The following is a 115343-nucleotide window of genomic DNA, read 5'->3' as shown; positions in this document are numbered from 1 at the left end:
GGGCAGCGCCCTGGCCTTCATCCGGGCAGAATGATACTCATCCGCCTTGATACTGATCGATGGCCACTATCAAGGCGGCCGCATTCCGCCGGCCCTCATATCGGGGTTCAGCCGGACACCGCCGCGAAGCCGCCATAGCGGCCATCCATATAGACCAGCGGGTCGATCGGGCTCAAGTCCAGCACCGCCTGCACCTCCCCGATGAACACCCCGTGGGTGCCGAACCGGGTGTTCGCCACATTGCGGCAGAAGAAGCTGGCCTGCGCATCGGCCAGATAGGCATGGCCCAGGGGGGAGCATCGCCAGTCGCCGATGGCGAAGCGCGCCTCTCCCTTCTCCCGGCCGGCACAAAGGCTGGATATTTCCAGTTGCCGCGCCGTCAGGATGTTGATGCAGAAATCCGCCCCCTCTGACAGCGGTGCGAACAGGCTGGCCGACCGGTTCACGCAGATCAGCATGGAGGGCGGGTCCATGCTAAGTTCGCTGACCGCTGTGGCCGTCATGGCGAAGCGCTGGCCCTCGTGGTGGCAGGTGATGACCACGACGGCCTTGGCAAGACTGCGCAACCCCTTGCGCAGGGCTGCGGCGATATCGGCCTTGTCGGTGGCGACGGCGTCAGTAGGCATCGATTTCCCTCAGCGCCGCTCCAGCCTCCCGCCAACTATCCGCACCGGCCGGCAGGCCGGCATACAGCGTGGCATGCAGCAGGATTTCACGGATCTCCTCCTTGCTGACCCCATTGGCGATGGCCCCCTTCACATGGTTGCGAAGCTGGGCGGGACGGCTCTGTCCCACCAGGATGGCGATGGTCAGCATGGAACGGATTTTCAGCGACAGGCTGGGCCGGTCCCACACCTCGCCAAAGCAGATGCGCGTGACGGCATCCTGCAGGGGCATGGTGAAATCATCGGCATCCAGCAGGCTTTTCATGCCCTCGGCCCCGAAAATCTGCTCCCGCAGGGCCCGGCCACGCGCGGCGGCATCGGTGTCATGTGACGAACTCATTTTGTTTGCTCCTGTTCGTGGGGCCACAGAAAGGGCCTTGCGGTCCCGGCCATCGTTTCCATTTCATATGCGGCGGCGGGGGACAGGCCGATGGCGCGCATGAAGCCATGGATCATGCCTGGTGCGGTGCGGACCTGTACCGGCACACCGGCATCGTGCAGCCGTGCCGCATAATCCTCCCCCTCCCCCCGCAACGGATCATGCTCGGCCCCGATCAGCAGGGCCGGGGGAAGGCCGGAAAGGTCCGGCACGGACAGGGGTGGCATCAAAAAGGGCTCCGCCGCCTGCGACTGCCGGTAAATCCGCACGAAATCCTCCACCCGTGGCACCGTCAGCAGCGGGTCGCGGCCCTGATGGTATGACGGTCGATCGGGTATCAGCGCATAGGCGCCATACATCAGCATCTGACAGACGGGCCGGACATCCAGGCCCGCATCGCGCGCCATGATGGCGGTCATGGTCGCGAACAGGGCGCCGACACTGTCGCCGGCCACGGCGATGCGGCGCGGATCGACACCCAGCAGACCGGCATGGCTCACAAGCCACTGGAAGGCCGTCAGGCAATCTTCCTGTGCCGCGTGATAGCTGCTCTCCGGCAGGCGGCGATATTGCACGCTGACCACCACCGCCCCGGTCGCCTCGGCCAGCCCCTGGGCCACGATGTCGAAGCTTTCGACACTGCCGAAGACGAAGCCGCCGCCATGGAAATAGCATATGCCCGGCCGTTCGATATCGCGCCCCGGATGGAACAGGGTGATACCGATCTCCCGTCCCGGCGCCACGATGAAACTGGCATGGCGCCGCAGGCCGGGAGCGGGGGGCCGGGCAAAGGCACCGGCATTCAGATCGGAGAGGAGCCGGGCGGCCGACAGGGTTCCGCCGCCCGGTGACTGCGCCGCACGGAAGGCCCCCAGATAGGCCTCCATCCCCTCCGCCAGGGTCGCAGGCGCCGCTGTCGCGGACACGGGCGGGCTCAGGCGAACGCCTCATACCTTATGTCCGGGGCATCCACGGACAGTTCGGCCAGACGCGGGGCGACCTCCTGTGCGAACAAGGTCAGGTTCTCCACCGTCTCTGTATGGCCCAGCGTGCCGGCCTGCCCCATCATCAGCAGATTGCCGAACCCGCCGACATCGGCATAGAAGCGGCTGATCTGTCCGAACACGTCATCCGGCGTGCCGACGAACATCAGGCCGGCATCGATATATTGCTCGATGGTCGGGTCGGACGGCAGCGGGCTGCCATCGCGCAGGCGGGGGCGGATGGCATTTGGCCCGGCCTTCAGCAGGCGGACATTATCCTTGACCGACGTGAAGCCGGCCGGGTTGCGGAATTGCGGGTCCAGCCGTGCCGCCGTCGTGAAATAGGCCTTCATCTGTTCCGCCCGCTCGAACGCCGTCCGCCGGTCATGGGCGACCGAAACCAGGCCCAGATAGCCCAGCCGATCCTCCGACGCGGGCGCTCCGTGCGCTTCCTGATAGGCCTTGCGATAGGCGGCAAAGACCGACCGTGCAACGGCACCCGACAGGAAGGTGGCGCAGACATAGCCCAGCTTCGCCTGCTGTGCGGCGCTGGACCCGCTGGATGCCGTCATCCAGATGGGGGGCGTGGGCTGCTGGATGGGACGCGGCCACAGGCTGACGGCGCGATAATTGAAGAATTCCCCGTCCCAGGAGAAATTGTCCCCCTGGTTGGTCAGCGCCTCCCGGATCAGGTCATGGGCTTCCCAGAACCGGTCCATGAAGCGGACGGGCTGGCGGTTGGACATGAACACCTCATACGCCGCCCCCTTGACCAGCCCGACCTCCAGCCGGCCGTTGGAGATCACGTCGGCCATGGCGATTTCTTCCGCCACGCGCACCGGGTTGGCGCGATTGCCGATGGGAATACCCAGCGCCAGCAGCCGCGCGTTGCGCGTCTGGCGCGCCAGGATGGCCAGCGTCGTCATGCAGGATGTCGACATGCAAGTCGCCGCCGCATGATGCTCGTTGATCATGATGTTGTATCCCAGCTCGTCGGCCAGGACATATTCATCCAGATAGCGGTTGATCAGCCGCCCCGCCTCCACCGGGTCGCAATGATGCTGCGGCAGGGTGATGCGCATCGGTCCCGGCACCTCGAAGGCGGGGTGATAGGCCTGTTCGCTGAATTGCCAGACTTTCATGAAGGGTACTCCTCAAGCCGCGACGGCGGCGCCGCCGCGGGCGAAATCGCCGATGCGCCGTGCCGCCATATCGGGGCGGTCGACATAGATGCGATGACCGCATTCCGGGATGGTTTCGAACGTGGAGCCGGGGATCAGCGCGGCATAGTCGCGCCCGTAATCCAGGGATGCGATGGCGTCATCCTCTCCCCACAGGACCAGCGTCGGGACGGTGACGCGGTGAAGACGGTGGCGGAGCTTGGGGTTGCACATATAAGGCGACCAGCCGAACAGCATGGTGGCCTCCGCATTGCGCACGCGCCGTTCCAGGACCTCCTCCGGCATGGCGGCCAGGTCCAGCCGGGGGGCGGGCGTCAATTGCGACTGGCGCTCCAACGTGCCGCCATCCTGCACGAAAATGTCCAGCACGCGGCGCGTCGTGCGGTCCGCCGTTTCGATCCCGAACGGGGCGCCCAGCACCGACAGGGCCACGCGCCCATTATTCTTCACCAGCATTTCCGCCGCGATCCAGCCGCCGAAGGAAAAGCCGGCCAGCACCACATCGTGCAAATCCAACTGGTCCAGCAGGTCCAGATAGAAATAACCCAGATCATCGACGGTGGAGTAGGACCGTGGCAGGTCCGACCCGCCGAAGCCCGGATGCGACGGGGCATAGACCGTGTGCGTGGCCGACAGAAGATCGATCAGGGGAAACAGCGCCTCCACCCCGTCCATGCCATGCAGCAGCAGCAGGGGCCGACCTTCGCCCTTGACCAGCATTTCCAGGCGAACGCCGCCCACCTGTAAAAACCGCGTTCCGGAAGGAGAGAGGGCGTTCGCCGCTTCGCTATTCATCCGCCATGACCTTTCTTGAACGCTTCACGCTTGATTGACGATGGCTGATTCTTGGCCGGGCGAAGGCTTTGCCGTCCAATTCTTTGTCTTGCAGAACTGATGCCGGCGCGGTATCAATTAGACATGGAACTTCGACATCTCCGGTATTTTCAAGCAGTTGCACGCGAGGAGCACTTCGGTCGCGCCGCGCAGGCGATCCGCATCGCCCAGCCGGCGCTGACCCGTCAGGTCCGCGACCTGGAGGAAGAACTGGGCGTGCAACTGTTCGAACGGCTGCCGCGCGGCGTGCGCCTGTCACCGGCGGGGCGGGCCTTCCTGGAAGATACCGACGCCATTCTGGAAAAGCTGCAGCGCTCCGTCGCGCGCGCAAAAAGCTATGCCACCGGTCATGTCGGGTCGGTGCAGATCGGGTTCAGCGAGCTGGCGTCCCGCCATCCCGACATCCCGTCCAAGCTGCTGCGGTTCCGCCTGGATGAACCCATGGTGGAACTGAACCTTCTGCCGATGAGTTCGTTGAACCAGATCGACGGCCTGCGCAACGGCACCGTGGATGTGGCCATTGTCTATGACATTCATCTGCCGGACGAAAACCACGGGCAGTTGGAAACCTGCGAGCTGGGCAATAGCGAGATCGTGCTGGCCATCCATGAGGATCATCCGCTGGCCCAACGCCCCATCCGGATGCAGGATCTGGCGGAGGAACGTTTCATCTTCCCTGCCCGCAAGCCGCAACCGCGTTATTTCGACCGGCTGATGCAGGCCTGCATGGACAATGGCTTTTCACCCAACATCGTGCAGGAAACGGCCACCGACAGCATCCTGTTGAGCCTGGTGGCCGTCGGCCTGGGCATCGGCTTCACCCAGCAGACGCGGCAGGTGCCGCGTCAGGGTGTGTTGCTGCGGGAGGTGGAGGATCTGGAGCTGTCCTTCCGCCTGCATCTGGCCTGGCGCCGCTCCGACCCCTCGCCCGCCGTGCTGCGTTTCATCAACGCGATGCGGTAGGGGGACGCAACCGCCCATACGTCGTCGCCAGGTCCTGCTTGTCCATCACGCCCAGCTTGCAATAGGCGCGGCGGCGATAGGTGATGATGCTGGACAGGGTCAGGCCGGTGGCGGCACCGATTTCCGCCTGGGTCCGGCCCAGGATCATATTGGCGGCAACTTCCGCCTCACGCAGGCTCAACCCCACGCCGGCGGCTAGAAGCACGTCTGCCACCGTTTCCGGCGTATCATCACAGGGCCGGTTGGCCGACAGATCGACATGGCGGCACAGTGCTGCCATCAGGATGGGGGCTGCACCCTCCAGCCGTTCGATGTCCGCCGGCTGGAACTCGCCATCAACGGAGCTGCGGTAGCCGCTGGCCACCAGCGCACGCGGCCCCGCCGACAGGATGCTCAGCCGTTCGGCGATGTCCCCACGCTCGTAGCAGGTGCGGCGGTAATCGGGATCGGCGATGTCGCGCGCGCGCGTGCGCACCACCATGACACCACCCCTGGCACGGCCCGGCACCGCACGGCGGACGGCCTGATCGGTGCGCCAGAAACGGCCGCAATAAGCCTGTGAGGCCGAGCGGGCGAAATCCGGCACGGCCCGGCAATCCCCCTCCGCGAACAGGGCGCGGGGGGCCCCCGGTCCGGTCGGGGCAAAGGCGGAGAACAGCCGCGCACCGCACAGGTCACGCAGGCTCAGCAGGAACCGGGCCGGGAAGTCCGGGGTGCCGACCGCGGCCACCAGCCCGGCCAGCATCGTCATGTCATCACGCCTGTCCATCATCCTGTCCCCCTGCCGGGGGGACGAAGGCCCGCCGCACCCGGCCTATGCTGGCCCCAACCATTCAACGACATCCGGGAGACGATGCCATGTCCACGCCGCCGAAGATCAAGGGCCTTTACCATTTCGCCTATCCCTGCCGCGATGCGGAGGAAACCCGCCATTTCTACGAGGATGTGCTGGGCCTGCCGCTGGTCAATTGCATGACCGCCGATCGCGTGCCCAGCACGGGAGAGGAAAAGCCCTATGCCCATATGTTCTTCGCCATGACCGATGGCTCCTACATCGCCTTTTTCGACCTCGGCGAAAACGAGATGCCTGCCCCCTCCCCCAACACTCCCGGCTGGGTGCAGCATTTCGCGATGGAAACCGGGTCCGTGGCCGATGTCCTGGCCATGCGCGAACGGCTGGTCGCGCATGGGGTGGAGGTGCTGGGACTGGTCGATCACGAATTCGTGAAATCCATCTATTTCTTCGATCCCAACGGCCTGCGTCTTGAGGTGACGGCCCGCACGGAATCCCCCACCTACCTTGCCGATGCCGCCCGCACGGCCCGCGCCGACCTGGACCGATGGACGGCGGCCAAGGCCGCACGGCTGAAGGCGCGGGCGGGGTGAACCGGAACGATGCCCCCCTTCCCTCGGCCTGTCCGGGGAAAGGGGGCTTTGCCATCACCCTTCCAGGAACCCCTTGCGCCGGCTCCAGTCCGTGATCAGGCCGATGCAGGTGGCCAGATGCTCAGGCTGGCCGATATAATAATGCGTGGCCCCGATGATGCGGTGATATTCCTTGTCCGGTGTGGCCAATGCCGCGTTGATGGCCGGATTGTGCGAGGCCGGGACGGCATCATCGGCCGTGTTCTCGATCTGCAGCACCGGTGTCCGGTGGATGCGGGCGGCGTTCATCGGCCCCTTGGCGTTGGACAGATCATAGCTCCACTGGCTGAGCCAGGATCGCAGGGTGCAGAAGCGCGCCAGCCCCACCGGCCCGACATTGACGGTACGCGGATCGCCCATATAGGTCCAGTTCGGCCGCCGTTCATTGGGATCGACCGTGGGGTCGATCCAGCGCACGTCGCACATGGTGCGATGGACGATGAAGGCGCGTTCCTGCTCAGCCCCGCCGCGCCGGCGCAGCCGTTCCAGCTGTTCCTGGCACCATTGGGTGATACGGCGGTTGCGGGCAACCTGGCCGGCACGGAACCGGCTGATGAAATCGGGGTCGAAGGCCGGCTTGTTGGGGCAATCGTCGGCATAAATGTCGAAAGCAACGTCACGCCGGTCGGGATCAGCCTCGTCCAGCACCGATGGGTCCAGCCATTCGGTCAGGGTTTCCGCGCGGGACAGATGGGCGGCGATGAAGATGACGCCATCGGCCATTTGTAGCCCGGCCTGGGTCAGGTCCAGCGCGTCACCGGCCGGTGTGTGGGTGATGGATGGTTTCTCCGCCTGCGCCTGATAGAACAGCGACAGCGATCCGCCCCCGGACCAGCCGACCAGCACCACCCGCTCATAGCCCAGCACCTCACGGGCATGGGCGATCCAGCGGCCAAGGTCGATGGCCACCTTCTCCATGATCAGGGCGCTGTCGTTGCGGGGGTAACGGCTGGCGGCACACAGCACATCCAGCCCCTGATCCGCCAGCGCCATCGGCATGGGCAGCAATTGCAGCGTCGATGTCGGGTGCATGAAAAGATAGACCGTGCGGGCGCGGGCAGCCGGCCGGCACAGAAGCTGGCCTTCCAGGTTGACCTTCCCTGAATTGCCGGCAAAGCCATAGGTTTCGCTGAACCCCCTGATGTCGGGGAAGCTGACCACCTGCGGCTGCCGGACCCAGGCTGTTGGTTGCGACATGTTCGTTTCTCTCTTCGGATTGTTCTTCTGCTGACGGTGCGCTTACAACGGCACGGTCGTCACATCATGCCGGAATAGCCATTCGTAGCGTTCGGCCACCCGTTCAGGGTCCCATTCCCGGTCCACATAGGCTTGTGCCCCCGCGGCCTCGGCCAGGGCCGGATTGTGGAAGCGGCCGGCATTGGCCGAGGCCGCCTGGACCACCCGCGTCGTGCGGGGGATGCGCGCAGCCTGATAGGCCTGGAATGCCCGCGCATGGTCGCCGGCATAGGTTTCCAGTGCCCGGCCCAGGACAAAGGCATCCTCGACGGCCATGCCCGCCCCCGCCGCCATGAAGGGCAGCATTGGATGGGCGGCGTCGCCCAGCAGCGTGACGCGGCCCTTCGTCCAATTGTCCAGCGGCTGACGCGACAGCAACGCCCAGCGGAAGGGCTGCGGGATGGCCCGGATATAGGTGTGAACATCGGCATGCCAGCCGGCATAGTCGGCCAGACAGGCCTCCACCGTGGACGGGCTGGACCAGGATTCCGTCTTCCAGTCCTGGTTTTCCACGACGCTGGAGAAATTCATCAATTCTCCGCGCCGGATGGGATAATTGACGATGTGGCCGCCCGGCCCGATCCAGTTGATGCCGACATCGCGCACCAGATGGGCTGGCAGCCGGTCCATGGGGATGACCCCGCGCCACGCCACGATGCCCGTGAAGCTGGCCGCCAGTTCACCGAACAGCTTCTGGCGAATGACGGAATGCACGCCATCGGCACCGATCACCAGATCGACCCGCTCCGCCGGCTGGTCCGCGAAGTGCAGCGTCGCACCGGCCGGCTCCTGTTCCACATCGACGCAGCGCGACGCCAGCCGGATCGCGTCCGGCCGGACGGCACGTACCGCCTCGGCCAGCACATTATGCAGGTCGTTGCGATGGATGGTGATGTAGGGCGCGCCATAGCGCTCCACCGATTGCGGCCCCAGATCGAAAAGCTTCCAGGTCTGGCCCGTACTCCATAGCCGGATTTCCTTGCCGACCGGGCAGTAGGATTGCGCCAGGATGGCATCCAGGATGCCCAGTGCGGCAAAAACCCGCGTGCCGTTGGCGCTGATCTGCAACCCGGCCCCGACCTCCCGCAATTCGTCGGCCTGTTCATGGACCGTGACGTCGAACCCGCGTCGCAGCAGCGCCAGGGCCGCCGTCAGTCCGCCGATCCCCGCCCCGACAATGGCTATCCGCATTGGGGCTATCCGCATTGGACACCTCGTTTGAGTTTTAACGTTCGATAATAACGAACATTATTCGTCAATATCACAAGAGTCGATCCCCGGCCAGAACCATTGCGCTGTCGACGCAAACCCGAAGCTCTGCTACCCATGGCGGGGAACCAGCGAGAAAACGATGACGAATCCGTCCGACGATTCCCTCAACCAGAAGCGGCGCGTGCAATCCATCGAGGTGGGGTTCCGGGTGATCCGGGTCTTGCAGCGCGCGACCGAGCCGATGGCCCTGCGCGACATCGCCAAGGCCGCCGAGATGCCGGCCAGCAAGGCCCATCTCTATCTGGCTTCCTTCATGCGGGAAGGGCTGGTGGCGCAGCACCCGCAGACGGCACGCTATGCCCTTGGCCCTTACGCCACCGAACTGGGCCTGTCGGCCATCCGGCAATTGTCCGTGGTGGAAGCGGCCAATATGGAGATGGCGGAACTGACGGCGCGCACGGGCTGCGCCACCTATCTGTCCGTCTTCACCGAATATGGTCCGGCCATCGTTTCCAAGGTGGATGGCAACCGCCAGGGAGCCTTCACGGTACGGCTGGGCCATGTTCTGCCGATGGCCAGTTCGGCGACGGGCATCATCTTCCTGGCCTTCCTGCCACAGGCGCTGACCTACCTTTCATCGGAAGGCCAGCCAGACCTGATGCCGGCGCCCGACCTGCTGGCGGCGGTCCGGCGCAATGGCTATGCCACCACCAGCGGCCTGATCAACGCCAATTTTGCCGCCATCTCCGCCCCGATCTTCGATTACAGCGACGGTCTGGCGGCGGCTTTGACGCTGCTGGGCCCTGACAAGTACCTGACCGGTGACCGAACGCGGTCCAGCATTGACCATGTCCTGGATGCCGCCGGCCGGGTCAGCGTGAAGATGGGCGGCCGCGCCGCCGGGACGCGGCCGGCAACGGCCTAGATGGCGATGGCGACCGACTTCACCTCCGTATAGGCCTCGATCCCTTCCCGGCCGTTCTCCCGGCCCCAGCCGGATTGCTTGAACCCGCCGAAAGGCAGGGCGGGGTCCAGGCCGCCGCCATTCACCCGCACCGTTCCGGCCTTCAGCTTGCGGGCCAAACGGTGCGCGGCGCTGAGATTCTGTGTCCAGACCACGGCACCCAGACCATACTCGGTATCATTGGCCTGTGCCGCGATGGCGTTCAGGTCGCCGTCGCTGAAGGACATGGCACACAGGACGGGGCCAAAAATCTCCTCCCGCACCACCGACATCTGCGGCGTCGTGCCGGTCAGCACCGTGGGTGGCACGAAATAGCCGGGGCCGTCCGCGGCCGTGCCCTGCCCGCTGATCCGCGCGCCGTCCCTCAACCCCGCCTCGATATAGGACAGCACCCGCGCCTTCTGTTCGGCCGAGACGACGGGCCCCATCTGCGTCGTGGGGTCCAGACCCGGCCCCACGCGCAGCCTGGACGCGAAGTCACACACGCCTTCCACCAGGGCATCGAACACGCTCTCATGCGCGAACAGGCGGGACCCGGCGTTGCAGATCTGGCCGGCATTGGTGAAGATCGACCGGGCAGCCCCCTCGATGGCGCGGCTGATATCGGCGTCGGGCATGACGATTACCGGCGTCTTGCCGCCCAGTTCCAGCGTCACCCGCTTCATGGTGCCCGTCGCGGCCTTGATGATCAGGCGGCCAACCTCGGTGGAGCCGGTGAAGGTCACCTTGTCCACGCCGGGATGGGCCACCAGGGCCGCCCCCGCCATCTCCCCCACCCCGGTCACCAGATTGAACACGCCCTTGGGGAAGCCCACCTCCTCCACCAGATGCGCCAGCTTGATCGCCGTCAGCGGCGTCTGTTCGGCGGGCTTCAGGACCAGGGTGCAGCCGGCCGCCAGTGCCGGGGCCATCTTGGCCACCGCCATGGCCAATGGCGCGTTCCAGGGCACGATGGCCGCCACAACGCCCACCGGTTCCCGCACCGTATAGGCGTGCCAGGTGCCGGGACCGGACAGGTTCACCGTTTCCCCGCCCAGCTTTGTCGTCCAGCCGGCATTGTAGCGCAGGGTTTCCACCGCATGCGGGACGTCGAACAGCCGGGCATCGCGCAAGGGCTTGCCATTGTTCAGTGTTTCCAGCAGGGCGAATTCCTCCACCCTGGCCTCGATCGCGTCGGCCAGCCGCCAGAGAAGGCGGGCGCGTTCCGATGGCTTCATCTCCCCCCATGGCCCATCCAGGGCGGCGCGCGCCGCCCGCACGGCAAGATCGACATCCGCTTCCCCGCCCAAGGCCACCTGGCCCAATGCAGACCCGTCGCCGGGATTGAACGTGTCGAAGCCGGCACCGGTGCGCGGCTCCCGCCATGTGCCGTCGATGAACAGGCCATGTTCTCGCCCGGCGAAGCGTCGCGCTTCTTCCAGGGCGATCTGGTCCTTTGCGATATCCGGCATTTCTCACCGTCTCGAATTGATGGATGGATAGGATGTCGGCGCGTGCGGCCGGGTGGACGCCTCGGCGTCTCTTCGTTTGCTATTGTTGAACATATTCCGTTATTGTGCAACACCCCTTTTGGATTTGTGAGGAACCGTGACGCAGAAGTTCGACCACATCATCGTCGGCGCCGGGTCGGCGGGCTGCGTGCTGGCCAACCGTCTCAGTGCCGATGGCACCCGCCGCGTGCTGCTGATCGAGGCGGGCGGCTCCGACGCCAGCCCCTTCCATGCCATGCCGCTGGGCTTCATGGCGGCCATGGCCGACCCGGCCAAGGATTGGGGCTATGCCACGGAGCCGGAGGCCAACCTTGACGGGCGCAGCCTGCCCCTGCCGCGCGGGCGCGTGCTGGGCGGCTGTTCCACCACCAACGGCATGATCTATATGCGCGGCCACGCCCGTGATTATGATGAATGGCGCGACATGGGTTGTCCCGGTTGGGGCCATGATGATGTGCTGCCCTATTTCCGGCGGATGGAGAGCAGTTGGCGCGGGGCCGGTCCCTATCATGGCGGCGACGGCCCCCTGTCCGTCACGCAGGTACGCCATCCGGCCTTGCTGACCGATGAGATCCTGCAATCCGCCACCGCCGCCGGCTTCCCGATCAGCGACGATCTCAGCGGGGAACAGCAGGAGGGTTTCGCCTTGAGCGAGGTGACCATCACCCGCCAGGGCCGGCGGGCCAGCGCCGCGCAGGCCTATCTGCGCCCGGCCCTGAAGCGACCCAACCTGACCCTGCTGTCCGGGGCGCAGGTGACGCGCATCCTGTGGGAGGGGAAGCGGGCCACCGGCGTGGAATATCGCCGTGACGGCGCGATGGCGCAGGTCCGGGCCGACCGCGACATCATCCTGTCCGGCGGGGCCTACAATTCCCCGCATCTGCTGATGCTGTCCGGGGTGGGGCCGGCGGCGCATCTGCGCGACCATGGTGTCGATGTGCGGGTGGACGCGCCGGGCGTCGGCCAGAACCTGTCCGAACACCCACTGGTCTATGCCGAATTCGCGGCCGCCGCCGATACGTTCCTGAAACAGCTCCGCTTCGACCGCGCCGCCCTCTCCGCTCTGCGCTGGGCCTTGCTGGGCACGGGTCCCTTCGCCTCGCAGGTGACAAGCTGTGCCGCGCTGCTGAAGACCTTGCCGGATCTGGAACGGCCGGATATCCAGCTGATGGTGATGCCGGTCCGGCTGGATGCCAAGCTGTGGATGCCCGGCGTGCGGCGGCGCCTTGCCGACATGTTCTCCGTCATGGTGATCCAGTTGCACCCGGAAAGCCGGGGGCAGGTGACGTTGCGTTCCGCCGATCCGGGCGACAAGCCGCGCGTCCATCTGAACCTGCTGTCGCATGAGCGGGATTATGCCGAACTGCGACGCGGTATCCGGGTGCTGCGCACCCTGTTTGGCAGCGGTCCGCTGGCCTCCCTGGCCACGCGGGAAACGAAGCCTGGCATCGATCGCCAGAGCGATGCGGACCTGGATGCCTTCATCCGCGCCAATCTGCGCATCACCCAGCACCCGGTCGGCACCTGTCGCATGGGCATGGATGACGCCGCCACCGTCGATCCGATGCTGCGCGTGAAGGGCGTGGCGAACCTGCGGGTCGTCGATGCCTCCATCATGCCCACCGTTCCCGGCGGCAATACCAACGCGCCCGTGATCATGGTGGCGGAGAAAGCGTCCGACCTGATCCTTGGTGAGCGATAAAAGAAGGGCGCCGGTGCGGTTCACGCAACCGGCGCCCTGTCGAGGGGATGGGAGAAAGCTCAGAACCGCGCCCGCGCGCCGATGACCCAGAAACGTCCGCGATTGTCGAAGAAGGGGGAATTGGCGATGGTCGGCTGCACGATGCCGTTCGGCGTGATCGGCGGTGCCTCGTTGGTCAGGTTTTCCACCGAGCCATAGATCGTGACATTCGCCGTCGCATCCCAGGCGATGTTGGCATCGAAGTAATTGATGCCGTCGATGCGGTTGTCGGCAATGTCCAGAACGGTCCGGTTGAACCGCGTGTCAATCTTGCCGCCGGAAATATAGCGATAGCCGACCCCCAGCTTCCAATCATCGAAGCTGTAGCTAACATTCAGGTTCACACGCCATTCCGGCACGCCCTGCGGCGGCGGGGAAATGCCGGCCAGCCCGACATAATCGTTGGTTACACCATTGGCCGTGGTGGCCAGCTTGTCGGCATGGTTGACCAGCAGCCGCAGCCGCATGTCACCGTCAGCACCCGCCATTTCCAGCGGGAAATTATACTCCATCTCCAGATCCTGCCCCGCCACCTTCTGCGAGTTGGCGTTGAAGGGGATGATATTGACCCGGGTGATGATGTCGTTGGTCTGGGTTACCCCGGAACAGAAGACGCTCTGTCCCCGGAAGCAGAAATTCACGATATCCTGTGCCGAAATGACCGAGATCGCGTCCTTCACCTTGATATTGTAATAATCGAAGGACGCGCGGAAGCCGCTCAACCAGCCGGGTTGATAGACGACACCCACTGAATAGGTATCGGCCTTTTCCGGCAGCAGGTCGGGATTGCCGCCCGTGATCTGCGTCGTCTGGCGGCCGATATTGGTGCGCGGATCGATGATCTGGTTGATCACCTGATTGCCGCGTGAGAATAGTTCGTAATTGTTGGGTGCGCGTATGTCGCGGGACAGGGTGCCACGGAAGCGGACATCGGCCACGGGCTCGTAATTGCCGCCGATCTTCCAGGCCCAGACCGTGCCGCTGGTCGAATAATCCGTGTACCGGGCCGCGCCGTTCAAATCCAGCTTGTTGGCGAATGCCGCCCCGTCGGCCAGCGGCACCACCACCTCCGCATAGCCTTCCTTCACATGGTACTTGCCACTGAAGGGCTGTGCGTTGATGGAACGCCAGCGGCTGGCGGCAGAATTGGCGTCCGACGTCTGAACCGTCTTTTCCGTGCGATATTCCGCGCCCGCCGCCACCGACACCGGCCCCGCCCAGGTGGTGAAGGGAGAGCCGGAGATGTTCGCGGCATAGACTTCCTGCCGCATCTCCGCGAAAGTGGTGGAGGTGCCGTGGTAATAGGCCTGGGCCTGCTGGGTGATGGAACCGGCGCCGAACGGGTTGATCGGGATACAGCCCCGAATATCGCCATACGGGTCCCGTGCCGCCGTGGGGTTGGGATTGTTCAGCAGCACGCGACAGATGGGCTGTCCCGTGGCCGGGTTGATCACGCTGTCGATGCCATAGGTCCAGCGCTGGGCGATGCGGTTGTTCAGCGCCGCCTGGTCATAGGTGTTGCGGGTGATCTGTCCCGTCGCGCTCCAGGTCCAGTTGCCGGCCAGAATGCCCTCGGCGCCAAAGCTCCAGCGCCGGGCCTTGGTCGTGGTCTGGAAGATGGAATTGCCATCCTCCAGGTTGATGCGGCCAAAGGGGATGCTGGTCAGGCCCAGCGAGGCCATCGCCGCCCTCACCGAGCCATCCAGAAAGGCATTGTCGTTGCGGATGGTCAGCGTGCCGGTATCCGGGTTTGCGGCCAGATCGGATTCCGCCTGCACCTCCGAATAGAGCATGTCGGCGAACAGGGTGATATCGTCGCTCACCTCGAAGCTGACACGGCCATAGCCGCTTTTGCGTTCGATTTCCGGCAGAAGGTTGCCGCCGTCGATCACCTGATAGCCGTTGCCGCCCTGCATATAGGTGCCGCCGACATTGGTGCCGTATTCAAACGGCAGGGGCTGGCCGTTCGGACCGAATTGCACGCCCGTGCCGGGTGCGAAGCCCAATTGCGCCGCCAGGCTCTGGGCCAGCGTGTTGCGCCCGCCCTGCAGGCCGACCACGCCGCCGGGCGTCATCTGCGAGAACACGCCATTTTCGACGATCAACAGGCGCGGCTGGCCGTTGGTGGGGGTATAGGCGGCGTTGGTCAATTGCACCGTGCGGTTTCGGCCCCAGGGGCGCTCCGCCTGGCTGGTCTGGCCGGAATTATGCAGGAAATCGGCCGCCAGGGTGGCATGCAGCTTGCCATCCAGAAAACCATGGCCCACCGCGACGCTGGCCTTGGGACGGCGGAAATCACCATAATCGGTCACGCCATAGGAAATATCGGCCTTGGCACCCTGGAACGTCTTGTCCAGCACGAAATTGACGACGCCGGCCACCGCGTCGGATCCGTAGGCGGCCGAGGCGCCGCCCGTCACGATCTCCACATTCCGGATCAGCGCGACGGGAACGATGTTGGTGTCGATCGTGCCGGCGGGATCGGTGGCCCCGACGCGGTTGCCGTTCATCAATACCAGCGTGCGCTGGGTGCCCAGGCCGCGAAGGTCGGCATTGGACGCGCCGATGGGTTCGCTCGACTTGCCGATATTCTGGTTGACCTTCAGTTGCGGCACATCGCGCAAAAGGTCGGACACGGTGCTGACGCCCCTGTCCTGCATCTCCACCGCCCCGACGGAGGTCAGGGGCGTGGGCGCCGTGAAACCGGAAATGCGCGTGCCCGTGACGACGATTTCATCCAGTGCCTGCATCGGTTCCGCACCGGACGGTCCCGCCGGCTGCTGCGCCGCGGCCAAGGGGGCCGCCAGCGGGGCGCACAAGGCCAGCAGGCTGACCATGCCCAGCCTGAACGACCGCCCGCCGCCGTTGCGCGGCATATCTGCATGGGAACCGGCGCACATCTCCTGAACCATTTGTTCCTCCCCGCCGAATGACGATCATTCGGCCTGTATATTGTTCGTTGATTTCATATTGTGTTCGTCTATGACGAACAGTCCAATGCCACTATCGGCAAGACCGATAACGGGGCGGCATTGGTAGCGGGAGCATCCTGCCCCGGCCGGAACAAGGGCGCGGCGCAGGGCCACGCCCGATGGCGACTGCCGCTCCGGTAGACACGACAGCAGTCACCGCCGCGCGGTTTTCAGAAGAAGCAGAGGCGCAGGGCGGCGTCGGAAATCCGGCGTCGAACGGCCGCATCGGGGACCAGTTCCTGGAACTGCGCCAGGGTGTCGCCATAGGAAATGGCACTTTCCTTGCCGACAAAGGGCGCGTCACTGCCCCATAACAGGCGGTCCCCGCCCGCTTCGGCCAGAAGCCGGGCCGAAGCGGCCCGGCGAAGGCCCGGTCCCAGCCGGAAGCCGGCAGAAATCTTCACCCAGGTCCGTCCCCCCGCGACGGCCCGCAGGATGGATTGGAAGCCGTCGCCGTCCATGCCATCGGGCGCGCGCAGCAGGCCGAAATGGTCGACCACGACATCGATCCCGTGGGCCGCCAGGACCGGCAGGACGATGGCCTGCTGATCGGCGCTGGCGTTCAGTTCGACATGCATGCCGCAATCGGCCAGACGGTTCAGGAATTTTCGATAAGGGAAACTGTGGAAATCAGGCGGTGCCGCATCCACCTTCCATTGCATGCGCACCCCCACGACACCCTGGTCGCGCAGGCTGCGGATGGTTGCGGCATCGGTCTCCGGCTCCAGCATCACGGTCGCGCGCAGGCGCCGGTATCGGGCCAGCGAGGTCAGCGTATAGTCATTATAGTCGCCATAGAGGCTGGCGGCCGTGACGATGCCGAACGCGACCCCGTGCCGGTCCAGGTCGGCGATGAAATCCTCTGCCGTATATTCATAATCGGGCCGGATCCAGGCATCCTCCCGGAAGGGCATGCGCCGCGTGATGATATGGGCGTGCGCATCGACGATGGGCGGATCGGCAATCATGATGCTGCACGCTCCCCTGCTGGTACAGCCCCGCGCTGGAACAGGCCGCACGCCGTGTCATGCAGGAACAGGCGCCGTTCCTTCGCGTTCAGCAGGGCCGCCGCTTCCCGCGCCTGTGCCACCATGTCGGCATAGGTTTCCAGGGTATTCCCCACGTCGGAACCCCACATGACATGGTCGGCGCCCATGATATCGACAGCCCGCCGGACAAAGGCGGCATGATCCACGCCTGCCTTGTCGAACATCCGGAAATTGATGGTGGTCAGCTTGTAATAGACATTGCGGTATTCCCGCATGGCCACCAGCGCCGGGACCAGGCCCAGTTGTGACCGGTCGTCACCGCCGCTCGGCCATCCGAAATGGTCCAGCGCGATGCGCAGGCGCGGAAAGCGGCGGGCAAGACCGGCGATGCGGCATAGCGGCGCCGGCGCGGCCACGCCGGGCGCATACATCACCACCATGGTCAACCCATGGCGATCCGCGACCTGCCAGGTCCGCAACGCGGCCTCGCTGTCCAGCCAGGGATAGGCACCGGTTTCGTCGGGATAGCCGAACAGGCGCAGCCCGACGATATCGTGCCGGAGAACCATCCCTTCCAGAACCGTCGGCGTCTCCGGGTCCTGCGCATCCAGCATCACGACGGCGGGCAGGCGTCCCGGATGGGTGTCGGACATGTCCAGCAGGTAGCGGTTATCCTTCTTGTAGATCGTGTTGTACTGCACGGCGGACCCGCCGGTAACACCACTTTCCGCCCACCATCGCAGCAGGCGCTCGGCCGTCACCGGCTCCGCCGCGATGCGCCGGCGGAGATTTTCCTCGCCTTCCCGCGCATTGCGGGTGTCCATCGGGTATCGGGCTTCGTCGTTGGTGAACACATGGGCGTGGGAATCGTAAACCGGGTCCCCGCCGATATCGATGATCGGGTTCATGGCGCACCCCTCAGACTGACGCGGGCGCCGGGGTGGCATCGGCCTTCCGGCCCAGCACCAGCATGGCCACAGCCGGGACCACGCACATCACGGCGAAGAATGCGAAGGCTGCCACCCGCCCGATATCCGCATCCAGCAGCAGGCCACCGATGAACGGCCCCAATACCGCCCCCGCCCGGCCGAACCCGACGACGAACCCAACACCGAAGGTGCGCAGATGCGGCGGATAATGGGCGATGGTGGTCAGGAACACACCCGTATAGGAGCCGACCGTGAAGAAGGTCAGGGTGCAGGCCAGGCCGATCATCACGGGCACGCTGGCCTGGATGCCACCGAACACGACCAGCACCCCCCCCATCACGATGAAGAAGATCGCCGTCAGCCGTTCTTCCCCGACGCGCTTGGCAAAGATGCCGAATACCAGATGGCCCAGCGAGCCGGCAACCCCCTGCAGAACACCGGCATAGCTGGCCTCGGTCGGGGTCAGCCCTGCCTCCACCAGCACGGTCGGCTTCCAGTTCAGCAGGAAATAGCCGACCACCGCATAGATGAAGGAAGCGGTCCACATCAGAATGGACAGCCGCCGCACATCGCCGGACAACAAGGCCACGGCCCGGTTCTGCTGCTTGCGCGCCCGTTCCGGCGGCGGCGGCAGCCGGTCCAGCGGCTGATGGCCCAGACCGGTCATTATCCGGTTCATGCGCGGCAGGGCGTTCTTCGGCTGTGCCGTCAGCAGATAGGTGGGAGATTCCCACATGAACAGCACCAGTATGACGAGAAGCGTGACATTGATGCCGGCCCCGACAACGAAGACCGACCGCCAGCCATATGGTTCCAGCAGCAGACCGGTGATGGCCCCGCTCAACGTCATGCCGATGCTGAACCCCGTGTGCAGGATCGACAGCATCAGGTTGCGCCGGTCATCATTGGCATATTCGGAAACCAGCACGTTCAGGCTGACCACCAGCATCCCCAGCCCGATACCCATCAGGAATTTCAGGAAGGTCAGCATCTCCATGGAGTTGGCGACCGCCGATGCGGCGTGGGAAAGGGTGATGCCGGCCAGCGCCAGGAAAGTGACACCACGTCGGCCGATACGTTCCGCGATGGGGGCGGCGCCGAAGGCACCGATGGCCAAACCCAGCGACCCCATGGAGAACAGGATACCCAGCGCGGTGCGCGGCACGCCCCATTCCGCCGTGAACAGCGGCGCCGTATAGGCCGCCGACATCATGTCATAGCCTTCGGTGACGTTGATCAGGCAACAAAGCCCGATGATGACATATTGCCGGAAACGCATCGGCATCTTGGCGATGACGTCCAGCGGATTGGCCGACATGATCGTTTCTCCCTGAATTCCGACTTTGGTGTCGTTGCGGGGCAACGGCGATGCGCCGCCGCCCCTGGGGCCATCATTCCGCAGCCGACCGCTGCCGGCCGGGTTCGTCCAGCCCGACCAGCCGGGCGGCGTTCAGGCCGATCATCTTGCGGATGTCATCATCGGAATAGCCCAGGCCGATGCACATGCCGATGACATGGCGGAACCCGTCCACCGGTGACGGATTGCCCACCTGGCCCAGGTCCGACCCGATGATCGTGCTGTCCACGCCGCCGGCCTTGATCACCTGATCCAGGCTGTCGGCCGTGTAGTTGCGCCCCTGCACGCCTGCCCACATGCAGCAGGAATGTTCCAGAAGCGCTCCCATGGCGGCCAGTTCCTTCATGTCGGCGGCATTCGCGTCGATCAGGAAGGTCGGATGGTTGACCAGAAGGCGCTTGACGCCGCGCTTCTTCGCTTCCGTGAACAGGGGCCAGATCTCGCTGATATGCAGGTGCCCGGCCGACAGGATGGCGTCATAGCTGGCGATCAGGTCCAGGATGACCTTCGCCTCGTCCACCAGGGCACCGCGATTATCCACAACGGACAGCGCCGTGGGCGCCAGCATCTGCTCCTTGGTGGGCAGGAACTGGCGACGGTGGGAATGGCGGATATGGTTGGCGGCGGAGAAGGTCGGCATCCAGACCAGACGCGCGCCCAGCTTGAACCCATGTTCCACGGCATAGGGGTTGAGCCCGCCCGTGGTGTTGTTCAGCGGCACGCCGGTCAGCAGCTCGATCTTCGGCTTCATCGTCTCCTTCAGAAGCTCGGCCACCGGTGTGACGGAATAATAATGGTCCTTGAACAGGATGGCGCGCAGGCCGGCCGCTTCGGCCTGATGGGTCGCCTCGACATGGTTCAGGCTGCGCGGCATCACCGAAGGCCCGCTGTGGCAATGCAGGTCCACGGCACCGATCAGCAGCGATTCAATCCTGGGGTCAGTCATCTCTTCCTCCCATTTCACGGGGGCCGCGTTGACCGCGGCTCGTGCTTGTCTGTTCAGGTCAGCGTTCGGGGGCGGGATAATCCGCCGCGTTCAGGACCCAGCCTTCACGCGCCGAAAAATCGCGCCGGGGCGGGCAGAAAGCATCCAGAAGCCGGTTGAGTCCCGGTGCCGTGCCCTGTGACGTGTGTGTCGCCGGTGGCGGGATCACGGCAACCGACGGGGCGGCACAGAATTCATGCTGGTCATCCAGCCAATGCGCACTGTTCCCGGTCCAGGGCCAGCGCAGATGGTGAATGAACTCGCCCGCCGTCGCGATGGAATATTGTTCGAAATCATCATGATGATGGGGCGACAGGTCGGCGGGGTCACGCGGGCCGGGCCGGCCGCTGGTCAGGTTCACCATGATGGTGGAACAGCGGTAAAGGCGGCCGAACCGCCCCGGCTGGGCCGGCACATCACCGGCATAGACACGGATGCGCCAACCGTCGACCGGATCGGGCCAGGATACAAGGTCCGGCACATTGGGGTCGGGCGTTGCAAAATCGGCCGCATTGGAACAGCGGGCCGCAAGGTCCGTGGCCCGCGTGGTGATCAACCGGTAGACTTCCCCCTTCCCCAGCGCGCGTAGCTGGCTGTCACCGGGGGGAATGAAGGCAACGCAGGGGCCCTGCGCCGTTTCCACCTGCCCGCCGGCCGTTATTTCCACCGAAAGGCCGGAATCGGGCAGGACGACAGCATATTCATCCACCTGCCCCTGCCGGGACAGCAGGGCACCAGCAGACACACGGCTGTAGGCCACGATCAGATTCTGTCCCCGTGCCAGCCAGGTCTGGACATTGTCGCCTTCCTCGGCCGGGGTTTCCGCGTAAAAGCGGCCATAGGACGCCGGTTTGAAGGGGGTTGCCGGCGGCTTCGGCGCCGGTGGCGCCAATGCGGCCCGCAAGTCGTTCTTTCCGTACACACCGCCTCCCAGGAACATTTTTGCAAGTCCGGCATGGACTGATTGCAGCAGTAGGAAGGCATCGGCATCTTCCGTCTAATTCTTTTTGACCGTGCGATTGATGCCGCGACGGCATCGGTTGGCCTGCAAACGGCTTCGATGCCGCATCGTTATCGATCGCGGCCGCAATCAGCATTTGATTCCCCCCGCCGATTGCATTGGATGAACGCACGGCAGACGTCCCCACCCCGAAGAGACGTCGCCTGTCGGGAGATGCGTTGTGATCAACAGTCTAGTCAAGCGGCGCCTGGAAAATGACGAGCCGACCTTCGGCACCTTCGTCAAGTTCCCGGCGCCCAACCTTGTCGAGATGATCGGCCTTGCGGGCTTCGACTTCATCATCATCGACAGCGAACATGCGAATTTCACGCATGGCGAGATCGAAGACCTGATCCGGGCGGCCCAACTGGTGGGTATCAGCGCGATCGTCCGTACCGCCGACGCGGGAGAGGCCAATATCCTGCACGCGCTGGACAGCGGAGCCAGCGGCATCCAGGTGCCTTCCCTGTCGACAGCGGCGGAGGCGCAGGCCGTGATCCGCCGCGCCAAATATCATCCGCTGGGCGAGCGCGGCTGGGCCCCTGGCTGCCGGGCCGGCGATTACGCATTCACACCGCCCAAAACCTATATCGAGCAGGCGAACCGCGACACCCTCGTGGCCGTGCATGTGGAAAATGCGCGCATGGCCGCCGATATCGACGCCCTTTGCGCCCTGGATCACCTGGACGTAGCCTTTATCGGCACCGGCGACCTCAGCCAGTCGCTGGGCCATCCAGGGGAGCCGGAGCATGCGGACGTGCAGGCGGTCGTGGACCGGGTCGTGGATGCCTGCCAGCGGGCCGGCCGGCATTTCGGCGTGGTGGCGGGCAGCCCGGACAGCCTGAAAGCCGGGATCGACCGCGGCGCCCGCTACATCGCATGGCAGTCCGACATGGTCATGTACAAGAACGCGCTGAAGGGGGCGGCGGACCGGTTCGCGCCCTTCCGCACCAACCGACGGTAGGTCTGAATGCAGACGTCGAATTTTGAGACGGGAGGGCAGCCGCCTTCCCGCATGGACCTGACGCGCCTGCTGCGCCCCCGTTCCATCGCCATCGCGGGCGCATCCCCCGAACCGGCATCCGTCGGCGGGGCGGTGCTGCGCAACATCACCGGATCCGGCTTCACGGGAACCGTGCATCTGGTCAGCCCGACCCGTGCGGAGATCAACGGCACCCCCTGCCTGCCATCGATCCAGTCCCTGCCGCACGGCGTGGACGTGGCCGTGCTGAACGTTCCGCGCAAGGCCGTTCGGGAGGCGGTGGAGGCCTGTATCGAACGCGGCGTCGGCGGTGCCATCGTCTTCGCCGCCGGCTTCCGCGAAGCGGGGGAGGAAGGCGCGCGCGAGCAGGAGGAAATCGCCGAAATCTGCCGTGCCGGCGGCCTGGCGCTGCTGGGCCCCAATTGCATGGGTTTCGCCAACTATGCCAGCGGCGCCGCGCTCAGCTTTGAATCGCTGGAGTTCCAGCCACTGGCGGCCGGGCCGCATATGGCTATCGTCGCCCAGAGCGGGGCCATGGCCTCCAACATCCGCTCTGCCCTGCTGGCGCGGGGTGCCCGCATCTCTCATGTCGTATCGACGGGCAACGAAGCCGTGGTCCGCATCGACCATGTGATCCGCCATCTGGTGGCGGAAGGCGCCAGCCTGATCGCCGCCTATATTGAACAGATACGCGATCCCGCCGCCTTCCTGTCGGCCGCACGCATGGCACGGGAAGCGGGGCGGCCGCTCGTCATGGTCCATCCGGGTGCCAGTGCGTCGGGCCGCGCGGCGGCACAATCCCATACCGGCGCCATGACCAGCGACCATGCCGTGATGAAGGCCGCCGTGGAGGATGAAGGCGTCATCCTGGTGGAAACTATGGACGAGCTGTTCGACGCGGCCGCCATCCTCTACCGTTTTCCGGCACCGGCCGACGGGGCCATGGCCATCATCACCAATTCCGGTGCGGTCCGGGGCCTCAGCCTGGATTTCTGCGAAAAGATCGGGCTGGAGGTCGCCGCCCTGGGCCAGGAGACGCTGGACGGTCTGCGCGACCTGCTGCCCCCGCAATGCGAGGCGTCCAATCCGCTGGATGTCGGCATCGCCGGCTTCTCCGACGCCGGCGTTTTCGCCCGCACGACGGAGGTGATGATGGCCGATCCGGCCGTCGGGGCCGTGCTGCTGGCCCTGGCCGGCGGCGGACCGTGGCAACAGCGCGCCAAGGCCGACGCGATCGCCCCCCTGGCCCGTGTGGCGCCAAAGCCCGTGGCCGTCGCCATCATCGGGGACGAGGCACCGCTGGATCCCGGCTGTATCGGCCCGTTCCGGGCAACCGATACGCCGCTGTTCCGTTCCCCCGACCGCGCGCTGCGGGCCTTCGCAGCCATCCAGCGCCAGGCGGGGGCGGCGGCAAGGATCGCCGGCCGCACCCCGTCACCCGGTCCGGGTTCCCCCCTGCCCCGCCCCGGTTCGCTGCCGGAATATGAAGGCAAGGCGCTGCTGGCGGAATTCGGCGTCCGTGTGCCGCGCGGCGTGCTGGTCTTCCGCGACGTGGATTCCGCCGCCCAGTTGGCGGGCCGCATCGGCTACCCCGTCGCCATGAAATTGCAGGCCCCCACCTTGATGCATAAGAGCGAGGTTGGCTGCGTCATCATTGGCGTCAAGGACGAGGCAGCCCTGCGTGCCGGCTGGCAGCGCCTGATGGACAATGCCCAGCAAGCCCTGCCCGACGGTGCCATCGATGGCATCCTGATCGAGGAGATGGCGCGCTCCGGGCTGGAACTGGTCATCGGTGGGCGCAACGATCCCGAATGGGGTCCGTTCGTCGTGTTCGGCCTGGGCGGTGTCTGGGTGGAGGCGCTGGACGCCCTGGAGATGCTGCCCGCCCATGCCAGCCGCGCCCAGATCCTGGAAAGGCTGCAAGAGATGCGCGGCGCCAGGCTGCTGGGTCCGTTCCGCGGCCAGCCGGCCCGCGATGTCGATGCCGTGACCGATGCCATCCGCGCCGTGGGCAATATCCTGCGCGCCCATCCGAGCATCAAGGAAATCGACGTCAACCCCCTGTCGGTCTTCGCCCAAGGCGAAGGCGTCATGGCGCTTGACGCCCTGTTCATCGCAGATTGAGGAGACATTCCCCGTGACGACAGCAGAAGCCATCGAGACCACGAAACCCATCCCCGGCGGACGGGAAGTGCTGGTCGAATTCGACGACGGCATCGCCTGGGTGCAGATCAACCGCCCGGCCAAGCGCAACGCCATGAGTGTCGGGCTGGCTCAGGAAATGAACGAGGTGCTGGACGCGCTGGAAACCGACGAGCGCTGCGGCGTCATCGTGCTGACCGGCGTGGGCGAGGCCTTTTCCGCCGGCATGGACCTGAAGGATTTCTTCCGGGCCACCGACGGGCTGGGCGATATCGAACGCCACCGCGCCTATCGTGCCACCCGCGCCTGGCAGTGGCGGACCCTGATGCATTACGCCAAGCCCACCATCGCCATGGTCAATGGCTGGTGCTTCGGCGGTGCCTTCACGCCCCTGATCTGCTGCGATCTGGCCATCGCCGACGAAAAGGCTGTGTTCGGCCTGTCGGAGATCAATTGGGGCGTCATTCCCGGCGGTGTGGTGTCGAAGGCCATCGGTACCGTGATGGGCGACCGTCAGGCATTGTACTATGTCATGACGGGCGAGCAGTTTGACGGTGCCAAGGCTGTGTCCCTGGGGCTGGTCAACGAGGCGGTGCCCAAGGAAAGGCTGCGCCAGCGCACCACCGAACTGGCCCGCACCCTGCTGGGCAAGAACCCGACCGTGCTGCGTCAGGCCAAGCTGGCCTATAAATATTCGCGCGAGATGAACTGGGAGCAGGCGTCGGAATATCTGACCGCCAAGGTCGACCAGACCAATTTCGTCGATCCGGAGCGCGGCAAGGAACAGGGGCTGAAGCAGTTTCTGGACGAAAAGACTTTCCGCCCCGGCATGGGCACCTACACTCGGCCTGAATAAACAGCGAGGAGCGAGCGCAAATGAAAAGGCCGAGCAGCAACAAGGGCAGCGAACTGGCGGCGGTGGCCCCAGCCCTGGTCGAACTGACCGATCGCGTCCTTTACGAGGAAGTCTGGGAACGTCCGGGCCTGTCCAAGCGCGACCGCAGCCTGGTCACCATCGCGGCCCTGGTTGCGATGTACCGGCCCGAGCAGTTGCCGGCCCATCTGGGGCTTGCCCTGGATAACGGCCTGACGAAGGAGGAGATCGGCGAGGCCCTCGCCCATCTCGCCTTCTACGCCTCCTGGCCGTCTGCCATCACCGCCAGCCGCAAGTTCCTGGAGGTCGTCCAGGCGCGCGAGGCGGCAGCAAAAAAGGAGTGAACCCCGTGGACGGTCCCCCCGCCTTCCTGCTTTCCATCGATGGCGCGGGCGTGGCCGCCGCGTCGGATTTCCCCGTGATCGACCCGGCCACGGGGGAGCCCTTCGCCCGTGCGCCGGACGCGACCGAGGCGCATCTGAACCAGGCCGTCGCCGCCGCGCGCCGCGCCTTCGCCAACTGGCGGGATACCGACAGCGATGGCCGCCGAGAAGCCATGAAAGGGTTCGCCGCCGCCATCCGCGCGGAAAGGGAGCCGCTGGCAGCACTGCTGACCCGTGAACAGGGCAAACCCCTGGCCGCCGCGCGGCGGGAGGTGGAGGCCGCCGCCGAACGGATCGCCGGCATGGCGGCCCTGGATATCGGCGGCGGCTATCTGCGAGAGGGACCGTCCGGCCCAGTACGCCTGGATTATGTGCCCATGGGGGTCGTCGGCGTCATCGCGCCCTGGAACGCCCCGCTGATCCTGGCCATGCAGATGGTGGCGCAGGCACTGGCGGCCGGCAATGCCGTGGTGGTCAAGCCGTCGCCCTTCACACCCCTATCCACCCTGCGCCTGGGAGAGATTGCGGCCCGCACCCTGCCGCCGGGTCTGGTCAATACCTTGTCGGGCGGGAATGATCTTGGCCAGTGGATGACGGGCCATCCCGGCATCGACAAGATCGCCTTCGTCGGCTCCACCGCCACCGGCAAGAAGGTGATGGCCGCCGCCGCGGACAGCCTGAAGCGCGTGTCGCTGGAACTGGGCGGCAACGATGCCGCCATCGTCCTGGACGATGCCGACCTGGATGCCGTGGCACCCCGCCTGTTCGCCAGCGCCTTCATCAATAGCGGCCAGATTTGCATGGCCGTGAAGCGTGTTTTTGCCCAGGCCCCCATCGCCGATGCCCTGGCCGAGGCGCTGGCGGTGCTGGCGCGGAAGGCGCGGGTGGGCGGCGGGTTCGACCCGGATGTGGAACTGGGGCCGGTGCAGAACCAGCCGCAATTCACCAAGGTGATGGCGCTGATCCAGGACGCGCGGGACCGGGGCGGCCGCTTCCTGGCCGGGGGCATGGCATTTGACCGGCCCGGCTATTTCATCGCGCCGACCATCGTCACCGGCCTTCGCGAAGGTACCAGGCTGGTGGATGAGGAACAGTTCGGCCCCGTCCTGCCCATCCTGTCCTTCGACAGCGATGATGAGGCGGTGATGCGCGCCAATGCCACCCGCTTCGGTCTGGGTGCCTCGGTCTGGAGTGGCGATCAGGCGCGGGCGGAAGCGCTGGCCCGACGGCTGGAGGCCGGGACCGTCTGGATCAATGCCCATGGTGGGGCGGCCCCCGACCTGCCCTTCGGCGGGTTCAAGGAATCCGGCATCGGCCGGGGCATGGGCGTGGCCGGCCTGCGCTCCTATGCCGAAATCCGTGTCATGCATGGTGCCGGCGGGGCCTGACCCGCCGGCATCAGCGTTTCTTCGGCACGGGCAGCGCTGCGATCCGCTCAAACGCAGCGACCTGCTGCGCGGTGTCCAGCACATGTTCCAGACCCAGGTCGCGTGCCCGCTGAAGCCGGTCCTTTCCGCGCGCCAGCAGTGCGTCATCGTATACATCGCCCCGGCGGCGGAGAATTTTCCGGGTGCGGCCTGAAAGCTGTTCCAGCGCCAGCGCCGTGCGCGCGCAATGGAAACGGCGGCAGACGGCAGGCCGCCTGTCATGGATCGAACAGCCGGCTTCCGTCAGATAGACGCAATCGCCCGTCGCCGGATCGCGCCGCAGCGCCGGCACCGCCCGCCCCGGATAAAGGGCCGAGGCGATGGGTTCCCAGCGGTAGAAGGACAGATCGTCCCCTGCGTCGGGATGCAGGATCACCTGATCGTTCCGGCAGCATTGGATGCAGCCGTCACACGGGATGGCGTTCTGGTCGAGTGGCATCCAAGCCCCATCAACATTCGACAATATAGAAATGATTTCAACAATAGCGCATTCGACCCATCCGGCCGAGTGCGACCCGACAAAGCGGAGGATCGAGAATGCTGAACCTTTCCCGTCAAGTGGCCCTCGTGACCGGCGCCAGTTCCGGCATCGGGGCGGCCATCGCCCGCAAGCTGGCGGCGTCCGGCATGGCGGTGGCCCTGGTCGCCCGCAGCCTGGATCGGCTGGAGACGATCGTCGCGGAGATCGTATCGGCCGGGGGTATGGCCCGCGCCTATCGGGCCGATGTCGCCCGGGAAGAGCAGGTTGAAGGCGCCTTTACGGCGGTGGCCCGTGATCTGGGCGCGCCGGACCTGCTGGTCAGCAATGCTGGCATTGCCGACAAGACACCGCTGGAGGATTTGAGCCTGGCGCGCTGGCAGGCGGTGCTGGATGTCAATCTGACCTCCGCCTTCCTGTGCTGCCGCGCGGCGGTGCGGGCCATGAAGCCGCGCGGGCGGGGGCGCATCCTGCTGGTCGGCAGCATTTCCGCGCTGGTGCCGCGCGAACATACGGCTGCCTATACTACCACCAAGTTCGCCCTGGACGGGCTGACGCGGTCCATCGCGCTGGATGGACGGGAGCATGGCATCACGGCAGGGATCATCCATCCCGGCTCCACCATGACCAGCTTCGTTCCCGGTCTGGGCCGGCATGGGGCCGACCAGACCATGCGGCCGGAACAGGTGGCCGATCTTGTCCATTGCATCGCGGCGATGCCGCCGGAGGTCAATGTGCTGGAATCCGTCATCCTGCCCATCGGGCAGCCCTTCCTGGGTCGGGGCTGATCCGGCAGGCGGCGCCTTGGGGCCGGGTTCCACCGGCCCCAAGGCGCCTGGCATCAGAACCGGAACCGTGCCCCGATGGCATAGGCACGGCCGATCCGGTCGTAAAAGGCGGAGGAGGCGTAGCTGGGTGCCGTGACGGCGTTCGGCGTCATGGGCGGTGCGACGTTGAACAGATTGTCGATGGCACCGTAAATCTCCACCGCGTCGGTCACGTCGATCTTGGCATTGATATCGACATAGGTACGCGAGGGCACGGAATTGTCGGGAATATCCACCCCTTCCACATAGCCCGCGTTCAGCTTCCCGCCATCGACATAGCGCAGCAGCACCCCCAGAGCGAACCCACTGCCCGCATAATCGGCCGACAGCGACGCCCGCCATTTGGGAATGCCGCCGGCCGGTCCCAGCGTCCCGGTGCTGCCCACCACACCGGCATAGTCGGTGGTGACCCCGTTGGAGGTGACGGTCAGTTCATCGATATAGGTCGCCAGGCCCCGGACCGTGATCCGGCCATCGGCCATGTCGAAACCATACATGGCTTCCATGTCGAAGCCCTTGGCCGAGGAGCGCGCCGCGTTGATCAGCGTGGCCTGCACCCGCGAAATGACATTGCCGTCGAAGGTGATGGCGCCGCACAGGTCGGTCTGCTTGCGGACAAGGCAACCATCCACGATCTGCTGGCCGTTGAGCGAGGTGATCGCATCACGGATATTGAAGGAGAAATAATCGAATGAGGCGCGGAAGCCCGGCAACCAGTCGGGCTGGAACACGGCACCGCCCGTGAAGGACTTGCTGCGTTCCGGCCGCAGGTCGGGATTGCCACCGGTCAATTGCAGCGTGGTCAGCGCGACATTGGTTTCCGGGTTGGTGATGGTGTTGAAGAACTGGTTCTGGCCGGAGAACAGTTCATTGATATTGGCCGCCCGGATGTCGCGTGACAGGGTGGCCCGCAGCCGCACCTCGTCGATGGGCTGATAATTGGCGCCCACCTTCCAGGTTTCCACCCTGCCGCTGGTGGAATAGTCGGTGACGCGGCCGGCCAGGTTCAGCTCAAGCGACCTAGCCAGCGGCGCATCGACCAGAAGCGGGGCCACAAGCTCCATATAGGCTTCCTTGACGTTCAGCGATCCGTCCAGCGCCTGCGGATTGACGGTCTTCCAGCCGGAACGCTTGGAGACATCGTCATTGGTGGCCCGCACCGATTCACGCCGATATTCGGCACCCGCCGCCATCGACACATCACCCGCCCAGGTCGCGAAGGGCGAACCCTCCACATTCACGGCATAGACATCCTGCTTCTGCCGGCTGTCCAGGAAGGCCGTGCCGCCGATATAGTCCAGTGCCGCCTGTGAGACAGAACCGGCACCGAACAGGTTGATGGGCACGCAGGCGCGGATATCACCATAGGGGTCCTGTGCCGCCGTCGGGTTGGGATTGTTCAGCAGCGCCCGGCAGATCGGCTGGCCCGTGGCCGGATTGATGACGGAATCCACGCCCAGGTTGAAACGGTTATTGTTCCGGTTGTTGCCATCCTCGCGATAGTAACGCACCCGGCTGAACTGCGCCGACGCATCCCAGCGCCAGCCATCGCCGAACCGGCCGTTGGCGCCAAGGCCATAGCGCTGGATGGTATTCTCCACGCTGTTGGTGAAGGCCCCTTCCTCCGCACCGACGCGACCGATCCGGAAATTCGACTGGTTGTTGGCGACCAGGATGTCCCGGATCTGGCTGGGCAGGAAGGCATTGTCCCGCTGGATGGTGATGTTGCCATTATCGGTAGCCGTCGTGCCGTCGGAGAAGATGTCGGCACGCGAATAGAGCGCGTCGGCGAAGAAACTGACATCCTCTGTCGCATCGAAGCTGAGGCGGGCGAAGCCGGTACCGCGTTCGATCTCCGGCGAGATGTTCGACGTGTCGGAGAGCGAGGCGCCGTCCCCGCCCGACATATAGGTGCTGCCGACATAAGTACCGCGATTGAAGGGCAGCACCGTGCCGCCCGGTCCGAATTGCAGGTTGCGCAGCGCCGCGATGCTGTTGGATGCGGTCACGCCGCCCAGGGTCATCTGCGAGAAGCGCGCATCGGGTGCGATGACCTGGCGGGTCTGGCCCGGCGTGCCGGCAGCCGGGTTGGTCATGATCGCATAGCCACCGCGGGCCCAGGGACGGCTGGCCTGTGCCAGTTGCCCGTCATCCTTGAAATAATCGCCGGCGGCGACCAGATGCAGGCGTCCGAACGCCTTGCCCACGGCAACCGATGCCGCCGGCTTGTGGTGGTCGTCATATTTGGACTGGCTGTACTGGACGGACCCCTTGGCCCCTTCGAAACGGTCATCCAGGAAGATGTTGACCACGCCCGACACGGCGTCGGAGCCATAGGCGGCGGATGCGCCACCGGTCACGATCTCCAGCCGTTTGATCAGGGCAGCCGGGATGACATTGATGTCGATGCCACCGGTCGGGTCGGTGGCCGCGAAGCGGCGCCCGTCGACCAGCACCAAGGTGCGGTTGGGGCCCAGGCCGCGCAGGTCAAAATTGCTGGCGCCGATGGGCTGGCTCGACTGGCCGGTATTCTGCACCGGCTTCAGCGACGGCATGTCGAACATGACATCCGCGAGGTTGCGGATGCCGCGGGCTTCCAACTCCTGCTGCCCCACCGACGTCACGGGTGTCGGCGCCGTGAAACCGGTGATGCGCGTGCCGGTAACGATGATTTCCGTCAGTTGCAGCGGTTCGGCAGCCATTTCCGCGTCCTTGTCCTGTGCAAACGCGCCGGCCGCGGACAGAAATCCGACCGAAAGCGCACACAGGGCCACGGCCGCGGCCCGTTGCCGGCTCCTGAAACCGTACATAGTCAGGATATCATTTCGATGCAGCATTCCGCCCTCCCCTTTTATGGTCTTGGCCTCCGACAGGCCTTGCTTTTGCAGCACATTCGCACGAAGCACGGTTAACCCGTCCAATCGTTTATATCGCCGGGATTGATACCCTTGCGGCATCATAACGAATCATATTATACAATGTTGAACGATATCTGATTGTAAAGAGGAAACGCTGATGCGGCGCATCCGGTGCCTGATCCTTGGCTTGACCGCCTGCCTTACCACTGCCTGCGCCCCGGTTGTGGCCGGCCCTGTCGGTGACAAGGGGGCGGCATTGCGGATCGTCGGCCGGCACGACGTCATGGAAGTCGGACCTGTGCTGTACGCGGTTGAACAGGCCGGCCCTTTGGTCGCAACCTTCAGCAGCGGTGGTGTGGACAATCTTTTCAGGGTCGATGGCGTGGCGGCGGCGGGTGGCTTCGACCATGCGCCGGGCCGGGCCGACCTGGCGGCACAGGCCGAAACCCAGGCACTCCGCGCCTCTGTCGCCAATCCGAACCTGCGCATCATCCTGACGGTGACAGAGGGGCTTTACCGTGTTGTCGCCCGCCGTTCCGCCGGCATCGCGCAGGTGGAGGATCTGCGCGGCAAGCGCATCGGCGTGTTCGAACGGACCTCCGCCGCCTATTTCCTGGACAGGCTGCTGGCGAAGGCGGGTATTCCGGGCGATGCCGTCACCCTGGTTCCCCTGCGCCCGCGGGAAATGGAACCGGCGCTGGCCGCGCGCACAGTGGATGCCATCGCGATCTGGGAGCCGGAAAGCGAGCGCGGCGAGCGGACATTGGGCGATGATGCGATCAGCTTCTCCGACCCCGTCCTCTACCGGGAGCTTTACAACCTGAACACCACGGCAGAGGCGCTGGCCGATCCTGCGCGCCGGGAACGGATCGTCGATTTCGTGCGGCGGCTGATCACGGCCGCGCGCGTTGCCACCGACCAGCCGTCGCAAATCTGGCCGCTTGTCGCCACCTCAAGCGGGTATCCCGCCGATCTGGTCGCCGCCTCCTGGCCCCATCACCGGTTTCCGGCCGGCCTGCCGGCTGACCTGCTGGACGTGATGGTGGAGCAGGAGCAGTGGCTGGCGGCCCAGAACGCCCGCTCGCCGCGCGACCGGGCGCAACTCGCCCCTTTAATCGATGCGACGGTGCTGCACGACGCGCTGGCAACCCATGGCGGCCCGGCCGAATAACGCCTGGCAAGGCGGACACCGGAAGGAGGGGAGGCCGCATCAGGCCGGCCACTATTCCTGGCTGCCGCCTTTATCGTTCCCAGCCAATGCTCAATCTGACCGCGCGGGGGCGAACAGAGGTTGTCTGCGGACCGGCGGCGAGCGTGAACGGATTGCCATGGGCGAACTGGTTGGCATCGATGTCCAGGATATTATCCATGGCGACACCCATGGACCAGCCGCCGGGCAGGTCCACCATGACACGCGCGACCAGCAGGCCGTCATCGACATGGCAAACCGCATCTTCGGTCTGTTCGCCGGGCTTTTCCGGGCCATCCCGCACAGCCGCCATCCCGGAGAGCGGAATGCCGGGCCGGCATATCCGTGCTGATCTGTCGACACCGGCCGGCATTGCCCACGCAGCCGAGCAGGCGCGGCGGCTGGCACCGCAGATGCTGTTCAATATCGCGGACCGGCAATATTTCGGCCGCTTGGACGCACACGGCCCCCTGGCGCAGCGGTTCGCCGGACTGACCGGCATGGCGCAGACCCGGCCGCGAAGTGGCCGACGCCGGCCGGCGGGACGAGATCAGCGCCATCCTGGCACAGGTGGAAATGAAAATGGCCCGCCGGTGACGTATCAAGGTCCGGGCGACCGGACAGACGATGCAAGGCGGCTAAAAAGGAAGGGGCGTTCCCCCTCCTACCCCGCGCGCCGCCGGTATATGGCGTTTCCCCTGGCCACCGGCCCCTGACGGCATATCAGCAGACCATCGACGAATGCCATGCGCCGCGTGGTCTGGATCAGGCGGCAGCGGCTCTCGATCCAGGTTCCGGCACCGGCCGGGCGCAGGAAATCCGTGGACAGGCTGATGGTCGGCGTTCCCGTCTCCTGGTTCGCGAAATTGGCGACATAGCCCAACGCCAGGTCAAGCACCGTGCCCAGCATCCCGCCGTGGCAGCCGCCCAGCTTGTTGCAGTGTTTCTCCTCCACCCTGAACCCGATCCTGACCGGCTCCTCCGGATTGTCGGGCATCACCAGCATCGACAGCGGACCGACCAGTTGCGCGAAATGGTCGATGGTTTCGACCGGGCCCCAGGCGCCATGCGTCATCGGCCCTTCATTGATGATGGTATCCATTCCGGACCTCCTGCCTTTTCAGCCACCCGGCCAGCACCGTTTCACCGTCCAGCATCCGCCCGATATCCGGCGGCGTGCGCGACAGGCGGGGGGCCGGCGCGCAATGACGTATCCCGTCAATATCCCGATAGGCGCCGCGGGCGGCCATGTGCGGATGGTCCATCACCTCGTCCAGGGTCAGGACAGGAGCGAAACAGGCGTCGGTTCCTTCCAGCAGTGACACCCATTCAGCCCGCGTGCGGGTGGCGAACAGGGCAGCCAGACGCAGGCTGCGTGCCGGCCACGATGACGGATTGTCCTGATCGGCATAAAGATCGGCGGGCGCCCCCAGACGATCCAGCAATTCCTTGTAGAAATGCGGTTCCAGTGGCCCGACGGAAATGTCCTTGCCATCGGCGCAGCGATAGCAGCGGTAGAAGGGGGCGGCCCCACCCAGTACGCTGCGGTCGCGGTCCAGCGACACATGGCCCGCCGGCACCAGGCCGGAGAACATGGCCATCAGCGAGGTGACGCCATCGACGATGGCGGCATCCACCACCTGCCCCCGGCCCGACCGCTCCCGCTCCCACAGGGCCGAGACGATGCCCAGCGCCAGGAACAGCGACCCGCCACCGAAATCACCCACAAGGTTGAGCGGCGGGATGGCCGGCCCGTCCTGCGGACCGATGGCGGCCAGGGCACCGGTCAAGGCGATATAGTTGATATCATGCCCGGCCGCCCTGGCCAGCGGCCCTTCCTGACCCCAGCCCGTCATGCGACCATAGATCAGGCGGGGGTTGCGGTCGCACAGAATATCCGGCCCCAGCCCCAGCCGTTCCATGACACCAGGCCGGAACCCCTCGATCAGCACATCGGCGCGCGATGCCGCCTGCAGGCATTTCTCCCGCCCCCCGGCGACCGGATATCCAGCGTCAGGTTGGCGCGTCCCCTGTCCATCACCGGGTTGGGCCAGCCATTGCCGCCGGCCCGGTCGATGCGCAGCACCTCCGCCCCCAGATCCGACAGCAGCATGGCGCAATAGGGACCGGGGCCGATGCCGGCGAATTCCAGGACGCGGACCCCGGCCAGGGGTCCCGTCCGCTTCGGCACTTCCGTCGGCGTCATGCGAACCTTGCCTTCCGCCCTTCCAGAAAGGCGTTGATGCCCTCGGTCGCGTTGGGTTCCAGGGCGCAGAGTGCGATATCCGCCGCCTCCCGTTCCAACTGGGTTTCCAGTTCGCGGGAAGAGGAGGAAAGCAGCAGCCGCTTGGACCGCGCCAGCGCCTGGGTGGGCATGGCGGCCAGCCGCCGGGCGATCTTCTCCGCTTCGGGCAGCAGGTCCCCATCCTCCAGCACCCGCATGGCCAGACCGGCGCTGACCGCTTCCTCCGCATTCAGGGTTTTTGCCAGGAACAGCATCTCCTGCGCCTTGCGCAGCCCCACCAGCCGTGGCAGCAGGAAGGTGGTGCCGGCATCGGGCGACAGGCCGATGCCGGGATAGGCGACGGTGAAGCTGGCCGATCGTCCCGCCAGCACCACATCACCCAGGATGGCCAGACCCAGCCCCGCGCCCGCCGCCGGGCCATTGACGGCCACCACCACGGGCTTGGACAGCGATGCCAGCCGTGCCACCGCCATATGCAACGACGCCGTCAGCTTGCGTACAAAATTGCCCAGATTGTCCGACGCGGCGGCAAACGCCCGGACATTGCCGCCCACGCAGAACAGGCGCCCCGCGCCGGTCAACAGGACCGCGCGCACGGCCCTGTCATCCTCCGCCGCGTGGGCCAGGTCCAGCAGCCGGTCGGCAAAGGCCTGATCGATGGCGTTGCCGGCATCGGGATTGTCCAGGATGATGCGGGCCACCCCGTCCTGGACCTCGTATCGGATCGTCTCGGTCATTTCGGTGCCATCCTGATCGCGCCGTCCAGGCGAATGGTCTCGCCGTTCAGCATGGGGTTGCGGATGATGCTTTCCACCAGTTGGGCATATTCCTCCGGCCGGCCCAGGCGCGCGGGAAACGGTGCCTGCCGTCCCAGGCTGTCCTGCGCCGCCGGCGGCAGGCCCGCCAGCATGGGCGTCATGAAGATGCCGGGCGCGATGGTCAGCACGCGGATACCCAGGGGTGACAGGTCGCGGGCGATGGGCAGGGTCATCCCCGCCACCCCGGCCTTCGACGCCGCATAGGCCGCCTGCCCGATCTGCCCGTCGAACGCGGCGACGCTGGCCGTGTTGATGATCACGCCACGCTCTTCCCCCACCGGATCGGCATCGGCCAGACGGGCCGCGACCTTGGACAGGGCGTTGAAGGTGCCGATCAGGTTGATGTCGATGACCCGGCGGAACAGGTCGAGCGCATGCGGCTGCCCTTCCCGCCCGACCGTCTTGGCGGGTGGGGCGATGCCGGCGCAATTGACCAGGATGCGGGCCTTGCCGTTCTGCTGCTCTGCCGCCAGCACCGCGTCGGCCACCTGGGCATCATCGGTGATGTTGACGGCCCGGAAGGTGGCACCGATTGCCGCCGCCGTGGCCTGCCCCCCCTCTTCATTCAGGTCGAAAAGGGTGACCTTCGCCCCTTCCCGCGCCAGCAGGGCGGCCGTGGCCGCCCCAAGGCCGGAGGCACCGCCGGTGACGATGGCTGCATGTCCGTTGATCTGCATGGTCAACCTCCTCAGGCGGCATCAAGGGCGGCGTAATAGCCGCGCCCATCGGCCGCCATGGCGCGCAGGCCCGGCGGCGGTGTGAAACGCTCGCCATGCTGTTCAGCCAGTCGATCGCACTGCGCCACAAAGGCCGCCGTACCGATCGCGTCGATGCAACTCAGCGGCCCACCCGTCCAGGGTGCGAAACCCCAGCCCATGATGGCCCCGACATCGGCGGCGCGCGGATCGGCGATCACCCCCTCATCCACACAGCGTGCCGCTTCCAGCGCCTGACGGTGCAGCAACCGCTGCTTCAGCGCCGCCACATCGGGCAGGGTCGCCGGGGCCGCCGGCACCAGATCGGCCAGCCCGCGCCACAGGCGCTTGGGCGCGCCGGCGGGGTAGTCATAGAAGCCGGCACCCACCTTGCGACCGCTACGGCCCAGCGCCACCAGCTTTTCCAGCACCGCCTCATAGGGCCGGCCCTGATAGGCATCGCCCAGGGCCGACCGCGTCTGGCCGGCGATACGAACCGTCAGGTCCACGGCCACATCGTCGGTCAGTTCCAGCGGCCCGCGCGGCATGCCCGTCATCCGCCCGGCATTGTCGATCAGGGCCGGCGGGATGCCCTCCATCAGCATCTCCAGCCCTTCATAGATGTAGGTGCCGAAACAGCGGGACGTATAGAAGCCACGGCTGTCATTGACGACGATGGGCGTCTTGCCCAGCGCCATGGCATAGGCGGTGGCGCGGGCCACCGTCTCCTCACTGGTCTTCGCGCCCCGGATGATCTCCACCAGATGCATCTTGTCGACGGGAGAGAAGAAGTGGATGCCCACAAAATTTTCCGGCCGCTCCGATGCCTGCGCCAGCCCCGTGATGGGCAGGGTGGAGGTGTTGGAGCCGATGATGATGCCGGGACCGGCCACCGCCTGCACGCGGCGGGTGATCTCATGCTTCAGCGCCACATCCTCGAACACCGCCTCCACCACCAGATCGGCATCAGCCAACTTGGCGTAATCGGCCGTCGCGATGATCCGGTCCAGCAGCGCAGCACCCGCCGCTTCGCTCAGCCGGCCCTTGGCGACATCACCAGCCACCAGCTTGCGGGCATAATCCTTGCCCTTTTCCGCCGCCGCCTCGCTGACATCGACCAGGATGGTGTTGATGCCTTTCAGCGCCTGGGAATAGGCGATGCCGGCCCCCATCATGCCTGCGCCGATCACGGCGACACTGGCGGGGGCCACGATCTTGGCCGAACGGTCCCCCTTGTCCAGCGCCTGTTTGGACAGGAACAGGCTGCGCACCATGCCCTTGGCCTGTGGCGTGGCGAAGGTGTTGAGGAAATAGTTGGTTTCGATCTTCAAGCCCGCGTCGATGGGCACCTGCACCCCCTCGAACACACATTTCAGGATGTTTTCGGGTGCCGGGTAATTGCCGAAGGTACGCTTGCGCAAAGTGGCATTGGCCATGATGAAGGCCTGCATGCCGCCGGCGCTGTAGGGCAGGCCACCCGGAAGCCGGTAATCCTTGCGGTCCCAGCGGGCCACGGGATCGCCCTTTTCCCGCAGCCAGCGCTTTGCCGCCGCCACCGTCTCGTCAGCCGGCACCAATTCATCCACAACGCCCAGCGCCAGCGCCTTGGCAGGGTCCAGCGGACGGCCTTCCAGCAGCAGCGGCAAGGCCTTGGCCACGCCGGTCAGGCGGGGCAGGCGCTGGGTGCCACCGGCACCGGGCAGCAGGCCCACCGTCACCTCCGGCAGGCCCAGCCTGACCTTGGGACTGTCAGCCGCGACCCGGTAATGGCAGGACAGCGCCAGTTCCAGCCCGCCGCCCAGCGCCAGCCCTTCCAGCGCAACCGCCACCGGCTTGCCCAGCACCTCCAGCCGGCGGAATAGCGCGGACAGGGGTGGCGGGGCGATGCGGGACCCCGCCGCGCGGCCCAAATCGCCCAGGTCGGCCCCGGCGCAAAAGCCGCTGGCCTTGCCGGAGCACAGGACGACACCCTTGATGGCACCATCATTCTTCAAGGTTTCGATCAGGTCCGGCAGTTCCGCGATTACGGCATCGCTCAGCGTATTCATGCTGCGGCCGGGAACGTCAAAAGTGACCAGGGCGATGCCATCGGCATCCGTTTCGATGGTGAAATTCTGCATTTTGTTCCTCCCCCGGCTCACACGCGCTCGATCAATGTGGCGGCACCCTGCCCGGCACCGGCGCACAGCGTGATCAGGGCAGTGCCCTTGCCGGTACGTTCCAGTTCGTCCAGGACGGTACCCAGGATCATGGCGCCCGTGGCGCCCAGCGGGTGCCCCATGGCGATGGCCCCGCCATTGACGTTCATCTTATCGTGCGGGATGGACAGGGCCGCCATCATGCGCAGGACCACGGCGGCGAAGGCCTCGTTCAACTCGTACAGATCGATATCACCGGGCACCATGCCCAGCCGGTGCAGCAGCTTGCGCGACACCGTAGCCGGTGCCGTCAGCATGATGGTGGGTTCCGACCCAATGGACGCTCCGCCCCGGATACGCGCACGCGGCTTCAGCCCCAACGCCGCACCCGCCTCCTTCGTGCCGATCAGCACACCGGAAGCACCATCGACGATACCCGACGAATTGCCGGCATGATGGACATGCTCAATCTGTTCCACCTGTGGATAGCGCTGGATGGCGATGGCGTCGAATGCCGCCTCCCCCGGCACCTGGAAGGCCGGTTTCAGACCGGCCAGCCCCCCGATGCTTGCGTCGGGGCGCATATGTTCATCATGGGAAAGTGCGATATTGCCGGCCTGATCGCGCACCGGCACGATGGAGCGGGCAAAGCGCCCCTCCTGCCAGGCGCGGGCGGCGCGACGCTGGCTTTCCACGGCATAGGCGTCAACGTCGGTGCGGCTGAACCCGTCCAGGGTGGCGATCAGGTCGGCGCTGATCCCCTGCGGCACGAAATAGTTCTTCAGCGCGGAATCCGGGTCGATGGGCCAGGCGCCGCCATCGGAATTGATGGGGATGCGCGACATGCTTTCCACCCCGCCACCGATGGCCAGCCGTGCCTCACCCGCCATCACCTTGGCCGCGGCGATATTCACAGCATCCAGCCCCGATGCGCAGTAGCGATGGACCTGGATGCCGGACACACTTTCCGCATAATCGGCCATGAGGACGGCCGTGCGGGCAATGTCCGCCCCCTGGTCACCCACCGGCGACACACAGCCCAGCACGACATCATCCACAAAGGACGTGTCCAGGCCATTGCGGTCCCGCAGCGCTGCCAGCACCTGGGCCGACAGCGACAAGGGCGTGATATGATGCAGGGACCCGTCGGGCTTTCCCCGGCCGCGGGGCGTGCGCACGGCATCGAAAATATAGGCTTCAGGCATGGTTGCTTGCTCCGGTACGGGGCCGGGCGGCCACGGCCGCGCCCCTGGTAAAGCAGAGAATGGCGGGATCGGGCGGGTCGGCGAACAGGCGGGCCACATCCGCCGCGCGGCGTTCACGCACCACGCGGGGGGCGGCATTGCCCTTGTCGGTCACCTCCCCCCGATCGAAGGCCAACGGTTCGGTCATGACAAGGGCGGTGCCGATGCGCCGGGCCGATCCTGTCTGCGCCGCATTGAAATCGGCGATCAGAGCGCGCAACTCCTCCCGCGCGAAGGGGGTCAGCGTGGCGCGGGGCCAGATCAGGGCGCCGATATGGTCCTGGTTCACACCGCAAAAGACCGCTTCGCGCACCAGCGCCTCGGCAACGGCCAGGAAATCCTGGCGCAGGGCATTGACCTGGACATAGGTGCCCGACAGCAGCTTGAAATCATCGGCCAGCCGTCCGGCGAAAACCAGCCCGCCTTCCGGTCGCTCCGGGTCGGCGAAACGCACGGCGTCACCGGTGCGGAAATAGCCTTCCGCGTCGAAAAGCCCGGCGGAGACGTCGGCCGCGCCCAGATAGCCGCTGCGTGGCATCAGCGTGGGGCCGCGCATGCGCATTTCATACCGCCCATCCATGGGCACCAGTTTCAAATCCACGCCGGGCAGCGGCAGGCCGATCACGTCGGTCGGGCCGCCGGGCCAGTATTTAAGGGCACCCAGCAGGAATTCCGTGGCGCCATAGAAGGAATAGACCGGGGCCTCCGCCCCCCTGGCCGCCAGCGACAGGGCCGCCAGCCGTTCCGCCACCGATTGCGGCATCAGGGCACCACCGAAGCCCAGCCAGCGGATATTGCGGAAAAATCGGTCACGCAGGTCGGTATCCGCCTCCATCGCATCGCACAGCATGGCGTAACCCAGCGGCACGGTGATGAAGAAATGCGGCGAGACATCCCGCAGATTGGCGATCGTGCGCGCGAACAGGTCGGGCGTCGGCTTGCCATCATCGATCCACAGGGTGCCGCCGGCCGCGATGATGTTCCCGAAATTGTAATTGCCGGCCATGATGTGGCTGAAGGGCATGGCCTCAAGGAATTGCGGCGGCTCCCCGTCGAAATCCAGCAGATTCACTGCTTCCATCTGCGCGAAGGACACGGTCAGACAGGCATGGGGCTGCGGCGTGGCCTTGGGCGATCCAGTGGAGCCGGAGGTGAACATGATGCGGGCGATCATGTGGGGCCGGATTGCCGCCATGCGCTCGGCCACCTGCCCCGTCGGCTCCGTCGCCACCACATCGGCCCAGCGTTCCACGGCAAGGCCCGGCACGCCGCCCGTCACGGCCACGAAGCGAAGGCCCGGCCGGGCCAGTGCCCGCAGCGCCGGGGCAAAACGATCGGCATCATCGACGATGACGATCCGGGCCCCCGCCGTGGCCACGCATTCCTTCAGCTTGGCATGGTCGGTGGACAAGAGCGAATAGGCGACGCTGATCGGCGCGATGGCCGCGCCCGTGCGCTGCACCGACACGGCGGCGATGCCATGTTCGATGGACGGGGCGGAGAGATAGGCGACACTGTCCCCCTCCCCGATCCCCTGGTCGATCAGCCATTGCGCCAGCCCGTCGGCCGCCCGCCGGGCGGCACCATAGGTGATGTCCCGCCAGCCGCCGACCCCGTAACGCTGACGCATGAACAGCCGGTCGGGATGGGCATCCGCCACCGCGTCGAACCGGTGAGCCAGCGACGGCGCCGGTGTAGGCATCGATAAAGGCGAGCCCAGACGGATGGTGCCGTCTTCCTCCCGGTCCAGGGTCACGGCCGGCGGCGGCGTCCTGGCAAAGCTCATTGCCCCACCCCCCGCTTGCGGACCCGCCAGACGCAATCATCATCACCCATGGGCCGGCCGGCAATGGTTTCCACCTCGAAATCCGGTCCCAGCCCCTGCCGCACCACGCTGTCCATCTCCCGCCCGCAGGCCTTGTTGCAGGGGAAGACCCCGCGCATCTCGGCGGAGAAGGCGCGCCATTGCGGACAGCCATGATCGATGATGGTCAGGCGGCCTTCCGCCTCGTCGATCTTGTTGATGCGGGTGACGTCGCGATGCCCCCCGCCCCAGACTTCTGCGCCATAGACGGCCATCAGCTTCAGCGCCCCTTCGATATCGGGGGTGAAATCGGCGGGGTGATCCTTCACCAGTTTGCGCCCGATGGGACCGGCCCAGCCGGGCCGCGTCTCGTCGGAGAATTTCTCCCAGGCTTCCGGCCCCTGGTTCTCCCAGACATGCTCGTCGGTGCGCTGGATGATCAGCAGCCCTTCCCAGGCACAGCGGCGGTAACGTTCCTGCGGGTCCAGGGCGGGCCAGTCCAGGGCCTCACCTTCCAGGCGCTTCGCTTCAGACATGTTCTTCCTCCCTTTCCCTGTTTCTCATGCGCCGTGTGCTGCCCATGGCAGCACCCAGGCAGTCCAGCGTCGTTGCCGGCAGATCGGACCCGGCGTCGAAATCCGTCACCGCCGACCAGCGCGACAGCACGGTCCGCGTGTCCGGCGTCTCCAGCCGCAGGCCCAGGCTGCGTTCCCAGCGCATCGCCGCGGCCCAACCGCCGCCGGCCTCGATCACCTGTCCGCTGGCGGGACATTCCGGATGGATCAGGGCCAGGGCGAAGGGTGACACATCCTCCACCCTCAACCCGGCTTTCAGGTCGGCGGAAAAGACGCCATCCGTCATCGACGTGCTGGCCATGGGCGCCAGGGCATTGACGCGGATGCCCACCCGTTCTCCCTCCACGGCCAGGGTGCGGGTCAGGCCGATGATGCCGGCCTTTGCGGCGGCGTAATTGGCCTGACCGAAGGCGCCGTGCAGGCCGGCACCGGAGGTGGTGAACAGGATCGCCCCGCCGCGTTGACGCCGCATCGGCTCCCACGCGGCCTTGGCACAGGCAAAGGCCGCGTTCAGATGCACGTCCAGCACCTCATCCCATTCCGCCCGGGCCATGTTGGCGAAGGAACGGTCACGGGTGATGCCGGCATTGACGATCAGGGCGTCAATGTGACCGAACGCGGCCAGGGCGGCCTGGATGATGGCATCCCCGTCCCTGGCATCCACGGCCAAACCCTGAGCCGTTCCGCCAGCCGCCTGGATTTCATCGGCAACGGACAGGGCCGCGTCGCTGCGGCTGGCCACCAGCACACGGGCGCCGGCGGCACCCAGGTCCAGGCAATATTGTCGCCCCAGCCCCTGGCCACCACCCACGACGATCGCCACCTGGCCATCAAACAATGGCTGTTGCACCATGCCGATTTCCTCCCTGCCGGTGCGGCGGTTTTGTCCGCCTTGTTACTGCTTCGCCCCTCTCCAACCCGTCATCCCCGCGAAAGCGGGGATCCAGCATAAGCGGCGTCTGCCGCGATAAAACTCATATCGGCGCTGATCGCGCCTTACGCTGGATTCCCGCTTTCGCGGGAATGACCGTAGCGAAAAGGCAACCTCACGCCCCCGCCCGCCGGCCAATCTTGGCGCGTGCATCCAGCATGCGCTGGGAAATGGCAGGGTTCCAGTGGACGTCGCGATACTGCACATGGCCATAGACATAGGCGGCCATCGGGTCCATGGACCAGGATCGGCGCAGCATCTCGGTACAACGCACAACCGTGTCGACATTGGTGGACGCAATCTCTGCCGCGATGCCGTTCGCCGTCTCCAGCAGCTTGCCCTCCTCCGCGATCTGGTCAATCAAGCCGATGCGCAGCGCCTCGGCCGCATCGATGCGCCGGCCGGTGAGGGTCAGCAGCTTCGCCTGGCTCTGGCCCACAATGCGCTGCAACGGATCGACAAAGGGCGTCAGGCCAAAACGCACCTGGGGAAAGCCGAACCTGGCATTCGGGCTGGACACCCGGATATCGCAGAACACCGCGATATCGCAGCCGCCGCCGAATGTGTGTCCGGCCACCGCCGCGATGGTCGGCTTGGGATATTCCAGCAGTTCCAGATAGCCGTAATAGGTGGCGTCGTACCAGCGCAGCCGGTCGGCATCCGTGGCCCAGTTCATCGTGTCCAGGTCCAGTCCGGCGGAGAAATAGTCTTCTGTCCCTTTGATCACCACGACGGCAACGCTGTCGTCACGCCGCCAGGGGGTCAGCACCTCCACCAGATCCTCGAACAGCTCGGTCGACAGCGCATTGCGCTTGTCCGGGCGGTTCAGGGTGATGGTGCCGATGCCGTCCTTCACCTCGGCCAGAACGGTTCCGTACTTTGCCATCTTGCTCTCCGTTTCCTCAAATATCAGGGCTGTCGCGCAGGATCAGAGCGTCCGGGCGATCAGCAGTTTCATGATCTCGTTGGCACCGCCATAGATGCGGTGGATGCGGCTGTCGCGGTACAGGCGGCCGATCGGATATTCGTTCATGTATCCGTAGCCGCCGAAGAATTGCAGGCAGCCATCGACGATTTCCGACAACTGGTCGGATATCCAGTATTTGGCCATGGACGCGGTCGCCGTATCCAGCTCTCCGGCCAGCAGCTTTTCTGTGCAATGGTTCAGGAACACCTTGGCGATGGTCGCCTGGGTCTTGTATTCGGCCAGTTTGAACTGGGTGTTCTGGAAGGCCGCCAGGGACTGGCCGAACATTTCCCGCTGCCTGACATAGGCAATGGTCTCCCCCAGGGCCAGTTCGATCATGGCCATGGCCTGCCAGGCGATGACGACCCGTTCCTGCGGCAGCTTGGCCATCAGTTGCGCCATGCCCCTGCCTTCCACGTCCCCCAGCAGGGCATCAGCCGGCACGAACAGGTCATCGAAGAACAGTTCGGACGTGTCCTGCCCTTCCTGGCCCACCTTGTCCAGGTTGCGGCCACGGGCAAAGCCCTCCGGCGCCTGCGACACATCGACAATGAACAGGGAGATGCCCTTGCTGCCGGCATCGGGGTCGGTCTTGGCGGCCACCAGCACCATATCGGCGATCTGGCCGTTGGAGATGAAGGTCTTCTGTCCCGTCAGACGATACCCGTTACCGTCGCGGCGGGCGCGGGTGCGCATGCCCTGCAGGTCCGATCCGGCGGCCGGTTCCGTCATGGCGATGGCCGTCACCATCTCCCCGGAACAGAAACGCGGCAACCAATGCGCCCGTTGCTCCGGCGTGCCGTAACTGGCGAAATAGGGAAGGATGACGGCATTGTGCAGGCAGAGGGTCAGCGCGTCGGCGCCGCGATGGCCGATGGCCTGGACGATCGCCGCCTCATGCCGGAAATCCCCCCCGCCGCCGCCATATTCCTCCGGCATCGACACACCCAGCAGCCCGGCTTCACCCGCCGCCCGCCAGACGGCCTTGTCGACCTGCTTGCCGGCCCGCCAGCGGTCGATGGCGGCCGGTGATGCGTGGGCGTCCAGGAAGCCGGCCAGACTGCGCTGGAAAATGGCCATCTCCGTCTCGGCCATGAAGGATGCCGGAACCAGATCGATGGCATTCATGCCGCACGCTCCCGCAGGCGGGCCGTGATCTCATCTGCCTGGCGCATGATCCGGTCGATCAGGTCACGGCAGGTGGGAATGTCGCGGATCAGGCCCTGGACCTGGCCGGCCCAGATCAGGCCCGCTTCCAGATCGCCCGTTTCCAGCGCCACGCGCCCCCTGGCTCCGGACACCAGCGGCTGGATATCGGCGAACTGCGCCCCTTCCCGCCCACTGATCTCCACAACCTTGTCGGATACGGATGTCTTGGCGACGCGGCCGGTATTGTGGAATTTGCGGAAGATCAGGTTGGTTGCCCGCTCGTCATTCTCGACCAGAAGCCTTTTCACGGCTTCATGGATCGGCGCCTCGACCGTGGCGCAGAAGCGCGTGCCCATGTTGATGCCGTCGGCCCCCAGCGCCAATGCTGCCACCAGCCCACGCCCGTCGCCGAAACCACCCGATGCCAGCATGGGAATGTCGATCCTGTCGGCGGCGGCTGGGATCAGCACCAGGCCCGGTACATCATCCTCCCCCGGATGGCCGGCGCATTCGAACCCGTCGATGGAGATGGCGTCCACGCCCATCTTCTGGGCCGACACGGCATGGCGGACGGAGGTGCATTTATGGATGACCTTCACGCCATGCGCCTTGAAATCCTCCACATGTTCCTGCGGCCGCGACCCGGCCGTTTCCACCACCGAAACGCCGCTGTCGATGATGGCACGGCGATAATCGGCATAGGGCGGCGGCTTCACCGACGGCAGGATGGTCAGGTTCACCGCGAAAGGCTTGTCCGTCAGCGACCGGCAGCGGTCAATCTCGCGCCGCAGATCGTCGGGCGTCTGCTGGGTAAGGGCGGTAATGGTGCCAAGACCGCCGGCGTTCGAAACCGCGGCGGCCATGTCCGCCGTGCCCACCCACATCATGCCGCCCTGCATGACCGGATGCTCGACACCCACGAGCCTCGTGAATCTCGTTTGCATGTTTCCTCCTGTTACTTACTGGACGGTAACTTATGGCGATGCGTCCGTCAACGATAGAATCGCGGGGTTGGTGCCAATATTAAAAATCGATGTATTTCATGTGGTTATTGATAGAATGCGGGGCTGAATGCTATCTTTTCGATTCAGCATGCGGAATGAACAGGCCAGTTGATTACCAACTGGTACGAAAGTAACGTGGCGAAATGCCATGGGCGATAAAGTCGCCGTTCATTCGAGACATTGTCGAAGGGCCGTCGGCCGTTCGTGGGGGAATGTGTGGAAATGCCTGTTAAAACGGCCAAGCCGAAGCTGGTCCGCCCGAAGCGTGGAACCATCAACAAGAAACTGATCATGGATACATCGGCATTGATGTTTCATGAGAAGGGTTATGACCGCACGACGCTGGACGATATCGCGCGCGCGCTTTCCATCACAAAGCCCAGCCTCTATTATCACTTCGCCAACAAGGAGGAGATTCTGCTGGCCTGCGTGTTCTCCGCCGATGATTATTTCCGTGAGGAGATCACCCGGCGCGACGATGAGAACGATACCGGCCGCAAGCGGGTCGAGGTATTCCTGCGCCTGTATCTGGAGGTCATCACCCACGATATCGGCGTCAGCATGATCCTGGCTGACGACCGCGTCATGTCCGACGAAGGCCGGGCCAGATACAACGAACTGCGCCGGGTGATGAACGAGGCGCTGGAAAGCCGGATCAAGGCCGGGGTCGCCGACGGGTCGATCCATGTGCCGGAAACCAAGCTGACCACCTATGCCATCTTCGGCATGTTCAACTGGGTCGGCCATTGGCATTTCCGCAAGAGCAGCACCTCGCTGGAAAAGGTGTTCGACCGGTTCATCTCGGTGATCTTCGACGGGATCGGCTGAGCGGCGGGTCAGATCAGGGCATATCCGCCACTGATCACCGCCACCGCACGTTCGCGCACATGGGCCCGCAGCAGAACGCGCCCCTCCTCCACCCACATTTCCGTCATGATGGTTTCCCCCGGAAATACGGGATGGGCAAATCGGACATGCAAGGCCCGCAGGCGCGTGGCATCGAAATCCAACACGCTTGCCAGCACCGCCCGGCCGCAAATGCCATAGGTGCAAAGCCCGTGCAGGATGGGCCGGTCGAAGCCGGCGGCCCGCGCCGCCTCAGGGTCGGCATGCAGCGGGTTCATGTCCCCACTCAACCGGAAAAGCAGGGCCTGGTCCGGCCTAGTGTGGAAGATATCGACATGGTCGGGCGGCCGGGCCGGCGGCGCGGGGAACAGGGGGGGCGCCCGGTCACGCCCCGCACTTCCGCAACCGCCGTCGCCGCGGGCAAAGGCGGTGGAGGTCGCCACCGCCAGCAACCCGCCGCCCGTCCTTTCCCGCAGGTGCGTTTCCAGCAGCACCAGCGCGCCCCTGCCCGCGCCCTTGTCGATGATGCCAGTGACGATTGTATCGAACAGCAGGTGACCTTCCGGCGGCAGGGGGCGGTGCAGCGCCACCCCCTGCCCGGCATGGACCACCAGCCGCATGTCAGCACCGATCCGTTCCAGAAGCACATGCCCGGCAAAGGTGAGCTGGGCCGCCAGGGTGGGCAAGGCCACCAGGTCCCGTTCATGGACGAAGCGGCGTTCCCGCCCGTCCAGTGGGTCCCGGCCGAAGCCGGTCCCCAGCGCGTAGAGGATGGAAGCCGCCGCCGTCTGGTGGACGGGCTGGTCCGTCAGGGACAGGCCGTCAACCATGGCCCTGTCGATGGGCATCAGTGGAACCTGATGCTGGCCGTGACCCCATAGGTGACGGGCATGCCGGCATAGCGCACGATGGCATCCCCCCGCCGCACCGCCGTCTGATAATAATATTCGTTGGTGACATTGCGGCCATAAAGGCTGACACGCCAGTCCCCGGCGGCGTCCTGCAGACCGACGCGCAGGTCCAGCAAGCCATAGCTGTCGATGGCCAGACGGGGATCGGGGATGAAGTCGCCATTCGTGCCGCTGCGATAGATGTAGCTGGCACCGACGAAGGCGTCCTTGCCGGCCCCCACGGGCCATTGATATTCGGCATCCGCATTGCCCTGCCATCTCGGCGTGAAGGGGAAGCGGCTGCCCTTGAAGTCGGCCTGCGCACCGAAGGCCGTATAGTTCAGGAAGGACCGGGTCACCTCCGTATCCAGGTAGGTGGCGCCACCCTTCAGCCTCAACCCTTCCACGGGTGCCCAGGTCACCTCGATCTCCGCCCCCTTCACCTGCGATTTCGGCACGTTGACCATGGCTTCCAGCGGCCCGAAGATGGGCACGATGGTCCGGCCCTTGAGCTGCTTGTCGGTATAATCATAGAGGAACAGGGCGCCGTTGACCTGCATGGTGCGGCCGGCCACGCGCGACTTGAACCCGATCTCGTAACCCGTCACCTCTTCCTGTTTGACGGGCTGGTACTGGGCCAGGGTGGAGGCGGGAAGGTTGGCGAAGGAGCCGACCTTATAGCCGCGGCTGATATTGCCATACAGCAGGTGATCCGCATTGGGCGCCCATTCCAGGCCCGTGCGCCAGGAGACATTATCTTCCGGCAGGGTGCCGTCGAATTCGGCCGGGCGGTTGGTCGCATCCAGCGTGGCGCAGGCATTCAGCGGGAAGGTGCCGGCCGGCAGGCCGAAATTGGCTTCGAACCCCTTGCCATAGGTGCCATTGCCTGCATTCAGAATGCAGCCCTGGAAATCCACATCCGTCTTGGTATAGCGGGCGCCGGCCGTGGCCGACAGGGTATCGGCCAGCGGAAAGGCGACATTGCCGAACACGGCCTTGCTGACATATTTCGTGTTGCCGCGCTGCGGCACCTCCGTAATCGCCGGCAGGCCCAGCCGGTCGAAGACATGGCCCGACGTCTGCTCGGACAGGAATTGCCGCACCAGTTCGTTGGCCTTGCTATGTTCGTAATTGCCGCCCAGCAGCCAATTGCCCCGATCCCCCATTAAGCTGCCCGCCACACGCAGTTCCTGGGTGAAGCTGTCGATATCGCCGCTGATCAGCAGGTCGGTCAGTTGCAGGCTGGTGCCGTCGCCATCCTGCCCGTAAAGCTGCTCGAACGTCGCATAGGAGGAAAGCGAGGTCACGGTGATCGTGTCGGAGATGTCGTAATCCAGACGCAGGGTTCCCTGCACCATATGGTTGTCGCGGCGCAGGGGCACGGTCGATCCCCAGTCGGCGGCGCGGTTGTTCTCCGGCGCGGCCGGGTAGGCCTGCAGGGCCGGACTGAAATAGCCGCCGGCCGACTGGCGGAACGGTGCCACCAGTTGCGGGGCCTGTGTGTCGGACCGGTCCTTGTTGGCATTCAACTGGAAATTCACGCGCAGCGCCGGGTCCGGCTCCCAGGCCAGCGTCAGGCGTCCTTGCGTGAAGTCGCGCCGCCCCAGCTCGTCGTCGCGGGTGAAGCTTTTCTGCCAGGCGTCCCCACCCTCGTGCCGCACGGCCAGCCGGACGCCCAGCGTGTCGGATACCGGACCACTGGCATAACCTTCCAGGTCCAGGCGGTTGAACCGGCCGTAACCGACCTGCATCCCCGCCTCGAAATCACTTGTCGGCTTGGCAGCCACGTAATTGATGGCGCCGCCCGTGGCATTCTGGCCGAACAGGATGCCCTGTGGTCCCTTCAGCACCTCCACCCGCTCCAGGTCGAAGGAGGCGCCCGTCGTCATGATGGAAAACGGGATCGGGGCCTCGTCGATATAGACCGACACGGTGGGCTTGGCCGCCAGGCTGCTGTCGAAGAAGCCGATACCGCGCAGGAAATAGACGGGCGTGCCATAGCCGCTGTCGATGGCGTTGAAACCCGGCGTCACCTTGACCAGGGCCTGCACATCGGTGACGCCGATCTTGGCCAGTTCCACGCCGCTTTCGGCGGTGATGGAGATGGGCACGCGGTTGCTGCTTTCCGACCGCTTCTGGGCCGTCACGATGATCTCGGCCAGGAAACTGCCTTCCTCCTGCCCGGAGGCGGGGGACGGGCCGGCACCGGACGGCTGTTCCTGCGCCGCCGAGGGTGCCGCGACCAGGGCGGCTGCTCCCAGTGCAAGAACAGATGAAGACCGCAGGAACAGCTTGCGCATTTCTTGTTTCCTCCCCATGTCGGATCATTGTGCCCCTTTTGCGGGGCTTGGGCCGGGCAAATGCCGGACATCGCGGCCACCGCTTGCCGGGGCCGCCGATAGGTTGATGCTGAATTCCAAACTGGTTGGTAACTTTCATCGGCAGTCACCAATTCTCAGTTACCGAACAGACGGTAACATAGGCTTGCGGCGCTGTCCAGTGCCCGTGAATTAAAGATTTCTGCTCTTTTTCAGCCGCGGAACGTGCCGCGCACGCTGTGAGATCGGGGATTGACATTGGATTTCCGCCACCCCCAAAATACTAATTGGTAACTTAAAGCCAGGGAGGCATCCAATGAACCTCTACCCCCACCTGATCCTGTCCGTTCAGGACGGCGTCGGCATCCTTCAAATGAACCATCCGGAGAAGCGCAACGCGCTGGGCTGGGAACTGCACCATGAAATCATCGCCGCGCTGAACGCCTGGGCCGAGGATGACGATGTCGCCTGTGTTCTGGTCATCGGCAACGAGGATTATTTCTGCGCCGGCTGGCGGCTGGACATCCTGAACAGCATCGAAGGGGACGAGCGCCGGCGCTTCACCGACCTGGCGCTGAAATTCATGAAGACCTTCTATGATTTCCCCAAGCCCATGGTGGCCGCTGTGGCCGGCGTGGCACCGGGCTATGGCATGGATGTCGCCAATATGTGCGACATCACCATCGCATCGGAGAATGCCGCTTTCGGCTCCACGCAGGTGAAATATGCCATGAACGGCTTTTATCATGGCATGCTGCAACGTATCGGTACGCAGCGCGCCCGGCGCATGCTGTTCACCGGTGACCCGATCAGCGCGCAGGAGGCATTGCGCGTTGGCTTGGTGGACGAGGTCGTGCCCTATGGCCGTTTGCGCGAAACGGCGCTGAAACTGGCCCGGCAGATTGCGGAGGCCGGGCCCGAACTGGCCATGGTCCTGAAGGATGTGGCATTGAGGGCCGGCAACATGGACCATCTGAGCGCGCTGGCCTTTGAACTGTCGGTCACGCAGGATCTGACCCAGCGTGGCCTGTTCAGGCGCCGCATCGCCGATGGCAATGCCCGGCTGAAGGCCGGCACCAGCAAGGCCACCGAACGGCTGGGGGCGCTATGACCGGCCCCGGACCGACCTTCAGCGCCGGCCTGTTTCGGGGGCGGACGGCCATGGTGGCCGGTGGCACCAGTGGCATCAACCTGGCCATCGCCCGGCGCCTGGGCGAACTGGGGGCCGCCGTCCATGTGTTCAGCCGCGACCCGGCCAGGGTGGCGGCGGCCATAGGCAGCCTGGCGGAAGTGTGCGACGCCAGCGGTTCTGTTGCCGACGTGCGGGACTTTGATGCCGTTACGGCGGCTGTCGGCGCCGGAGCGGAAAGGTTGGGCAACATCGACATCCTGGTTTCTGGGGCGGCCGGCAACTTCCTGGCACGGGCCGCGGACATGTCGGCCAAGGGCTTCCGCACCGTCATCGATATCGATCTGGTCGGCGGCTTCCATGTGATGAAGGCCGCTTATCCCCACCTGCGCCGGCCGGGCGCTTCGGTCATCAATATTTCGGCGCTGCACGCCTTCACCGCCTTTGCGGCGCAAGCCCATGTCTGTGCCGCAAAGGCCGGGCTTGACGCCATGATCCGGGCGCTGGCCCTGGAATGGGGACAGGAGGGCATTCGCCTCAATTCCATCGCACCGGGCGCCGTCAGCGATACGGAGGGCATGGCCCGCATCGCACCGACGGCGGCCGACCGCGAGCGCTTCACCCGCGATACCCCATTGGGACGCTGGACGACGAAGGCCGAAATCGCCGATGTTGCGGTTTTCCTGGCCAGCGCCGCGGCGGCCAGCATAACCGGCACCGTCATGGTGGTTGATGGCGGCTACATGGCGGGACGGACGGGAAATGCGGGAGGGAGGGCATGAGCGTGAAGACAGGGGCCGAACGGCCCCGCCACCGGCGGGGCACCCTCAGCCGCGAACGCATCCTGGACGTGGCCTCGCAGCAGTTCCAGGCCAAGGGATATGACCGCACATCCATGGATGATGTGGCAAAGGCGCTATCGGTCACGAAACCGACGCTCTATTACCATTTCCCCAGCAAGGAGGACATCCTGCTGGGTTGCGTGCTGGAGGCGCGCGACCGGCTGGAAGCCGCGCTGGCCGAACATGATGACCCCGCCCTGCCCGGACTGACCCGGCTGGAGATATTCCTGCGGCAATATCTGCGGGTCATCGCCAACAATTACGGGATCAGCCTGGTCCTGTCGGACATCAATGTGATGTCGGACAAGGGGCAGGCCGAATATCGGGATTGCCGCCGGTCCATCAGCCGCCATATGCGCCGGATCGTCGAGCAGGGCATGGCGGACGGCTCCATCGTGCCGGGAGACGTCACCCTGACCACCTATGCCATCTTCGGCATGTTCAACTGGGTCACCCGCTGGATCCTGGACAAGCCCGAATTCTCCCTGGATGCTGTCTATGCCCAGTTTCGCAGCATCCTGCTGCTCGGCATCCGCGGCGCGCTGCCGCCGCCTGTGGCGCATCGGGAAGGTGACACGGCATGATCGTATTCCAAGACCGCGTCACCCTGGATATTGCGGACGGCATTGCCGATGTGCGGCTGGCCAGACCGGAAAAGCTGAACGCGCTGGACCGCGACATGTTCACCGCCATCGCCGACGCCGTTGCGCATCTGGAAGGGGTGACCGACCTGCGGGCCGTGGTGCTGTCCGGGCAGGGCCGCGCCTTTTGCGCCGGCATCGACACGGCGGCCCTGGCCGAGACGGTGGGCGTACCGGAACAGCTGACCGTGCCGACCCACGGACCCGCCAACCTGTTCCAGCAGGCGACCTGGGGCTGGCACACCCTGCCCGTCCCCGTCATTGCCGCGATACACGGGGTGGCATTCGGCGGCGGGTTTCAGATCATGCTGGGGGCCGATATCCGCGTCATGACGCCGGACACACGGCTGTCGGTCATGGAGGTGCGCTGGGGTCTTGTTCCCGACATGGGCGGCATCGCGCGCATGCAAGGCCTGGCGGGCGACGATGTGATCCGCGACCTGACCTTCACGGGCCGGGAATTCACGGGGGCGGACGCGCTGACGCTGGGTTTTGCCACCCGGTTGTCCGGCACGCCCCTGGACGATGCGATGGACACGGCCCGCCTTATCGCCACGCGCAGTCCCGAGGCCGTCCGCGCCGCCAAGCGCCTGCTGAACGCCGCCGCGGATCGGGATGCCGCCGATATCCTGTATCATGAAGCCCGGGAGCAGACGGCCTTGCTGCGGTCGGCGCAGCATGCCGCGACATTGGCCGCCGCAAAGGGGCCGTCCCGGCGCTGATCCGCCTGGCATTGCCTGACGAACGGACGGCCGGAACGGCGTTTCCGGTCACTTTTGCGCCTTTTCCATCAGGTCCAGGCGCAGACGCAGCGGGTCGGGGACGAAGGCCGCGCCGCCGGGGGCATAAGACATCAGCCTGTCTTCCGCCGCGCGGTAGATCGGGTAGCCCGGATCACCCGACATGGCGAAGGCGATGAAATGATCGTGAAAGGCCTTGGCGATGGCCTTATCCGCCGCACTGACTGCGCCGGGATAGCGATATTCGACGGTGCGGAAGGCATAGGGAATTTCGCTGGCATGGGTGGCCCCCGGCATCGCGCCCCGCTGGCTTTCGGCCACATAATCGAAGCGGTAGGCATAGGTTGGAAGCCCCGATGCCGACCATTGCCGGGCCAGATATCGCGCGGGTTCGATGAAGATGCGGTCGCCGACGATCTTCCAGCTGGTCAATAGCGGGGTCGGGCTGGCATAGGCCTTGCGTGCCGCCGCCTCATCCCCGCCAAAGGCCGTCAGCAGCGTGTCCGCGTCCCCGATGGGGAACCCGTCCAGGCCTGTGGCTCCGATCATCATGGGCATCCGCGCGCCCTTGCCATCGGCGATCGTCCTTGCCGGTTCCTCGGTCAGGAATTTTCCATCCAGCATGGGACCGGCATAATGATCCACGCCGTCACCCATGATGGCGCGCATGTCGAGCCCGTCGACGATCCTGTCGGCCGGCAGGGCGCGAAGGGCGGCCAGCCCGGCGGCATCCTCATGGTTGACGCCGGCATTGCGCGCGAAGGTCACACCGCGTTCTTCCGCCACGGCCAGCGGGACCAGCCCCAGCCCCGTGGCACGCCCGCCACCCGACATGATCAGCGCCTTGTCGAACAACCCCCTGGCGGCGGGGACGGCCAGAAGCACATGTACCGACCGGCCGCCGGCGCTTTCCCCGAACAAGGTGACATTGGCGGGATCACCCCCGAAGGCGGCGATGTTGCGGCGAACCCATTGCAGGGCCGCCACCTGATCCATGAAGCCGAAATTGCCCGTTGGCGCCGCCCCCGCCTCCGCCGACAGGGCCGGATGGGCGAAGAAGCCGAAGCGGCCCAGGCGGTAATTCAGGCTGACCAGCAGAACACCGGACCGGGCAAAGGCCGATCCGTCATAGACGGTGGGCGACGACCCGCCATTGACGAAGCCGCCGCCATGGATCCAGACCATGACGGGCCGCTTTACACCGGCCTGCGGCTTCGGCGCCCAGACATTGACGAACAGGCAGTCCTCTCCCATCGGGCCGCCCAGCGGGGCGGCATCGCCGGGGAACGGGTTCTGCAGGCAATCCAGGCCGTACGTATCGGCCTTGCGCACACCCTGCCACGGCACGACGGGGGCCGGCGGGCGCCAGCGCAGATCACCGACGGGGGCCGCAGCATAGGGGATGCCCTTGAAGGCGACGATATCACCCTCGGCCACACCCTCCACCCTGCCGCCATCCACGGTCGTAACGGGGGCCGCGGCGGCGGCAGGGGACAGGAGCAACAACAAGGCAATGAACAGGTGACGCATCATCCACTCCCGTTTCAACGTCCAGAGCCGATGGGATAGGCCGGGTTTGCGCTGTCATGCGGTAAGGCCGGCGATTGTGCCCGCACAGCGGTCATGCCGGAAGGCAGTTCAAAAGGCAGCCGGCCCGCAGGCGGCGTGACACCGCACAGCGCGTCGAACAGCGCCGCATCGCTGATCCCGAAGGAGGCGAGCAGCAGGGCAGCGTGCGGGCGCACCGCCGACAGGATGGCCGGCCGGTCCATATCCACGGCCAGAATGACGGGACCGGCGGATGCCGCCTGCTGCACAATGGCCAGTCCGGCATCGCCCGGCTTGAAATCCAGATCGCCCTCATGCTGACGCGAGCCGAAGAAATGGCCGGGATGCAGGGTCTGGTATGGGGTGGACAGACGGATCAGGCTGATATCCGCCTTGTCGGCGCTGTCCACAATGGTAAATCCCGCCGCCCGTGCCGCTGCCGGATCGACACCGTGCAGGAACAGGCGCTTGCCCCTGTCCGGCAGGGCGATGGCGCCCAGCCTGTTCTCCAGCACGACCAGGGACCGCGCCTGCGCTGCATGCCCGGCAGTCATCTTGTCGGCCGAACCGACGATGGCGGCGGCACGGGCGGCATCGGCGAACGGGTTCTCGAACAGGCCCAGACGGATTTTCAGGGCCAGGACACGGCCCACCGCCTCGTCCAGGCGCGCTTCGGGCAACAGTTTCTGTTCCACCGCCTGGCGCAGGGCGGAACCGTCATCGACGCCGCCGAACTGATCGATGCCGGCCAGCATGCCCTTGGCGAAGCGCTGCGGCTTGGTCAGCCCCTCCACGCCCCAGGGCATGGCGATATCCTTGGGTGCCTGTGGCGGGTTGCCGGTGCGGCAACTTTCGTTGCAGTCATAGGTGATGGCCCAGTCGGACAGGACCAGCCCCTGGAACTTATGGGCCCCACGCAGCAGATCGGTCAGCAGTTCGCGTGAATAGCCGCCGCCCACCGGCTCCACCGGTTTGCCGTTCAGCACCAGACCCTTCTGGATCGTGTAGGTGGGCATGATGCCGGTGGCCCCGGCCTCGAACGCGCCCTGGAAGGCCGCGACATGCCGGTCGAATCCACCCTTGGTGAAATCCGTGAAGCGGCCATAGTAATTATGCCCGTCATAACCCTCGATGGCGGCGCCATAGCCGACCCAATGCTTGACCACGGTGGCGACACCGCCGGGTGACAGGCCGGCATCCGCCCCCTGCATGCCCTGCACATAGGCCTTCACCTGCGCCGACACGCGGGCCGGGTCTTCCCCGAACGTGCCGTTCAGGCGGGACCAGCGGGGTTCGCTGCCCAGATCGGCCTGCGGCGACAGGGCCATGGAGATGCCGACGGCGCGGTATTCATCCCGCACCATGGCGGCGAAGGTCCGGGTCAGGGCCGGATCGTCGATAGCACCCAGACCCAAGGTTTCCGGCCATTGCGAAAAACCGGTGGTCGTGACGCTGGCGCCCGCCGTCACTTGAAAATGGCTGCGCGGATCGGTTGAGATCATGACCGGGATGCCCAGCCGGCCGCCGGCCGCAACCTCCTGCAACCGGTTATTCTCGGTCGCGAAATCCACCGGCTTCACGGCCATGCGGGTGATCATGGAGGTGACGTGCCGGTCCAGGATCATGGCGCGCGCGGCGTCCAGATCATAGGCCGGGCCGGGCGACATCATGCCCCCCTGGACCGGGGCGGTGCCATGCACCGCCTCCCCCGCCTTCTCCGCCAGGGTCATGCGCGACACAAGATCGGCGGCCCGTATCTCCGGCGATAGGCGCCAATCCTCATAGGGGTTCAGCTTGCCGTCGCGATTCAGGTCGCGGAAGCTCAACCCATCAGCCTTCACCTGCGGCTGCCCGGCGGGCAGGGCCGGCTGCAGCGGGGCGGCGAGGCTGCCGGTGGACAGCAGCAACGCTGCCAGGGAGATCATGCCGGCAGTGGTTCTGTTCGACATCCGGACCCCCTTACGGCTTCAGCGTGCGCTGGCTGACGCGGGCCTTGCCCGACAGCACGGTCTGTGCGGCGGACGGGCCGACGGCCACGTCATAATCACCGCCATCGATGCGCCATTGGCGCCCGGCCTCATCGAAATGGGCCAGCAGGCGCGGGTCGGCCTTGACGGTGACGGTGCGGCGCTCACCGGGCTTCAGGTCGATCTTCTCGAACCCGATCAGGCGGCGCAACGGCTTGCCGGCGGCACCGGCCAGATAGATCTGCGGCGCGTCCTTGCCCTGCAACCTGCCGGTATTCGTCACTTCGAAGCTGACGGTCAGCGTCTCGCCACCCTTCACCCGCAGCTTGTCATAGGTGAAGGTCGTGTAGGACAGGCCATGACCGAACGGAAACAGCGGCTTCATGCCCTTTGCCGCGAAACGGCGGTACCCCACGTCCGAACCCTCCTCATACACCACATCGAACTGCTGTTTTTCCGGCAGGCCCCAGCCCGGCAGGGTCGGGCGCGGATACTGGTCCAGGCTGGCCGGGAAGGTGACGGGCAGGCGGCCGGACGGATTGACCTTGCCGGTCAGGATATCGGCAATGGCCTCGCCCCCCTTCTGCCCGCTGTACCAGGCTGCGACGACGCCGCCGACCTTGTCCAGCCAGGGCATCAGGACGGGGCCGCCTGTCTGCAAGACAACGATGCTGTTTGGATTGGCGGCGGCCACCGCCTCGATCAACTGGTCCTGACCCTGCGGCAGGGACAGATCATAGGCATCCAGCCCTTCGGACATCCATTGGTTGGCAAAGACGATGACGATATCGGCATCCCGGGCCAGGGCTGCGGCCGCTTGCGGGTATCGGCCGTCATTGAAGCTGACGGTGGCATCCGGCAATGCAGCCCGCAGCGCCTTCAGCGGAGAGGAATTGTGGAAGGCCTGCCGCAGCCAGGCCGCCATGAACCCCTCGCCCCCCACCGGAATGACAATCGGGTTGCCGCCATGGCTGGTCACCTGTGACGAACCGGCACCCGACAGGACACCGCTATCGGCATGGCCGCCGATCACCGCCACCTTCTTCACGCCGGGCGCCAGGGGCAGGATGCCCTTGTTGGCCAGCAGCACGATGCCTTCATCGGCCACCTGTCTGGCGATGGCGTCATGGGCGATGCTATCGATGGCGGGCGCCGGCTTCGCCTCGAACAGGCCGGCGGCGAACATGGAACGCAGGATGCGGCGCGACATGTCGGACAGGCGCGCTTCCGGTATGGAACCGGCGGCCACCGCCTGTTTCAGCGGTTCACCGAACCAGACCTGATCATCCAGCTGTTCGCCCGACTGCTGATCCAGGCCCCTGGCGGCGTAGTCGGTGGCGTGGACCGCCCCCCAGTCCGACATGACCCAGCCCTTATAGCCCCAATCGCCCTTCAACACCTTGTTCAGCAGATGATCGCTGCCGCAGGAATAGTCGCCATTCACCAGATTGTAGGCGCACATCACGGAGCCGGGCTGCCCCTTCTCGATGGCGATCTGAAAGGCCAGCAGGTCGCTTTCCCGATGCGCCGCCTCCCCGATGACGGAATTGGCCCAGTGGCGGTTGGTTTCCTGGCCGTTCAGGCTGAGATGCTTGATAGTGGAGATGATGTTCTGCGACTGGATGCCCCGGATGCTTTCGCCGGCCAGGGTGCCGGCCAGCAACGGGTCTTCCCCCAGATATTCGAAATTGCGGCCATTGCGCGGGTCCCGGGCCAGATTGGCGCCACCGGCCAGCAGGACGTTGAAGCCCCGGGCCACCGCCTCCTTCGCAATCATGGCGCCACCATCATGGGCCAGCTTGGGATTGAAGCTGGCGGCCAACGCCAGGCCGGACGGCAGGGCCGTGGCCGTGTCGCCGGGCCGGATGCTCATGGGGTTGGTCACGCCCAGGCTGGCGTCGGTTTCCTTCAAGGCCGGGATACCCAGGCGGGGCACGCCGGGAATATAGCCGGCACCGCCGATGGCGTCGGCGGGCAGCTTCTCGACCTTGAAAGGCAGCGCCATGGGCCCGTGCAGCAGGCCGATGCGCTCATCCAGGGTCAATTCCGCATCCAGCAGCCGGGCCCGCTCATCGGGCGACAATGTGCTGTCACGCCAATCCTTGGCACCTGCCGCATGCAGCCCCGTGCCCAACGCCGTGACACATAATCCGGCAGCCAGACCACTCCTGAACAAACGGTGGATATTCATCAAGGCCTCCAGGGGAATGTCTTTGGAGAAAAAAAGGCGCGGGCGGGCCCGCGCCGGAGGAAGATCAGAAGTCGATACCAAGGCGCACGCCGTAGGTGCGCGGCGGGGCGTAGAAATCACCCGTGCCATTGGTGGCTACACCCGCGGTCGCATTGGGGCTGGACGTCGTGCGGATGTCGTCATTCTCCAGATTGCGAACAAAGGCCATGACCGTCCAGGCATCCTCGGCCGGCTTATAGGTGAGCGTGAGGTCGGTACGGGTGAAATCACCCTGCTTGTTCTCCAGGAACCCGTGATATTCCAGATACTTGGACAATTCGTAGTGGGTCTGTACGCGCGCCGTCAGACTGGCGCCGTCGGCCATCTCGAACTCGTGCTGATAGCCCAGATTGATCGACCATTCCGGCGTGCGCGCCATATGGCAGCCGGAAAAATCGGCCGCGCGCGGGGCGGGTGCAGTGTAGTCGGCAGTGTAGCAGCGCGCGATGCCGGCATTGGCCACATTGTTGGAAAAGGCATCGCCACGGGGCAGCAGGAACTTCTTGTATCGCGCATGCAGCCAGGACAGGCTGGCGTCGATACGGTCGAACGCTGTTAGCAGATAGTCGGTTTCCAGTTCAAGACCATAGATCTCCGCCTTGTCGGCATTCAGGGTGACGGTGGCATCCTGCCCGGCGATGGTGCCGATGGCCGAAATCTGGAAATCGCGATAATCATAGTAGAAGGCCGAGGCGTTCAGTTGCAGCCGGTTGTCCAGCAACCGGTTCTTCACGCCCAGTTCATAGGAGGTGATGGTTTCCGGCTTGTAATCATTCGGCTCCATCCCGTCGAAATAGCCGCCGGCCTTGTAGCCTGTGGCGACATTGGCATAGAGCATGCTGTCTTCCGACAGATCATAATCGACACCGGCCCGCCAGTTGACGCGGTCCCAGCTATTGTCGGACACGTTCAGCGTCACCGTGCCGGTGACGGCGCCGGCATTGTTGGTGAAATAGGTGCCGCCATTGCGGCCCTTGCGGTCCTTGGTATAGCGCAGGCCTCCCGTGAAGCGCAGTTCATCGGTTGCCGACCATGTCACCTGGGAGAAGACCGCCTTGGTGGAGGCGAAGACATCCGGTTGGATGAAGCTCAGGTAATTATCGTCTGCCAGGAAGATACGGAAATCGACATCATTGTCTTCCTTGAAGTAATAGGCGCCGATCACCCATTTCAGCCGGTCCGTCTCCCCGCCCAGGCGCAGTTCATGCGACCATGTCTCGTCAAGGCCGTAGAAATAATTGGGGGCGTGGGTGGAGGGGTTCTCGCCCACGCGGTCATCCTTGGCCGAATTGAAACCGACCAGATAGGTCAGTTGGGCGAAATCCAGGTCATAATTGATCTCGGTCCCGGCGCTCCAATAGGTGTTGTCGCGATAGGTATTGACGCGCGACAGGATAGTGCGCGGGTCGCCGGTTTCCATGGGATAGGCGACATCACCGCCGCCAGTGCCCCCACGGGCCAGCCAGTCGGCCCGCAGGTTGATGGACAGGTTCTCCGCCGGGGTCCACAGCGCCTGAAGGCGGGCGGACTTGTCATCCTGGCTGTCCTTGTCGTTGCCGGCCTGCGGGCCGGGCGTGATCGACTTCTGATAGCCGTCGTGGCGCGTGGTCTGGAACGCGGCACGCACCGCGAACGTATCGCCCAGCGGCACGTTCAGCACGCCGCTGGTGGTCAGCGCGTCGTAATTGCCGAATTCCACCGCGGCAGAGCCTTCCAACTGCTGGGTCGGCTTTCTGGTGATGACGTTGATGGCACCCGCGGTCGCGTTACGGCCATAGAGCGTGCCCTGCGGCCCGCGCAGCACCTCCACCCGGTCGATATCATAGAACAAGGCACCGGTGGCCGTGGCACGGGCGATATAGATGCCGTCGATATGATAGGCGACGGCAGGGTCCCCCACCTCTGTCACGTTCGTGCTGCCGATGCCGCGCATGAAAATCTGCGACGCACCGCCGCCCGTATTGGTGATCTGCAGGCTGGGGACGGTCGCCGACAGGTCGACGACACTTTTCACGCCCGCACTTTCCAGCCCCTCCCCCGTCACGGCCGATACGGCCAGCGGCGTCTTTTGAAGATTCTCGGCGCGGCGCTGGGCCGTTACGACGATTTCGTCCAGTTGCAGGACAGTCTCCGCCGTCTGTGCCCCCGCCGACAGGCCGGGCGCCATGGCCACGATGGCAGCCCCGACCATCAATGAATAGTTGCGCATAAGGTCCACTCCCATTTGGTCTTTTGGTTATGGGAAGCGAGCAAGGATCATCCGGCGCCCGTCGGGCGACGGCCGGTCATTTCCGGAACGGAAAGTCCGTGCGGATGGATGCAGACAGGGACCGGCCGCTGACGCGCTGGGGCGTCAGGTTGCGGTAACGGCGCGTGCGGATAGGTTCATTGTCATCTCCCCAGGATACCGTCCCCTTTTGGGGCTCTCGCTTACGGTCGGCATTCTTGTAGGGACAACGTTGTCCCTGCCGTTCCGAAAATAACCGGGTCTCTCTCTTCCGGCTGGAAATTCTGTTACCATTGATAACCATCCTGCCGCAAGCAGAAAATGTCCAACGTTGTCCCCTCTGTTGCCTGTGCCGGTCCCGATAGGGTAGAAGCAAGCGTCAACAAGGATTTGGCCGGAGCGCCCCCTCTCGTGAGCAAACCCACCATCCATGATGTGGCCCGCGTGGCTGGCGTGTCGATCAAGACGGTTTCGCGCGTGCTGAACGGGGAGCCCAAGGCAAGCCCCGCCACACGGGAGCGTGTGATGGCGGCGGTGGCATCGCTGGACTATTCGCCCAACCTGTCGGCCCGCAGTCTTTCAGCATCCCGCAACTTCATGATGGCCTTTGTGTTCGGCACCTATCCGGAGGAACCGAACGTATCCCTGCAGAATGAATATATCGCGGGCCTGCAGGTGGGGGCGGTGACCGCGGCACGGGCGGCCGGGTTCCATCTGCTGGTCGAACCGCTGGAAATGACGGATGCGGGTTTTGCCGAGCGGGCGGCGCGGATCATCTCGATGCCGGCCGTGGATGGATTCGTCATCATGCCGGGCCTTGCCGACGACCCGCGCCTGCTGCGTGTGCTGACGGAACGGCGCGGCCATTATGTGCGGGTCAGTCCCGGCGTGGAACTGCCGGCCCTGCCCGCCATGGTGCGCATCGACGATTACCGCGCCAGCGCCGAGATGACGCGCCATCTGCTGGAACTGGGACACCGCCGTATCGGCTTCATCGGTGGCCGCCCGAATTTCGGTTCGGCTGAACTGCGCCTGCAGGCGTTCCGCGATGTCATGAGGGCGGCCGGTACCTTCGATCCCGATCTGGTACGCAACGGCGATTACACGCGGGCATCGGGACGGGTGGCCGGCGGGGAGCTTCTGGCGCTCGACCCGCGCCCCACGGCCATCTTCGCCGCGAATGACAGCATGGCCATTGGTGTCATGGCCCTGGCACAGCAGCAGGGATTGGGCGTCCCGGCGGATTTGTCGGTGGCCGGCATCGATGATATCAGCATGGCGTCCGCCATATGGCCGGCCCTGACCACCGTGCGTCAGCCGATCATCGCCATGGGGGCGGCGGCGGCCACCTATATCGTCGCGGCCAGCCGGTCGCGGGATGCACCGCCGCACCTGCCCTTCTTCGCACACGAACTGGTGGTACGCGACAGCACGGCCCCGCCGGGACAGCCTGCCCGCCGCTGATCAACCCGCCTTGCCGGCTGGCACGCCCATCGCCCCTCGGGCGGCCGACAGCCTGGACGAGGCGCTGATCGCCGCGGGGCGGTTGACGGCACCCCAGGCGGAACAGGTGGCCGCCCTGGCACGCAGCGCGTTCGACCAGGCCTTCAACGGCGTCATCGCCATTGCTACCGTGCTGCTGCTGGCAACGGCGGCGGGGATATGGCGGGTCGCCCGGGGTCCGGGCAATGGCGCCGCACGTCTGCGATAAGCTTTACGGCGATGTTTGCCGGCATTGCCGTTGGGGGGCGACCAGTGCCATGGTGCCGTCGGCCCCTGCTCCGTCATGCCGGGGCAATCGTGTCGGGAGTTATGGTTTGGTGCAGACTCTGGCTTTGACGTGGCAACTGACCGAGATCCACGGCTGGGGGCTGGTCGGCGTCCATACGGCACTCTGCCTGATGGACCGCAAACAGCCGCCCCTGCTGCTGGAAAAGCCTGCCCTTATCAGCATGCGCCCGTCCACACAGGAGAAGCTTCGCGAACTGGTCCATGGCTATGAACAGATCAGCGCCCTGTCGGCCAAGCATGGCGGGCGGGCGCTGCGGCTGCATGATTGCGTGGCGCTGCATGCATTGGGCAACGGTTTCAATCACGGGCCGCCTTCCGACCTTTACCAGGGGGAGGGCAATATCGGGGTCATCGCGTTCGAGGATACGCTGTTCGATGCCGAGGTGCTGGGGCGGGCACGCCGGTATGACCGCATCATCGTCCATTCCACCTATAATCACGACCTGCTGGTGTCCCACGGGTTCGATGATGTCAGGGTCGCGCTGCAGGGGGTCGATCCCACGGAAATGCCGCTGCTGCCGCGCACCGGCCGGTTCGGCGACCGGTTCGTTGTATTCTCCGGCGGCAAGCTTGAATATCGCAAGGCCCAGGATCTGGTTCTGGCGGCGTTCGGCATCTTCCACGCCCGCCATCCCGACGCGCTGCTGGTGACCGCCTGGCACAATGCCTGGCCGCATACCTCCGCCGACATCGCCCAGTCACCCCTGATCGACCGGGCGCCGGCCATCGATCCGGCCACGGGCAAGCTGCGCATCGCCGAATGGGCGGCGGCGCATGGGGTGTCGCATGACGCCTTCGTCGATTTGGGCTTCATCGTGCGTCCGCAGATCGCCCCCATCCTGGCCGAATGCCATGCCGCCATCTTCCCCAACCGCTGCGAGGGGGCGACCAATCTGGTGGCCATGGAGGCGATGGCCTGCGGCGTGCCGGTAATCCTGTCGGACAATACCGGCCACCGCGACCTGATCCGGGATGACCATTGCCTGGCGCTGCGGCAGCAGACACCCGTTACGGAGGAGGCGGACCGGCGCCGTGGCTGGTCCCATTCGTCGGTGGACGAGATAGTGGCGCACCTGGAAAGCCTGTACGAAAACCGCAGGGCCGCGCGTGCCATGGCCGACCGGGCCAAGATTTTCATCCGGATCGACCGGACCTGGCGGAACTTCGCCGAGAGCTTCATCGAGGCGGCCCGATGAGCGGAAATGCCAAGCACCAACAGAGGGTAACAGGCCCATGACCGCCGCCCTGACCATCATCACCGGCGGCGCCGGCTTCATCGGCTCCAACATCGCGGCGTCGCTGGCTGCGCGCGGGGAAGAGGTCGTGGTCTGCGACCGGCTGGGCCATGACGACAAATGGCGCAATCTTGCCAGGCACCTGATCGCCGGCTTCGTGGCCCCGCCCGACCTGCCGCGCTATCTGGCGGACAATGCCGGTCTGGTGAAGGCCATCATCCATATGGGTGCCGTCTCCACCACCACGGAAACCGACGCCGACCTGATCGTGGAGACCAATATCAGGCTTTCCACCCTGTTGTGGAACTGGTGCGCCCAGCGGGGGGTGCCCTTCATCTACGCCTCGTCGGCGGCCACCTATGGCGATGGAGCCCACGGCTTTTCCGATGATAATGATCCTGCCGCACTGGCCCGCCTGCGCCCGCTCAACGCCTATGGCTGGTCGAAGCTGGCCTTCGACCGCCATGTGGTCGACCAGATGCGCCGGGGCCGGCGCCATCCGCCGCAATGGGCGGGCCTGAAATTCTTCAACGCTTACGGCCCCAACGAATATCACAAGGGCGGGATGATGAGCGTGGTGGCCAGGAACCACGCCATCGCGGCGGGCGGCGGGCGGGTGCGGCTGTTCCGGTCATACCGGCCTGATTATCCCGATGGCGGCCAGTTGCGCGATTTCGTCCATGTCCGTGATGCGGTGAATGTCGTGCTATGGCTGCTGGACAATCCAGGGGTCAGTGGCATCTTCAATGTCGGCTCCGGTCAGGCCCGTTCCTTCAACGACCTGATCGCGGCCCTTTACCAGGCCGTCGGACGGGAGCCGGCGATCGACTATATCGAGATGCCTGAAAGCCTGCGCGACCGATATCAGTATTTCACCCAGGCCGATCTGGGCCGGCTGCGCGCCGCCGGCTACCACATGCCGATGACGGGGCTGGAGGACGGGGTCGCCGACTATGTGGGCCGTTTCCTGTCACAACCCGATCCCTACAGGTAAAGCGGATGGACGCCTATGACCAAGCCGTCGCCCATCACCGGGCGGGTCGCACGGATGCGGCGCTGGCGGCCGCCCGGCTGGCGGCGGCCAGCGCTCCTGGCGACCCGCTGACTCACAACCTCCTGGCTGTCTGCCTGATCAGCGCACAGCAGGCGGACGAGGGCCTGCAGGTGCTGCTGAAAGCGGTCCGGCAATGGCCGGAGCATGAGGGGTTGGTCACCAATCTGGCCATCGGTCTCTACAATGCCGGCGACCAGAAGGCCGCCTGGCATTACCTGCGCCATCTTGTGGTGCTGAACCCCGCCAGCGCCGCCGCGTTTGACCGGCTGGGGGCGCTGTCGCTGACCTGGCGGGGGGATCGCGAGGGGGCCACCCGGCTGGCCGACCGGGCCGCCCGTCTTGCGCCGAACGACAAGACCATCCGCATCAACCAGTCCCTGGCCTGGGCACCGCATGATCTGGAACGGACGATCCGCGCGCTGGATGCCGCCATCGCCCTGAACCCCGACGATCCCCATCCCTATGTGCAGCGGGCAGGCGCCCTGCTGCGACAGGGGCAGGTATATGCCGCCCTGCATCCACTGCGCCGCGCCCTGCGCCTGAACCCCGGTCACGAGGATGCCGGCCGGCATGCCCTGCGCTGCCAGCGCTACCACACCGCCAGCCAGTCGGCCGCGGCACGGGGGCCCGGCCCCGGCGACGGGCTGCTGCTGCGCGGCCCCTTCTCCACCAGCAGCGGCTATGCCCATATGGGTCGCCGCTATATCCAGACACTGCGCAAGCAGGGCGTGCCGATGCAGGTCGTGGGTGTCTTCGGGCACGAAACCTGGGGGGAGGAGCCGCTTGAGGCCCCGGTCGGGTCCAAGGCCGCCATCAACATCATGGTCCCGCTGGCGGTGGAGCCGATCCCCGGCCTGACCACGATCCTCTATTCCATGTTCGAGGGGCCGCGTATCTCAAAGAGCTGGGCGCGGCAGAGCCTGTCAGCCGACCTCGTGATCGTGCCGACCGAATCGTCCCGCATCGCCTGGGCATCACAAGGCTATCCGGAGGATCGCATCCGCGTCTGTCCGCTGGGTGTGGATGCGGAACCGGCGGCGGCCGAGGCCCCCGCCCTGACCCTGGTCACCAGCGCCGGCCGCCGGGTCGACAGTTACCGCCACCGCTTCCTCAACGTGTCAGACGCCATTCCGCGCAAGAACCTGGATGGGGTGCTGCGGGTCTGGCTGCGGACGACGCGGCGGGACGATGACGCCGTGTTGATCCTGAAGCCCGGCAAGGGGGGCACCGAAAGCGCGCGTCGCCACCTGCAAGCCATCGTGCGCCAGACCCAGGCCCATGTCGGCCGCAGCTTCGCCGAGGCCGCCCCCATCGTGCTGATCGACCAGCCGTTGAGCGAGGCGGAAATGACCGGCCTGTTCCGCACCGCCAATTATTACTGGAGCCTGTCGCATGGCGAGGGCTGGGATCTGCCGCTGTCCAAGGCCGGCGCGATGGGGCTGGGCCTGATCGCCCCGGCCCACAGCGCCTATCTGGATTACCTGGATGCGCGCTTCGCCCGGATGATCCCCTGCGGTATCGGTCCGGCCCACCTGCCCTATAGCCGTGAACCCTGGGAGCCGTTCTTCGGGCTTGACTGGTGGGAGCCGGACGAGGATGCGGCGGCATCCATCCTGTCTGATATCATCCGGGGCCGCGATTCAGAATTGCCGGATGCCGCGGCCCATCTGCTGGACAACTTCACTTGGAACCAGGCAGCACTTAAACTGCGCCGCATCCTGGCGGATGCCGGGCTGCTGCGCCATTGAGCCGGCGTTACCGACAGGACGATACCGTGACCGATCTCTTCACCGCCGCGCTGGACCAGCATAAGGCCGGCAACCTGATGCAGGCGGAACGCCTTTACCGCACGGTGCTGGCGGAAAACCCGGATCATCCGTTCGCCAACAACAATCTGGCAATCCTGCTGCGGGTGCAGCGGCGATGGGAGGAGGCGGTCGCCTGCTACCGGCGCGCGTTGAATGCCAACCCCGAAGACGCCCACCTTTACAACAACCTGACCTGCGTGCTGTCCGACATGGGGCAGGATGCGCAGGCTGCCAAGGTCGGCATGCTGGCCGTCAGCCTGCGCCCCGACTATGCCGAGGCCTGGTTCAATCTGGGCAACATATTCCGCAACCTGCACGCCACCGATGCCGCCAGGGGGGCCTATCACCGCGCCATCCGCCTGAAACCCGACATGGGCGAAGCCCACAGCAACCTGGGCGACCTGCATAAATCGGCAGCGGAACTGACGCGGGCCATGGAATGCTACCGCACCGCCCTGCGCCTGCAGCCCCACCTGCCGCAGCCTTACGTCAATCTGGGCGAGGTGCTGAAGGAACAGGGCCGGGTGACGGAGGCCATCACCCTTCTGCAGCACGGGCTGGAACAGCATCCGCACCTGCCCGTGCTGCATTCCAACCTGTTGTTCGCCCTGCATTATTCACCGCATGTCCCGCCAGAGGTCATCTTCCGCGCCCACCGGCATTGGGGGGAGCGCCACGCCGCCCCCCTGGCCCCTGCGGTGGCACCATCTTTTTCCAATGACCGTGATCCCGACCGGCGGTTGCGCATCGGTTATGTCTCGCCGGATTTCTGCGGCCATGCCGTTTCCTGCTTTCTGGAACCGCTGCTGCGCGGTCATGATCGCGGCGCGGTTGAGATATTCTGCTATCCCACCTCCCGGCGCCGTGATGAAACCACCGCGCGGTTCCAGGCCATTACCGGCCATTGGTTCCCGCTGACCGGCCTGTTGGATGAGGAGGCGGTGGAGCGCATCCGGGCCGATGGCATCGATATCCTGGTGGATGTGGCGGGCCATACCTGCGACTGCCGTCCGCTGATCTTCGCCCGCCGGGCCGCCCCGGTGCAGGTTTCCTGGCTGGGCTATCCGGACGGCACGGGCATGGCGGCGATGGATTACCGTCTGACCGATGCGATTGCCGACCCGCCGGGCGTGACCGACCGCTGGCATATGGAAAAGCTGGTACGGCTGGAGGATGGCTTCCTCTGTTTCCGCCCGCTGCGGGACACCGGCTTCAGCCCCGACCTTCCCGCCCACAGGAACGGGCATGTCACCTTCGGGTCGTTCAACAACAATGCCAAGATATCGGCCGAAGTGGTGGCGGTCTGGGCAGCGCTTCTGCAGCGCGTGCCGGATGCGCGGCTGGTCCTGAAAAGCCGTTCCTTCGCCGACCCCACCACCCATTCCCGCTACAGCGCCCTTTTCACCGCACAGGGCATCGCTGCCGACCGGTTTGAACTGATGCTTCATACACCCGACCAGGGCGACCATCTGCGCGCCTATGATGGCATCGATATCGCCCTGGACCCCTTCCCCTACAACGGCACGACGACCAGTTGCGAGGCGCTGTGGATGGGGGTGCCGGTGGTGACCCTGCAGGGCGGCCACCATGTCGCCCGCGTCACTTCCAGCATCCTGCACCGCTGCGGCCTGGATGATCTGGTTGCAGCGGATACGAACAGCTATATCGACATCGCCGCCGGACTGGCTGCGGACAGGGACCGGCTGGCGGCATTGCGGCGGGGGCTGCGGGCGCGCATGCGGAACAGCCCCCTGTGCGATCCCTACGGCTTCGCCCGACAGGTGGAGCAGGCCTATCGCCGGATATGGCGGACCTGGGCCGAAGGTCCGGCCACCGGACCCGGCGATCCGGTGCGGCCGGACATGGACATGCACGCCTGACAGCGGCTTGTGGCTGGCCTGAGCCAGGCCGGAGCGCTATACAGCAAGGCAGATGGTGCCGTCGTCCCACGGCCCCCACCGGAATTGCAGGCGACCGACCGGAATGACCGAGCCAGAACGCGCGTCCCCCGTCCTGACGGATATAGCCGCCGCCCTGGCCGGCGCGCGGGTCGCCATTGTCGGCGACGTGATGCTGGACCGTTTCGTCTATGGCGATATCGACCGCATCTCCCCCGAGGCGCCTGTACCGGTGCTGAAGCTGCATCACCGGCGGGAAATGCTGGGGGGCGCCGGCAATGTCGCTGCCAACGCCGCCAGCCTGGGGGCCACCACATTGCTGGCGGCGCTGGTCGGTGCCGACGCGGCGGGCGACAGGATCGGTGACCTGGTGGCGGCCCTGCCCGGTGCCACCAGCCGCCTGGGCCGCCGGGCCGCCGGGCCGACCACGGTGAAGACCCGCATCGTGGCCCGTCAGCAACAGATGCTGCGGCTGGATGAGGAGGAGATAGCGCCACCGACACCGGCAGAGACCGAGGCGCTGCTGACCGGCGTGGGGGCCGTGTTGCCGGGCTTCGATGTGCTGCTGCTGTCCGATTATGCCAAGGGCGTGCTGGCCGGCGACATGGCCCCCCGCCTGATCGCTGCCGCGCACGGCGCCGGAAAGCCTGTGATCGTCGATCCGAAGGGCCATGATTTCGGCCGTTATGCCGGGGCCGATCTGGTCACGCCCAACCTGGGGGAATTGCGTCAGGCCAGCGGTCTCCCCTGTGATGGGGATGAGGAGGTGGTCACAGCCGCCCGCAGCCTGATCGGACGCCACCGCATTGGTGCCATCATCGTCACGCGCAGCGAACACGGCATGTCCGTCGTCACGGCCGATGGTGCCGAACATCTGCCCGCCCAGGCGCGGGAAGTGTTCGACGTGTCGGGCGCCGGCGATACCGTGGCGGCGCTGCTGGCCTGCGCCCTGGCGCGCGGGGTGCCGCTGACCGTTGCGGCGCGGCTGGCCAATGTTGCGGCCGGCATCGTGGTGGGCAAGCTGGGGACGGCCCAGGTGACGCCGGGGGAACTGGCCCTGACGCTGCACCAGCAGGAGGCCGGGGACCCCGTTGCCGCCAAGATCGCCGACCGGCCGCTGGCGGCGGCACGCACGGCGCAATGGCGGGAAGGCGGGCTGGTCGTCGGCTTCACCAATGGCTGCTTCGACCTGCTGCATCCCGGCCATCTGTCATTGCTGCGCCAGGCGCGGGCAGCCTGTGACCGCCTGGTTGTCGGCATCAATGACGACACATCGGTCCGCCGGCTGAAGGGGCCGCAGCGGCCGATCCAGCCATTGCAGGCACGGGCCGCCGTGCTGGCGGCGCTGCAGGTGGTCGATCTGGTGGTTCCCTTTGCCGAGGATACGCCGTTGGACCTGATCCAGGCCCTCCGCCCCGCCCTGCTGGTCAAGGGCGCCGATTACCGGGTCGATCAGGTGGTCGGGGCCGATTTCGTGCAGTCCCATGGTGGCCGCGTGCTGCTGGCCGACCTGCAGGCCGGTTTCAGCACGACCAGCACGGTGGCCCGCATGGTTGCCAGCGGCGGGAACGGGAGCCCCGGCAGCTGACGCGGCAGGCCGTCACCCCCCCGCCCGCGTCACGGCTCCCGGATCGCCTCGCTGAGCCCGCGGGTGATGGGATAAAGGAAATAGGACAGTACGCTGCGCTTGCCGACCTTGATTTCCGCCCGCACCGTCATGCCCGGCGTCAGCCCCACATCCTCCGGCAGGTTCTTCAATTCGGTCGACAGCAACTCTATCCGCCCGCGATGGACGGCACCGGCATCGGCCAGCCTTGGTGCGCGCTCGGCATCCGTCTGTTCAGGCGCGGCATTGATGGCGAAGGATTCCTCGCTGACCGACAGCAGGCGGCCCTTGACCATGCCGTGGCGCTGGAAGGGGAAGGCGTCGACCTTCACCGCCACCTCGTCCCCCGGCTTGGTGTAGCCGACATCGGCGGAGCGCACGGTGATCTCGGCGATCAGCGGCACATTGCTGGGCACCATGGTGATCAGCGCCTCCGCCTCGCGCGCCACCGAGCCGGTGGAACGCCTGGCCACTTCCAGCACCACGCCGTCCTGTGGCGCCACCAGTTCCACCAGATCGTTGATGCGCACGGCCTTGGTCAGCGCCTCGTCGACCTGTACCGCCTCACTGCGGGCCTTCACCAGTTCCTCCAGCAACTGACGCTGCCACTGGTCGATGAAGGATTGCCGTTCCGCCTGCTTGGCGGTCAGGCTGGACCGCAGTTCGGACAGCTTGTTGATCGTGCTCTGCTGGCTGCGCTCCACCTCCAGCCGGGTCGCCCGTGCATCCAGCAATTGCAGGCGCGACCCGGTCTGGCCGCGGAACAGTTCCTCGCGCAGGCGCTCAACGTCCTTTGCCACCGCCAACTGCTCGCTGAGCGAGGCGCGGTCATCCTCCGCCGTGCGCAATCCGGCCTGCAGGCTGGCGATCTCACCGTCCAGTGCGGCCAGACTGGAGGCGTATTGGGCACGGCGCTGGCGGTAGAGGTTGGCCTGCAACGCCAAGTCGCCGTCAACGGCCTGCTCCATGTCCTGGGTCAGCGGCTTGCCCGCCGCCTCCTGCTCCAGACGGCGCAACTGGGCGAACAGGGCGCTCTGCTGCGCGGTCAGGCTGGCGCGGTCGGCCAGCGAGAAGGTGGCGTCCAGCCGCGCCAGGACCTGCCCGCGCGTCACCTTGTCGCCCGGCCGCACATTGATCTCCCGGACGACCGACCGGTCCAGGGGCTGCAGCACGATGGCCGGGCTGTCCGGCACCAGCCGCCCGTTGCCGGCGACGATCACATCCACGTCCACAACAGCGGCAATAAACAGGATCAGCAGGAAAAGCCCCGCCACCGCCAGGTGCGGCGCGCCCAGCAGGCGCGGCGGCGGGGCGGCGATGATCTCCTCCAGGTCCTCCTGGAAGGGCAGTGCCTCCGGCGCCACCGATGGGGCCGCCGGCTGGGCCATGCGACGCCGGATGATGGCCGGCACCAGTTTTTTCAGGGACCCGCTCATTGAATGTGCTGCGTCTGGGTTTGCCACAGATGGCGATAGATATCGCACCGTTCCAGCAATACCCCATGTGGGGCGAAATCCACCACCTCGCCCTGCTCCAGCACCAGGATCCTGTCCGCCGTCACCAGGGAGGAAAGGCGATGGGAGACAATGATCATCGTGCGGCCGCGGGCGATGTCGGCCAGGTTCCGCTGCACGATGGCCTCGCTTTCCGGGTCCAGCGCGCTGGTCGCCTCATCGAAGATCAGCAGGCGCGGCCGGGTCAGCAGGGCACGGGCGATGGCGATGCGCTGACGCTGGCCGCCGGAGAAGTTGGAGGCATTCTCCTCCACGAAGGTGTCATAGGACATGGGCAGCCGGTTGATGAACTCATCCGCCCCCGCCATGCGCGCCGCCTCCAGGATTTCCGCCAGGGGCGCATCCGGCCGGGCGGCGGCGATATTGTCGCGGATGGTGCCGCGGAACAGCAGGTTGTCCTGCAGCACCACGCCGATGGACCGGCGCAGATGGTTGAGGTCGATATGGCGCAGATCGACGCCGTTCAACTGTATGATGCCATCCTGCGGCGTATGGATCGACTGGATCAGCCGGGTGACCGTCGTCTTGCCGGAACCGGACCGGCCGACGATACCGATAACCTGCCCCTCCTCCACGGCGAAGGAAACGCGCTGAAGGGCCGCGTTTGACCCGGCGCTGTAGCGGAAGGTGACGCCTTCGAACACCATCTGTCCGGTGATGGCCGGGCGGGCCGACCGGGTGCGGCCGGACCGTTCCGGCGGCGTATTCATCACGTTGCCCAGCATCTTCACCGACAGGGCCGCCTCCTGATACTCATTGATCAGGGCGACGATCTGCACCAGCGGTCCCGTGACGCGGCTGGACAGCATGTTGAAGGCGATCAGCGCGCCCAGGCTGAGCTGACCGTTGAACACCTCAACGGCACCGATGGCCAGAACGCTGATCTGCATCAGCTTTTCCAGCATGCCGGTCAGCACGCTTCCCAATGCGCTGACGCGGCCCACCGCGGCGTGCTGATGCACGGCCTTCGCCACCTTGCCGTCCCAGGCGCGCTGGCGGATCGGCTCCAGCACCAGCGACTTCACCGCGCGCATGCCGTGGATGGTTTCCACCAGATGGGCCTGCCGGGCCCCTTCGGTCTCGTAGAGCCTGTTCAACTCGGTCCGGTATTTCGGCACCATGGCGCCGATGACGCAGGCGATCGCCGCCGAGAAGCCCAGCACCACGGCGGTCAGGGTGCCGGAATAGAAGACCAGCAGGATCAACAGGATCGGCAGGGTCGCGGCGTCCAGCAGGACCTGGAACAGCCGGCCGGTGAGGAAATGGCGCAGCTTTTCCGTCTGTTGCAGGTGTCGGACAAGCACGCCGGCCGTGCTGGTCTCGAAAAAGGCGAGCGGCAGGCCCAGCAGGTGCCGGAAGGTGCGCGATGTCAGCCGCGCATCGATCTTGTTCGAGGCGATCAGCATCAGGTTCTGCCTGACATAGCCGAAGAACCCGTCGAACAGCGTCAGCACCACGAAGATCAGCACCACGGCGAACAGGGTCTGATAGCTCTGGTGCGCCACCACCTTGTCGATCAGCACCTGGAACAGCAGCGGGATGCACAGGCCGATGATGTTGGCCATCACGGCAGCCACCGCCACGCCCCGGAACAGCTTGGCGTGACGCACGATCTCGGGCATGAACCAGCGGAAGCCGAAAGGCTGCTCCTCGTCGGTCAGCGCATAGACGCGCTTGCACAGGACCAGCGTGCCGTCCCATTCCTCCATGAACTGCTCGCGGGTCAGCAGCTTGACGCCTTCCTTCTCCGTCGCCGGGTCCAGCACGGCGGCAAAGCGCTGACCATCGGCAGCCGTGACCACCTGGGCCAGCACCACCCAGGAGCCGTCCTTGCGTATCGCCAGTGCGGGATAGGCAGTGCCAAGGGCCCCCGCCTTCTCCCAACTGCAATTGTCGATCGCCCGGCCCTTCAGGCCGACGGCACGCATGGCGCGCAGAATGGAATTCTTGATATCGTCCGTACCACCTGTCGGCAACTCTTCCGGTGCCAACTGGATTCCGTGGTGCATCGCTATCAAGAAAAGGCAGCGCAAGGCTGACATATGCGGAGACAATGAACGCCTATTCCGGGTGAGAGATGCCTGTCGCCCGAAACTATCGGGCTTTGGGCATTTTCACGAGCTTAATCTCCATACGGCCGTGGATTATCCCACCTGTCCGCTGATCTGCCACGCCATCTCGGCCGATTTCATCTTTGCCGCTCTCGCCTGGTCGACCATCCGGACGGTCGCATCAAGCTGGCCGAAAAGGCGCGGCATATCGAAGCGATACAGACCTATATTGATCGCCGGCTGGTCGTCGATGATCATTCTCGACCTGGCCGGCCGACAGACAGTTGTTTGCGCGTGCCGGGTTATACCGACCCGCAATGATGGATCGATGCCCATGTCAGAATACATACCATACCCGCTTGCCGCCGGCGCCTGAGTGGGGAGCCGCCTGTCTGGCCCGATCGGCGGGCAAACAGCATGATGGACAGCAACAGCAGATTATCATCATCCGGATTTGATAATTCGATACCCAATTGGCGAAATTTTTCTTATAAGAAAAATATTCGTCATTCTGGAGAAGTGCCATGGGTGTCGCCACAGATATCCCGCCCGATCGGGCCGGGGCCAGTCCGCAGGCATGGTACGCCATCGGCGTCTTCGCCCTTGCCGCCATGCTCTCATATACCGACCGCCTGATCCTGAACCTTTTGGTCAGCCCGATCCGGGCGGAAATGGCGATCACCGATACCCAGGTCAGCCTCCTGCAGGGGGCGGCCTTCGCGGTCATCTATGCGTTCGCCGGCCTGCCGATGGGCCGTCATGCCGACCGGCATGGACGGCGCAACCTGATCCTGGCCGGCGTGCTGGTCTGGAGCTTTGCCACGCTGCTCTGTGGTCTGGCCCAGAGCTACGGCCAACTGTTCGCGGCGCGTGTGCTGGTGGGCATCGGTGAGGCTGCCCTGGCACCGGCCGCGCTGTCGATGATACCCGACCTGTTCCCCGCGCATCGGCGCGGCACGGCGGTGGGCATCTTCCTGGCCGGCATGGTGATGGGCGGCGGCACCGCCACCCTGACCGGCGGCGTGTTGATCGATCTTTTCGCCAGCGGCGCGCTGAGCGGCGTGCCTTTCCTGGGCGACCTGCCGCCATGGCGGGCGGTGCTGGTGACGCTGGGGCTGGCCGGCGGGGTGATGGCAGCCCTGGTACTGCCGATCAGGGAGCCGCAGCGGCGGGAAAGCCTGGGCGGCAAGGACGCGACGGGCCTGGGGCCACTTCTGCGCTACATGGGAAAGCACCGCGCCACCTTCTTCCTGCTGCTGGGCGGATTGACCCTGACCCAGTTGGTCGATTACGGCACCAATAGCTGGACGCCATCGCTGCTGATGCGTGTCTATGGCTATAGTGCGGCGGAAACCGGCGCCGCGCTGGGTGGCATCCTGATCGGGGTGGCCGGCCTGGGCACCCTGTCGGGCGGCATCCTGGCCGATTTCCTGGAACAGCGCGGCGTGGCCGGCGGCAAGCTGATCATCGCCGCCCTGGCCACGACGCTGGCCGTGCCCTGTCTGCTGTTCCCGGCCAGCGGGTCCGATACCCTGCTGCTGATGCTGTTCGGGCTCTTCGCCTTCCTGTTGGCCGTCGGGGCCAGCACCGGCATCGCCGCCATACTGGATCTGGTGCCGTCGGAACTGCGGGGCATGACCACGGCCATCCAGGCCTTTCTCTACACCGCCATCGGCCTTGGCATGGGGCCGACATTGGTGGCGCTGACCACCGACCATGTGTTCGGCGACCCCAACGCCGTGGGCTATTCCATCATGCTGACCTGCCTGCCGCTGCTGGGGGTGGCCGCCGCCGCGCTGTGGCGGGCCAAGCCGCACTACCGGCGCACGCGCCAGGCGCTGGCCGACCGAACAAACGTATGAAGAACCGGGAAAAGGCAATCCACCACAACGACCGAACAGGGACGAGGACATGAGACATCTGATATCAGCTTGGCGCCCGCAGGCGCCGGTTGCCGCCATCCGGCGGCTTGGGTTCCGCGCCGGGGGGGGCGGGGGCGGGGGCGGGCCGGCGGGTGCCGGTCTCCAGCGGCATGAGACGGCTCATGTCACCGCGAAGAAGCCCATCTGGGGACGGCTGGCCCTGGCGCTGGCCCTGGCACTGCCGGTGGCCCCCGCCTTGGCGCAGGTGCCCGACCCCACCCCCGTCGTCACCAGCCCGGCGGAGGACCCGCCCGTCACCACCCATCCGCTGACCGCCAGCGATGTGGAAACACTGATCGACGGCTTCCTGCCCTATGCCCTGAAGCGCGGCGACATTGCCGGCGCCGTGGTCACGATCGTCAAGGACGGACAGATCCTGCTGGGCAAGGGCTATGGCGTGGCCGACCGGGAGACGGGCCAGGCCATCGACCCGGAAACCACGATGTTCCGGCCGGGTTCCATCTCCAAGCTGTTCACCTGGATCGCGGTGATGCAGCAGGTGGAGGCCGGGCGCCTGGACCTGGATGCGGACGTCAACCAGTATCTTGATTTCAAGCTGCCGGCGACCTTCGCCGAACCGATCACCATGCGCCATCTCATGACCCATACGGCGGGGTTCGAGGAGAAGGTGAAGGACCTGATCGTGCTGGGCGGGCCACCCGCCGATCTGGGCACGCTGCTGGCCGGTCATATCCCGGCCCGCATCTTCAAGCCCGGCACCACCGCCGCCTATTCCAATTATGCCACCGCGCTGGCGGGCTATATCGTGCAGCGGTTGAGCGGGGAACCCTTTGCCGATTACATCGACCGGCACATCCTGGTGCCGGCCGGCATGCCCCATTCCAGCATGGCCCAGCCGCTGCCGGCCCACCTGGCACCCCTGATGGCCAAGGGCTATGAATCCTCCCGCGATCCGGCCCAGCCGTTCGAGATCGTCAACCCGGCCCCCGCCGGCTCCCTGTCGGCCAGCGGTGCAGATATGGGCCGGTTCATGATCGCGCTGCTGAATGGCGGTGAAGGACCGAACGGCCGCATCCTGAAGCCGGAAACCCTGGCCCAGATGCAGAAGCCGCATCACCGGCCACTGCCGGGCCAGCAACTGGCCATGGGCCTGGGTTTCTATGAGCAGAACCGCAACGGCTACCGCATCATGGGCCATGGCGGCGACACGGTGCTGTTCCACAGCGACCTTGCACTCTGGCTGGATGAGGGGGTGGGCCTGTTCATCTCCATGAACAGCACCGGCGACGGCATCTCCCCCGGCCCGATCCGCGACGAATTGCTCGCCCTGATCGCCGACCGCTACTTCCCGGCCCGCGAACCCGCAGCAGCACCGGCGCCGGCAGCCGAGACGATCAAACGCGCCGTGCCGGTGGGCGGCACCTTCCAATCCTCCCGCCGCGTCGACAGCACGCTGCTCTCCCTCACCTACCTGTTCGGCCAGGGGGATCTGGTGACGAACGAGGATGGTACCGCCTCCTTCACCCTGTTCCGCGATTTCGCGGGCAAGCCCAAGCGCTGGCGCGAAGTGGCGCCCGATCGTTGGCAGGAAGTGGGCACCGACAGCCTGATGCATACGCGCACCGATGCATCAGGTCGGGTCACCGCCATCACCACCGACGATTATCCCGCCATCTTCGTGTTCGAACCCGTGCCCGCCGCCACCAACAAGGCCTGGACCGTGCCGGCCCTGGGCATCACGCTGTTTCTGGCCCTGTTCACCGCCCTGTGGTGGCCGGTGGCCGCCCTGGTGCGCCGCCGTTATGGACGGCCGCATCCCCTGTCCGGCCAACCGTTGCTGGCCGACCGGCTGGTGCGCGCGGCCAGCCTGATGACCGTTGTGGCACTGGGCGGCATGACCGCCGTGATGACGATGGCCATCACGCCCCTGATGGAAGGCACCATCGATTGGCTGCTGCGCCTGCTGCAACTGTCGGCTCTGCTGGCGGTCCTGGGTCTGGTGCCCGCCGCCTGGCAGGCCTGGCACCTGTGGCGGCAGCCCGCCGGCTGGTGGGCCCGCATCCGGGCCAGCCTGATGGTGGTGATGTTCCTGGCCGTGCTGTGGTTCATCGTGACCTACCATCTGGTAAGCTTCAGCCTGAATTACTGATCCCGCCGATCACTTACCCCCCGGCCCCGCCAGGGCCGGGGGCTTCTTTCCCGCCTGCTAAGCAGATTTTCCGAACTCCGCCCACAGATGGGCGGGCTCGGAAAATCTGCAAACCATGGAGTCGGCAGGTTCCTCCAGGCCGGCTGGTCCCCTGGCCGAATGATCGACAAGAAGACGCCCCGGTGGAGTGATCCACCGGGGCGTCTGCATATGATGACAAGGTGAAGCCCGCCTGTAATATACCGCTCCCCTCAGAAAATCCCGGTAGAGACCTCATATTTTCCTTTATTTTCAGAGATTTAAAAAAGAGATTACGGGGATTCTCTGGTTATTTGGATATACCAACTTGCGATGAGTGGAACTCATCGCAAGTTGGCCCGGCGGCGACCGTCACAGCACCGCTCGCGCGGCGCAGCCAAGCCAACGAATGTTGGCGCCGGCGATTGAGGGTGGTGATCAAAGCCTCTTGGTTCTGATCACCGCAAAATAGTATAGTGCTGCCATCAATCAGCCTGCCGCAACTGGCTTCGGTCCGGCGACAGGGCTGCGACATCCACCCCCCGTTCGGCCAGCGGCACCGGCACCTTCCCCGTCAGCAACAGCGAGGCGCCGGTCAACGCCAGTGCCGGCCCCATCTGGATGCCATAGCCACCCTGTCCCGCGAACCAGAAGAAGCCCGGATGTGCCGCCGGCCTTCCCACCACCGGGCTGCGGTCGGCCACGAAACTGCGCAGGCCGGCCCAGCTTCGCGCGACGCGACGCACGGGCAGTTCGGCCGCCGCCTGCACCCGGTCCACGCAGACGGCGATGTCCCATTCATCGGCCTGCGCGTCACAGGGCGGCGACGGGGTCTCATCCGCCGGAGATGCCAGCAGCATTCCGGCATCGGGCTTGAAATAGAAGGACCCGCCGGCATCGATAACCGCCGGCCAGCGATGCACGTCGGCCCCGGCCGGCGGGTCGAGCATGATGGCCGTGCGCCGCAGCGGCATCAGTCCGATCGTGGGAACCCCGGCGATGCGAGCCACCTCGTCTGCCCAGGCACCGGCGGCATTGACCAGGGTCGCCGCCCGCACCTTCGCGCTGCCGAAGGTGAGGACCCAGCCATCCCCCTCGCTTGCCGCCGCGCGCAGTTCGGCACCGGTGGACAGGACCACGCCCGCGGCCCGCGCCCGGCGCAGATAGCCCTGGTGCAGGCTATGGACATCGATATCCATCGCCTCCCTCTCCCACAGGGCGGCAGACACAAGTTCGTCACGCAGCACAGGCACCATGGCTCGCGCCTCATGGGCGCCCATCCGCGTCGTCCGGGCCCCCACCCGTTGCGCCGTTGCCTCCAACGCATCCAGTTCGCCAACCGCATCCTCACCGGCGATATAGAGGCAGCCGCGCGGCGTCAGCAGGGGATGGTCGGTGAAACCCGGCGGCGGGGCCAGATAGAAGGCGCGGCTGGCTGCCGTCAGGGCACAGACCGTCTCGTTTCCGTAAAGCGCGCTGTAGAGCGCAGCCGACCGGCCGGTCGTGTGATAGCCGGGAAAATCCTCGCGCTCGGCCAGCAGAATACGCGCGCCCTCGACACCGGCATCCACCAGAGCCGACGCAATGGAGGCACCAGCGATCCCGGCGCCAACGATCACGATGTCAAATGACTGCATGAAATCACCTCCCATTGCCGTCATGGTGAGAAATTGTGTCGTATAAGTCAAAGTTTTTTCTTAATTTTTCGCATAGTAATAAATGCGTGGAATTCTCTTGCTGTTTTGCCGTCACGGCCGACGGCCCCCCGGTAAACCTTTTGGTTTTGATCACCGCCCTCCATCGCCGGCGCTGCCATCCGGCAGCTTGGCGACAGCGCAGGAGCGGTGCTGTGGCAGTCAACGCCGTGCCAGCTTGTAATGCGTTCCACTCATCACAAGCTGGCATTACAGCAGACAGGCTTCTCGTTCCGCCACGACCCGCAGATCCCCGATCAGGGCCGTCACCCGTGCCGGGTCCGCATCCCATGCGAACATGAAACGGGCGGCACCGCCGATGAAGGTGTAGAAACGCCACCCCCGCTGCCGCAACCCCTCCAGCACCGGGGCCGGCGCCGTCACGAACACGGCATTGGCCTGCACCGGATAGGCTGTCTTAACCCCCTCCAGCCCGGCCACCGCCGTTGCCAGCCGTGAGGCGCATTCATTGGCGTGGCGGGCATTGTCCAGCCAGGCGCCGCTTTCCAGCATGCCGATCCACGGGGCGGCCAGGAAGCGCATCTTCGACGCCAACTGGCCCGCCTGCTTGCAGCGCCATTCGAAATCAAGCGCCAGATCGCGGTTGAAGAACAGGATCGCCTCGCCCACAGCCATGCCGTTCTTGGTACCGCCGAAGCAAAGCACATCCACCCCGGCCTTCCAGGTGATATCGGCCGGCGAACAATCCAGTGCCGCACAGGCATTGGCGAAGCGTGCGCCATCCATGTGCAGGCGCAGGCCCAGTTCGCGGCAGACCTGGGAAATGGCCTTGATCTCCGCGATGGAATAGACCAGCCCCGTTTCCGTCGGCTGGGTGATGGTGACGGCGCGCGGCTTGGGGAAATGGATGTCCGACCGGCCGGTGGCCAGCGTGCGCACGGCATTGGGTGTCAGCTTGCCGTCCGGCGTGGAGGCCACCAGCAGCTTGGACCCGTTGGAGAAGAATTCCGGCGCACCGCATTCATCGGTCTCCACATGGGCCGACGAGGAGCAGATGACGCTATGATAGGATTGGCAGAGGGCGGCCAGCGCCAGGGAATTGGCCGCCGTGCCGTTGAAGGCGAAAAACACCTCGCAATCGATGCCGAACAGCGTGCGGAAAGCGTCTGCTGCGCGGTCGGTCCATACATCGTCGCCATAGGCCGGCACATGGCCCTGGTTGGCCGCTTCCATCGCGGCCCAGGCCTGTGGACAGATGCCGGCATAATTGTCGCTGGCGAATTGCTGGGGAAATTGCTGCATGTCCGACGTCCCTTCCGGCTGGTGACTGCCTTCGAGTGACGTGACGACGCGCGTGGGCTTCCCGTTTTTTGCCGGTCCGGCCACATCCCTCCTTGTGGGAGGCACCACCTTGCCCGGGAGCAGGTTGGTGTCGGGCGTCGGCCCGACTCTCGATGCATGGACAGGTGATTAGCCGGGCCCCCCGCATTTGGCAAGCTGTGAATTTCTCCATGCTGGCATGCGCCTGAACGGGACATAAAGAGTCCTGATCAGGATCATTCCTCACATAGACGGCCGGTCATCATGCAGGGAGAGAAGCGACTGCATCAGTTCCTCATCCGCACTGGACATGATGCCCAGCACTTCCGCCTCCTCGCACCCTTCTGCCACCAGATAGGCATGGCCCATGGTGCTGTCGATATAGATGGATTGGCCCTGATCCAGGATGACAGGGTCATAAAATTCCGTATTCACCACCACACGCCCCTTCAGGACGAAAATGAACTCCTCCCCGGAATGGTGGACAAGCTGACCGAACTGTTTCGATGTCTTCGCCCTGATCTTGGTCAGGACCGGGATCATCCGCTTCCGGCGCAGCTCAGTACAGAGATAATAGTAATCGTAATTGTCGGTTTCGACCCGGATGGCACGTTCCAGATCCCCGAAGCTGCGCCGCGCCGTCACCGCGGCGGGTGACGGGTCGCCCACCGGCTCGGCAAACAGTTCCGACATGCGAAGGCCCAGCCGCCGGCTCAATTGCTGCAGCTTGTCATAGGTCAGGGTCAGCCGGTCATGCTCCACCTTCGACAGGGTGGAGACAGGAATTCCGCTTTTCTCGCTCATCTCCTTGAGAGTCCAGCCTTTGCGGGAACGAAGGCCGCGCAGCAGCGCACCGAGGGTGGGAAGAGCAGAGGACAAGTGCAGCTACTCCATTGACGAATTTTCCGATAAGGATCATATTGTCCCAATCAGGACATTAATGGCAACTTCGCCAGGCAATTCTATTGCCAGCCCGCCGAAAGGGCAATCAGGAACCAAAGGTCCGCCGCAACGGCGCCCCGAACAATGGTGATCGAGTAATGGCACGACTGAGCATGACGGTCGCGACCCAGCGGTTGCGTCTGGCCCAACCTTTCCGCATCTCCGGCTATGTGTTCGAGCATTCCGACGTCATCGTCGTGACCCTGTACGACGGCGAATATCAAGGCCGTGGAGAAGGAGGCGGCGTGTTCTTCCTGGGTGACGACATTACCCATATGACAAGCCAGTTGGCCGCTGCCCGTCCCGCCATCGAGGCCGGCGCCACGCGCGAGGAACTGCGCCGGATCCTGCCGCCGGGCGGCGCGCGCAATGCCGTGGATTGCGCGCTCTGGGAACTGGAGGCGGCACGCAGCGGCCGACCGGTCTGGCAATTGGCCGGGCAGACCGCGCCCAGGCCGCTGCGCACCACCTTCACGCTGGGCGCCGACACGCCGGAGGTGATGGCGCAGGGGGCCCGCAACTATGGTGATGCCCGGGCCATCAAGATCAAGCTGACCGGTGATCTGCCATTGGACATCGCGCGCGTCCAGGCCATCCGCGCCGCCAGGCCCGATGTCTGGCTCAGCGTCGATGGCAACCAGGGCTTCAGCATAGACCAGTTGGATCCGTTGGTTGCCGCCCTGCAGGGGGCCGGTGTCGCCCTGCTGGAACAGCCGCTGGCCCGCACCCGGGATGCCGACCTGGAAGGGTACAGTTCCCCTATCCCCATCGCAGGGGATGAGAGCATCATATCGCTTTGCGACATTGCCGGCGCAGTTGGCCGCTTCGATATCGTGACCATCAAGCTGGACAAATGCGGTGGCCTGACCGAAGGGCTGCTGATGGCGGAAGAGGCGCGGCGCCTGGGTCTTGGCGTCATGGTCGGCAACATGGTCGGCAGCAGTCTGGCCATGGCACCGGCCTTTGTGCTGGGCCAGCTTTGCGACATTGTCGATCTCGATTCACCCATCTTCCTTGCCCGCGACCGCACACCCGGCGCCGTCTATCAGGGCGGTGACATCCATATCGGCGAGGATGTATGGGGCACGCGCGCCGCGGCGGCCGGGGGCAGTTGACGAAATCGCACGGATAATCGGAAAAATCTTTGACATATAGTAAAATTAGAAAATAATATCCCAGTCAGGATTAAATTGACCCAGACAAGCCAAAGGCGCGGGTCATGGACCAGAACAGGAGAGCCTCATGGGGATGCTTCGTAACACGCTGCTGCTGGCCACCGGAATGATGGCCGTCACGGCGGCCGCGCCGGCCATGGCACAGGGCCAGCCCTCCTCCTCCGGCATCGTGCTGGAGGAGATCATCGTCACGGCCCAGAAGCGCCGCCAGACCCTGATCGACGTGCCGCAATCGGTGTCGGTGGTCTCCGGCGCCACCCTGGAAAAACAGCAGGCCAACACCATCCAGGATTACCTGAAGCTGGTGCCGGGACTGCAGATCGCGCAGGATACACCCGGCCAGGGCCGCCTTGTGATGCGCGGCGTCAATACCGGCGGCGTGGCATCCACCGTGTCGGTCTATATGGATGAAACGCCGTTCGGCTCCAGCACGGCCATGGCCAATGGCGCCATTCTGGCCGGCGATTTCGACACGTTCGACATCGCCCGGGTGGAGGTGCTGCGCGGGCCGCAGGGCACGCTCTATGGTGCCAGCTCGCTGGGCGGCGTCCTGAAATACATCACCAACGAACCCGCCACGGACAGGGTGGAAAGCCGTTCGCGCGTGGGTATTGAAACCACGAAGGGCGGCGATCTGTCCTATTCCGGCAACACGATGGTCAACATGCCCATGGGGCAGGATTTCGCGGTGCGGGCCTCTGGTTATTACCGCAAGACCGGCGGCTTCATCGACAGCATCGGCACGGCCGGATCGGATCGGGAAAAGAACATCAACGACAGCCAGAGCTATGGCGGCCGCGTCTCGGCGCTCTATGCGCCCGACAACGGCTTCTCGCTGCGGCTCAGCGCCCTGCTGCAGGATATCAAGGCCGATGCGCCCAGCACGGTGGAAAGCGATCCCGACAGCATCGCCCTGCTGTATGGCCGCCCGACCTTCTCGCAGTTCGTACCGTCCTTCCGCGACATCCGCTACCGCGTCTATAACGGCACGGCCAAGTACGAGGCGGGGTTTGCCGACATCCTGTCTTCGACCAGCTTCTCCTCGCAGAAGCAGGAAAGCCGGACCGATCTGACCCACAACCTGTCCGCCCTGATCGATGGCGTCTTCGGCACGCCGAACGAGATTTATCTGGGGCAGAACACGAATGTGGAAAAATTCACCCAGGAACTGCGCCTGACCTCCTCTCAGCCAGGGACGTTCGAATGGCTGATCGGCGGTTATTATGTGCATGAGAAGGCGCTGATCCAGCAGGGCTATACCGCCGTGCAGCCCGGCACGCTGTCCCCGATCACCACCCTTCCCCTGTTGGCCGACGTGCAACTGCCGTCCAAGTACGAGGAATATGCCGGCTTCGCCAATGCGACCCTGCATCTGAACCAGCAATTCGATGTCGATTTCGGTGCCCGCTACAGCCATAACCGGCAGAAGGCCAGCCAGACCACCGACGGCGCGCTGGCCGGCGGCGCCTCGGTCTATCCCGACATCCGCTCGTCGGAAAGCGTCTTCACCTTCTCCGCGGCGCCCAAGTACAAGATTTCGGAAAATGCATCGGTCTTTGTCCGCGTGGCCAAGGGCTACCGCCCCGGTGGGCCCAACCCGCTGCCGCCGAACGCACCCGCCGACACGCCGCGCCAGTTCGACAGCGACACGCTGATCAGCTACGAAGCGGGCGCCAAGATGCAATCCGAAGACGGCATGTTCAGCGCGGAATTGTCCGTCTTCCATCTGGACTGGCGCGATATCCAGTTGATCGCCGTCATCAACGACTATGGCATCAACATCAATGGCGGCAAGGCCAAGAGCGACGGTGCCGAAGGCACCGTGACCTTCAGGCCGATGCGCGGCCTGGAACTGTCGGCCAACGCTGCCTATACCAACGCCAGGCTGCGCGACGACACGACACCGGTCATCGGCGGGTTCGATGGCGACCGCCTGCCCTTCACGCCGAAATTCACGGCCGCCCTGAACGGCGATTACAATTGGGACCTGACGGGCACCATCACCGCTTCGGTCGGCGGGTCGGTCCGCTTCCTGTCCAGGCAGCAGGGCGACTACGACGCCGCCTACTACGCTGCCAACGGCCAACAGCGGTATCTGCCCTCCTACGAGGTCATCGACCTGCGGGCGGGGCTGGATTTCGGCTCCTTCGCGCTGGATGCCTATGCCAGGAACATCGGCAACAGCAAGGGCCGCACCTCCACCGCTTCCGTCACGGCCAATGGGGGACCTGTGCATCCGGGCGGAGCGCTGGCCACCGGCATCATCCGCCCGCAAAGCTTCGGGCTGACCATCTCCACAAGCTATTGACGCGAGTGCGGCGGATGTCGGTCCCTATGTCGGCAACGACCGGAACCGGCATCCCTGCCGCAGGAGACAGCATGCCTCACGCCACCGACCTCCATCGCCATCTGCTGACGCTGGATGCCCATCTCGACACGCCGATCCATTTCGCGCGGCCAGGCTGGCATTTCGACGAACGGCACGATCTGGCGGATGATGTCGCCCAGCTCGACCTGCCGCGCATGGAAGGCAACCTGTCCGGCGGCTTCTTCGTCATCTATACCGCACAGGGGCCGCTGACGCCGGAGGGCTATGCCGGGGCACTGGCCCAGGCCCGCCGGCGCTCGCGGGAAATCGACGAGACGCTGGCCCGTTTTTCCCATCGGATCGGGCCGGCGACGACCGCCGACGACGCCCGGCTTCTGCATGCGCAAGGCCGGATGGTGGCGTTCCGCAGCATCGAGAACTGCTACCCGATCGGTGAGGATCTGGGGCTGCTGGCCGAGTTCCATGCCCAGGGCGTGCGCATGGCCGGGCCGGTGCATGTGCGTACCAACCAGTTGGCCGACAGTTCCACCGACGCGCCCCGCTGGAACGGGTTGAGCCCGCTGGGTGAAGGCTGGGTCGCGGAAATGAACCGGCTGGGCATGATCATCGATGCCAGCCACGCCTCCGACGCCGCCTTCGACCGGATGCTCGAATTATCCGCCGCACCGCTTGTCCTGTCGCATTCCGGCACGCGCGGCTTCTATGACCATCCCCGTAATCTGGATGATGGGCGTATCCGGACGCTGGTGGCTGGCGGCGGGGTCATCGGCTTCACCACCATCTACCTGTCCGCCATGCATATGGTGCCCGAACGGGCCGCCCTGTTCCGCACCATGGGGCATATCGGCGACCTTTCCATGGCCGAGCAGGTCGATCTTGGCCGGCGCTGGAACGCGCTGGATGCCACCGCGCCGATGTGGAAGGCGGATTTCGAGGATTACATGGCGGCACTGCTGCACACGATCGGGGTGGCCGGCGTCGATCATGTGTGCTTTGGCGCCGATTGGGATGGCGGCGGCGGCGTGGAGGGCTTCCGCGACGTGACCGCCCTGCCCCGTGTCACCGAGCGGCTGCTGGAAGCCGGCTTCTCCGCGCAGGATCTGGAGAAGATGTGGAGCGGCAATCTGCTGCGCGTCCTGACCCAGGCCGGCGACAGCGCCGCCGCCGGGACCGGCTGACGGCGCATTCACGAAGACAGGATCAGGAGAGACAGATGACAGTCCAGGCCCGGATCGAGCCTGCGGCGCTCGACGCGCTTCTGGCACCCTATGACACCACCAATGCCCCCGGCTTCGCGGTGGGTGTTGCGCTGCAGGGCAAGCCCGTCTACCGGCGCGGGGTCGGCATGGCCAGCATCGAGCTGCCGGTCACGCTCTCTCCCACCATCCGCATGCGCATCGGCTCCACCAGCAAGCATTTCTGCGTGCTGGCCGTCATGCTGCTGGCGGAGGAAGGCAGGCTGTCCATCGATGACAGTGTGCGCCGGCATCTGCCGGAACTGCCGGCCTGGGCCGATACCATGACGGTTCGCCAGTTGATGGCCCATACCAGCGGCATGCGTGACAGCCTGGACCTGCTGCTGCATGCGGCCGGCCCCGGCATAGCGACCGCATCCGATTTCCAGTTCAGGATGCTGGCGGCCCTGGACAGCGTGAATTTCGCAGCCGGCACCAGTTGGAGCTACAATAATGGCGGTTACGTCCTGCTGGCGGAGATCGTGACACGGCTGGGCGGACAGGATTTCGCCAGCTTCCTGCGTGAACGCATCTTCACGCCGGTGGGCATGCATGACACGCTGGTGCGGGCGCTCGACACCGATCTGGTGCCCAACAGCGCCACCCTGCACGTGCCCAGCCCCAACGGTGGCTACATGCGCGGCGTGTTCGGCTCCCCCATCGGCGGGGAAGGCGGCATCGTCTCCACAATCAACGACATGCTGCTCTGGCTGAAGCATATGAGCGCGCCTGTGGTCGGCAGCGAGGCCACATGGGCGGCGATGCGCACCCCGCACGCCACCCATGGCTATGGCCTGGGCCTGACCATGAACCAGCATCGGGGGCTGGACACCGTGCATCATGCCGGTGCGGTCGTCGGCGGTTCCAGCCAGATGCTGAAAGTGCTTGGGCATGAGCTGGACATCATCATCATCTCCAACGGCCGCAGCAGCCTGGAACTGTACAAGCTGGTCGATGACATCATCGACCGCTGCATCCCCGGCCTGCCGCCCCTGCCCGGCGACGCCGAGGGCGTGCCGGTTGAGGGGGATTATTACAACCCCGATACCGGCCGCAAGCTGACCCTGGTGGCGCATGAGGGCCGGCAGGCCATTCGCCTGGGCGGCATGGCCCTGCCGGCCAAATGCGCCGGCGACGGCTGGCTCAGCCTGCCCATCGTGCCCACCGACATGCGCCTGCGCCCCATCGATGGCGGCGCGTCGCTGGACGTTACGGAGTTCGGGCAACGCGAGATTCTGACCCGCGTCGCCCCGGCGCAAGGGCAGGATGCCGCCCCGATCCTGGGCGACTATGGCAGCGCCGCCGCCGGCATCAGCGCCATCATCGCCGGATCGGGGGAAGAGGTGCCGCGCCTCATCCTACGCAATGCCATCGGGTCCTTCATCTACAATCTCACCCCCGTGGCCACCGATCTCTGGGAAGCGCGCGGCGCCGGGCCGCTGCCTCTGGCCGCCACGCTGGAATTCGACGATAGGGGCTTCCGCCTGACCACCGGCCGCACCCTGCGCCTGCGTTTCGAGCGTCATAAATGAGCTACCCCGCCCTCGCGCGTCCCGATTTCCCCTCGCCGGCCCGGGCCCGCTATGCCCTGCTGGCCTTGTCCATCCTGGGCTTCTTCCTGTCGATGGACATCACGCTGACCACGCTCCTGATCGAGCCGATGAAGCGTGACATGTCCCTGACCGACCTGCAGGTCGGCCTTTTGCAGGGTACGGCCTTCGGACTGGCGCTGGGCATCGCGTCGATCCCCAGCGGCCGGCTGATTGACCGGAAGGTGCGCATGCGGCTGCTGTTCTGGGGCCTGGTGTCCTGGATCATCGCCATGATCGTCACCGGCCTGGCACCCAATTTCCTGTCGCTGGTGGTGGGACGTGTCGTCATGGGGGCCAATGCCGCCCTGCTGGTCCCGGCCGCCTTTTCCCTGGCCGCCGACCTTTATCCGCCGGAGCGGCGGTCGGTGGCCACCAGCCTGCTGGTGGTGGGGCAGGCGACGGGCCAGGGTATCGGCATCCTGGCCGGCGGCCTTGCCTTCGACGCGCTGACCCGCTGGCATGATGTGGACCCCGGTCTGCTGTTCGGGTTGCCGCCCTGGCGCCTGCTCTATCTGGGCGCCGCCATCCTGGGCGTGGCCATCCTGTTGCTGCTGACCCCCGTGCGCGAGCCGGCGCGACAGGAACAGCAGGACCGGAGCGGCAAGACATCCGTGGCCCTGCGGGAACTCTGGCAGTATCGGGGCTTCCTGCTGCCCCTGATCATCGCCCTGTTGTTGAGCCAGGTGACGATCCAGGCGGCATCGGTCTGGGCCACGCCCATGCTGATCCGCAATTACCACCTGTCGCCAGGACAGTTCGCAGGCTGGCTGAGTGCTGTGCTGCTGATCGGCGGCATTGCCGGTGCAGCCGGCAGCGGCTGGCTGGGCAAGCTGGGCCAGCGTCGTGGCGGCCGGGCCGGGGTGCTGGTGCCGGCGGTGGTGGCGGCCCTGGCCATCGCCCCCCTGTCTCTGTTCGGCATGGCGCCGGGCGTGCCGATCTTCGCGGTGATGCTGACGGCGCATATTTTCGCCGGTGCCGTTGTCGCCACGCTGGGTGTCATCGCCATCACCTTGAACATTCCCAACGAGGTGCGCGGCCTGGCGCTGGGCACCAATACCCTGCTGACGGCCATCTTCGCCGGTGCCACGGCCCCGCCCCTGATCGCCCTGGTCAGCGCCTCCCTGGGTGGGGAAAGCCAGCTGGGCATCGCCATCGCCGCCCTGTGCGTGCCCTGCGCCATCGGTGCCGCCCTGTTCTTCTATCAGGCGATCCGCTTCTTCCGGCGCACGGGTGCCCATGCATGACAAGGGAGGCATCCCCCTTGTCATGCGGCGGGGCGGGGGACGGTCCGGGTGTCGTTCAACCGCCTGCCATGTCCGCCAGGAAGGCCGCCGCCCCCTGGATGTTCAAGGTCGGGCTGCGCCAGGCCACATACCCGTCGGGACGGATGATGTAAAGGGCCTGGCCATCGCGCAGCCCCACACCGTAACGCTCGAAGACATCCGGCAGGGAGGTGAACTCCACCCCCTGACCCATGCCGAAATCCTGGCGGGCCACCAGATGTGTGGACACACCGCGACGATCCGACGCCAGACCGGTCAGCGACTGGTTCAGATGCTCGATCTGCCGTGCCTCCAGCGGCTTGCGCGACAGGGCCAGCACCGTCATCCGGTAACCGGCCAGCAGGTCGAATATCTCCCGCCCCGGCCGCAAGGCGGCGTTGGGTGCCCGCGCGCCTGGCGCCGGTCCCTTCCTCCAGCCGGTCTTGTCGGCCGCCACAGCCGCCGTGCCGGCGGGATAGGCGATGTCGCGCTGCGACAGGCGGCGGAAGGCCTTGGTCTGGATCGGCCGCGCGCGGGAGATGATCTTCAGTGCCAGCGGCAGGATCAGGTCGCGCAGCGCCGCCTTCAACCCGGCCTGGCCGGCGGCGGCGGCGAACAGGCGGCCCGTGCTTTTCACCACCTTCTCACCCACGGGCCGGCGCTCCCCGTCATAGGTGTCCAGCAGCCCGGCATTGCCGCCGCGCAGGACGGTGGCCAGTTTCCAGGCCAGGTTCGCCGCATCCTGCAGGCCGGTATTCATCCCCTGCCCGCCTGCCGGTGAATGGATATGGGCCGCGTCGCCGGCCACGAAGGCGCGGCCCGAGCGATAGCGGTCCACGAACCGGTGATGGGCGCGATAGCGGGTGATCCAGGCCGGGTTGCTCAGCGTGATGGGCATGTTGATGGCGGCCGACATCCCCTCCTGCATCTCCTTCAGATCCAGCGGCGGCGGTTGCGCCGCCTCCCCGTCCCCGAAGCCGCCGGAAAGGTCGGTGGCCATCACCCGCGACAATTGGCTGCCATAAAGGGGCAGGAACAGGCCGATGCGCCTGCCATTGATGAAGACGCGGAACCGGTGATGGTCCAGCGGCCATTCCACCTTGCAATCGGCCAGCAGGAAACGCTGGGGCAGCATTTCCCCGTCCCAGCCGATCCCCGACGCCTCGCGCACCACGCTGCGCGATCCGTCGGCGCCGATGATGAAATGGCTGCGGATTTCATCCACCGTCCCGCCCGGGGCCGTGACATGGGCACTGACCCCATCGCCATCCTGCACAAGGTTCAGCAATTGCTGCCCTCGCTCGACACGGACGCCCTGTTCCTCCAGGTCCTGGATCAGCAGCGCTTCCGTTTCCGATTGCGGGATCATCAGGATGAAGGGAAATGGCGTGTCGCCGGTGCGCGCCAGGTCAAAGTTCAATCCACCCCGGAACGGTCCCCTCACATGCAGGTTCACCGAGCCGGCGATGACGCCGCGGGCCAGGAAACGGTCGGCCAGCCCCATGGACTGCAACAGTTCCAGGCTACGGGCCTGAACCGCGAAGGCCCGGGATTCGCGCGTCGGTTCCTCCCGCCGCTCGATGATGCGGACCCTGACGCCGCTGCGCACCAGCAGGCACGCCGCCATCAGGCCCGTGGGGCCGGCACCGACAACCAGGACATCGCAATCCGGCACAATATTCATGGAACATCCCCCTTGGCGGCGAAGGTGCGGCACAGGGTGATGGCATAGGGTTCGATGAACAGGTCCTCCCTGCTTTCCTGCACCCAGCGCGCCACCTCTCCCCCGACATGGGCCTTGAACGCATCCTCATCGGTGAAGGTGTTGAAGATGGCGAACCGGCCGCCGCCCAGATCCATGGCGCGGAAACTGGTGGTGCCGGGCTCGGCCTGCAGGCGCCGTGCGGCCTCCGTCAGGAAGACGCGCGCGGCATCCTCCCGGCCCGGATGTGCCTCCATCGTCGCCCAGACGGCCAGTGCATCCGTCGGCATATCATCCTCCCTGCTTGGATCGTTATGCCGGTACAATGTGCAGACGACGCCCAAGGTGTCAACAGTTTGGCATTGCGCTGTCGACAAATCTTGCTAGAATGGTTTGCATCATGAATGAACGCGCCTCCCCCCCATCCCGCGAGAATGTCGCCTCGGTCTATCGACGCCTGCGGCGGATGATCCTGTCCGGCAAGCTGAAGGGCGGCCAGCCGCTCTCACAGGTGCAGCTGGCCCTGGATTTCGACACGAGCCGGGGGCCGGTGCGCGAGGCGCTGCGCATGTTGCAGCAGGAAGGATTGATCGAGGCGGAAACCAACCAGCAGGGCCGGGTCGTCAGCTATTCCATCGACGATCTGGAACAGGTCTTCTCCCTGTTGACACTGAACGCGGCCCTGGCCATCCGGGCCGGGGCGGACCGGTTGACGGAAGCGGACATGGCCATTGTCCGCCGCGCCGTGGCCCGGATCGAAGCGGCCCCGGAACTGGCCCAGAGCGCACGGGGCGCCACGCGCCGGCGGTTGGCATTCCGCCGGCTGATCAGCACGCTGTGCAGTCGTGGCGGGCGCCATGTGACCCAGATGATCAACGATCTTCTGGACCGGCTGGCCATGTTCCGCGCCCTGCACGAGGTGGCAGGAAACCCGCCACCCTACCCGCTGGAAAACGGGTTCCAGCCACTGCTGGAGGCCTGCGAGAAGCGGGATGCGGCCGCGGCGGCCCTGTTCATTGCGGAAAAGATCGCCGATATCGCCGGCAAGGCGCTGGCCTATCTCGACCGTCGTTATCTGCCGGTGCAGTTGAACCTTTATGTGGAGGCGGTGCGCGGCGCGCTGACCATTGCCGATCCGGCCGGCCCCTCCGCCCTGACCATCCGCGTGCGTGGCATGCCCGGCGGACGGGTCGAATGCGTGATCCTGCCCGACTGAACCGTCGCCCACAAGGTGTTGACACTTGAGCGGCGGCATCGCCATCACCAATACCAAGCCATCAGGATGCAGCCATGGATGTGATTGCCACAGATGAAGACGGGTTATCCGCACGATATGGCCCCCGGCCCCGCACCACGCCCCACGCGCCTCACAGCCAGATCGACCAGATCCCGGCGGACCGGCGACAATGGGGACAGTTGCTGCTGACCGCATTGTACGCCCTGCCCGGCGTGGAAACAGGTGGCAGCCGGCGCGCCCCGCCTGGAACCGTCGGCCTGTATCTGCGCCACGGGCGGCCGCAGGAACGGCCACGGGCTTTCCTGTTGGGCCATGAATTCGCCCATGTCCATCTGGAGGATGATGGCAGCCTGCATACCGTGCTGCCCGAGCCGCTGCGCAGCGAGGCCATCGCCAAAGGGTGGGCGGAACCGCACCCGTTGGCCGGTTATCCCACCGTGTCGCCCGACACCGTGATGATCTATGCACCCCGCAACCAGGAAGAGGTGAAAATGGTCGCCTGGCTGGTCCGCAAGGCCCACGCATACGCATCCGACAGCGTCGGCGCGGAACCAGCCTTCTGAAATCGCCGCGGACCGCGAAACAGCCATCGCGACCCGCAAAATCCGCAAAATCCAACCGTCACAAGCCGGCATCCGGATGCTTCACCGGGCGCTGGACGGGGATGCCTTGCCTCCGCGCAGCGCAGCGCCCCGCGTTTGACAACGATCAGGGCAGGATCGACGGCAACAGCCAGCCATCGTCTCGCCTGCTGAAACAAGCAATCGACGACAAATAAAGACCTTGGGGAGGTATTCATGAAGAAATTCCTGCTGGCCGGCACGGCCTTGCTGACCGGGCTGCCTGCTTCTGGTGCCCTTGCACAGACGGTCGCCCCGGCGAATGCCGGGCTTGGGGAATTCGTACTGGAAGAGATCGTGGTTACCGCCGTGCGTGCGGAAACGCTGTTGTCCAAGACACCCGTTTCCGTTTCCGCCGTCAGCGCCGACAATTTGCGTGACCAGGGCATCAGCGATCCGACCAACCTGGCCGACGCCGTACCCAACCTGACCATCGACCGCGTCAATGGGGCGGGCGTGCAGATTACCATCCGCGGTGTTTCCAGCACGGACAACAGTGAAAAGGGCGATCCATCCGCCGCCTTCCTGGTGGATGGCGTCTATATCGCGCGGCCACAGGCACAGGAGGTCAGCTTCTTCGACCTCGAACGGGTGGAGGTGCTGCGCGGCCCGCAGGGCACGCTTTACGGGCGCAACACCACGGCCGGCCTGGTCAACCTGATCTCCGCCCGTCCCAAGGACAAGTTCCAGGCGTCGGGCGACCTCACCTATGGCAGCTACGACACTTTGCAGGCCTCTGCCATGGTGAATGTGCCGGTGGATGACAATATCGCCATCCGTGCCGCCGCCAACTACAATTACCGCGACAGCTACCTGTATGAGGGGGCGTCGACCGCCTCCCTCGACCCCGGAAAGAAGGACCTGTCCTTCCGGCTCAGCGCCAAGGCCGATATCGGGGAGCGCGTGCGGCTTTACGTGAAGGGCGACACCAGCACGATGAAGGGCAACCCCCAGACCGGGGTGGCCCTGTCCAACTTCTTTCAGATGCCCATCACGGCGGCCCCGAACGGACAGCGCGGCGCCACGCCCGTCCGCCTCTCCAATCAATCGTCCCGGGAACTGCGCAGCCTGGGCTTCACCCAGAACCGCAAATCGACCGCCGATAACAGCACCTGGGGCATCCATGGCGAGCTGGAGGTCGATATCGTTGAAAACCTGACCGCCACCTATCTGGGGTCATATCGTGAATTCACGCGCGACGAGCTGCAGCGCGGTTATGTCGGCCTGACCTATCAGGCCCTGCCGGGCCTGCCGCCGCCGGGCGCGCGGGTGCCGCTGGAGGCAACATTCAATGGCGATTACGAACAGCAATCCCATGAACTGCGCTTCGCCTATCAGACCGACCGCCTGCTGGCGCAGGGTGGCGTCTATTATTTCCGTGAACAGTCGGGCGTGGAATTCCTGCTGTTCGGCACGCGCGGCTTCATGCCGGGCCAGCGGGGCTATGTTTATGGCTTCCCGCAGGACCCGACCATCTCCAAGACCCTGGGCTTCTTCGGGCAGGCGACCTTCAGCCTGACCGACGATCTGCGCGTCACGGGCGGGTTGCGCCATACCAGCGATGACAAGTCGCGCGTCGGCGCCACCATCAACCATGCCAACGTCGGCGATCCTCTGGATTTTACCCCCGCGACCCAGCCGGGAACCACCAACCCGCGTGGCCAGCGGGATTCGCTAAACAATGCCGCCGTCAGCTATACCAAGCTGACCTGGCGGGCGGGCCTGGATTACGATCTGACCGAAGAGACAATGCTCTATGGCAATGTCTCCACAGGCTACAAGGCCGGCGGCTTCAACGAGGGCTGTCTGGCCGGGCAGCAGAACTGCAATGCCCCGGTTCCCGCCGGCGACCTGTTCTATTCACCTGAAACCCTGACCGCCTATGAGGCGGGGGTGAAGACCAGCCTGGCCGACCGCAAGGTCCGCCTGACCGGCGCCTATTTCCACTATGATTATTCCAACCTGCAGCTCAGCCAGATTTCCGCCACCTATTGCGACGGGGCGCCGTGTCTTGTGACCAGCAATGCCGGCAAGGCCAAGATCGACGGCGTGGAAGTCGAGGCGCTGGCCCAGCCCGACGCGCGCAACCGTTTCAACCTGTCACTGGCCTGGCTGAACGCCCGTTACACGGATTATCTGGTCTCCCCCGGCGTCAATCTGAAGGGCGAGCAATTGGACAGGTCGCCGAAATGGACCGCTACCCTGGGCTATGACCATACGCTGCCGGTGGGTGAAGGGTCGCTGGTGCTGGGGGCGCGGTCGCGGATCAGCGGCGGCTATCACCTGATCAATACCGCGTTGCGCAACTTCTTCCGTCAGCCCAGTTTCACCCGCACCGACCTGACGGCCACCTACAACGCCCCCGGCGACCGTTACTATATCCAGGCCTATGCCAAGAACCTGGAAAACGACATCGCCCTGGGCAGCGTCGCCCTGTCCGCCAATTATCCGGCCATGACCGATGGCACGGCCCAGATCTCCGATCCGCGCACCTTCGGCGTGCGGGCCGGGTTCAGGTTCTGATTGCGGTACCCGGCGCATAGCATTCTGCTAAAGTCCGGTGTGTATTCTATACCAAGCTGCGATGAGTGGAACTCATTGTAGCTTGGTTGGCGCGTTGAACGCCCGCGCCTCGTGTCGCGTGAAAGCCGCCGGATGGCGCCGGATGGCACCTCCCAGTTGAGGGAATGCGAAATCTCTCTTTATCGGTGGGCCACATTGCCAAAGTAAGTATACCTGATGGCGATAGCCGCCTGGTTATTTCCTTGGTAGGTTCAGCAATGTACGAACCTGCTGTTCCCGGATCGGGTCGTCATAGTTGACCATCGCGGCCACCATCCGCTGTTCTTTAGCTTCAAACCACAGAATAGCATCTATCTTTCGCTTTGGCTCGCGCAGGCGACCCTCGGCTAGATGAACCATGGTCGCGTATCTTCCACCGCCTTCGGCATAGAAATAACCCGTCACCGTTTCACGCAGGTCGGCGAAACCACATGCAACGTCATGGTTAACATAGGCGAGGATGTTGAAAGCGCTACGTCCCGGGTTGACGGCCTCGAACTGCTCGGCTGACTTCATCAAGAGTTCGAGCCAGCCGATTAAAGATTGGATCATTCCGCAGGCCACCGACAATGGTGCCGGGTGACGCTTCCTCCAACAGCGTGTCCAACCATGGATCATTGGGCGATTTCACTTCGCAATATGCGATCAGCTGATTGTCCCGCATCACCCGGAAATCCGGTGTCTTTCCTTTCTGTGTTGCAGAAAGGGGGAAGCGGCTGGCAATGATACCCTTTCTAGTTAGATAACCTTCAACCAGTGCAAGGTCAGGTTGCTCATCCGGCACAGGCATGATTTCATCTCACTGATTTGTAGTGTCCGCCATTGTCATAGTTGATGGAGACGAGTCAACCGGCTTCTTGGGAGTATCAGGAATTCCGCGCTCGGCTAGGTGTTCTGAAATCAGGTGTTTATCGGCTTTGTGATCTTTTCGCCGAACAGAAAAATCATCATGTCCCATGGAACGGCGGAGCTTTGAATTCAGGGCCCCGAAGGCATTTATTTTTATATAGCATGTACCTAATCATACGATGAAAGGAAAAGAAGGAGATGACTTCCTACCAGTGCCGGCGCCAAGCCTTGCCGATGGCCTCATATTGCTGGCCCCAAGGGTCTTCCTCGAACACCGCCCGCGCCGCTTAGGCGGCCTTGTCCTCCAAAGCGTCGTAAACCTGCTTGAGCGCAGCAGCGACCGGCTTGCGGTCCTTCCATGACGCGAATTCCATGCTGTGGCGCAGGAGATGGACGATGCAGGTCTGCACGGCCCGCGATCATCGCAGGCCGTTTTCCCGTCACCCCCGCCGCAGGATCAGTTCCGCCGCCCGCTGGCCAATGGCCATGGCCGGACCGTTGGTGTTGCCCGATACGGGCATGGGCATGATGGAACAATCCACCACCCGCAAGCCCCCGACCCCATGCACGCGGCAGGCATCATCCACCACAGATGTGTCGGGATCGACGCCCATGGAGCATGTGCCTGTCCCATGCAGGCCCGGATCGGTCATGCCGCGCAACTCGGTGATGATCTCCGCCCCGCTTTGACAGGCGGGGCCGGGCTGCCGCTCCTCCCCGACAAATCGCGCCAGTGCCTTGGCCCCCGCCATCCGGCGCAGCAGGCCGAACAGTTCCAGCGCCTTGCGCTGATCCTCCTCCTCCTGCCAGAAGCGGGGATCGACGATGGGGGCGTCACGGTAATCGGCGCTGGCCAGTCGCACCGTGCCGCGCCCCTTGGGCCGCAGGTGGAAGCCGGCGAAGGTGATGCCCGGCTTGTCGGAGATCGGGCTGCCGGGATTGGCGGCCATTTCCTTGACGGTGCGCATGGCGAAGGGAGAGGCCGCAAGCTGCATGTCGGGCCAGTCGGCGGGCGCTCCTTCCCCTGACACCAGGGCCGTGACCGGCATGCCGACCCGCGCCAGCGGCCCCGTGCCCGTCAGGGAATAGCGCAGAGCATTGCGCGGCAGCCGCCAACCGCGGAATTCGCGGTTCAGGCCAGGGTGGTTTCGCAGATCGTAGGAGATGCCCATCTTCTGATGGTCGCTCCAGTTCGCCCCCACCGCCGGCAAATCGTGCAGGACCGGAACGCCCTGCTGCGCCAGATGCGCCCCCGGCCCGATGCCCGACAGCATCAGAAGCTGGGGTGAGCGGTAGACACCGGCCGACAGCACAATATCGCGCCCCGCCGTATGGCGCAGGATTTCGCCGCCCCGCTCGCATTCGATGGCAATGGCACGCCCCCCTTGGACCACCACCCGCTTCACCAGGCAATCGGTGACGATGGACAGGTTGGGGCGGTTGCGCACGGGCGCCAGGAAGGATTCATAGGCCGATGCACGCTGCCCCCGGCGGTTCACGGTATATTGTGTGCGCCCCACCCCTTCCACCGAAGGTGTGCAGATATCTTCCGTCCAGGGAATGCCCATTTCCTGGCAGGCACCGACGATGGCGTCGAACACCTGTCCCCGGTATGTGGCCTGGGTTATCTGCTGCGGCCCGTCGAACCCGCGTGACCGGTCCGCGCCGGGGGCCCGGTAATCCTCGATCCGGCGATAGGATTCCTGGATGGCGTTCCAACCCCAGGATGGCAGCCCCCGGTCGCGCCAGGCATCGAAATCACGCGGCTGACCACGCAGATACCAGGTGCCGTTGACAGCCGACGAGCCGCCGAGACCACGGCCATAGCTGTGCCGTTCCGGCCGGCGGCCGGGCTGCGGCACCACGGGAAAGGACCAGTAATAGTCCGGATTGCCCATGATCCTGGCGAAACCGGCGGCCATCTTGATGAAGACGCTCTGGTTCGTGCCGCCGGCTTCCACCAGCAGCACACGGCTGGCCGGATCATCGCTGAGCCGCCGCGCCACCACACAGCCGGATGAACCCGCCCCCACGACGATATAGTCGAAATCAGCCATTCTTCGGTTTTTCCGATCCATTGGAGCGTGTTTCCGCTGACCGGAAACACGCTCTCGCTTTTCAGTTCTTCATGTTCGGGGCCGCCGGAACGCTTTCCGGTCAATCGACAGCAGCTTTGATACCCATGACCCGCGCGTTCAGGGCCCGATCGCCGGCGGCGGCGGCGAAATCGTCGAAAGCATGTTCGGTGACGCGGATGATGTGCCGGTCGATGAAAGGCGCGCCCTCGGCCGCCCCTTGTTCGGGATGCTTCAACGCGCATTCCCATTCCAGCACGGCCCAGCCGGTGAAATCATACTGCGCCATCTTGGCGAAGATGCGCGCGAAATCGACCTGCCCGTCACCCAGCGACCGGAACCGCCCCGGCCGGTCGACCCAGGATTGATAGCCGCCATAGACGCCGGACCGGCCATCCGGCCGGAACTCCGCATCCTTGACATGAAAGCATTTTATGCGCGCCCGGTAGATATCCAGGAAGGCCAGGTAATCGAGCTGCTGCAACACGAAATGGCTGGGATCATAGAGGATATTGGCGCGCGGATGGTTATCCACCGCCGCCAGGAACCGCTCGAACGTCACGCCGTCATGCAGATCCTCGCCGGGATGGATCTCATAGGCAAGGTCAACACCGGCATCGTCGAACGCATCCAGGATCGGCCGCCAGCGGCGGGCCAGTTCGGCGAACGCATCCTCCACCAGACCTGTCGGCCGCTGCGGCCAGGGATAAAGATAGGGCCAGGCCAGCGCGCCGGAGAAGGTGGCGTGCGCGATCAGGCCCAGATTGCGGCTGGCGCGGGCCGCCAGTCGCATCTGCCCGACCGCCCATTCCTGCCGCGCCGTGGGATTGCCGCGCACGGCCGGCGGGGCGAAGGCATCGAACTGAGCGTCATAGGCGGGATGCACCGCCACCAGCTGCCCCTGCAGGTGCGTGGACAGTTCCGTCAGCACCAGCCCGTGGCGGGCCAGCGTACCCGTTACCTCGTCGCAATAATCCTTGCTGCCCGCCGCCTTTTCCAGGTCGAACAGGCGGATATCCCAACTGGGGATCTGCACACCCCTGTAGCCCAACCCGGCTGCCCAGCCGGCGATGGCATCCAGCGTGTTGAAGGGCGCCTTGTCGCCCGTGAACTGTGCCAGGAAGATGGCGGGTCCCTTGATCGTGCGCATCTCTCACACCTCGAATTCGACCCAGCCGGCCCCGGCCCGGCTGGCAGTGACAGCCAGATGGATGAAGGCCATGCCGCGCAGCCCGTCATCGATGCCGGGCAGCAAGCTGCCCTCCTCCCCCCGCAACTGCCGGGCGAAGTCGCGGTAAAGATTGGCAAAGGCCTCCAGATAGCCCTCCGGATGGCCGCCGGGCGTGCGGGTGGCCCAGCGCGCATCGGGTCCCAGGCCGGCATCGGCCGCCTGAATGATCTCCGTCCGCCCGTCGCCATGGCGCCAGGTCAGAATATTCGGCTGTTCCTGCGACCAGTCCAGGCCCGCCTTGTCGCCATAGACACGCAGGCGCAAACCGTTGCGCTCCCCCACCATGATCTGGGAGGCCAGCAGCACGCCCCGCGCACCATTGTTGAAGCGCAGCAGCACCTGGCAATCATCGTCCAGCACGCGGCCCGGCACAACCGCGGCAAGATCGGCCAGCAATTGCGTGACACGCAGTCCCGTCACGAATTCCGCCAGATGAAAGGCATGCACCCCGATATCGGCGATGGCCCCGCCTTCACCCGCCTGGGCCGGATCCGTGCGCCACAGCGCCTGCTTGCCTTCGGCGGCACCGGCCAGCCAGCCCTGCGGATATTCCACCAAGACCTTCCGCACAATCCCCAGTGCCCCTGCCGCCACCCGCGCCCGCGCCTCGCGCACCAGCGGATAGCCGGAATAGGTGTAGGTCAGGCCATAGGGCCGGCGGCTACGGGCGATGATGGCGGCCAGTTCCTTGGCCTCTGCCAGGGTGGCCGTGGCCGGCTTGTCGCACATCACGGCCACGCCAGCGCGCAACGCCATGCGCGACGCCGTGAAATGGTGATGGTTGGGCGATGCGATGGTGACGAAGTCGATCCCGTCATCGCGGCCCGCCTCCGTCGCCAGCATCGTCGCCACGTCGGGATAGGCCCGTTTGGGGTCGATGCGATAGATGTCGCCCGCCTGACGCGACCGGGCAGGATCGCTGCTGAAGGCACCAGCCACCAGTTCGATCTCCCGGTCCAGTTCGGCGGCGATGCGGTGAACCGGGCCGATGAAGGCACCCGCCCCGCCGCCGATCAAGCCCATGCGTAACCGCCGCATCACATCTCCTGTTTTCACTGGGGTTTCGGCGCACCGTCCGTGCCGGCCATGGAAGGGCCCGATGTCGCTCTTTGTCTGGAAGCAGGCTTCTGCGCGATCGCCGGACCGGCCCACCAGGGCCTGCCCCATCCCTCATCAGGCCCACAGCCTGTATCGCGCATCGGCAGGAATACCCATACAGGGGCCAAAGCTAGAATGCAAGAATTCTAGATTGCCGCAATTTCAGTACCGGACCCCTGAAAGCCTGGCGCCTCACCCGCCGGACCATGAAGGGAAGGAATGCGCGCACCGCGCGCCGAAGTCAGGGCCACACCATCACCGACCAACGGATTTCCGCAGATTCTGGCCATTCCTGCCGGTTATTGTCAAGAACAGGAAACGGGTCAAAAACGTGTGCGCCTGTCATCAGAGCGCTTGCATGCCAGTGGAAAGCCTGATACTCAGAGGATGAAGCGAACGCACGGGATGGCTGCCCGGCGGCGATGAGACGAACCCACTCCCGAAAAACACACCAGGGCATGCATCGCCTCTGGTCAGCGGGGCGGTGCCTGTTCATCATCCACATGGTTGCAAGCGACGCCGTTTCCACCGGAAGCGGCGGCCGATCCGCGCCTTCCGCCGGTTCCCCCTGATTTCCCCTATCTCCAGCGCCGCCCGTGCCGTGCGTCGCGCAGATTGGAGAACCGCAGATCATGCCGAGGAGACACGCTCGATGAGCAACGAGTTGCAACGGACGAACCGGAACCAGGCCGACAGGGCCAAACAGGGGATCGTCGTCTTTTCCCGCGTGGGCCAGCGCGACCTGTTCGCCGATAACGCGATTGAAAGGACGCCCGACGGCTGGCGCCTGCTGATCCGCAACCCCTGGTACACGGGTACTTATCTGTCCACCGTGTCGTTCATCAAGATCAGCGTGAACGGCCATGTGGTGCCGGAACCGGATACCTTCATCGCCCTGCGCGGGCAAAAGGTCCCGGCCGCCCATGCCAAATATCTGCACGAAATCTGGTGGGGCATGGGCGAAGTGGCGGAGGTGCTGCTGACCGACGCGGCACTGGCCGACATCGTCACCGCCAGCAATCAGGTCGGTGTCGATATCGATATGCGAACGACCTTCAGCTACGGCTTCCCCAACGACACGCTGCCCTACCGGCTGACCGGCGAACTGGAGATGCGTTGAAATGAAACTCGGCCTCAGCCTTTACACCTTCGGTGCCGACATCCATGCCGGCAAGATGAATGTCTTCGACGCTATCCGCAAAGCCGCCGAGATCGGCTGCGACGGCGTGGAGATCATCGCAGAACAGCATATCCCCGGCTGGCCCAACCCCAGTCTGGACGACCTGACCGCCATCCGGGAACTGGTGGCCTCGCTGGATATGGAGATTTTCTGCTTCAGCTGCTATTTCGGCAAGAATATCCGCAGCGACCGGCCCCAGACCTGGGAAGAACTGATCCATAATGCCAAACGGATGATCGCCCTGACGGCATATCTGGGCGCCAGGGTCATGCGCCCCGCCTTCAATGCCGAACCGGTGGGCGAACTGATCGATTTCGTCAACGCCGTGTTGCCGGCGCTGGAGAAATACGGCGTCATCTGGGGCGTGGAACTACACGCCCCGCATCCGCCCGCCTATTATCAGGAAGCGCTGGAAACCGTGGACTCGCCCTGGTTCCGGCTGGTGCCCGACTTCTCCTGCTGGCAGGGGCCGAACGCGCCGGGGCAGATCCAGACCAACCCGCTTTCCACCTTCGAACCGCTGCTGAAATACACGGTGCATTGCCACGCCAAGGCACACATGTTCGACGCGGCTGGCGAGGAGCCGAACACCCCCTACAAGGAACTGCTCGGCATGCTGGCCGATCACGGGTTCAAGGGCTCCATCGCCGGGGAATATGAGGGCTGGTTCATCAACGACCTGCCATCCGAACAGCCAGCCCGGACCCTGTTCAACCTGCTGGAGCGATACGGACGATAGGGGGCGCCCCGGTCCGCCCCCCAAACACCCGATCCCTTGCCGCCGCGCCCAAGGAGTGCCCATGTCCGTTGCCCGCCAAGAGACCGCCACCGGCACCGGTAGCCCCACCCAGGGGGCGACAGCACCAAGCCTGCGTGAATTGCGGCTGGTCGGCCTGCTGACCACGCTTGGGCTTGCCGCGGTTTCACTGTTCCTGTTCTGGACGGCCCTGCAATCGGTCTTCCTGGCCCTGCAGGTGCAGCAGATCGATCCCGATGGGGCCGCCGGTGGTCTGGCCTTCGTCATCGGCATCGGGGCCATCGGCGCACTGTTCACGGCCCCCGTCGCCGGCGCGCTCAGCGACCGGACCCGCAGCCGGATCGGCGGGCGGGGGCCCTGGATGCTGGGCGGGGCGGGGGCAACCATCGTGCTGGCCCTGCTGCTGGCCCAGGCCGGAACCATCACGGAACTGGCCATCTATTGGCTGCTGATCCAGGTCAGCACCAACCTGATCTTCACACCCATCACCGTCTATATCCCCGAACGGGTACCGGTGGCCCGGCGCGGCATCTTCTCTGCCGCCATCGGGCTTTCGCATCTGGTGGGGGTGCTGTTCGGGCAGGTGTTCGGCGCCGCCTTCGCAGAACAGATGCTGCTGGGTTACGCCGTCATCAGCGTGCTTCTGCTGCTGTCCATCATCACCTTCGTGGTCGTGAACCGGCGGTCCAATCTCGGGGAGCCGAAAACACCTTTCAGCCTGTCCAGGCTGCTTTCCACCTTCTGGGTCAATCCCGTGAAATACCCGGCCTTCGGCTGGACCTTCCTGGGCCGGTTCCTGATGCTGACGGGCTTTTTCCCCCTGAAGGTCTATCTGCTCTACATCCTGCAGGACTATGTCGGGCTGGGCGCGGACGCCGTGAAGAATGTGCCGGCCATGGGCCTGGCCGGCATGGTGGGAGCCGCCATCGGCACGCCGCTGGCCGGCTGGCTCAGCGACCGGCTGGGGGTGACGCGGCCGCTGATCTATATCTGTGCCGCCGTGATGGTGGGAGCCATCCTGGTGCCCATCGCCTTCCCCACCTTCCTGGGCATGGTCATCTATTCCTTCCTGATCGGCGCCGGCTTCGGCGGCTTCGGGTCGGTCGATTATGTGCTGATCACCAAGGTGCTGCCGTCGCAGGATGATGCGGGAAAGGACCTTGGTATCATCAACATGACGACGACCCTGTCGCAGACCCTGGGCGTCGGGCTGGCCGGCGCCATGGTCAGCGTCGCGGGGACCTATGGCGTACTGTTCCCCATGGGGATCGGGTTCATCACCCTGGGCACGCTCTGCGTGGCCTTCATCAGGGGCGTGCGGTAAGGGAGATCGGGGCACCCTTACCCCACCAGCCTTTCAACGTCGCGTGACGGCGGCATCCCGAAGGCGCGGCTATATTCGCGGCTGAACTGCGAAGCACTTTCATAGCCGACGGAATAGGCCGCCTCCCCCGCCTCCATGCCGGACGCCAGCAGGCGGCGGGCCATGTGCAGGCGCATGGTCTTCTGATATTGCAGCGGGGTCATGGCCGTCGCCGCCCGGAAATGCCGGTGGAAGGAGGCGACGCTCATGCCCGCGATGTCGGCCAGCATGCCGGTGCGCAGCGTTTCCTCGTAATGGCTGCCGATCCAGTCGATCACCCGGCGGATGCGGGCCAGACGGCTGTCGCCCAGCGCGATCTGGCACAGGTGCCCGCCCAGCGGCCCGCGTAAGAGGCGGTAAAGGATTTCCCGTTCGCGGGCCGCCGCCAGGGCCGGAATATCTTCCGGCTGGTCCAGCAGGGACAAGAGCCGGGCCCAGGCCTCCAGCAGGTCGGGCGTGACGGCACCTGTCCCGAAACAGGGCTGATCGCCCGTCGCCAGCGTATTACCCACCAATCCTGGCGGCAGGCCGGCGATCAGATCGGCCAGCACCGCACGGTCCAGTTCCAGCCCCAGGGCAAGATACGGCGCCTCCGGACTGGCATCCAGCACCCGGCCCGTGGCCGGCAGGTCCAGTGAGGCCACGAAAAAGCGGGCGCCGTCATATTCCAGCATCGTCTCCCCCACCGTCACCTGCTTGCGTCCGCGCAGGATCAGGCAGGTGACGGGCGTCAGCATCGTGGCCACACCGCTGCCGGGACGGGTCAGCACGCTCAATGTCAGCCGGGGAACCGGCGTTTCGGTGCGGGGGGAGGTCGCATGCCGCGCGACCCTTTCCCGCATGGCCCCGATCAGGTCCGGCACCTCGTCCATGGTCTTTCTTCTTTCACCGTTTGACAGGATCAGGCAAGCGATCGCCAGGATTGGGCAGCCGGCCGGGGCGGGGTCCCGCTATCATGGCGGGGACAGGGAGACAACATCCCCAAGCCATAAGGAAACGTCAATGACCCAATTCGATGTCACGACCACAACCGATGATGTGCTGGCCGGTCTGACACTTTCAGGCAAGCGTATCCTGGTCACCGGCACCTCTTCCGGACTTGGCCTGGAAACCGCCCGTGCCCTGGTGGCGCATGGGGCGGCGGTGGTGGGCGCCGTGCGTGACCTTGGCCGCGCCGAACAGGCCAGCGCCGATGTCCGGGCAGCGGCGGCGACCGGCGGCGGCCGGTTCTCGCTGATCACGCTCGACCTCGCCTCGCTGGCCAGTGTGCGCGCGGCATCGGATGCCCTGGTCGCCGACGGCCGCCCCTTCGATGCCGTGATCGCCAACGCCGCCATCATGGCCACCCCGTTCGGCCGCACGGCCGACGGGTTCGAGATGCAGTTCGGCACCAACCATCTGGGCCATTTCGCCTTCATCAACCGGCTGGCCCCCGTCATCAAGGATGGCGGCCGGGTGGTGGTCCTGTCATCGGCGGCCCATCGCTTCTCCGATGTCGACCTGGATGACCCCAACTTTGAGCGCACGGATTACGATGCCTGGATCGCCTATGGCCGGTCGAAAACGGCAAACGCCCTGTTCGCTGTCGAACTGGACCGGCGCTGGAAGGATCGCGGCATCCGCGCTGCATCCGTGCATCCCGGCGGTGCCGAAACCGGCCTGAAGCGCAGCGTGTCACAAGAGGATATGGACGCCCTGGTCGCCCGCATCAACGCCGTCGCCAAGGCCGAAACCGGTGCCCCCGCCTTCAAGCTGAAGAGCATCCCGCAGGCAGCCGCCACTTCCGTCTGGGCGGCTGTGGTCGCGGATGGGGAGAGCATCGGCGGGCGCTATTGCGAGGATTGCAATGTCGCCCCGCTGGCGCACGGCGATGGCGTGCGCAAGGGCGTGCGCGACTACGCAATCGACGCGGAAACGGCGAAGACGCTGTGGCTGAAAAGCGAAGCCCTGGTTTCGTGAGCCATTGCCGCCCGGTGTGCCGCCCGGTGCCGGCCCCCGCCCGGCACCCAGGGGCGGGCGGGGAACAAGGCGGAAAGCATGCGGATTTCAGCGGCGCCGTCGCCACCGGAACAGCACCCGGCCCAGCGGCGCCAGCAGAACCCCCAGGAGCAGGATGGCCAGTACCTGCACCGCGATCAGCAGCGGAGCGTCCAGATCGTCATGGATCAGCCGCTCCCCGAACAGGGCCATGCTGCCCCCGGCCACCAGCAGCAGACCCATCATGCGCACAGGCGCCACCGGCGCCGCCCGACGCATGTCGGCCGCCAGGAACAAGGCGGAACCGACGCTGATCAGGGGGAAACAATAAGGACAGAACAGATGCACCAGTTCCGGCATCTCCTGCACCGCCATCTGCGGCCGGCCACTTTCCCATAAAACCAGCATCCAGAAGAGGATGACCGGCAGCCAGACCAACCTTTCCCACCGCCGCCGTCCCGGCACCGAGAAGGATATCGCGGCAAAGCCGGCCAACAGGGCCGCCGCCAGGGCCAGCGCCTGCTCGGCCAGCCAGAGCGGATTGACCACCACGGCGGCAAGATCACCGCGGATACCATGCCAGGTGGTGGCCAGCAGCATCAGCGCGATGGACAGCAGAGCCCAGCGCGCCAGCCGCAGCACGGGTGGAGGCAGGCGATTGACCGGTCTCGCCTCTGCGCTCAATCGATCGATCAGATGGCCCAGGTCAGCCATGGTCCGGATCCTTCCCCAATAATTGCCGCAAGCCCGCGACACCGCGATGGACAGCCACCTTCAACGCCCCGATGCTGATGCCGCTGGCGGCTGAGGCGTCCTTCAAACTCATGCCTTTGACCTTAAGCATGTCGATAGCCTGGCGCTGGCGCTCCGGCAATTGCGACAGTAGCGGCCCCAGGGCCAGGACGGGGGCGGCTTCCATCTCCGGCTGCGCGACATTATCCGCCACACCTTCATCATAATCCGCCTCTACGGTGCGGCGGCGGTAAAGGTGGCGCAGCGCATCCGCCAGCCGGTTGCGGGCGATGGTTCCCAGCCAGGGTCCGACAGGCCGGCCTGGCTGATAGGTGGGCATCGCCTGATGGACAGCCAGCAGCGTATCCTGCACGAAATCCTCCAGATCGGCCCGACGTGCCAGTTTCCGGCACCCCACGGCATGGATCAGAGGGACGGCGGCATGCAGAAAGGAAGCATAGGCAGCGCGATCCCCTTCCTGCGCCGCCGCGAGCAACAGGCCCAGGTTCCGGTCCTCATGATGCACCGTCTTCATGGCGCTCCCGGCCGGCATGAAGGCATCACTTGCCCGGCTTGTCAGGCCTGGAAACACCGTTGGCCTCAAGGAAAGCCTTGAATTTCCCGGCATCCAGGAAATAAAGATCGAGGCATTCATTGAATTTGTCCGGGTCCTTGACCGTCTTGCAGAGGCGCTCCGCCTCCTCGTTCGCCACCTGCTTCTGTGCCTTCTCGGCAGCGCTCAGGGCGGGGGCGCCCCCCTGCTGTGCCGCCACCGGCAGGACAGCGGCAAGGCAAAAGGCCAGCAACAGGCCCGAGTGATGATAAAGGCGCATGCGTCACCTCATGGTCTGGGGAATGGCGGGAAAGCGTCGCCGCCAGAAACCCCGCAGGGCGGCATCCAGCGACATCGATCCGGGACCGGACAGGAACAGGGCTGTTCCCGCCATGATCCACGGAATCTGTTCTTCGGCAATGGCGATACCGCTTTCCATGCCCTGCGGCGTGCGGCCGATGACCAGGAACAGGACCGCCGCCATCACGGCCAGCCCCGCCGCCCCCACCCGGCCCCCCAGCCCCAGCAACAGCGACAGGCCCAACGCGATCTCCGCCCCCGTGGTCAGGGGGGCCGCGACAGCCGCTGGCAGCAGGGGCACCGGATGGATATCGGTGAACAGGAAGGCCTGGCTGTCCCAGGTGAACAGGCGGTGCCAGCCGGCCGTGATGAAGGGCCAGGCCAGCCACCACCGCCCCAGGAGCAGCAGGGCCGCCACCCCCCATTTCAAGGGCGGGGCCGCGCGGGCCGTGGGACCGGGATCGGTCAGGAAGTGCAGCAGCGGGCGGATCATCACGTCAACTCACCGGTTGCGGCGGCGATCAGCCCATGGCCGATCAGCAGCGCCAGAAGAGGGGGAAACTGGTCGGGGGCGGCCAGAGCGCCGGCCGCCTCCAGCAGGGGAGCACCACCCGACACCATACGGACAAAGGTGACGGCATCGGGTGGCAGCAGCGTGACCGCCACCAGCAGATCGGGCCCGCGCCAGACCAGCGCCGCCGCCTCCGGCCCCGCCAAAGGCACGGGTGATGCCACGGGCTGGATATCCTGCCGCCCCGCGCGCCAAGCCGACAGCACCGCCACCCCGCCCCCGATCAGCCGGACCGACGGCACCAGCGACAGACGCAGATCAACCAGCTTGTCCGGGCTGATGCCCGCCAGGGTTCCAGGCCGCATGCAATCGGCATCGGCTGCGAAATAGGCTGCATGCGCCGCCCAGTCCAAAGCCGCCAGCAGCGGCAGTTCGCCCGGCAGGTCCTTCCCGAACCCCTCGCCATACAGGGCCAGCACGGCCTGGGCCGGCGGGTGGGTCCGCAGATGGGCACGGGCGGCATCGGCAAACCCTTCCGGGCCCAGCCTGTCCGCCAGACTGGGATAGGCCTGGGCCAGCAGCCCGGTCAGCGCCGCCGTCACCGTGGCCGTGTGAATATAAAGCGCCTTGTCCACCGGCACACGGGCCGGCGCCAGATAGGTCAAGGTCTGCGCGAAACCGCCGGGGTCGCCGTAGCAGGCGGCCAGCATGGATCGCTGCATCGCCATCAGCATGACGCCGCCTCCCGGATGTCATCAGCCCTGGCGGCCTGGGCCAGCAACAGGGGCAAGGCTGGCAGGCCGGTATCCCATTCCACCAGCGTGGGGCATGGGCCGAAGCGGCGCACGGCCATGTCGTATAATGTCCAGACCGGCTGGGGCACGGCGCTGCCATGATCATCGATCAACAAGGTCACCCCATCGATTTCCACCCTGGCATGACCGGCCAGATGGATCTCTCCCACGGCATCGACCGGGAAACGGGACAGCAATTGCACCGCATCCCCGCCCCGGTTGTGGGCGCTGACATGAAGGTTGTTCAGGTCCAGCAGCAGGCCGCAACCCGTGCGGGCCGCAAGGGCGGCCAGGAATTCCCCCTCATCCATCTGGTCCATCTGGAAACGCAGATAGAGGGAAGGATTTTCCACCAGCAGCCGCCGGCCCAGCATATCCTGCACCCGCTCCACGTTGCGTGACACGATCGCCAGCGTTTCTTCCGTCAGCGGCAGGGGCAGCAGGTCGGGCACGGGGGCCCCCACCAGTCCCGTCCAGGCCAGATGATCGGAGATGAGCGCCGGCTCGAACCGGTCGTAAAGGGTGCGCAGGCGGGCCAGATGCACCCCGTCCACCCCATCGGCGGCCCCCAGGGACAAGGCCACCGAATGGAAGGAGACGGGGTAGTCCCGGCGCAGCCGCTCCAGTTGCGCCAGGCGCGGCCCGCCCGCGATCAGGTAATTCTCCGCATGCACCTCCAGCCATCCCACCGGCTGGACCGCCGCCAGGAAATCCGGCACATGCGCATGCCGCAGCCCGACACCGGTGGCGCGGGGGGACGCATGGGAACGGGCGTTGGCCGGGGGACGCATGCGGGTAACCTTACTTCTGCGTGGCCAGGGCGGGATTGGGGCCCTCGAAGGCGGTCAGGCTGCCCTTTGCAGCCACGCAGGCTTCCTTGGTCATGGCCTTGAAGTCCTGGCCGCTGTAATCGACCGTCGACTGGGTGGCACAGGAATGACCGGCGGCCTTGTTTGCGCAATCGTTCTCGCCGGCCTTGGCCACACCATAGCAATGGACCTTCTCCCCCTCGGCGGCATGGGCCGGAGCGGCGATGGCGGCCAGGGACAGGGCACCGGCGATGGCAGCACCGAGGGTCAGGGCGGAAATGCGTGTATTCATGGATGTGGTTCCTCGACAGGGCATGATCATGGGCACCGGTATCGGCCCCACCCGGACCGGCAATCCTCGCCGTCCCGTATCCTGTCATTCGCGCTGGCGGGAAAAAGGTTACGCCGCTCCGGGAAAAAATTTCGACCGGACGCCACTTCCGACGCCGAGCGGGGGGGACTATCAGGAATTCCGTGCCCGGCTGGGTCATATCCGTCGGTCTCCCGCGCCACAGCATGGCATTTGCGTCCTGCAAGGACCGCAAACCGGTCGCTGTCGCGCTCAAGCAGGTTCACGACGCCCGTGGACGATATGGAGGCGGAAAAGGCCGGACCGCATTCGAACAAGGCCCCTGAGCATTTCACGTCAGCCGCAAATGCCGATGCGCATATCGGCTTTCACGGGGATGCCCCTCCCTGCCCGCTCAAATGACATACCGGTCCCAGCCACCATAGTGCCCTTTCACGGCTCCCCGCCGGATGGAAAGCGCGATCAGCGACAGGCCGATGATCACATTTGCCACGCTGTGCGCCATGTCCGCCCCGAACAGGAAGGGGGCCGCCATCGCGGCCGCTCCCAGCGGTATCAGGCAATAGCGTAGCGTCCGGGCAACCTCCGCCGTCGCCAGCGATATCACCGTCAAGGCCAAAAAGCCGATGACATGGTCGGCATCCGCCATGGCCCCACTGGCCCCGAATGTCAGCCGCGTGAACAGCAGCGACGTTGCCAGAATGCCGGCAAGGGCGAGGTTCCAGGGCAGGTTGACGCCGCCCGACCACATGTCCCGCATCACAGCGCCCACCGGCCGGTCGAATTCGTCCTGCCGCGCTTCCCGGTCGCCATCATCCGTATCCCCGAACAGGAAGACGCGCAGCCAGGGCCGGCCGGCCTTGGCCCTGCGTCGTATGAACTGGACCGTGGCCAGCAGCTCGTCCAGCGAATAGGGGATCTGGATCAGCATCGCGGCGGCACCGATCAGGGTCAGCGTCGCCCAGGTACCGATGATGATGGGCTGGATGATGACGAACAGGATCGAGACCACGCCCAAGGGCGCGATCATCAGCCCGAACAGGAACACCAGCCACGGCATGGTCCGCCAGCGTGCCCGTGACCCGACGATGCCGGTCACGATCTCCAGCGCGTAGGTATAGCCGCCCAGTGCGGCGTCGGGGATGGGAAAGGCTTCGGACACGGCTGACGTGATCACCGCCTCCGTACCGTTCTTGGCCGGTTCACCGGGAAGGCCGGGGAAGAACGGATCCCACACCCCGCTCACCTGCCCAAGCTGGTAGGCCGACAGGTAACGGGCGACCAGCAGGCCGATCAGCGCGAACAGGATGATGGGCAGCCTCTGCGCCCAGCCGGACGGGTTGTAGCTCCAGCCCGGCGGGATGTCCGGCCCCGTCATCGCGGCCACCATGGACGGGCCGGGTTCCGGCCGCGTCCCCACCGCCAGGCCGAAGGCAAAGGCACCGACCAGCGTGTCGGACAGGAAGGCGGCGGGATTGCTCGTCCAGAACAGGAACGGCACTGCCATGATCCCCGCCGCGACCGCCGCCGACGCCCAGCGCGCCCAGGCCATCCGCCAGGACAGTGACAGCGTCGCGAACAGCACCAGTGCTGCACCCAGCGCGATCTCCGACCAGAACAGGGCCGGCTCCCGGACCTCCACGATCACCGGCTGCACCAGGATCCAGAGGCCGAGTGCGATATTGACGAAATGCGCCCAGCGATTGTCGGCATGGGCGGCGCGGTACCAATCCTCATGGCTGGCCCGCAGCACCTCCGGATCATGGCCGACCTGCTCCGCCTCGGTCACGAAATCCGGCGCCGGGATGCGGTTGGCCTTGTACCAGGCGGCCGGGTCCTGCTTCAGGGTGGCGATGATGGCCGGCAGTTCGTCGGCCAGCCGATGCCGGGGCGTCCAGCCCAGAAGTTCCCGCGCCCGGGTGATATCCAGCGCGTAATGGTCGCTGGCCATCCGCGTCATGAAGGGCTGGATGAAGGGGCGCTCACCCCCGTCTATGGCGTCGGGCACCAGCGGTTCCGCCTTATCCTGGACCCACGCACCGATGCCGGCCACGGCGGACGGCACACGCAGAGTGGCCCAGTCCGCCTCGCCATGGATCAGGCAGCCGAGACGGTCCTGAAGATCGTCATAGCCGATGGCATCGGGCTCCCCGACCAGGATCACCGTCTCGTCGGGCAATTGTCCGCGCCGGTCGATCGCCCGGACGAAGGCATCGATCATATCCTCGCGATGCACCATCGCCTGACCGGCATCGGTGTCGCCGGAATAGAGGTGGCTCTGGAAATCGCGCTCATAGATGCGGGCGATCTGGTTGGCGAAGGTCGGCACCGATGTGCGTTCGTCATAAAGCCCGGCCAGATGCAGGAAGACGGTCGGTATCCGCCCGCGTGTCTCACGGATGGCCTGTTCCGCCTCCGCCTTGGATTTCGGATAGGCCCAGCCGGGGTCGATCGGCCGGCTCTCGTCGATGCGCTCCCCCGGACGGCCGGGTTCATGCACCAGCATCGTGCCGGAATAGACGAACTGCTCCACCTCGAATGCCTGCAGCGCCTGCATGAGATTGCGGCTGCCATCGACATTGACCGCCTTGTATTCCGGCTTGTCCTCGCCGCTGAAATCGAAGAAGGCCGCCAGATGCACGACGCTGGCGAAACGGCGGCCATAATGCGCGCCGATCCGGTCCAGCGCACCGGCAACACTTTCGCCGTCGGTCAGATCGGCCTCGATCACGGGATAGCCGGTGTCGCGGCCGGCCCTATCCAGCCCTACCACCAGATAACGGTCCCGAAGAGCTGCGGCCAGGGAACGGCCGATATTACCGGCTGCACCGGTGATGAGGATGATGGGCTTGTCTGGCAAAGGTCCCTCCCCGGTTAGGTCATGCGGGTAACAACGCCGGGACAAGGCGGTTCCCGCCCTGTTTCCTATCTCCTGCGGGAACCTGCAGCGGCGACAGTGTGGAATTGACCTGAGGACGCTCTTCCACACTTCCAGACAAGCCGGAGAATGGTCCGTGACGAACGGCAAGCTGGCTTCCTGATTGTGCAATTATGGGATCGCGACCATTGGGCACCGCAGGACGAAGGTGCGGATAGCGCGTCCATGAGCAGCACCGGCGGGGCGGAGAATGTGTAATCGATGCCGTGATGCTCGCCGATATTGATGCCGTGGAACCCGGCCCGGTCAGCGATTTCCGCCGCCTCAATGGTCATGCGGTATCGCTTTGTCGCGGAGAACCTTTCCCCCGTCACCGGATCGTCAATGATCCAGCCGCGCTGCCGCTCGCTCCAGAAAGCCGGACCTCGGCCGGCAGGCGGACCAGCTCAGGCGATGGTGCCGCCAGGAATGCCAGATCCCGGTGAGAGCAACTCGCTGGGAGCTGGTACGGTGGCAACTGCCCCCTGGCCCGCCGCATCGGCATCGCGGATCATCAATGGCTGCGCGCATACGGCGCCCTTGTTCATGGGGCCCGTCACAGGCCCCGGATTCGCCTGGGATCCGGTTCCGCCACCGCCATCCCCATGGCCCGTTTCACCTCATCGAATGACGCCCGCACCTTCCGGACATTGTCATCGATCCAATCCGGCGGGCGTATCTGGCGGCCGATGAAACCCAGCGCATCCAGAACGCGCGGAACCAGCGAGGGTCCGACATGGTCGGCGCCACGGACCAGCCGGTATTCGTGTCCAACACCGGCATCGAAAAGGATACGGTGCAGGAACTCCACCCCCTGATGCAGGTACAGCATGTCCTGATCGCCGACATCGAGATAGATGGGCAGATTGACCAGCCGTCCCGGATCATTGCTGGCAATGGTGGCGGGGTTGTTGGCGGCCCAGTAATCCAGATCGACCGGTGACCCGAATATCGGCTGGACCACCCTGTCCGGCCGCCAGAATTTGACGTTCGGCCCGACATCCGCCCAGGACAGAACGGGTTCGATCGCGGGCTCCAGCGCGGCCACGGCGGCGAAACTGTCGGGATGCTTGAAGGCCAGCCGCAGGCTTCCCAGCCCGCCCATCGAGATGCCGCCGATGAAACTGTGCCGCCGCTCGGCCGAAACGGACAGGCTGGCGCGCAGATGGGGCAGCAGTTCCGACATGATGAAGGTTTCCCAGCGCTCCGATCCGTCCCTGAAATCCATGTACAGGGATCGGCGGGCGCTTGGCGTGGCGATGACCAGCGGCGGGATCATGCCGGCATGGATGGCCGCGTCGATCGCCGGCGTGAAGGCAAGCAGATCCTTTTCACTGCCATTGCCGCCATGCAGGAACAGCATCAAGGGAAGGGCCTGGCCCTGGCCGTAACCGGGCGGCGTATAGAGTTGGACGGCGACATCACCCGGCACGTGCGCGGATTGCAGCGTGATGGTCCGGGCCGTTCCCGCGGCTTTCCCGGCACCTGGCTCCGCGACCTGGGCAAGGGCGGGCACGCCCGACATCGCAGCCATGGCGGCCGCAAATTTCCGTCGATTGATCACTGCGGGAAATCCTCCGTCGCGGGCCGGGTGGTTGGACCATACATTAATTAGATTGTGAATAAATGAAATGGCTGTCAAGCCTCCCCTCCCCTATACTCCCCCTTCGCAACCGTGCGGGTGACGGGGCCGGCCATGGCCCGGATCGCAGGGAAGACAGGAGAGGGGCGCCCTTCGATGTTCGATGCCAATGGGCTTTTGCAAAGACGTACATGGCGATATGTCGCCGCGCTGTTCCTCATGGCCGCGGCCCCGGCACAGGGGCCGGCCGCCGG

96 protein-coding genes, 2 pseudogenes and 1 riboswitch (2 of these 99 only partly in view) are annotated in these 115343 nt (G+C 65.4%); of the genes and pseudogenes, 39 read left to right on the top strand and 59 right to left on the bottom strand.

The features are described 5' to 3' along the window. Positions 1 to 34, top strand: the 3' portion of a protein-coding gene (locus ABC728_RS03505; RefSeq protein WP_416619609.1) for a gluconokinase. 482 nt of this gene lie to the left of the window's left edge; 34 of the gene's 516 nt are visible here — the last part of the coding sequence; its start codon lies off the left edge, out of view; the stop codon is at positions 32 to 34. A gap of 73 nt (positions 35 to 107) precedes the next feature. On the opposite strand, the gene ABC728_RS03500 is transcribed toward ABC728_RS03505, so the two are convergent. From ABC728_RS03500 to ABC728_RS03480, 5 genes are read right to left on the bottom strand one after another with little or no spacing between them, the layout of a single operon-like run. Continuing rightward, entirely contained in the window at positions 108 to 626 is a 519-nt protein-coding gene (locus tag ABC728_RS03500; protein WP_416619610.1) for a flavin reductase family protein, read from the bottom strand. Then, positions 616 to 1005: a carboxymuconolactone decarboxylase family protein gene (locus tag ABC728_RS03495; protein WP_416619611.1), complete on the bottom strand. Its 390-nt coding sequence runs from the start codon at positions 1003 to 1005 to the stop codon at positions 616 to 618. The genes ABC728_RS03500 and ABC728_RS03495 overlap by 11 nt, the downstream gene beginning before the upstream one ends. Then, complete coding sequence (locus ABC728_RS03490; protein ID WP_416619612.1) at positions 1002 to 1970, bottom strand: alpha/beta hydrolase; 969 nt, start codon at positions 1968 to 1970, stop codon at positions 1002 to 1004. Before ABC728_RS03490 ends, ABC728_RS03495 begins: the two co-directional genes overlap by 4 nt. A gap of 8 nt (positions 1971 to 1978) precedes the next feature. After that, positions 1979 to 3169 (bottom strand): LLM class flavin-dependent oxidoreductase, encoded by a 1191-nt coding sequence (locus tag ABC728_RS03485; RefSeq protein ID WP_416619613.1) that lies wholly within the window; start codon positions 3167 to 3169, stop codon positions 1979 to 1981. Between the two features lie 12 nt (positions 3170 to 3181). Further along, positions 3182 to 3949 (bottom strand): alpha/beta fold hydrolase, encoded by a 768-nt coding sequence (locus tag ABC728_RS03480; protein WP_416619614.1) that lies wholly within the window; start codon positions 3947 to 3949, stop codon positions 3182 to 3184. Positions 3950 to 4126: 177 nt separating this feature from the next. On the opposite strand from ABC728_RS03480, the gene ABC728_RS03475 reads away from it, so the two are divergent. After that, the gene (locus ABC728_RS03475; protein ID WP_416619615.1) at positions 4127 to 5005 is read left to right on the top strand and encodes a LysR family transcriptional regulator; all 879 of its coding nucleotides are present in this window, start codon (positions 4127 to 4129) and stop codon (positions 5003 to 5005) included. Here ABC728_RS03475 and ABC728_RS03470 read toward each other — a convergent pair. Further along, positions 4989 to 5777: a helix-turn-helix transcriptional regulator gene (locus ABC728_RS03470; protein ID WP_416619616.1), complete on the bottom strand. Its 789-nt coding sequence runs from the start codon at positions 5775 to 5777 to the stop codon at positions 4989 to 4991. The two genes, ABC728_RS03475 and ABC728_RS03470, sit on opposite strands and share 17 nt — an antisense overlap. Before the next feature lie 86 nt (positions 5778 to 5863). Here ABC728_RS03470 and ABC728_RS03465 point away from each other — a divergent pair, with 86 nt between their 5' ends. Further along, a complete protein-coding gene (locus ABC728_RS03465; protein WP_416619617.1) occupies positions 5864 to 6391 on the top strand; it encodes a VOC family protein in 528 nt (175 codons plus the stop codon). Positions 6392 to 6445: 54 nt separating this feature from the next. On the opposite strand, the gene ABC728_RS03460 is transcribed toward ABC728_RS03465, so the two are convergent. Then, on the bottom strand, positions 6446 to 7627 hold the full coding sequence (locus tag ABC728_RS03460) for an alpha/beta hydrolase (RefSeq protein WP_416619618.1): 1182 nt from the start codon (positions 7625 to 7627) through the stop codon (positions 6446 to 6448). A 42-nt stretch (positions 7628 to 7669) separates the two neighbouring features. Then, positions 7670 to 8857 carry an FAD-dependent monooxygenase gene (locus tag ABC728_RS03455; protein WP_416619619.1) on the bottom strand — a complete coding sequence of 396 codons (1188 nt, stop codon included), beginning with the start codon at positions 8855 to 8857 and terminating at the stop codon, positions 7670 to 7672. Between the two features lie 160 nt (positions 8858 to 9017). Here ABC728_RS03455 and ABC728_RS03450 point away from each other — a divergent pair, with 160 nt between their 5' ends. After that, complete coding sequence (locus tag ABC728_RS03450) at positions 9018 to 9803, top strand: IclR family transcriptional regulator (RefSeq protein ID WP_416619620.1); 786 nt, start codon at positions 9018 to 9020, stop codon at positions 9801 to 9803. Here the strand turns inward: ABC728_RS03450 and ABC728_RS03445 are convergent. Further along, positions 9800 to 11293, bottom strand: coding sequence for an aldehyde dehydrogenase family protein (locus ABC728_RS03445; protein WP_416619621.1), 1494 nt, complete (start codon positions 11291 to 11293; stop codon positions 9800 to 9802). The genes ABC728_RS03450 and ABC728_RS03445 overlap by 4 nt on opposite strands. A 136-nt stretch (positions 11294 to 11429) precedes the next feature. Between ABC728_RS03445 and ABC728_RS03440 the strand changes: the two genes are divergently transcribed. After that, positions 11430 to 13034: a GMC family oxidoreductase gene (locus tag ABC728_RS03440; RefSeq protein ID WP_416619622.1), complete on the top strand. Its 1605-nt coding sequence runs from the start codon at positions 11430 to 11432 to the stop codon at positions 13032 to 13034. A 59-nt stretch (positions 13035 to 13093) separates the two neighbouring features. Here ABC728_RS03440 and ABC728_RS03435 read toward each other — a convergent pair whose 3' ends face one another. The 6 genes from ABC728_RS03435 to ABC728_RS03410 form a co-directional block, all read right to left on the bottom strand. Continuing rightward, entirely contained in the window at positions 13094 to 15985 is a 2892-nt protein-coding gene (locus tag ABC728_RS03435; protein WP_416619623.1) for a TonB-dependent receptor domain-containing protein, read from the bottom strand. A gap of 230 nt (positions 15986 to 16215) precedes the next feature. Continuing rightward, entirely contained in the window at positions 16216 to 17013 is a 798-nt protein-coding gene (locus ABC728_RS03430; protein ID WP_416619624.1) for an amidohydrolase family protein, read from the bottom strand. Beyond that, positions 17010 to 17942, bottom strand: a complete 933-nt coding sequence (locus ABC728_RS03425) for an amidohydrolase family protein (RefSeq protein WP_416619625.1) — start codon at positions 17940 to 17942, stop codon at positions 17010 to 17012. Before ABC728_RS03425 ends, ABC728_RS03430 begins: the two co-directional genes overlap by 4 nt. Before the next feature lie 10 nt (positions 17943 to 17952). Then, positions 17953 to 19281: an MFS transporter gene (locus ABC728_RS03420; RefSeq protein ID WP_416619626.1), complete on the bottom strand. Its 1329-nt coding sequence runs from the start codon at positions 19279 to 19281 to the stop codon at positions 17953 to 17955. Positions 19282 to 19354: 73 nt separating this feature from the next. Then, a complete protein-coding gene (locus tag ABC728_RS03415; RefSeq protein ID WP_416619627.1) occupies positions 19355 to 20266 on the bottom strand; it encodes a DUF6282 family protein in 912 nt (303 codons plus the stop codon). Between the two features lie 58 nt (positions 20267 to 20324). Then, the gene (locus tag ABC728_RS03410; RefSeq protein ID WP_416619628.1) at positions 20325 to 21209 is read right to left on the bottom strand and encodes a hypothetical protein; all 885 of its coding nucleotides are present in this window, start codon (positions 21207 to 21209) and stop codon (positions 20325 to 20327) included. 277 nt (positions 21210 to 21486) lie between these two features. Here ABC728_RS03410 and ABC728_RS03405 point away from each other — a divergent pair, with 277 nt between their 5' ends. From ABC728_RS03405 to ABC728_RS03385, 5 genes are read left to right on the top strand one after another with little or no spacing between them, the layout of a single operon-like run. Continuing rightward, positions 21487 to 22269: an HpcH/HpaI aldolase family protein gene (locus ABC728_RS03405; protein WP_416619629.1), complete on the top strand. Its 783-nt coding sequence runs from the start codon at positions 21487 to 21489 to the stop codon at positions 22267 to 22269. 6 nt (positions 22270 to 22275) lie between these two features. Next, positions 22276 to 24411, top strand: a complete 2136-nt coding sequence (locus ABC728_RS03400; protein ID WP_416619630.1) for an acetate--CoA ligase family protein — start codon at positions 22276 to 22278, stop codon at positions 24409 to 24411. A 13-nt stretch (positions 24412 to 24424) separates the two neighbouring features. After that, positions 24425 to 25285, top strand: coding sequence for a p-hydroxycinnamoyl CoA hydratase/lyase (locus ABC728_RS03395; protein ID WP_416619631.1), 861 nt, complete (start codon positions 24425 to 24427; stop codon positions 25283 to 25285). A 20-nt stretch (positions 25286 to 25305) separates the two neighbouring features. Continuing rightward, complete coding sequence (locus ABC728_RS03390) at positions 25306 to 25647, top strand: carboxymuconolactone decarboxylase family protein (protein WP_416619632.1); 342 nt, start codon at positions 25306 to 25308, stop codon at positions 25645 to 25647. Between the two features lie 5 nt (positions 25648 to 25652). After that, a complete protein-coding gene (locus tag ABC728_RS03385) occupies positions 25653 to 27074 on the top strand; it encodes an aldehyde dehydrogenase family protein (protein ID WP_416619633.1) in 1422 nt (473 codons plus the stop codon). A gap of 10 nt (positions 27075 to 27084) precedes the next feature. On the opposite strand, the gene ABC728_RS03380 is transcribed toward ABC728_RS03385, so the two are convergent. Beyond that, on the bottom strand, positions 27085 to 27552 hold the full coding sequence (locus ABC728_RS03380) for a YkgJ family cysteine cluster protein (protein WP_416619634.1): 468 nt from the start codon (positions 27550 to 27552) through the stop codon (positions 27085 to 27087). Positions 27553 to 27650: 98 nt separating this feature from the next. On the opposite strand from ABC728_RS03380, the gene ABC728_RS03375 reads away from it, so the two are divergent. After that, positions 27651 to 28379 (top strand): SDR family oxidoreductase, encoded by a 729-nt coding sequence (locus ABC728_RS03375; RefSeq protein WP_416619635.1) that lies wholly within the window; start codon positions 27651 to 27653, stop codon positions 28377 to 28379. A gap of 53 nt (positions 28380 to 28432) precedes the next feature. Here the strand turns inward: ABC728_RS03375 and ABC728_RS03370 are convergent, their stop codons facing one another. After that, positions 28433 to 31255, bottom strand: coding sequence for a TonB-dependent receptor plug domain-containing protein (locus tag ABC728_RS03370; RefSeq protein ID WP_416619636.1), 2823 nt, complete (start codon positions 31253 to 31255; stop codon positions 28433 to 28435). Between the two features lie 178 nt (positions 31256 to 31433). Between ABC728_RS03370 and ABC728_RS03365 the strand changes: the two genes are divergently transcribed. Then, the gene (locus tag ABC728_RS03365) at positions 31434 to 32447 is read left to right on the top strand and encodes an ABC transporter substrate-binding protein (protein ID WP_416619637.1); all 1014 of its coding nucleotides are present in this window, start codon (positions 31434 to 31436) and stop codon (positions 32445 to 32447) included. A 70-nt stretch (positions 32448 to 32517) separates the two neighbouring features. On the opposite strand, the gene ABC728_RS03360 is transcribed toward ABC728_RS03365, so the two are convergent. From ABC728_RS03360 to ABC728_RS03300, 13 genes and pseudogenes are all read right to left on the bottom strand, one after another. After that, positions 32518 to 32769 (bottom strand): hypothetical protein, encoded by a 252-nt coding sequence (locus ABC728_RS03360; protein WP_416619638.1) that lies wholly within the window; start codon positions 32767 to 32769, stop codon positions 32518 to 32520. A gap of 360 nt (positions 32770 to 33129) precedes the next feature. Then, positions 33130 to 33567, bottom strand: coding sequence for a PaaI family thioesterase (locus ABC728_RS03355; RefSeq protein ID WP_416619639.1), 438 nt, complete (start codon positions 33565 to 33567; stop codon positions 33130 to 33132). Next, positions 33548 to 34671, bottom strand: a pseudogene (locus ABC728_RS03350) (CaiB/BaiF CoA transferase family protein). The gene ABC728_RS03355 and the pseudogene ABC728_RS03350 overlap by 20 nt, the downstream one beginning before the upstream one ends. Next, positions 34668 to 35447, bottom strand: coding sequence for an enoyl-CoA hydratase/isomerase family protein (locus tag ABC728_RS03345; RefSeq protein WP_416619641.1), 780 nt, complete (start codon positions 35445 to 35447; stop codon positions 34668 to 34670). The pseudogene ABC728_RS03350 and the gene ABC728_RS03345 overlap by 4 nt, the downstream one beginning before the upstream one ends. Next, complete coding sequence (locus ABC728_RS03340) at positions 35444 to 36205, bottom strand: SDR family NAD(P)-dependent oxidoreductase (RefSeq protein ID WP_416619642.1); 762 nt, start codon at positions 36203 to 36205, stop codon at positions 35444 to 35446. The genes ABC728_RS03345 and ABC728_RS03340 overlap by 4 nt, the downstream gene beginning before the upstream one ends. A gap of 11 nt (positions 36206 to 36216) precedes the next feature. After that, a complete protein-coding gene (locus tag ABC728_RS03335) occupies positions 36217 to 38343 on the bottom strand; it encodes a 3-hydroxyacyl-CoA dehydrogenase NAD-binding domain-containing protein (RefSeq protein ID WP_416619643.1) in 2127 nt (708 codons plus the stop codon). 17 nt (positions 38344 to 38360) lie between these two features. Beyond that, the gene (locus ABC728_RS03330; RefSeq protein ID WP_416619644.1) at positions 38361 to 39566 is read right to left on the bottom strand and encodes an acetyl-CoA C-acetyltransferase; all 1206 of its coding nucleotides are present in this window, start codon (positions 39564 to 39566) and stop codon (positions 38361 to 38363) included. Next, positions 39559 to 41391, bottom strand: a complete 1833-nt coding sequence (locus ABC728_RS03325; RefSeq protein WP_416619645.1) for an AMP-binding protein — start codon at positions 41389 to 41391, stop codon at positions 39559 to 39561. Before ABC728_RS03325 ends, ABC728_RS03330 begins: the two co-directional genes overlap by 8 nt. After that, entirely contained in the window at positions 41388 to 41945 is a 558-nt protein-coding gene (locus ABC728_RS03320) for a hypothetical protein (protein ID WP_416619646.1), read from the bottom strand. The genes ABC728_RS03325 and ABC728_RS03320 overlap by 4 nt, the downstream gene beginning before the upstream one ends. Then, positions 41938 to 42837, bottom strand: a complete 900-nt coding sequence (locus ABC728_RS03315) for an SDR family NAD(P)-dependent oxidoreductase (protein WP_416619647.1) — start codon at positions 42835 to 42837, stop codon at positions 41938 to 41940. The genes ABC728_RS03320 and ABC728_RS03315 overlap by 8 nt, the downstream gene beginning before the upstream one ends. A gap of 193 nt (positions 42838 to 43030) precedes the next feature. After that, a complete protein-coding gene (locus tag ABC728_RS03310; RefSeq protein ID WP_416619648.1) occupies positions 43031 to 43801 on the bottom strand; it encodes an enoyl-CoA hydratase/isomerase family protein in 771 nt (256 codons plus the stop codon). Positions 43802 to 43843: 42 nt separating this feature from the next. Then, positions 43844 to 45010 (bottom strand): acyl-CoA dehydrogenase family protein, encoded by a 1167-nt coding sequence (locus ABC728_RS03305; RefSeq protein ID WP_416619649.1) that lies wholly within the window; start codon positions 45008 to 45010, stop codon positions 43844 to 43846. Further along, positions 45007 to 45975 carry an NAD(P)H-dependent flavin oxidoreductase gene (locus ABC728_RS03300; protein ID WP_416619650.1) on the bottom strand — a complete coding sequence of 323 codons (969 nt, stop codon included), beginning with the start codon at positions 45973 to 45975 and terminating at the stop codon, positions 45007 to 45009. Before ABC728_RS03300 ends, ABC728_RS03305 begins: the two co-directional genes overlap by 4 nt. A gap of 282 nt (positions 45976 to 46257) precedes the next feature. Here ABC728_RS03300 and ABC728_RS03295 point away from each other — a divergent pair, with 282 nt between their 5' ends. Then, on the top strand, positions 46258 to 46863 hold the full coding sequence (locus ABC728_RS03295) for a TetR/AcrR family transcriptional regulator (protein ID WP_416619651.1): 606 nt from the start codon (positions 46258 to 46260) through the stop codon (positions 46861 to 46863). An 8-nt stretch (positions 46864 to 46871) separates the two neighbouring features. On the opposite strand, the gene ABC728_RS03290 is transcribed toward ABC728_RS03295, so the two are convergent. Next, a complete protein-coding gene (locus ABC728_RS03290; RefSeq protein WP_416619652.1) occupies positions 46872 to 47729 on the bottom strand; it encodes a MaoC/PaaZ C-terminal domain-containing protein in 858 nt (285 codons plus the stop codon). Continuing rightward, positions 47729 to 50071 (bottom strand): TonB-dependent receptor, encoded by a 2343-nt coding sequence (locus tag ABC728_RS03285; RefSeq protein ID WP_416619653.1) that lies wholly within the window; start codon positions 50069 to 50071, stop codon positions 47729 to 47731. Before ABC728_RS03285 ends, ABC728_RS03290 begins: the two co-directional genes overlap by 1 nt. 334 nt (positions 50072 to 50405) lie before the next feature. Here ABC728_RS03285 and ABC728_RS03280 point away from each other — a divergent pair, with 334 nt between their 5' ends. The 4 genes from ABC728_RS03280 to ABC728_RS03265 are packed head-to-tail and all read left to right on the top strand — an operon-like array spanning position 50406 to position 53423. Beyond that, complete coding sequence (locus ABC728_RS03280; protein ID WP_416619654.1) at positions 50406 to 51200, top strand: enoyl-CoA hydratase/isomerase family protein; 795 nt, start codon at positions 50406 to 50408, stop codon at positions 51198 to 51200. Beyond that, complete coding sequence (locus ABC728_RS03275; RefSeq protein WP_416619655.1) at positions 51197 to 52000, top strand: SDR family oxidoreductase; 804 nt, start codon at positions 51197 to 51199, stop codon at positions 51998 to 52000. The genes ABC728_RS03280 and ABC728_RS03275 overlap by 4 nt, the downstream gene beginning before the upstream one ends. After that, a complete protein-coding gene (locus tag ABC728_RS03270) occupies positions 51997 to 52644 on the top strand; it encodes a TetR/AcrR family transcriptional regulator (protein WP_416619656.1) in 648 nt (215 codons plus the stop codon). Before ABC728_RS03275 ends, ABC728_RS03270 begins: the two co-directional genes overlap by 4 nt. Beyond that, positions 52641 to 53423 carry a crotonase/enoyl-CoA hydratase family protein gene (locus tag ABC728_RS03265; RefSeq protein ID WP_416619657.1) on the top strand — a complete coding sequence of 261 codons (783 nt, stop codon included), beginning with the start codon at positions 52641 to 52643 and terminating at the stop codon, positions 53421 to 53423. The genes ABC728_RS03270 and ABC728_RS03265 overlap by 4 nt, the downstream gene beginning before the upstream one ends. Positions 53424 to 53471: 48 nt before the next feature. Here ABC728_RS03265 and ABC728_RS03260 read toward each other — a convergent pair whose 3' ends face one another. From ABC728_RS03260 to ABC728_RS03245, 4 genes are all read right to left on the bottom strand, one after another. Next, a complete protein-coding gene (locus ABC728_RS03260) occupies positions 53472 to 54974 on the bottom strand; it encodes a carboxylesterase/lipase family protein (protein ID WP_416619658.1) in 1503 nt (500 codons plus the stop codon). Positions 54975 to 54985: 11 nt separating this feature from the next. Beyond that, positions 54986 to 56938, bottom strand: coding sequence for a glycoside hydrolase family 3 protein (locus ABC728_RS03255; RefSeq protein ID WP_416619659.1), 1953 nt, complete (start codon positions 56936 to 56938; stop codon positions 54986 to 54988). Positions 56939 to 56948: 10 nt separating this feature from the next. Further along, positions 56949 to 59147 (bottom strand): beta-glucosidase family protein, encoded by a 2199-nt coding sequence (locus ABC728_RS03250; protein WP_416619660.1) that lies wholly within the window; start codon positions 59145 to 59147, stop codon positions 56949 to 56951. 64 nt (positions 59148 to 59211) lie between these two features. Beyond that, positions 59212 to 61395 carry a TonB-dependent receptor gene (locus ABC728_RS03245; RefSeq protein WP_445376264.1) on the bottom strand — a complete coding sequence of 728 codons (2184 nt, stop codon included), beginning with the start codon at positions 61393 to 61395 and terminating at the stop codon, positions 59212 to 59214. A 429-nt stretch (positions 61396 to 61824) separates the two neighbouring features. Between ABC728_RS03245 and ABC728_RS03240 the strand changes: the two genes are divergently transcribed. The 7 genes from ABC728_RS03240 to rfaE1 all read left to right on the top strand — a co-directional run bounded on the left by ABC728_RS03240 (position 61825) and on the right by rfaE1 (position 70787). Continuing rightward, positions 61825 to 62877: a LacI family DNA-binding transcriptional regulator gene (locus ABC728_RS03240; protein WP_416619662.1), complete on the top strand. Its 1053-nt coding sequence runs from the start codon at positions 61825 to 61827 to the stop codon at positions 62875 to 62877. A 10-nt stretch (positions 62878 to 62887) separates the two neighbouring features. Further along, positions 62888 to 63124, top strand: coding sequence for a hypothetical protein (locus ABC728_RS03235; protein WP_416619663.1), 237 nt, complete (start codon positions 62888 to 62890; stop codon positions 63122 to 63124). Positions 63125 to 63233: 109 nt separating this feature from the next. Beyond that, on the top strand, positions 63234 to 64400 hold the full coding sequence (locus tag ABC728_RS03230) for a glycosyltransferase family 4 protein (protein WP_416619664.1): 1167 nt from the start codon (positions 63234 to 63236) through the stop codon (positions 64398 to 64400). 37 nt (positions 64401 to 64437) lie between these two features. Beyond that, positions 64438 to 65433, top strand: a complete 996-nt coding sequence (gene rfaD, locus ABC728_RS03225; protein WP_445376263.1) for an ADP-glyceromanno-heptose 6-epimerase — start codon at positions 64438 to 64440, stop codon at positions 65431 to 65433. 5 nt (positions 65434 to 65438) lie between these two features. Next, positions 65439 to 67241, top strand: a complete 1803-nt coding sequence (locus tag ABC728_RS03220; protein WP_416619665.1) for a hypothetical protein — start codon at positions 65439 to 65441, stop codon at positions 67239 to 67241. A gap of 26 nt (positions 67242 to 67267) precedes the next feature. After that, entirely contained in the window at positions 67268 to 69181 is a 1914-nt protein-coding gene (locus tag ABC728_RS03215; RefSeq protein ID WP_416619666.1) for an O-linked N-acetylglucosamine transferase, SPINDLY family protein, read from the top strand. Positions 69182 to 69284: 103 nt separating this feature from the next. Further along, positions 69285 to 70787, top strand: coding sequence for a D-glycero-beta-D-manno-heptose-7-phosphate kinase (gene rfaE1 / locus ABC728_RS03210; RefSeq protein ID WP_445376262.1), 1503 nt, complete (start codon positions 69285 to 69287; stop codon positions 70785 to 70787). A gap of 29 nt (positions 70788 to 70816) precedes the next feature. On the opposite strand, the gene ABC728_RS03205 is transcribed toward rfaE1, so the two are convergent. The 3 genes from ABC728_RS03205 to ABC728_RS03195 form a co-directional block, all read right to left on the bottom strand. Then, positions 70817 to 72241, bottom strand: coding sequence for an HlyD family type I secretion periplasmic adaptor subunit (locus tag ABC728_RS03205; protein ID WP_416619668.1), 1425 nt, complete (start codon positions 72239 to 72241; stop codon positions 70817 to 70819). Then, complete coding sequence (locus ABC728_RS03200; RefSeq protein WP_416619669.1) at positions 72238 to 74328, bottom strand: peptidase domain-containing ABC transporter; 2091 nt, start codon at positions 74326 to 74328, stop codon at positions 72238 to 72240. The genes ABC728_RS03205 and ABC728_RS03200 overlap by 4 nt, the downstream gene beginning before the upstream one ends. Before the next feature lie 135 nt (positions 74329 to 74463). Further along, positions 74464 to 74628 (bottom strand): hypothetical protein, encoded by a 165-nt coding sequence (locus ABC728_RS03195; protein ID WP_416619670.1) that lies wholly within the window; start codon positions 74626 to 74628, stop codon positions 74464 to 74466. A 266-nt stretch (positions 74629 to 74894) separates the two neighbouring features. Between ABC728_RS03195 and ABC728_RS03190 the strand changes: the two genes are divergently transcribed. Both ABC728_RS03190 and ABC728_RS03185 read left to right on the top strand, forming a co-directional pair. After that, positions 74895 to 76232, top strand: a complete 1338-nt coding sequence (locus ABC728_RS03190; RefSeq protein WP_416619671.1) for an MFS transporter — start codon at positions 74895 to 74897, stop codon at positions 76230 to 76232. Positions 76233 to 76281: 49 nt separating this feature from the next. Further along, on the top strand, positions 76282 to 78402 hold the full coding sequence (locus tag ABC728_RS03185) for a serine hydrolase domain-containing protein (protein WP_416619672.1): 2121 nt from the start codon (positions 76282 to 76284) through the stop codon (positions 78400 to 78402). 503 nt (positions 78403 to 78905) lie between these two features. On the opposite strand, the gene ABC728_RS03180 is transcribed toward ABC728_RS03185, so the two are convergent. From ABC728_RS03180 to ABC728_RS03170, 3 genes are all read right to left on the bottom strand, one after another. Beyond that, entirely contained in the window at positions 78906 to 80057 is a 1152-nt protein-coding gene (locus tag ABC728_RS03180) for an NAD(P)/FAD-dependent oxidoreductase (RefSeq protein ID WP_416619673.1), read from the bottom strand. A gap of 267 nt (positions 80058 to 80324) precedes the next feature. After that, positions 80325 to 81377, bottom strand: a complete 1053-nt coding sequence (locus ABC728_RS03175) for a threonine aldolase family protein (RefSeq protein WP_416619674.1) — start codon at positions 81375 to 81377, stop codon at positions 80325 to 80327. Between the two features lie 54 nt (positions 81378 to 81431). Next, a riboswitch (SAM-I-IV-variant riboswitch) is annotated at positions 81432 to 81538 on the bottom strand. Positions 81539 to 81638: 100 nt separating this feature from the next. After that, entirely contained in the window at positions 81639 to 82274 is a 636-nt protein-coding gene (locus tag ABC728_RS03170; protein ID WP_416619675.1) for a helix-turn-helix domain-containing protein, read from the bottom strand. Positions 82275 to 82435: 161 nt separating this feature from the next. Here ABC728_RS03170 and ABC728_RS03165 point away from each other — a divergent pair, with 161 nt between their 5' ends. From ABC728_RS03165 to ABC728_RS03145, 5 genes are all read left to right on the top strand, one after another. Beyond that, positions 82436 to 83452, top strand: a complete 1017-nt coding sequence (locus tag ABC728_RS03165; protein ID WP_416619676.1) for a dipeptide epimerase — start codon at positions 82436 to 82438, stop codon at positions 83450 to 83452. A 127-nt stretch (positions 83453 to 83579) separates the two neighbouring features. After that, the gene (locus ABC728_RS03160; RefSeq protein ID WP_416619677.1) at positions 83580 to 85820 is read left to right on the top strand and encodes a TonB-dependent receptor; all 2241 of its coding nucleotides are present in this window, start codon (positions 83580 to 83582) and stop codon (positions 85818 to 85820) included. A gap of 71 nt (positions 85821 to 85891) precedes the next feature. Beyond that, on the top strand, positions 85892 to 87019 hold the full coding sequence (locus ABC728_RS03155; RefSeq protein ID WP_416619678.1) for a dipeptidase: 1128 nt from the start codon (positions 85892 to 85894) through the stop codon (positions 87017 to 87019). Between the two features lie 35 nt (positions 87020 to 87054). Continuing rightward, on the top strand, positions 87055 to 88608 hold the full coding sequence (locus tag ABC728_RS03150) for a serine hydrolase domain-containing protein (RefSeq protein ID WP_416619679.1): 1554 nt from the start codon (positions 87055 to 87057) through the stop codon (positions 88606 to 88608). Further along, entirely contained in the window at positions 88605 to 89912 is a 1308-nt protein-coding gene (locus ABC728_RS03145) for an MFS transporter (RefSeq protein ID WP_416619680.1), read from the top strand. Before ABC728_RS03150 ends, ABC728_RS03145 begins: the two co-directional genes overlap by 4 nt. 55 nt (positions 89913 to 89967) lie before the next feature. Here the strand turns inward: ABC728_RS03145 and ABC728_RS03140 are convergent, their stop codons facing one another. Together ABC728_RS03140 and ABC728_RS03135 are read right to left on the bottom strand one after the other, a co-directional pair. Beyond that, complete coding sequence (locus ABC728_RS03140; RefSeq protein ID WP_416619681.1) at positions 89968 to 91614, bottom strand: FAD-dependent monooxygenase; 1647 nt, start codon at positions 91612 to 91614, stop codon at positions 89968 to 89970. Beyond that, positions 91611 to 91922: a putative quinol monooxygenase gene (locus ABC728_RS03135; RefSeq protein ID WP_416619682.1), complete on the bottom strand. Its 312-nt coding sequence runs from the start codon at positions 91920 to 91922 to the stop codon at positions 91611 to 91613. Before ABC728_RS03135 ends, ABC728_RS03140 begins: the two co-directional genes overlap by 4 nt. A 110-nt stretch (positions 91923 to 92032) precedes the next feature. Between ABC728_RS03135 and ABC728_RS03130 the strand changes: the two genes are divergently transcribed. From ABC728_RS03130 to ABC728_RS03120, 3 genes are all read left to right on the top strand, one after another. Then, positions 92033 to 92848, top strand: a complete 816-nt coding sequence (locus tag ABC728_RS03130; protein ID WP_416619683.1) for a GntR family transcriptional regulator — start codon at positions 92033 to 92035, stop codon at positions 92846 to 92848. A 74-nt stretch (positions 92849 to 92922) separates the two neighbouring features. Then, positions 92923 to 93432 (top strand): luciferase domain-containing protein, encoded by a 510-nt coding sequence (locus tag ABC728_RS03125; protein ID WP_416619684.1) that lies wholly within the window; start codon positions 92923 to 92925, stop codon positions 93430 to 93432. Between the two features lie 234 nt (positions 93433 to 93666). Beyond that, complete coding sequence (locus ABC728_RS03120) at positions 93667 to 96012, top strand: TonB-dependent receptor (RefSeq protein WP_416619685.1); 2346 nt, start codon at positions 93667 to 93669, stop codon at positions 96010 to 96012. Positions 96013 to 96246: 234 nt separating this feature from the next. On the opposite strand, the gene ABC728_RS03115 is transcribed toward ABC728_RS03120, so the two are convergent. The 5 genes and pseudogenes from ABC728_RS03115 to ABC728_RS03095 form a co-directional block, all read right to left on the bottom strand. Continuing rightward, on the bottom strand, positions 96247 to 96603 hold the full coding sequence (locus tag ABC728_RS03115) for a hypothetical protein (RefSeq protein WP_445376261.1): 357 nt from the start codon (positions 96601 to 96603) through the stop codon (positions 96247 to 96249). 403 nt (positions 96604 to 97006) lie between these two features. After that, positions 97007 to 97310: pseudogene (locus tag ABC728_RS03110) on the bottom strand (transposase); the annotation flags it as partial. Between the two features lie 30 nt (positions 97311 to 97340). Beyond that, complete coding sequence (locus tag ABC728_RS03105; protein ID WP_416619687.1) at positions 97341 to 98957, bottom strand: GMC family oxidoreductase; 1617 nt, start codon at positions 98955 to 98957, stop codon at positions 97341 to 97343. A gap of 100 nt (positions 98958 to 99057) precedes the next feature. Continuing rightward, complete coding sequence (locus tag ABC728_RS03100) at positions 99058 to 100125, bottom strand: sugar phosphate isomerase/epimerase family protein (protein WP_416619688.1); 1068 nt, start codon at positions 100123 to 100125, stop codon at positions 99058 to 99060. Positions 100126 to 100128: 3 nt separating this feature from the next. After that, positions 100129 to 101244 (bottom strand): Gfo/Idh/MocA family protein, encoded by a 1116-nt coding sequence (locus ABC728_RS03095; protein WP_416619689.1) that lies wholly within the window; start codon positions 101242 to 101244, stop codon positions 100129 to 100131. 712 nt (positions 101245 to 101956) lie between these two features. Between ABC728_RS03095 and ABC728_RS03090 the strand changes: the two genes are divergently transcribed. The 3 genes from ABC728_RS03090 (at position 101957) to ABC728_RS03080 (ending at position 104565) form a co-directional block, all read left to right on the top strand. Continuing rightward, positions 101957 to 102424: a C-glycoside deglycosidase beta subunit domain-containing protein gene (locus tag ABC728_RS03090; protein ID WP_416619690.1), complete on the top strand. Its 468-nt coding sequence runs from the start codon at positions 101957 to 101959 to the stop codon at positions 102422 to 102424. A 1-nt stretch (position 102425) separates the two neighbouring features. Then, entirely contained in the window at positions 102426 to 103223 is a 798-nt protein-coding gene (locus ABC728_RS03085; protein ID WP_416619691.1) for a sugar phosphate isomerase/epimerase family protein, read from the top strand. A gap of 61 nt (positions 103224 to 103284) precedes the next feature. Continuing rightward, positions 103285 to 104565 carry an MFS transporter gene (locus tag ABC728_RS03080; RefSeq protein ID WP_416619692.1) on the top strand — a complete coding sequence of 427 codons (1281 nt, stop codon included), beginning with the start codon at positions 103285 to 103287 and terminating at the stop codon, positions 104563 to 104565. Between the two features lie 17 nt (positions 104566 to 104582). Here ABC728_RS03080 and ABC728_RS03075 read toward each other — a convergent pair whose 3' ends face one another. After that, on the bottom strand, positions 104583 to 105476 hold the full coding sequence (locus ABC728_RS03075) for an AraC family transcriptional regulator (protein WP_416619693.1): 894 nt from the start codon (positions 105474 to 105476) through the stop codon (positions 104583 to 104585). Between the two features lie 130 nt (positions 105477 to 105606). Here ABC728_RS03075 and ABC728_RS03070 point away from each other — a divergent pair, with 130 nt between their 5' ends. Continuing rightward, on the top strand, positions 105607 to 106563 hold the full coding sequence (locus ABC728_RS03070; RefSeq protein ID WP_416619694.1) for an SDR family NAD(P)-dependent oxidoreductase: 957 nt from the start codon (positions 105607 to 105609) through the stop codon (positions 106561 to 106563). An 87-nt stretch (positions 106564 to 106650) separates the two neighbouring features. On the opposite strand, the gene ABC728_RS03065 is transcribed toward ABC728_RS03070, so the two are convergent. The 9 genes from ABC728_RS03065 to ABC728_RS03025 form a co-directional block, all read right to left on the bottom strand. Beyond that, on the bottom strand, positions 106651 to 107295 hold the full coding sequence (locus ABC728_RS03065) for an NrsF family protein (protein ID WP_416619695.1): 645 nt from the start codon (positions 107293 to 107295) through the stop codon (positions 106651 to 106653). After that, positions 107288 to 107848: a sigma-70 family RNA polymerase sigma factor gene (locus ABC728_RS03060; protein ID WP_416619696.1), complete on the bottom strand. Its 561-nt coding sequence runs from the start codon at positions 107846 to 107848 to the stop codon at positions 107288 to 107290. The genes ABC728_RS03065 and ABC728_RS03060 overlap by 8 nt, the downstream gene beginning before the upstream one ends. 25 nt (positions 107849 to 107873) lie before the next feature. After that, positions 107874 to 108146: a hypothetical protein gene (locus tag ABC728_RS03055; RefSeq protein WP_416619697.1), complete on the bottom strand. Its 273-nt coding sequence runs from the start codon at positions 108144 to 108146 to the stop codon at positions 107874 to 107876. A gap of 3 nt (positions 108147 to 108149) precedes the next feature. Further along, on the bottom strand, positions 108150 to 108659 hold the full coding sequence (locus ABC728_RS03050; RefSeq protein WP_416619698.1) for a DoxX family protein: 510 nt from the start codon (positions 108657 to 108659) through the stop codon (positions 108150 to 108152). Next, positions 108659 to 109411: an HvfC/BufC family peptide modification chaperone gene (locus ABC728_RS03045; protein ID WP_416619699.1), complete on the bottom strand. Its 753-nt coding sequence runs from the start codon at positions 109409 to 109411 to the stop codon at positions 108659 to 108661. Before ABC728_RS03045 ends, ABC728_RS03050 begins: the two co-directional genes overlap by 1 nt. Then, positions 109405 to 110262, bottom strand: a complete 858-nt coding sequence (gene bufB / locus ABC728_RS03040) for an MNIO family bufferin maturase (RefSeq protein WP_416619700.1) — start codon at positions 110260 to 110262, stop codon at positions 109405 to 109407. Before bufB ends, ABC728_RS03045 begins: the two co-directional genes overlap by 7 nt. Before the next feature lie 10 nt (positions 110263 to 110272). Continuing rightward, on the bottom strand, positions 110273 to 110572 hold the full coding sequence (locus ABC728_RS03035; RefSeq protein WP_416619701.1) for a BufA1 family periplasmic bufferin-type metallophore: 300 nt from the start codon (positions 110570 to 110572) through the stop codon (positions 110273 to 110275). 412 nt (positions 110573 to 110984) lie between these two features. Continuing rightward, positions 110985 to 113450: an NAD-dependent epimerase/dehydratase family protein gene (locus tag ABC728_RS03030; protein ID WP_416619702.1), complete on the bottom strand. Its 2466-nt coding sequence runs from the start codon at positions 113448 to 113450 to the stop codon at positions 110985 to 110987. Between the two features lie 613 nt (positions 113451 to 114063). Then, a complete protein-coding gene (locus ABC728_RS03025; RefSeq protein ID WP_445376260.1) occupies positions 114064 to 115041 on the bottom strand; it encodes an alpha/beta hydrolase in 978 nt (325 codons plus the stop codon). A 204-nt stretch (positions 115042 to 115245) separates the two neighbouring features. Between ABC728_RS03025 and ABC728_RS03020 the strand changes: the two genes are divergently transcribed. Continuing rightward, positions 115246 to 115343: the 5' end (the start) of a M28 family peptidase gene (locus ABC728_RS03020; protein ID WP_445376259.1), read on the top strand. It continues 1579 nt past the right edge of the window; only the first 98 of its 1677 coding nucleotides appear in the window; the start codon lies at positions 115246 to 115248; its stop codon lies beyond the right edge, outside the window.

The organism is Niveispirillum fermenti, from assembly GCF_052474395.1.
Note: the sequence above shows the minus strand (reverse complement) of the source record. Positions and strands in the feature narration are given on the sequence as shown.

Bases quoted from the DNA above. Each gene is read 5' to 3' on its own strand.
- ABC728_RS03420 (WP_416619626.1), bottom strand. From the start codon at position 19,281: ATGTCGGCCAATCCGCTGGACGTCATCGCCAAGATGCCGATGCGTTTC.
- ABC728_RS03155 (WP_416619678.1), top strand. From the start codon at position 85,892: ATGCCTCACGCCACCGACCTCCATCGCCATCTGCTGACGCTGGATGCC.
- ABC728_RS03475 (WP_416619615.1), top strand. From the start codon at position 4,127: ATGGAACTTCGACATCTCCGGTATTTTCAAGCAGTTGCACGCGAGGAG.
- ABC728_RS03470 (WP_416619616.1), bottom strand. From the start codon at position 5,777: ATGATGGACAGGCGTGATGACATGACGATGCTGGCCGGGCTGGTGGCC.
- ABC728_RS03270 (WP_416619656.1), top strand. From the start codon at position 51,997: ATGAGCGTGAAGACAGGGGCCGAACGGCCCCGCCACCGGCGGGGCACC.
- ABC728_RS03445 (WP_416619621.1), bottom strand. From the start codon at position 11,293: ATGCCGGATATCGCAAAGGACCAGATCGCCCTGGAAGAAGCGCGACGC.
- ABC728_RS03455 (WP_416619619.1), bottom strand. From the start codon at position 8,857: ATGCGGATAGCCATTGTCGGGGCGGGGATCGGCGGACTGACGGCGGCC.
- ABC728_RS03175 (WP_416619674.1), bottom strand. From the start codon at position 81,377: ATGCAGCAATTTCCCCAGCAATTCGCCAGCGACAATTATGCCGGCATC.
- ABC728_RS03205 (WP_416619668.1), bottom strand. From the start codon at position 72,241: ATGAGCGGGTCCCTGAAAAAACTGGTGCCGGCCATCATCCGGCGTCGC.
- ABC728_RS03310 (WP_416619648.1), bottom strand. From the start codon at position 43,801: ATGGCAAAGTACGGAACCGTTCTGGCCGAGGTGAAGGACGGCATCGGC.
- ABC728_RS03200 (WP_416619669.1), bottom strand. From the start codon at position 74,328: ATGCACCACGGAATCCAGTTGGCACCGGAAGAGTTGCCGACAGGTGGT.
- ABC728_RS03430 (WP_416619624.1), bottom strand. From the start codon at position 17,013: ATGATTGCCGATCCGCCCATCGTCGATGCGCACGCCCATATCATCACG.
- ABC728_RS03055 (WP_416619697.1), bottom strand. From the start codon at position 108,146: ATGCGCCTTTATCATCACTCGGGCCTGTTGCTGGCCTTTTGCCTTGCC.
- ABC728_RS03365 (WP_416619637.1), top strand. From the start codon at position 31,434: ATGCGGCGCATCCGGTGCCTGATCCTTGGCTTGACCGCCTGCCTTACC.
- ABC728_RS03190 (WP_416619671.1), top strand. From the start codon at position 74,895: ATGGGTGTCGCCACAGATATCCCGCCCGATCGGGCCGGGGCCAGTCCG.
- ABC728_RS03025 (WP_445376260.1), bottom strand. From the start codon at position 115,041: ATGGCTGCGATGTCGGGCGTGCCCGCCCTTGCCCAGGTCGCGGAGCCA.
- ABC728_RS03415 (WP_416619627.1), bottom strand. From the start codon at position 20,266: ATGACTGACCCCAGGATTGAATCGCTGCTGATCGGTGCCGTGGACCTG.
- ABC728_RS03305 (WP_416619649.1), bottom strand. From the start codon at position 45,010: ATGAATGCCATCGATCTGGTTCCGGCATCCTTCATGGCCGAGACGGAG.
- ABC728_RS03425 (WP_416619625.1), bottom strand. From the start codon at position 17,942: ATGAACCCGATCATCGATATCGGCGGGGACCCGGTTTACGATTCCCAC.
- ABC728_RS03090 (WP_416619690.1), top strand. From the start codon at position 101,957: ATGAGCAACGAGTTGCAACGGACGAACCGGAACCAGGCCGACAGGGCC.
- ABC728_RS03450 (WP_416619620.1), top strand. From the start codon at position 9,018: ATGACGAATCCGTCCGACGATTCCCTCAACCAGAAGCGGCGCGTGCAA.
- ABC728_RS03330 (WP_416619644.1), bottom strand. From the start codon at position 39,566: ATGCCTGAAGCCTATATTTTCGATGCCGTGCGCACGCCCCGCGGCCGG.
- ABC728_RS03380 (WP_416619634.1), bottom strand. From the start codon at position 27,552: ATGCCACTCGACCAGAACGCCATCCCGTGTGACGGCTGCATCCAATGC.
- ABC728_RS03500 (WP_416619610.1), bottom strand. From the start codon at position 626: ATGCCTACTGACGCCGTCGCCACCGACAAGGCCGATATCGCCGCAGCC.
- ABC728_RS03130 (WP_416619683.1), top strand. From the start codon at position 92,033: ATGAATGAACGCGCCTCCCCCCCATCCCGCGAGAATGTCGCCTCGGTC.
- ABC728_RS03320 (WP_416619646.1), bottom strand. From the start codon at position 41,945: ATGTCTGAAGCGAAGCGCCTGGAAGGTGAGGCCCTGGACTGGCCCGCC.
- ABC728_RS03300 (WP_416619650.1), bottom strand. From the start codon at position 45,975: ATGCAAACGAGATTCACGAGGCTCGTGGGTGTCGAGCATCCGGTCATG.
- ABC728_RS03140 (WP_416619681.1), bottom strand. From the start codon at position 91,614: ATGAATATTGTGCCGGATTGCGATGTCCTGGTTGTCGGTGCCGGCCCC.
- ABC728_RS03370 (WP_416619636.1), bottom strand. From the start codon at position 31,255: ATGCTGCATCGAAATGATATCCTGACTATGTACGGTTTCAGGAGCCGG.
- ABC728_RS03285 (WP_416619653.1), bottom strand. From the start codon at position 50,071: ATGCGCAAGCTGTTCCTGCGGTCTTCATCTGTTCTTGCACTGGGAGCA.
- ABC728_RS03335 (WP_416619643.1), bottom strand. From the start codon at position 38,343: ATGCAGAATTTCACCATCGAAACGGATGCCGATGGCATCGCCCTGGTC.
- ABC728_RS03160 (WP_416619677.1), top strand. From the start codon at position 83,580: ATGGGGATGCTTCGTAACACGCTGCTGCTGGCCACCGGAATGATGGCC.
- ABC728_RS03465 (WP_416619617.1), top strand. From the start codon at position 5,864: ATGTCCACGCCGCCGAAGATCAAGGGCCTTTACCATTTCGCCTATCCC.
- ABC728_RS03400 (WP_416619630.1), top strand. From the start codon at position 22,276: ATGCAGACGTCGAATTTTGAGACGGGAGGGCAGCCGCCTTCCCGCATG.
- ABC728_RS03260 (WP_416619658.1), bottom strand. From the start codon at position 54,974: ATGATGCGTCACCTGTTCATTGCCTTGTTGTTGCTCCTGTCCCCTGCC.
- ABC728_RS03135 (WP_416619682.1), bottom strand. From the start codon at position 91,922: ATGCCGACGGATGCACTGGCCGTCTGGGCGACGATGGAGGCACATCCG.
- ABC728_RS03045 (WP_416619699.1), bottom strand. From the start codon at position 109,411: ATGCTGATGGCGATGCAGCGATCCATGCTGGCCGCCTGCTACGGCGAC.
- ABC728_RS03145 (WP_416619680.1), top strand. From the start codon at position 88,605: ATGAGCTACCCCGCCCTCGCGCGTCCCGATTTCCCCTCGCCGGCCCGG.
- ABC728_RS03220 (WP_416619665.1), top strand. From the start codon at position 65,439: ATGGACGCCTATGACCAAGCCGTCGCCCATCACCGGGCGGGTCGCACG.
- ABC728_RS03315 (WP_416619647.1), bottom strand. From the start codon at position 42,837: ATGGTGCAACAGCCATTGTTTGATGGCCAGGTGGCGATCGTCGTGGGT.
- ABC728_RS03255 (WP_416619659.1), bottom strand. From the start codon at position 56,938: ATGTCGAACAGAACCACTGCCGGCATGATCTCCCTGGCAGCGTTGCTG.
- ABC728_RS03080 (WP_416619692.1), top strand. From the start codon at position 103,285: ATGTCCGTTGCCCGCCAAGAGACCGCCACCGGCACCGGTAGCCCCACC.
- bufB (WP_416619700.1), bottom strand. From the start codon at position 110,262: ATGCGTCCCCCGGCCAACGCCCGTTCCCATGCGTCCCCCCGCGCCACC.
- ABC728_RS03340 (WP_416619642.1), bottom strand. From the start codon at position 36,205: ATGCAGATCAACGGACATGCAGCCATCGTCACCGGCGGTGCCTCCGGC.
- ABC728_RS03245 (WP_445376264.1), bottom strand. From the start codon at position 61,395: ATGCGCAACTATTCATTGATGGTCGGGGCTGCCATCGTGGCCATGGCG.
- ABC728_RS03050 (WP_416619698.1), bottom strand. From the start codon at position 108,659: ATGATCCGCCCGCTGCTGCACTTCCTGACCGATCCCGGTCCCACGGCC.
- ABC728_RS03065 (WP_416619695.1), bottom strand. From the start codon at position 107,295: ATGGCTGACCTGGGCCATCTGATCGATCGATTGAGCGCAGAGGCGAGA.
- ABC728_RS03120 (WP_416619685.1), top strand. From the start codon at position 93,667: ATGAAGAAATTCCTGCTGGCCGGCACGGCCTTGCTGACCGGGCTGCCT.
- ABC728_RS03060 (WP_416619696.1), bottom strand. From the start codon at position 107,848: ATGAAGACGGTGCATCATGAGGACCGGAACCTGGGCCTGTTGCTCGCG.
- ABC728_RS03275 (WP_416619655.1), top strand. From the start codon at position 51,197: ATGACCGGCCCCGGACCGACCTTCAGCGCCGGCCTGTTTCGGGGGCGG.
- ABC728_RS03325 (WP_416619645.1), bottom strand. From the start codon at position 41,391: ATGAGCTTTGCCAGGACGCCGCCGCCGGCCGTGACCCTGGACCGGGAG.
- ABC728_RS03460 (WP_416619618.1), bottom strand. From the start codon at position 7,627: ATGTCGCAACCAACAGCCTGGGTCCGGCAGCCGCAGGTGGTCAGCTTC.
- ABC728_RS03265 (WP_416619657.1), top strand. From the start codon at position 52,641: ATGATCGTATTCCAAGACCGCGTCACCCTGGATATTGCGGACGGCATT.
- ABC728_RS03165 (WP_416619676.1), top strand. From the start codon at position 82,436: ATGGCACGACTGAGCATGACGGTCGCGACCCAGCGGTTGCGTCTGGCC.
- ABC728_RS03075 (WP_416619693.1), bottom strand. From the start codon at position 105,476: ATGGACGAGGTGCCGGACCTGATCGGGGCCATGCGGGAAAGGGTCGCG.
- ABC728_RS03355 (WP_416619639.1), bottom strand. From the start codon at position 33,567: ATGGATACCATCATCAATGAAGGGCCGATGACGCATGGCGCCTGGGGC.
- ABC728_RS03180 (WP_416619673.1), bottom strand. From the start codon at position 80,057: ATGCAGTCATTTGACATCGTGATCGTTGGCGCCGGGATCGCTGGTGCC.
- ABC728_RS03100 (WP_416619688.1), bottom strand. From the start codon at position 100,125: ATGCGCACGATCAAGGGACCCGCCATCTTCCTGGCACAGTTCACGGGC.
- ABC728_RS03435 (WP_416619623.1), bottom strand. From the start codon at position 15,985: ATGGTTCAGGAGATGTGCGCCGGTTCCCATGCAGATATGCCGCGCAAC.
- ABC728_RS03485 (WP_416619613.1), bottom strand. From the start codon at position 3,169: ATGAAAGTCTGGCAATTCAGCGAACAGGCCTATCACCCCGCCTTCGAG.
- ABC728_RS03150 (WP_416619679.1), top strand. From the start codon at position 87,055: ATGACAGTCCAGGCCCGGATCGAGCCTGCGGCGCTCGACGCGCTTCTG.
- ABC728_RS03250 (WP_416619660.1), bottom strand. From the start codon at position 59,147: ATGAATATCCACCGTTTGTTCAGGAGTGGTCTGGCTGCCGGATTATGT.
- ABC728_RS03390 (WP_416619632.1), top strand. From the start codon at position 25,306: ATGAAAAGGCCGAGCAGCAACAAGGGCAGCGAACTGGCGGCGGTGGCC.
- ABC728_RS03280 (WP_416619654.1), top strand. From the start codon at position 50,406: ATGAACCTCTACCCCCACCTGATCCTGTCCGTTCAGGACGGCGTCGGC.
- rfaD (WP_445376263.1), top strand. From the start codon at position 64,438: ATGACCGCCGCCCTGACCATCATCACCGGCGGCGCCGGCTTCATCGGC.
- ABC728_RS03115 (WP_445376261.1), bottom strand. From the start codon at position 96,603: ATGATCCAATCTTTAATCGGCTGGCTCGAACTCTTGATGAAGTCAGCC.
- ABC728_RS03125 (WP_416619684.1), top strand. From the start codon at position 92,923: ATGGATGTGATTGCCACAGATGAAGACGGGTTATCCGCACGATATGGC.
- ABC728_RS03095 (WP_416619689.1), bottom strand. From the start codon at position 101,244: ATGCGGCGGTTACGCATGGGCTTGATCGGCGGCGGGGCGGGTGCCTTC.
- ABC728_RS03345 (WP_416619641.1), bottom strand. From the start codon at position 35,447: ATGACCGAGACGATCCGATACGAGGTCCAGGACGGGGTGGCCCGCATC.
- ABC728_RS03375 (WP_416619635.1), top strand. From the start codon at position 27,651: ATGCTGAACCTTTCCCGTCAAGTGGCCCTCGTGACCGGCGCCAGTTCC.
- rfaE1 (WP_445376262.1), top strand. From the start codon at position 69,285: ATGACCGAGCCAGAACGCGCGTCCCCCGTCCTGACGGATATAGCCGCC.
- ABC728_RS03105 (WP_416619687.1), bottom strand. From the start codon at position 98,957: ATGGCTGATTTCGACTATATCGTCGTGGGGGCGGGTTCATCCGGCTGT.
- ABC728_RS03290 (WP_416619652.1), bottom strand. From the start codon at position 47,729: ATGCCCATCGACAGGGCCATGGTTGACGGCCTGTCCCTGACGGACCAG.
- ABC728_RS03295 (WP_416619651.1), top strand. From the start codon at position 46,258: ATGCCTGTTAAAACGGCCAAGCCGAAGCTGGTCCGCCCGAAGCGTGGA.
- ABC728_RS03185 (WP_416619672.1), top strand. From the start codon at position 76,282: ATGAGACATCTGATATCAGCTTGGCGCCCGCAGGCGCCGGTTGCCGCC.
- ABC728_RS03070 (WP_416619694.1), top strand. From the start codon at position 105,607: ATGACCCAATTCGATGTCACGACCACAACCGATGATGTGCTGGCCGGT.
- ABC728_RS03195 (WP_416619670.1), bottom strand. From the start codon at position 74,628: ATGATCATCGACGACCAGCCGGCGATCAATATAGGTCTGTATCGCTTC.
- ABC728_RS03495 (WP_416619611.1), bottom strand. From the start codon at position 1,005: ATGAGTTCGTCACATGACACCGATGCCGCCGCGCGTGGCCGGGCCCTG.
- ABC728_RS03035 (WP_416619701.1), bottom strand. From the start codon at position 110,572: ATGAATACACGCATTTCCGCCCTGACCCTCGGTGCTGCCATCGCCGGT.
- ABC728_RS03085 (WP_416619691.1), top strand. From the start codon at position 102,426: ATGAAACTCGGCCTCAGCCTTTACACCTTCGGTGCCGACATCCATGCC.